Genomic DNA, 115343 nt, shown 5'->3' with positions numbered 1-115343 from the left:
TCGGACGGCAGCGATCAATTGCGACTCAGTGCGTCCCCAGCCAGCTCCCCATTCGTCATGCAGCCCGTATAGGGCGCCCAGCGGAGGTGCGAGCATCTCTTCGGGATCGTCCTCCTCGATCACAAGGTGTTCGATCAGCCAAACCAGCCAACGCTCACTGGCCTCACCCGCGAGGCAGCATCGCGCCATATCGACATAAGCGATCTTCACTGCGTCCGATCTGGACGGCATTGACGTTCCCGCATCTGCGAGAGCCTCGACCAGCACATCACGCACCTCGTGTGGATCTCGTCCGTCAAGACCAGCGAGAATGCGCAACTTTTCACCATCCATGTCCTGAGCGAGCCAATGCGCGGCCCACATGGGGACCCGATCGGGAGGCAGAACTCCCAGCTCATGCCACGTAGCGACCAACTGCGGAGAGGGAATCAACTCTCCTACGTCGTAAGGAGATCCATACACGCGAGCATGGTGTCACGATTGCAGATGAGCTCGGTGACGAACCATCATCCCGGCACACAGCCAGTTTGGAAGGTCTCGGTACGTGATCGCGTAACCTGCTGCGCTGCTGGTCAGACGCCTAATCGCCTAGTCCGTGGTTTGCCATGACTCCCCCGTGATTCACCGCCCCGACGGGCATGCAGCGGGCACGAAGCGCCAGCCAAACCTTCCCGCCCATCCCGTCTGCCATCGGCCCCACCGCGAAGCGGCAGCGGGCCGACGACGGAGGTGCAAGCCCGGCTTGACGTGTCCCTGAGCCTGGGCACCTTCCACGGTCATTGGATGCCAACGGTCACAGCCGGGCTTGCGGCGGAGGAGGCGGGCTGCTGGGCTTGCCTGGGGGTCGATGGCGGGCGGGATGGAGACCTACTCCAGCCACCCCACCACCCGTACGTTTGTTCGAGACCATCCCGGAGCCGGAGCGTCCCCCGCCGGAGGCACCACCCCGCGCGGCGCGGCACGTGGCGGCTGTTCCACCTCAGCCCGCCGCCCGTGATCAGACCTGTACTGTCGCCCGGCGGCCCGCCTCGGCTCGTCCGCGCCAGCCGTCCGGCGTGCCTTTAGCCGGCCGCCGGGAGCGCCAGCGGGAGGCGGCGGCGTTGCCGTGACGGCGGCGCGTGCGGCCCGGCTTCGGGCCGCCTTGAAGACGTACAGAAAGTTCTCACACGCGATGCGCCGTGGTTGTGTCGGGCCTCGGTTGATGCTTGACGCTTCGGCCCCACCTGATGCTTTACATGATCACGGCGAGGCTGGCGACAATTCCTCTTCCGCCGAGTAACGCGTTGTCGCACCCCCTCAGGACGGGCTACCGAAGGTGCAACTGTTTTGAGCTTTCAGCCTTGTCCTTCGAGAAACGCGGTTCTCTGCCAGATGTCGCGCCATCGATACGGTGAGCGCGCCCGCGCGGTCGTAATCGGTCCGCGCGGATCGACGCCGCATCCAGGGCAGATCTGATCGAGGCCGCGCGCGGTGCCGCAAACCAGGCACGCCGTCGCAGAATCTCGGCGACGAGCATGAGCGTCCAGCACGCGTTCGACCACGACGGCCAGGCGTTCGGTGGGATGCACCTCGGGATCGGGACAGTAGGCAAGCCATCCTGCCCACGAGTACACCCGCGCCACAGGGTCCGCCGCACGCCGGCCCGAAGCTTTCTCCCGATGACGACGCGCAATGTACGCGGCCCTGTGGTCCATCCACACCCTGCGCGCAGGCTCGATCTCGTCGATCGCCCGACGCAACGATTCGAGGTCCCGTTCCAGCCGCTGTGGCACCCGGGCGACCAGGATGACGTGGTGCCAGGTCCCTCGGAAACCATACGGAGGAAACCGCAACACACACTCGCGCAAGGCGAGCAGCCGCTCACGCGGATCCAGAGCACTGTCACATACTCTGCGCGCAGCAGCCGGGAAACTCGTCATAGCCGTCCATGCTTTCGCATCCGTCACGGGGTGCGGGAGGTTGGAGATCGCGGGCGGCATCTGTCATGCCGCGAGTCGCACCCCCGGGCCCCACTCCGGATTGATCATGTAAACCATCAACCGAGGCCGCAGTGTCAAGCATCAGCCGAGGTAGGACAGATGCGCCGTGGTTGTCTCGGCCAGAACCCACTCGAGTGGAGTGGCAGTTTGCTCCACAGTCCAAGGTCAGGACCGAGCCAAAGACCCGCCGCTCCCGTCGTTCCGTGCCGCTCCCCCGTGTTGTCGCTGTGGCGATCGACGAGCACATGCAGGATTGGCCGCCCGCCGGGGATGGCACCTTGTTCACCACCCGATTCGGCACGCCGTACCGGCATGACTACTACAGCACCCTGATCTTCAGGAAGGCAGTTGCCGCTGCCGGGCTGCCGAAGGGCACCACGTCTCACGACCTGCGCCATCACTATGCATCTGTGTTGCTGATGCAGGGTGAATCCGTCATCGTCGTGGCCGAGCGTCTGGGGCACGAGAACGCCAACCTTGTTCTCTCGACCTATGGGCACCTGATGCCGGACTCCGAGGAGCGGACTCGCCGAGCGGTCGATGACGCCTGGTCGTGTGCCCCAGATGTGCCCCAGAACGAGGCTCCGAAGGTATGACCAGGGCGGACGGGGCCGGTTCAGACGTTGAAGCGGAACTCGACGACGTCGCCGTCGCGCATGACGTAGTCCTTGCCTTCGATCCTGGCCTTGCCGGCGGCGCGGGCGGCGGCGACCGAGCCGGCCTCCATGAGCTCGTCGAACGAGACCACCTCGGCCTTGATGAAGCCGCGCTGGAAGTCGGTGTGGATGACGCCGGCGGCCTCCGGCGCGGTCGCGCCCTTGCGGATCGTCCAGGCCCGGGTCTCCTTGGGCCCCGCGGTGAGGTAGGTCTGCAGGCCCAGCGTCTCGAAGCCGACACGGGCGAGCTGGGACAGGCCCGACTCCTCCTGGCCGACCGACTGCAGCAGCTCCAGCGCCTCGTCGTCGGGCAGCTCGACCAGCTCCGACTCGATCTTCGCGTCGAGGAACACGGCCTCGGCCGGGGCCACGAGCGCGGACAGCTTCGCCCTCAGATCGGTGTCGACCAGCTCGTCCGCGTCGAGGTTGAACACGTACAGGAACGGCTTGGCCGTGAGGAGGTGCAGCTCGCGAAGGTCGGCGGCGTCGATCCCGGCCGCCTTGCCGCCGGCGTACAGCGTCGTGCCGGTGTCCAGGAGCTTCGCCGCGGCCTCAGCGGCCTCCAGCAGGACCTTGCGGTCCTTGTTGGTCCTGGCCTCCTTCTGGAGGCGGGGTACGGCCTTCTCGATGGTCTGGAGATCGGCCAGGATCAGCTCGGTGTTGATCGTCTCGATGTCGCGCCCCGGGGAGATCTCCCCGTCGACATGGGTCACGTCGGGGTCGGAGAAGACCCGGATGACCTGGCAGATGGCGTCGGTCTCGCGGATGTTGGCGAGGAACTGGTTGCCCCTGCCCTGCCCCTCGGACGCCCCCTTGACCAGGCCCGCGATGTCCACGAACTCCACCTTCGCGGGGAGGACGCGAGCGGAGTCGTAGATCCCCGCCAGCTTCTCCAGCCGCGGGTCCGGCACGCCGACGATGCCCACGTTCGGCTCGATCGTGGCGAACGGGTAGTTGGCCGCGAGGGCGTTGCCGCTCTTGGTCAAGGCGTTGAAAAGCGTGGACTTGCCGACGTTGGGCAGGCCGACGATGCCGATGCTCAGGCTCACGTAGGCCGAGTTTACGGGCAGGGACAGGTGCGCCGGACATCCAGCCGACATCCAGCCGGACATCGACCCGCGCATCGAGCCGCGCATCGAGCCGGACGCGGTTCACGCGGACGGCGGCCCGTCAGACGTCCGGAAGGGCTTCGGCCCGGCCGTTCGCACCCGCCCTGAGCGCGCCTCCCCCTTCAAGCCGGACATGCCTGAAATGATCCAGGCCGTGGACGTCATGGCTCTCGCGCTCTGGCTCGCCGTGGGTCTCGCGGCGGGGCTGGTGATCGGTTTCACCCTCGCCCGTACGCGGGCCGCGAGCGAGGCCGCGCGATCGGCCGTCAGGATCGCCGAGGCCGAGGCGCGGGCCAGGGCGGCCGAGGACAAGGTCGCGTACGTCGAGAACCAGCTCTCCGAACGGTTCCAGGCGATCTCCGCCCACGCCCTCGACGTCAACAACCTGCGCTTCCTGGAGCTCGCCGAAAACCGGCTGAATACCACGAGAGCCGAGGCCGCGGGCGACCTCGACCAGCGCAGGCAGGCCGTCGAGAACCTGGTCGCGCCCCTGCGCGAGACGCTCGCGAAGGTCGAGAGCCAGCTCAGGGAGAGCGAGTCCGGCGCGCGCGCCGCCCGCGCCGAGCTGACCACCCAGATGGAGTTCGTACGGCAGAGCTCCGAGCAGCTCAAGACGCAGACGACCGCGCTGGTGCGTGCGCTCCAGCGGCCGGAGGCCCGGGGGCGCTGGGGAGAGCTGCAGCTCCGCCGCGTGGCCGAGATCGCCGGCATGGCCCGGTTCTGCGACTTCGACGAGCAGGTGAGCGCGAGCACCCCGGACGGGCTCGTCCGCCCCGACATGGTCGTACGGCTCAGCGGCGACAGGAACATCATCGTCGACGCCAAGGTGTCGCTCGCCGCCTACCTCGAAGCGGCCGAAGCCGCCGACCCGGAGTTCGCGTCGGCACGCCTGGACGCCCACGCCCGCCATCTCCGTGAGCACGTGGACCGCTTAGCGGCCAAGACGTACTGGCAGGCGTTCAGCCCGGCGCCGGAGTTCGTCGTGCTCTTCATCCCCGGCGAGGCGTTCCTCGCCCCGGCGCTGGAGCGCGACCCCGGTCTGCTGGAGCACGCCATGAGGCGGCGGGTGCACATCGCCACCCCCACGACGCTCATCACGATGCTGCGCACCGCGCAGTACGCCTGGCAGCAGGCGGCGCTGGGCGAGAACGCCAAGGCGGTCTTCGACCTCGGCAAGGAGCTCTACGAGCGCCTCGGCGGCCTGGGCCGCCACGTGGACGGCCTCGGCAGGGCGCTGTCCAAGGCCGTCGGCGCGTACAACCAGACGGTCGGATCGCTGGAGAGCCGGGTGCTGGTGACGGCGCGCAAGATGAGCGATCTCGGGATGGTGGACTCCTCGCTCGACTCCCCCGGCCCCGTCGAGCAGCTCCCCCGGCTGGTCACGATGGCGGAAGCCGATGGTGAAGAGCGGGTAAGGACCCCTCCGCCGCACCTCCAGAACGGTAAATTGGCGCGAGACTTGTCGTAAGGGGGGCTCGATGGCAGGCACCGATCGGGCAGGCGTCAGGCTGACCGCCCGAGGGGCGATCGTCATGCTCTTCACGGCCACCCTGGTGGGCCGGCTCCTCCCCCTCCCTGTTTCCGGCCTCGTCTTCGTCGCCGGCTGCCTCGCCGCCGTGCTGCTGGTGCACCCCCGCGACCTGCTGCCGCTCGTGGTGACGCCTCCGCTGGTGTTCTTCGTCGCGACGACGCTGGTGGAGCTGGCGCGGTCGATCGGCGCGGGCTCGCCGCTGCAGGCGCTGGGCCTGGGGCTGTTCACCGCGCTGTCGTCCGGCGCGCCGTGGCTGTTCGGCGGCTCGGCGCTGGCGCTGGCCGCGGCGTGGCCGCGTGGCCTGCCCGGCAACGTGCGAGCGCTGCGCGCGGACGCCGGCCCCGACCCTGCCGGCCCTCCCGCTCCCCGGGGGCGAGGCCGCCGCGGGGCGTCGTTCGATCCCGAGCCGGAGGGGTACTTCGAGCCCCGCGTGTACGGCAAGGCCGCGGAGAAGTAGCCGGGTCGTGCGGGCCGGCGGGCCCGCATCACCGGGCCCGCGTCACCGGGCTCTGGTCATCTGAGCCTGATTATCTGAGCCTGATTTACTTGGCCTGGTCATCCGGGCTGGTTACCTAGTCCGGTCATCCGGGCTGGTCACCCGCCTGGTCATCCGGCGCGCAGGTCCCGGCGGAGCTCGTGCGGGAGGGCGAAACGCATGCTCTCCTTGACCGACTCGACCTCCTCGACGTCGGCGAAGCCGAGCGCGGCCAGCCGGGCGAGCACTCCCTCGACGAGCTCCTCGGGGACCGAGGCGCCGCTGGTCACGCCGACGGTGGTCACACCCTCCAGCCACTCGTCCTGGATGAACGAGGCGTCGTCGACCAGGTGGGCCGCGTCGGCCCCGTAGTCCTTGGCGACCTCGACCAGGCGCTTGGAGTTCGAAGAGTTGCCGGAGCCGACCACGATGACCAGCTCGGACTCCGCCGCGATCTGCTTGACGGCCGTCTGCCGGTTGGAGGTGGCGTAGCAGATGTCGTCGCTCGGCGGGTCGATCAGATTGGGGAAGCGCCCGCGGAGCCGCGCGACGGTCTCGTTGGTCTCGTCGACCGACAACGTGGTCTGCGACAGCCAGACGACCCGCTCGGGGTCGCGGACGGCGACCTTGCCGACGCCGTCCAGGCCGTCCACGAGCTGGATGTTGCCGGGGGCCTCTCCCGCGGTGCCCTCGACCTCCTCGTGCCCCTCGTGCCCGATGAGCAGGATGTCGTAGTCCTTGGCGGCGAACCTCTTGGCCTCGTTGTGCACCTTGGTGACGAGCGGGCAGGTCGCGTCGATCGTCTTGAGGCGGCGCGCGGCGGCCTCCTCGTGCACGCTGGGAGCCACGCCGTGCGCCGAGAAGACGACGATCGCGCCTTCGGGGACCTGTTCGGTCTCCTCGACGAAAACGGCCCCGCGGGCCTCCAGCGTCTTCACGACGTGGGTGTTGTGCACGATCTGCTTGCGCACGTATACGGGCGCGCCGTACTGGTCCAACGCCCGCTCGACGGCCTCGACGGCCCGGTCGACGCCGGCGCAGTAACCACGCGGCTTGGCGACCAGCACTCGGCGGCCGGGAGGGCTCTGCACGTCCATGTTCCTATGCTATGTGGAACGCCAGCCGCCTCTTGACCCTGGTCTTGCGAGACTGGACGTCTGAGAATAGATCTCCCCAGGAGCCGCGATGTCCGTCCTTAGAGCTATTACGAAACCTCTACGCGACGCGTTGGAAAGCTGTGACCACCTGCGTAGCAGGGCCAAGGACCTTCCCGTCCAGATGCTTCAGTCCACCCTCAACGGCGTCGGCCAGGCACTGCTGGCCGGTGACCGCCTCCGGTCCGCCGTCAAGCGCATGGCCGGCGGCGAGAGCCGGAACGGCCAGGTGCCGGTCGACGAGACGGAGGCGCCGACGGCGGCCGGGCCCACCGGGGACGAGGAGCGGCCCGCACGCCGGGAGCCGGTCATCTTCTCGCCCCGCCCGAAGAAGGAGGCCGAGCCCGAGAGTGCCAAGCCCGAGAGCGCCAAGCCCGAGAGCGCCGAGCGGGAGGTGCCGGAGCCTCAGAGCGCCAAGCCCGAGAGCGCTGAGCAGGAGGTGCCGGAGCCTGAGAGCTCTGACGCCGCTCCCGTCGCTCCACCCGCTGCCACTACGCCCAGCGCCGCCGGCGCCTCCACCCCTGCCGCGCCGGCCGCGGAACTGCCCGCTTCCGAGGCGACGTCGCTCACCGACACTGAGCCGGACGTCCCGGGGACCCAGGGCCTCGCTGCGCAGGAGTCCGATGACCAGAACCCCGCGGCGCAGGACTCCAGTGCTCCTGCCCCAGCCTCTGCGGCACAGGAGCCGGTGGCGGAGGAGACGGTAACGCCGGCGGCCGAGCCGGAGCCCGCCAAGCCCGCCAAGCCGTCGAGGGCGGCGTCCACCCGGACCCGTACGGCGGGGGCCACGGCCGGAGCGGCCAAGACCCCGGCCAAGAGGACGGCGAAGACCCCGGCCGGCGGTTCCGCCAAGAGCCCGGCCTCGGACGCCCCCGAGAGCCCCGCCGCGGATGAGGCGCCCGAGAGCCCTGCTACGGCTGACGCACCCAAGACCAGGGCGAAGGCTCCGGCCAAGTCGGCGGCCAAGGCTCCGGCCAGGAGGACGGCCAAGGCGGCCGCGAACTCAGCGGACCAGGAGCAGGCGGCAGAGCAGGCGCAGGCACCAGAGCAGGCGCAGGGGCAGAGTCAGGCGGCGGAGCGGGTTCCGGCTGAGCCCCTTCCCGGCTACGGCGACCTGACGCTGGCCTCGCTGCGCGCCAGGCTGCGCGGCAAGTCCGCCGAGCAGGTGCACGCGCTGCTCGACTACGAAAAGGAGAACGCCAACCGGCCCGAGGTGGTGCGGCTGTTCCAGAACCGCCTGTCCAAGCTGCAGTCCGAGGCCTGACCCGCGGGGGCCGCGCCCTGCGGAATGTCGGTGGGTGCGGCTAGCCTGCGAGTGCGGTTCGGCGAGCGCGCGGGTGGGCCGTGCCGCCGGGTCACAGGCGAGGAGGGCACGTGAGCGGGAAGACCTCACCGGAGGCGCCGCTGCCGATCCGGTCGGTCCTGCAGATGGTCGCCCAGTGGATCGGCAAGCTCGGCACGATCTGGGTGGAGGGTCAGATCACCGAGCTGACGGCGCGCGGCGCCACGGTGTTCCTCACCCTGCGGGATCCGGTCGCCAACGTGTCGGCCCGCATCACCTGCGGCCGCGGGGTCTACGAGGCGAGCGTGCCGCGCCCGGTGGACGGCGCGCGGGTCGTCATGCACGTCAAGCCAGACTTCTGGGTCAACAAGGGCTCGTTCGCCTTCACCGCGCTGGAGATCCGGCCGGTCGGCATCGGGGAGCTGCTCGCCCGGCTGGAACGGCTGCGCCAGGTGATGGCGAGCGAGGGCCTGTTCAACGTGGACCGCAAGCGGCGGCTGCCGTTCCTGCCCGGCACGATCGGGCTGATCTGCGGGCGCGACTCGGCGGCCGAGCGCGACGTGCTGGAGAACGCCAGACGGCGCTGGCCCGCCGTGCGTTTCAAGGTCGAGCAGGTGGCCGTCCAGGGGCCGTACGCGGTGGGCGAGGTCACCGAGGCGCTGCGCAAGCTCGACGCCGACCGTGAGGTCGACGTCATCATCGTCGCCAGGGGCGGCGGCTCCCTTGAGGATCTCCTGCCGTTCTCCGACGAGTCGCTCGTCCGGGCCGTGGCGGCCTGCCGGACGCCCGTGGTCAGCGCGATCGGCCACGAGCAGGACAGCCCGCTGCTCGATCTCGTGGCCGACCTGCGGGCCTCAACGCCGACCGACGCGGCCAAGAAGGTCGTTCCGGACGTGGGCGAGCAGCTCACGCTGGTCCGCCAGTTCAGAGACAGGGGCCGCCGGGTGGTCAAGGGCTGGCTCGACCGGGAGATCTCCTGGCTGGAGTCCGTCCGGTCGCGGCCCTCGCTCGCCGACCCCGTCCGCGAGCTCGACCGGCGCGCCGAGCAGGTCGACGCGCTGCGCGAGCGGTCCAGGCGCTGCCTGACGTCGTCGCTCGACCGCTCGGCCGACTCCTTGGAGCATCTGCGTGCCCGGCTCGTCGCGCTGTCCCCCGCCGCCACGCTGGAGCGCGGCTACGCCATCGCCCAGCGGCCCACCGGCGAGGTCGTGCGGCTGGCCGGCGATGTGAAGCCGGGCGACGAGCTCACGATCCGGTTCTCCGACGACCGGATCACCGTCACGGCGTCACCCGAGGAGTAGCCCGGGATCGGCCCACGCGAAGGCCGGAGGGCCTCCCGCACACGACGTACGCCGGGGAGGCCTCAGGCGGGGGATCCGGATCAGAGGGTGACGCGGGCGCCGTACTTCTCCAGCCACGCGTTGATCTGCAGGAAGGCCTCCAGCGACGTCCGCGCGCCTTGCAGGCTCACGGCACCCACAGGCTCGTCGAGCAGCCCGCGGATCCTCCCGGTGTCGACGAGCGAGGCCGCCGCGACGTCGCCGCCGTCCAGCAGCCGCTTCACCGACGCCCGCAGGGCCCGCTCGTACGCCGGGTCCTGTGTCGACGGGTACGGCACCTTGCGGCGCTCGACGACGGAGCGCGGCAGCACGTCGGCCGTGGCGGCGCGCAGCAGGCTCTTCTCATGGCCGTCGAAGGTCTTCATGGCCCACGGGGCGTTGAAGACGTACTCGACCAGCCGGTGGTCGCAGAACGGCACGCGGACCTCCAGCCCGACGGCCATGCTCATGCGGTCCTTGCGGTCGAGCAGGATCTGCACGAACCGGGTGAGGTGCAGATAGCTGACCTCCCGCATCCGCCGTTCCAGGCCGGTCTCGCCGGGCAGCCGGGGCACCTCGGCCAGCGCCCGCTGGTAGCTGTCCGCCCGGTACGCCGGGATGTCGAGCTTGCGCCGCAGGTCGTCGTCGAGGAAGTCGGTCCTGGTGGACAGCCCGTTCACGCCGCTGTACGTGAGCCACGGGAACGTGTGCGCGTTGACCGCCTCCGGGTCGTGGAACCAGCGGTAGCCGCCGAACACCTCGTCGGCCGACTCCCCGGACAGCGCCACCGTGGAGTGCGCCCGGATCGCCTTGAACAGCAGGTAGAGCGAGGTGTCCATGTCGCCGATGCCCAGCGGGAGATCGCGAGCCCGCAGAACGGCGGCGCGGACGCCGGGGTCCATGAGGTCGGCCGAGTCGAGGACGATGTCCGTGTGGTCGGAGCCGACGTGCCGTACGACGTCGTGGACGAAGGGGGTGTCGGGCGTGTCGCGCATCTGGTCGGGCTGGAAGTGCTCGGTGTAGCCGGCGAAGTCGACGGAGAAGGACCGGACCCTGCCGTGCCCCTCCAGCGCGCGGGCGGCGAGCGCGGTCACCGCGCTGGAGTCGAGGCCGCCGGACAGCAACGTGCACAGCGGCACGTCGGAGATGAGCTGCCGGGTGATGATGTCGTCGAGCAGCTCCCGGACGGTGCCGACCGTCGTGGCCAGGTCGTCGGTGTGCTCGTGGGACTCCAGCTTCCAGTAACGGCGCTTGCTCAGCCCTTCGCGGCGCACCTTGACGATCTGGCCGGGCCGCACCTCGTACATCCCGCGGAAGACACCGCTCTCGGGTGTCTTGACGAACGCCAGGATCTCGCGCAGCCCGTCGGCGTCGATGACCGGCTCGGCGAGCGGGTTGGCGAGGATCGCCTTGGGCTCGGAGCCGAAGAGCACCCCGGCCGGGGTCGGGTAGTAGTACAGGGGCTTGATCCCCATCCGGTCGCGGACGAGCAGCAGCTCCTCGCTCCGGACGTCCCAGATGCCGAACGCGAACATGCCGTTGAGGCGGGTGACGAAGTCGTCACCCCACTGCAGGTAAGCCTCCAGGACCACCTCGGTGTCGCTGTGCGTCCTGAAGCGGTGGCCGAGCCGGACCAGCTCCTCGCGCAGCTCCCGGTAGTTGTAGACCTCTCCGCTGTAGGTGAGTGCGGCGATCACACCGTCCTCCCCGCTCACGACCATGGGCTGGCGGCCGCCCTCGATGTCGATGATGGCCAGCCGCCGGTGGCCGAACGCGACGTGTTGGTCGGACCACATTCCCTCGTCGTCGGGGCCGCGGCAGGCCATGGTGTCCGTCATGGCCTTGACTGACTGACCCTTTCGCCGCAGGTCGCGCTGGTAGTCCACCCAGCCGGTGATTCCGCACATGAAGATGACCCCCCGGTTCATCGTGTTGTGCTTCGTACCTGGGTTAAAACGTTTGAATACCCCCATTTATGCCCAAACAGGGCAGCCGTTCCGCCTGTCAAGCCATACCCGGTCGGGCCGCCCGCAGCGCTCGGGAACGCCATACCGCGTAGCCCACGGCGGTGAACAGCGGCAGCACCGGCAGAGGGTGGCCCAGCGACGCGCCGAGAGCGTAGTCGCCCACCGGCACCGCGACAGCCAGCGCGAACACCGGGGCCGCGCCCGTGGGCAGCGTCCGGCGAGCGCCGGGCACCGCCGGACCTCTCGCCATGGCCGCCCTCCAGCCCGCCGGACATCAGACGGCCGGGAACGGCCGTCAATAGGTTGGCAGCCTACATGTCGGCAGACGACACAAAAAGAAGATCGATTAGAACGGGGCCTCTTCGGGGCCGTTCGCCTGGGGCTCCTGGCGCTGCGCCATCGCCGCCGCCAGCTTCACGCGGGCCCCCTGAAGCCACTCCTCGCAGACCGCGGCCAGCCGCTCCCCGCGCTCCCACAGCTCGATGGACTGCTCCAGCGTGAGCCCGCCGGTCTCCAACCGGCGAACCACCTCGGTCAGCTCCTCGCGAGCCTGCTCATACGACGGCGTCTGCTTCTCCTCAGCCACGCCCCCACCATAGAGCCCGGCACCGACACACCGCCCGCGTGTCCGCTAGGGGGTGCCGAGGGTCCGGGCGAGCGCGGCCAGCTCGTCCCAGCCGGCCGTCCCGGTGACGACCACCGTGTGATCGGGCAGGACGCGCACGAGCGACCGCTGGTCCTTGTCGGGGCGGAACCGCTCCTGCCAGGCCACCCCGTCGATCACCTGGCCGCCGCTCGCCTTGTCGGTGTTGGCCATCCGGTTGGCGAACTCACCGGGAGGGCGCTCGTCGCTCTGCGCGATCATGGCATGCAGTCCGCCCCCGGTGGCGAACCCGAGGCGCCAGGTCACCGCGCCGCCGTCGCCGTCGAGGGCGGAGCTGGTGGGCACCCAGCCGGGCGGGACCCTGCGCGGGACGACGATCTCGTACGGCGCCTCGCGGACGGCGGCGGCCTGGTCGGCCCGGTAGTCCGCCCGGGGGATCTGGTCGGCCCGGCCGCGGGGCGTGGCGAGCAGGAAGAGGCCGGCACCGGCGAGGCAGACGACGAGCGCGAACGCGTAACCGGGCAAACCCTGGGTGATCCGTCCCACGTCAGGGGAGGTTACCCGGCGGAGCCGCCGGCGATGACGCGGAGCGCGTCCTGGGCATCACCCGGCGGCGCTCACGGGTGACGGATGCCGCCGATGATGCGCAGGGCATCCTCGGCGATCTTGCGGGCGGCCTCCGGGTCCTCCGACAAGGTCACCTCCTGCACGACCGCCGCCAGGGCGCCGGTGACGACCACGACGAGGGCGTCCTCGTGCTCGAAGAGGGCGGCGGTCCGCCTGGCCCACTGGCGGAGCCGGTCACGCATGATCACCTCGAACCCGGGCGGGGCGTCCCCGCGCAGGAACAGGGCCGCCAGGTCGCGCTCGGCGAGGCACCCTTCGAGGTAGGCGCGCGCACCGGCCAGGAACAGCGGCATCGGGCCGGTCTCCCCCGCCGTCCTGGCCTCCTGCACGGCCTGCTTGGTCCGCTGGGTCTGCCGCTTCTGGAACTCTTCGAACAGCGTCAGGTAAAGATCGGCCTTGCCCGAGAAGTGGTGGTAGAGGCTGCCCACGCTGGCGCCCGCCCTGGCCACGACCTCGGTCACCCCGGCTTCGGCGAAGCCGCTGGTGATGAACGTCTCCTTCGCGGCGTCGAGTAGCGCGCTCCGCGTGGCGGCGCCGCGGTCCGACGTGCGCGCTGTTACGGTTCGCTCGGTGTCGCTGCTCATGACGGCGACGATATCCCGACCTGTCGCCCCTGGCGCGTCCCCGGCGCCAATGCCCCCCGGAGCTGCCAGGACAGGTTCAGACCAATCGGACAACAACGCTCCGGAGAAACTACGATCCCAGGAACGGGACCTTACGAAGGGGATCGATGGCTGATCACGTACCCGCCGCGCTGGCGACGGGGGAGCACGCGCCCGACCGCAACCTGGCCCTCGAACTGGTCCGGGTGACCGAGGCCGCCGCGATGGCGGCCGCCCGGTGGGTCGGCCGCGGGGACAAGAACGGGGCGGACGGCGCGGCGGTGAACGCGATGCGCCAGCTCATCAACACGGTCTCCATGCGGGGTGTCGTGGTGATCGGCGAGGGCGAGAAGGACAACGCCCCGATGCTCTACAACGGCGAGGAGGTCGGCGACGGCACCGGGCCCGAGTGCGACGTCGCGGTCGACCCGATCGACGGCACCCGGCTGTGCGCGCTGGGCATGAACAACGCGATCTCGGTGCTGGCCGTCGGTGAGCGTGGCTCGATGTACGACCCCTCGGCGGTCTTCTACATGGAGAAGCTCGTCACCGGCCAGGAGGCCGCCGACCATGTGGACATCGACGCGCCCGTGGCCGACAACATCAGGGCCGTCGCCCGCGCCAAGGGCGCCAAGCCGTCCGACGTGACGGTCGTGGTCCTCGACCGGCCCCGCCACGAGAGGATCGTGAAGGAGATCCGCGAGACCGGCGCGCGGATCAGGTTCATCACGGACGGCGACGTGGCGGGCGCCATCATGGCGGCACGTTCCGGGACCGGCGTCGACCTGATGCTCGGCATCGGTGGCACTCCGGAGGGGATCGTCGCCGCCTGCGCGATGAAGTGCCTGGGCGGCGTCATCCAGGGCAAGCTGTGGCCGCGCGACGACACCGAGCGCCGCAAGGCCCTCGACGCCGGGCTCGACCTTGACCAGGTGCTGACCACCGACGACCTCGTACGCTCCGACGACGTCTTCTTCGCGGCGACGGGCATCACCGACGGCGAGCTGATGTACGGCGTGCGGTTCCAGGGCGGCGCGGCGGTGACCCACTCCCTGGTCATGCGGGGCCGTTCCGGGACGATCCGCAAGATCGAGAGCGAGCACCAGCTCTGGAAGCTCGGCGCCTACAGCGCCATCAACTTCGACACCGCCGTCTGAGCCACCCGGCCGGCGGCGTCAGTCCCGGCGGAACAGGCCCTTGCGGGGACGCTTCGGCGACCGTGCCACGACCTTTCCGCCGAAGACGAACCCGGCCAGCTCGATGACCGGCGCGTCGGGGGCGTGGCCCCTCGCCCCTGGCGGGAGCCGTACCTCGTCGTGCAGCGAGCTGACCCGCGCCGAGGGTGCGGTCACGATCCTGACGCCCTCGGGGACGATCAGCGTGACGGTCCCGGCCATGACGGCGAGCTGCACCACCACGTGCCGCGACTGGAGCAGCGCCTCGCACAGATCCATCGTCACCCGGCCGCCCAGGGAGGTCACGGGCACCTGGGAGGGCACCACCCACCGGCCGGTCCGGCTCTCGCTGCGGAAGAACGCCGTCACCGGACGCCCGTCCACCTGGAAGGGCTGGCTGCCGGGGGGCAGCAGGTCGGCGGTGAGCCCGGCCAGCTCTCCGAGGGTCTGGGCGGAGCAGGCCCGCTCCAGGCGCTCCTCATGCTCCAGAAGCGTGAGCCGGCCGTCGGCCACGGCCTCGGTGAGCACGGAGACGACCCGCTCCCGGTCGGCGTCCGAGGCCCGGAGCCGGGACAGGTCCGAGGTCCCGGGTGCGCGGGACGAGAGGAAGGCGGAGATCCACTTGCCGGCTGTCGACTCGCTGCTCACACCCTTGAGAGTAAGCCGTCGCGGGCGCTGGAGGGGCCCGCCTCCACAGGTGTCGCGGGCGCTGGAGAGGCCGGTCGCCACAGGTGTGCACCGCGCCCGCGCCCCCCCGCCGGCCGGTGACCTCGTTTGACCTGCGACTTCGCCAGACCTAGCGTGAGGAGGGTGGCCGCTTCGGCATTTGTCCGGCAGGTCGGCAATCTACCCGCTGATCTGACGAGTTTCGTGGGCCGCAGGCAGGAGCTCGCCGAGATCAGGCACCTGCTGTCCGTCTCCCGGCTGCTGACCTTGGTCGGGGTGGGAGGCGTGGGGAAGACCCGGCTCGCCCTGCGGGCCGCCGCTGACCAGCACCGCGCGTTCGACGCCGTCTGGCTGGTGGATCTGACCAGCCTCGACGACCCGGCCCTCGTGGCGGAGACGGTCGCGGCGACCTTGGGGGTGCGCGACGACTACGCCGCCTCCCCTCTCGACGCCCTCACGAAGTTCCTGGCCGCCCGCCGGACGCTGCTCGTGCTGGACAACTGCGAGCATCTGGGCGACGCCTGCGGGACGCTCGCGCACCGGCTCCTGCGGGCCGCCCCCGACCTGCGCATCCTGGCGACGAGCCGGCAGTCTCTCGGCATCACCGGCGAGCACCAGATGAAGGTGGAGCCGCTCGCCGTCCCCGAGCCGGACGGGCCGCTGACCGTCAAGGCGGTCGAGATGTACGACGGGGTGGGCCTGTTCGTGGAGCGGGCGGCGGCCGTGGTCCACGGGTTCTCGCTCACGCGGGACAACCAGGCGGCGGTGGTCGAGCTGTGCAGGCGGCTGGACGGCATCCCCCTGGCGATCGAGCTCGCCGCGGTGCGGTTGCGGGCGCTGTCGGTCGGCGCCCTGGTCGAGCGCCTGAGCGACCGCTACGCCTGCCTGACAGGCGGCAGCCGGGCCGCGATGCCACGCCAGCAGACGCTGCACGCGCTGGTGGACTGGAGCTACCAGTTGCTCTCGCCCCCCGAGCGGGTGTTGTGGACCCGGATGTCGATCTTTCCCAGCCATTTCGACCTCGACGCCGCCGAGACCGTCTGCTCGGGTGACGGCATCGAGCGGGAGTACGTGCTCGACCTGATCGACAACCTGCTCGACAAGTCGCTGCTGGTACGCGAGGAGTATGCGGGAGAGGTCCGCTATCGCATGCTGGAGACCCTGCGGGAGTTCGGCCGGCGGCGGTTGAGCGGGCCGGACGAGCACCGGACGCTGCGACGGCACCGGGACTGGTGCATGCTGCTGCTCGACCGGGCGGCCGCCGAATGGTTCGGCCCCCGGCAGAGCTTCTGGTTCCCCCGTCTCGGGCTGGAGCGGGGGAACTTCCGGGCGGCCCTGGAGTTCTGCCTGCTTGAGGCCGGCGAGGCGGAGACCGGGCTGCGCATGGCGACCTGCCTGTACGAGACCTACTGGGTGCCCCACGCGTTCTACGCCGAGGGCCGCCACTGGTTCGGCCGGCTGCTGCCGGCGGCTCCCGAGCCCACGGCGGCCCGCGCGCGGGCTCTGTGCGCCGCCGCCGAGTTGGCGTTCACCCAGGGCGACATCGAGGCGGGCGAGCTCCTCATCGGCGAGGGCCGGACACTGGCCGCCAAGCTGGGCGACGCGATGAGCATGGGCCGGGCGTCCCTCATCTCCGGCATCGCGGCGCACTACACCGGCGACCACGCACGGGCCGCCGTACTGCTCCAGGAGACCCTGGACGGGCCCGGCGCCGGCTGCGACCCCGTCGGCACGGTGGTCGCCCTGATCACCCTGGCCTCGACCGCCGGCTTTCTCGGCGACACCGAACGGGCCGAGGAGCTGTTCGAGCGGAGCCTGACCATGGTCGAGCGCTACGGGGAGAGCTGGATCCGCCCCTGGGTGCTGACGGTCGTCGCCGTGCACGCCTGGCGGGCGGGCGACAACGCGCGCGCGATGGCGCTGGCACGCGAGAGCCTGCTCGTCGGCCGTCCCCTCGACGACCGGCTGGCCGTCATGACCGGCATCGAGGCCCTCGCCTGGTTCCTCGCGGACGAGGGTCACCACGTCGAGGCGGCCCGCATGATCGGCGCGGTGGAGCAGGCCGGCCGTACGGCGGGCCTGCACACCCGGCAGCACGAGCAGTTCCTCAAGTTTCACGAGCAGTGCGTCGCCCTCCTCCGGCGCGAGCTGGGCGAGACGGCCTTCGCCCGCGCGACGCGGCAGGGCGGCCGTCTGACGCTGGAGCAGGCGGTCGCCGAGGCGATCGGCGCCCGGCCCGCCGAGGCGGAGGACGCTCCCGCCGCCGAGGCCCCACCGTCCGCACCGTCCGCGCTGTCCCCTCTGACCGCGCGAGAGCGGGAGATCGCGGAGCTGATCGCCGGGGGGCTGAGCAACAAGGAGATCGCGTCCACCCTCGTCATCGCCCAGCGCACCACGGAGGGCCATGTCGAACACATCCTTACCAAGCTGGGTTTCAGCTCCCGCACCCAGATCGCGTCTTGGGTGACCGCCCGGAAGGCCGTGGAGGAGAACAGGCGACGGCGCGATCCCACCGGCACGGTGAGCCCGCCTCATCACCTTCCTGGACACGGAACCGGACCGTCGTGACCATTTCCCCGTCCTCCTGAGCGCGGGACCGGCCCGCCGTGACCATCCCCCCGTTCTCCTGAGCGCGGGACCGGCCCGCCGTGACCAACTCCCCGTCCTCCTGTGACCGGCTCGGCGTGGGCGGCGGGTTCGTTTCCGGCAGATCCGGCGAACGGCCCGGCACCGCCCCCTCGGCCTGCGAGCGCACGGCGCTGTTGGAGGAGGCCATCGGCAGGCGGACGACGAACCGGACGCCGGGCTTGGCGTCCTCGACGCCGATCCTCCCTCCGTGGGCCTCGACGACCTCCCGGACGATGGCCAGGCCGAGCCCGGAGCCGCCGTTGCTCCTGCTCCTGGCGGCGTCCCTGCGGTAGAACCGGTCGAAGATCCGCTCGTGCTCCGCCTCGGGGATGGCCTCGCCGTCGTTGGTCACGGCCAGCAGGGCCCACCCGTCCTCACAGCGGACGTCCACGCGGACGGTCGTGGCCGCGTGCCGGTCGGCGTTGTCGAGCAGGCTGGTCACCACCCGGGACAGCAGGGACCGCATCCCGCGCACGGTCACGCCGGCCGGGATGTCGACCCGGATCGGCCGCCGCCCCCGCCGCCATCCGACCTCGGAGGCGACGAGCTGCCCGAAGTCGATCTCCTCGCGCCGCCCGTCCGGGATCGTCTCGATTCCCGCCAGGAGCAGCAGGTCGGCGACGATCGCCTCCAGTCTGCATGTGGCCCGCAGCGCCCCCTCGACGGCGTCGCGGAGGTCGTCCGGATACAGCCGGGCCAGTTCGAGCTGGGCACGTATTCCAGCGACGGGAGTGAGCAATTCGTGCGAGGCGTTGGCGGCGAACAGCCGCTGCTGCCGTAGCGCGTGCTCCGCGGCCAGCTCGGCGTTCTCGATCCGGTTCACGGTGCTGTTCACCTCGACTTTCCTCGTCCACAGCCGGGAGCCGGGCGGGAGTTCGCCCCACTTGCCAGCTTGGAGGGCGGCACACCACCCCGGAACGGGGGAAAACCGTGGTAGCGGTACCTGACCACGCCACGTAGGTAGTGAGAGAGGCGCCGGATCACGCGGCGCACGGCCCATTGACCGCGGGGATCGGTGCTCCTAGTCTGGCCGAACTTGAACCCTCCTCATGTTCCGGAGGCAGTGTGCCCACCCCTCGTGACCGGCAGGCACGCCTCGCCACGTTCGCCGTCTTCTTCGTGCAGGGCCTCACGTTCGCCACGCTGCTGACGCAGGTGGCGGCGCTGCAGGACAAGCACGGCCTCAGCGACGGCGAGCTGTCCATCCTGCTCCTCGTGGTCCCGGTCATCGCGGGGGCGGGCAGCGTGCTCGCGGGCACGCTGGCCTCCCGGTTCGGCAGCCGCCCGGTGCTCCGGCTCGTGCAGCCGCTGGCGTGCGCGGCGGTCGTGCTCGCCGGGCTCGCCTCCAACGTCCCGGAGCTCGTGGCGGCCAACGTGCTGTTCGGCCTCGGGCTCGGCGGCGTGGACGCGGGGATGAACATGCAGGGTGTCGCGGTCGAGCGCCGGTACGGCCGGGCCGTCCTGACCGGCTTCCACGCCCTGTGGAGCGCCGCGGCGGTCATCGGCGCGTTGTGGGCGTCCGCGGCGGCCGGGCTGAAGCTGGACCTGCCGGTCACGTTCGCGATCGTTTTGGCGCCGGCCGTCGTCGTCTCCCTCGTCGCCTCCGCCTGGCTCTACCGGTCCGGCGAGGAGCACGCGCCCGCGGCCGAGGAGCAGGCGAAGGGCGCCGTACGGGTGCCCTGGCGGCCGATCATCCCGCTCTGCCTGGCGATGGCCTTCCTGTACGTGGGCGACTCGTCGATCTCCAACTTCGGGTCCGTCTTCATGGACAAGGTCATGGACGCCTCCGCGACGGTCGTGCCGCTGGCCCTGGGCGCCTACCAGGCCACCACGTTCCTCGTCAGGATCGGGGGCGACCTCGCCGTCCGCAGGTACGGCCCGGCCGCGATCGTGCGGGCCGGCGCCACCGTCGCCACCCTGGGGTTCGTGGCGATCGTGGCGGCCCCGACCGAGGCGCTGGCCGTCGCGGGCTTCGCGCTCACCGGCGTCGGCCTGTCGGTCGTCGCCCCGCAGTCGTTCTCCGCCGCCGGGCGGCTCGACCCCGCCGCCGCGGGAGTGGCCATCGCCCGGGTCAACATGTTCAACTACGTGGGCTTCATCGTGGGGGCGGCGCTGGTCGGCGGCATCGCGGACGCGTCGAACTACCGGATCGCGTTCGCCGCGCCCCTCGTGCTGGCCGCCGTGATCATCCTGCTCGCACGCGGCTTCCAGCCCCGTACGGCGCCCGTCTCGCCGGCCGCCGCCTGACCTGGCCCCCTCGGTCAGGCACGCGGCGGGGACCACGGCCGCAGGTACGGCTCCTGGGCCCGCTTGGCCTCCTCGTACCGCTCGTGGATCTCGGACGCGCCGACCTGGGCCACCGGGACGTCCCACCAGGCCCCCGACTCCGGCCCGGCGTCCGGCACGGTCTCGACATACACGACCGTGGTCCGGGAGGCCTCGACGGCCTTGGTGAGCGCCGCACGCAGCGACTCCCTGTCCGACGCCTTGAGCACGTCGGCGCCGAGGCTGGCCGCGTTGGCCGCCAGGTCCACGGGCAGCCTGCCCCCGTCCAGCTCCCCCGAGGCTCCGCGCATGCGGTACTCCGTGCCGAGCCGGCCGGCCCCGACCGCCTCGGACAGGCCGCCGATCGAGGCGAACCCCTGATTGTCGACCAGCACGATGACGAGCTTGACGCCCTCCGAGACGGCGGTGGCGATCTCCTGGGCCATCATCAGGTACGACCCGTCGCCGACCAGCACGAACACCTCACGCTCGGGGTCGGCGAGCTTCGCTCCCAGGCCGCCGGCGATCTCGTAGCCCATGCAGGAGTAGCCGTACTCGACGTGGTAGGCCCGGGGGTCCGGCGCCCGCCACAGCTTGTGCAGGTCGCCCGGCATCGAGCCGGCGGCGTTGACCACCACCGCCCCGCCGGGCCCCGCGCCCAGGGCGATCTCGTTGACGGCGCCCAGCACGACCGGCTGCGTCAGCGCGTCGCCGGAGACCGCCCGGGCGACCACTCCCTGCCAGCGCCCCGCCAGCTCGGCCGCGCGGGCCGTCCACTCCGGGTCGGCGCGCCACCGCCCGCCCAGCGCCCCGTCGAGCGCGTCCAGGGCGGCCCGCGCGTCGGCGACGAGCGGGACGCCGGCGTGCTTGGCCGCGTCGAAGGCGGCGACGTTGACGTTGACGAAGGCCGCCGCGGCTCCGAAGAGGGTGCGCGAGGCGGTGGTGAAGTCGCTGTAGCGGGTGCCGAGGCCGATCACCAGGTCGGCCTCGCGGGCCAGCGCGTTCGCGGCGGCCGTCCCCGTGGCGCCGATCGCCCCCACCGCGCACGGATGGTCGTACGGCAGGGCGCCCTTGCCGGCCTGCGTCTCCCCCACCGGCACGCCGTACCGCTCGGCGAAGGCGCGCAGCCGCTCCCACGCCTCGCTGTATCCGACCCCGCCCCCCGCGACGATCAGCGGCCGCCGCGCCTCCATGATCGCCTGTACGGCTCTCGCCAGCGCGGCGGGCTCGGGGACGGGCCTGCCGACGTGCCAGACCCGCCGCTCGAACAGCTCGTCCGGCCAGTCGAAGGCCTCGGCCTGCACGTCCTGGGGCAGGGCCAGCGTCACGGCCCCGGTCTCGGCCGGGTCGGTCAGCACGCGCATCGCGGCCAGCAGTGCGGACGGGAGCTGCTCCGGCCGGTTGACCCGGTCCCAGAAGCGGCTGACGGGCCGGAGGCAGTCGTTGACGCTCACGTCGTACGATCGGGGATCCTCCAGCTCCTGCAGGACCGGGGAGGCGACCCGGGTGGCGAACAGGTCCCCCGGGAGCAGCAGCACCGGCAGCCGGTTGACGGTCGCCAGCGCCGCCCCGGTGACCATGTTGGTCGCTCCCGGCCCGATCGAGCTCGTGCAGGCGAACGTGGACAGCCGGTTGGCCTGCTTGGCGTATCCGGCCGCCGTGTGGACCATGGCCTGCTCGTTGCGTGCCAGGTGGTACGGCAGGGCCGACCGGATGCCCGCGCCCTGCCGGGCGAGCGCCTGGCCGATCCCGGCGACGTTGCCGTGGCCGAAGATGCCCAGGCAGCCCTGGACGAGCCGCCGCTCCACGCCGTCGCGCTCACTCCACTGCCTGCCGAGGAACCGCACCAGCGCCTGCGCCACCGTGAGCCGCATGACTCCCTCACTCCTCCCCGAAAGGCACTCGCGGGTCGATCGGCCGGCCGGCCCACGACGACCGGATCCACGCGTGCCGGGGGTCGTCGCGGAACGCCATCGAGCGCTTCTCGGCGGGGCCGGCCAGCACGTTGAGGTAGTACAGGTCGTAGCCGGGGGCGGCCATGGAGGGCCCGTGATAGCCGTGCGGCACCAGCACCACGTCTCCCGACGACACCTCCGCCAGGACGTCGTGCGTGCCGTACACCCGCTGGTAGCCGGGGCCGCCCTCGAAGTAGTAGATCTCCTCCAGCACGGCCTCGCCCTCCCCTTCCGTGTCGTGCTTGTGCGGGGGGTAGGACGACCAGTTGCCGTCCGGGGTCAGCACCTCCACCGCGACGAGCCTGTCGCAGTCGAACGCCTCGGGCGAGCAGAAGTTGTTGACCTGCCGGGTCGCCTGGCCCGCTCCGCGGATCTCCACAGGCACCTCCCGCGCGGGGCCGTACCGCGCGGGCAGCCGCCGCTCCGCCCGCGCGGACGGCAGCGCGAACCGGCCGCTGCCGGTGATCCGCACGGCGGCTCCGACCGGCAGGTACGCGAAGTCGGTCGCCGGGCCGAACACCGACGCGCGGCCCTCCAGGGCGAACACCTCGCCGTCGGCGACCACCTCGCACCCACCGGAAAGGGGCAGGACCAGCATCTCCTCCGCGCCGGTCTCGAACTCCACCGTGCCGTCAGCGCCACCGGGGCCGCCGCCGAGGTCGGCGATCCGCAGCCCGCAGTAGGCCCATCCGGCGGACTCGGGCGTCACCTGGACCGACCACGGCCCCGCCCCGGCGGTCCCGAACGGGATGTACGTCATCGACCCGCCCCTCCCAGCAGCCCCGCCACCGTGTCGGCGGCGGCGGCGACGTCGTCGTCCGGCGGGTAGAGCAGCGCCCGCCCCACCACCAGCCCCCGTACGCCGGGATGGCGCAGCGCCTCGCCCCACGAGGCGTAGACCTCGTCACGCGCCCCGGCCGGGTCGCCTCCGAGCAGGAGGGTCGGCAGCGTGGTCGCCTCCATCACCCGCTCCATGTCGTCGATCACCGGGATCTTCAGCCACGTGCGCGCCGAGGACGCGCCGAGGGCCTGGCCGACGTGGATGGCGTGGATCATCGCGTCGGCCGAAAGGTCGTGGACGACCCCTCCGCCGTCCCGCCTCGACCAGAACGGCTCGATCATCGCGGCCAGCCCGTTCCTCGCCAGCGCGGTCACGGCGCGCGCGCAGCTCTCCAGCGTGGCGGCCGTCCGGTCGTCGTCGATGCCGACGCGGCACAGCATCTTGCCGCCGTCGAGCCGCATCGCCACGATCGCCTCGGTGTCGTAGGCGGTGAACCGGTCGTCGAACTCGAACACCGCGCCCCGCAGGCCGCCCCGGTTCATCGAGCCGATCACGATCCTGTCGTCGAGCGCGCCCAGCAGCAGCAGATCCTCGATCACGTCAGGCGTGCCGAGCACCCCGTCGACTCCCGGCCGGGAAAGGGCGACAAGCAGCCGGTCGAGCATGTCGGCCCTGCTGGCCATCGCCATCGGCCGCCCCGCCACGCCGAGCGCCCCGCGGGCCGGGTGGTCCGCCGCCACGATCAGGAGCCGGTCGCGGCCGGCCAGCAGGGGCCTGCGCCGCCGCGCGGCGGCCGCCTCGGCGATCCTCTCGGGATGGCGGGCCCGGTCGTCGAGCAGCCGCCGGTAGTCCACGTCACGCATGTGCTTTCCCCGCCAGCATCGCGCCGACCTCCTCGGTGGTGGGCATCGCGGGGGCGCACGCCAGCCGCCCGGCCACGATGGCGCCCGCCGCGTTGGCGAAGCGCAGCGTCCGCTCCAGCGGCCAGCCCGCGAGCAGGCCGTGGCACAGCGCGCCGCCGAACGCGTCGCCCGCGCCGAGCCCGTTGACCACCTCGACGGCCACCGGCGGCACCACCACGGTCTCGTCCCTGGTCATGCCCAGCACACCGTCCGGGCCCCGTTTCACGACCGCGAGCGCGACGCCGCCGTCCAGCAGCGCCTTCGCCGCCTCGTACGGCTCCCGCGTGCCGGTGGGCACCTCCACCTCGTCGAGGTTTCCGACCGCGACCGTGACGTGGCCCAGGGCCCGCCGTACGAGATCGGGGGCCTCGGCGAGGTCGGGCCACAGCGCCGGCCGGTAGTCCAGGTCGAGCACCGTGGGCGGGCGGCGGCCCCGGGCCTCCCAGGCGGCGAAGTGGGCGGCGCGGGACGGCTCCTGGGACAGGCCGGTGACCGTCGCCCAGAACAGCCCCGCCTCCGCGACCGCCGCCAGGTCGAGCTCGGTGGTGTGGATCTCCAGGTCGGGGGCCTTCGGCGCCCGGTAGAAGTAGATCGGGAAGTCATCCGGCGGCCGGATCTCGCAGAACGTCACGGGCGTCGGCAGCCCGCCGACGGTGGTGACGTGCCGGTCGTCCACGCCGTACTGGACGAGCGCGTCGTGGAGGAACTCGCCGAAGGGGTCGGCGCCGGTCCTGCTGATCAACGCGGCCGAGCGGCCGAGCCGGGCGGCGGCGACGGCCACGTTGGCCGGGCTGCCCCCGAGGAACTTGCCGAACGTCTCGACATGCCGGAGCGACACCCCGACCTGAAGGGGGTAGACGTCCACTCCGAGGCGGCCGATCGTCAGCACCTCCGTCATGAGAGGCCTTTGAGGTAGTCCATGCTCGCCCTCACGTCGCGCACCGGGCCCTCCCCCTTCTCGGGGTCCTTCTCGGGGTCCTTCTCGGGGTCGCGGCCGAGCACGACGTCCTGCTCCATGACGTACCACCCGCCGTAGCCCGCCACGCCGAGCCGGGCGACGATCCCCGCCACGTCCACGTCACCTGTCCCGAGGGGGCGGTAGATCCCCTTCGCGACGGCCTGGGTGTAGGTGAGCCGCCCGGCGCCCACCTGCTCGGCCAGCGCGGCGTCCACGTCCTTCAGGTGCGCGTGGGCGACCCGCCCGGGGGCGTCTCGGACGATCTCCAGCGGGTCCGTCCCGCCGATCAGCAGGTGCCCGGTGTCCAGGCACAGCGATACGGCACAGCCGTCCAGCACCCGGCGCACGTCGTCGCGGGTCTCGACCATCGTGCCGACGTGGGGGTGGAGGGTCACCAGCGGGCCGCCGCCGTCCGCGGCCTCCTTCAGGACGCGGTCGAGGGAGCCGAGCAGCGCCTCCCAGCCGTCCCCGCCGAGCACTGGGCGCGTGTCGTATCCCTCCATGCCGGTGGCGGCGGCCAGCACCATGACCTCGATCCCGCCCTCGCGGAACGACTCCAGCAACGGCCGCAGGCCCGCCACCGGGTCCCGGCCGGGGTCGTGCAGGACCACCGGCACGAACCCCCCGACGGCCCGCAGGCCGTACGCGCCGAGGAGCGCGCCGCGCTCGGCCGGCGACGCAGGGAGGAAGCCCTCCGGGCCCAGCTCGGTGGCGGTGAGACCGAGATCGCGCATCTCGGCCAGCACCCGATCGCGGCCGAGCTGGTGCCCCCAGCCGGGGACCTCGCACACCCCCCACGAGATGGGCGCTCCGGCGATCTTCACGTGGTCACCTCCATGAGGCGGACGGGCCGCCTCTCGCGCCGGGCCTGCTCGGAGAGGACGGCCGCGTGAAACGCGCCCGCACGGCCGGGACCAGGCACACCGACACGCATGACGCCCTCCAGGACTCCCGCGATCCGGCACGGCTCTTAAGTTGACGGCTTCTTAAGTTGTAGGTGGGCGCCCAGCGGGAGTCAACACTATGTCCTGACATCAGGATGATCTATCAGCGCCGCCATATCGCGTACGGCCTGGGTGATCCGGTGCGGCGGCAGGCGGGCGAACCCCAGCACGAACCCCGGCCGGAGGGGGCCGCCGGAGGCCCTGGCCTCCGGTTCGGCCATATGCGTGACCGGCTCGGCCGACAGACCGGCGGACCAGGCGGCCGCCACCAGGGCGGACGCCTGGCAGGCGGACGGGTCCACCAGCTCGGCGTACATGTGCAGCCCCGCCGAGATGCCGTGGACCCTCAGCCACGGAAGGCTCTCGGCAAGGGCGAGGACGAGGGCGTCCCTGCGGTCGCGGTACTCCCGCCGCATCCGCCTCAGGTGCCGGTCGTACGCCCCGGTCCTGATCAGGTGTGCCAGGACGTACTGGTCGAGGACCGGCGAGCCCAGGTCGAACTCGCCGCGGGCCCGCCGTACGGCTCTCGCGACGGCGGGCGGCGCCACGATCCAGCCGAGCCGCAGACCCGGGGCGAGCGCCTTGCTCACGCTGCCCGCCAGCACGACCCGGCCCGGAGCGAGGCCCTGGAGGCACCCGACCGGGTCGCGGTCGAAGCGGAACTCCGCGTCGTAGTCGTCCTCCAGCACCACGGCCCCCGTCTCGGCGGCCCAGGCGACCAGCTCCGCGCGGCGGCCCGGCGAGAGCACGACGCCGGTGGGGTACTGGTGTGCGGGCGTCACGACCACCGCCTCGGCGCCCGACCGGGCGAGCGCCTCGACCACGACGCCGTCGGCGTCCACCGGGACGGGCACCAGGCGGGCCCCCGCCCTGCGCAGCAGGGGAAGCTGGCGCACGCTCGTCGGGTCCTCAACGGCGAGGACGATCTCGCGTCCCGCCGCCTCGGCCAGCACGTGGATGACGAGGCTCAGCCCCTGGGCGACGCCGGTCACGACCAGCAGGCTCTCCGCCTCCGCGTCGGCGGCCCGGACCCGGCACAGGTAGGCCGCGAGCTCCTCCCGGACCTCGGGGACGCCACCCGGATCGCCGTAATCGAGGCCGTCGTTCGGCAGGGTCGCCAGCACGTGCCGCACGGCGGCCAGCCACGTCTGCCGGGGGAACGCGCCCAGGTCGGGGCTGGTCGGCCGGTGCCCGTAATGCGGCCAGCATCCCCTGCGCCCCGGCTCCCCTCCGCCTTCTCCCACGCCGCCACCGGCGCCGCCCGCGTCCGGGCCGTCCTCACCTGCGCCGCCTTCACCGGGCCCGCCCTCACCTGGGCCGCGGTCCGCCGGCCTGGGCGGTGTGACGGCCACCGTCGTCCCGGCGCCGGTCCTGGCGTCGAGGAAGCCCTCGGCCACGAGCTGCTCGTACGCCTCGACCACGACGCCGCGCGACAGGCCGAGATCCCGCGCCAGCTCGCGCGTCGCGGGCAGACGCGTGCCCCGGGCGAGCCGCCCGGACCTGATCGCCCCTCTCAGCTCCCGGGCGATCTGGGCGGCCAGCCCGCCCTCGCTCCTGTCGATCACCAGATGCAGGTCGGCCATTGGTCCACGATATGTCCATGCGATTGGACTGATCACATGGACCATCGTGTTCCTAGCATTCCGTCACATGAAGGTCGACACCACTACAAGTGCCCCATCCGCCCCACCCGTACGGCCCCCCATGTCGGCGGCGGCCGGCGCGGCGGTGGGGATGTTCATCGTGGGCACTCTCGCGGCGATCTCGGACGTCATCGCGGACTATCCCGTGTACGGCGGCCAGGCGGTGCGCTACGCCGCCGCCTCCGTGATCCTGCTCATCGTCGCCCGCCTGCGCGGCCTCGGCCCCGTACGGCCGGCGCGGCGCGGCGGGGGCGCCGAGCCGGGCCGGAGTGCCGCACCGGGCGCGGCCCCCGGACAGGGGGATGAGGGCGCATCGAGCGCCGCCACCGGACGGAGCCGTGGACTCGAACCGGGCCTGAGCACAGGCCGCCGTCGCGGGGTGGCGGCGCGAGGCGCTCCCGTGCGTCTCAGGCTTCGCCAATGGGCCCTGATGGCGTCGCTGTCCCTCACCGGGCTGGTCGCCTTCAACATCTGCGTGATCGAGGCGACACGCGCGTCCGGCCCGGTGCTGGCCGGCATCGTCCTGGGCACCGTGCCGCTGGTGATGGCCGTCCTGGGGCCGCTGACGTCACCGGCCAGGGGCGGCCGCCGGTCGCGACCGTCCCCGCGCGTCCTGGCCGCCGCCGCGACCGTGGTCGCGGGGACCACCCTGGCCACGGGCCTCGGCAGCGGCGGCACGGCCGGCCTGCTGTGGTCGCTCGGCGCGCTGGCCTGCGAGATCTGCTTCTCGCTGCTCGCCCTGCCGCTGCTGCCCGCGCTCGGGCCGATCCGGCTCTCCGCCTGGTCGGCGGCGCTCGCGGTGCCGTTCCTGCTGGCCGCCGGGTTCGCGGTGGACGGCGTGGGGATGCTCCGCGTGCCCACGGCGGCCGAGGCGATGGGGCTCGCCTATCTCACCGTGGTCGTGACGACGATCGCGTTCCTGCTCTGGTACCGCTCACTGCCCCGCCTGGGCGCCGACCGGGCCGGACTTTTCGCCGGGATGATCCCGGTGGGCGCCATGGTCACGACGGCGGCGCTCGGCCTCGGCCCGGTCACGCCCGCCGACATCGCGGGAGGAGCCGTCGTCATCGCGGGCATTCTGCTGGGGCTGCGCACGCCGCCGAGTCTCACCGGATCCGCCAGCGGATCTCCTCTTCCCGCACCTGACGCAGCACGATGAACAGCAGCGAGAACGCCAACGCCACCATGATCCCGAGCGCGAAGAACATCATTATCAGGACTCCACCATCCATAACTCCCCCTCTAAAGCTATTTGTCTTAATTGTCCCTCTTTGTCTAGAAAAAAGGGGATCGATAGCCCCAAATTCGGGCGCGAACAGCTTCACGTCGGCTGAGCCGTACGCTTTGGAGGACCGCCGGGCGAGGCGGCGGGACAGCTGACACGACGAGGCAGACGCGAGGGACCGAGAACGATGCCGGAGTTCGACTACACCGACCTGCTGCCGCTCGGGCCGGACGACACGGAGTACCGCCTGATCACCTCCGAAGGGGTGCGGGTGACCGAGGCGGCCGGGCGGCGGTTCCTGGAGGTCGAGCCCGAGGCCCTGCGCCTGCTCACCGAGACGGCGATCCACGACATCTCCCACTACCTGCGGTCGTCCCACCTCGCCCAGCTCCGCAAGATCATCGAAGATCCCGAGTCCAGCGGCAACGACCGCTTCGTCGCGCTCGACCTGCTGAAGAACGCGAGCATCTCGGCGGGCGGCGTGCTGCCCATGTGCCAGGACACCGGCACGGCCATCGTGATGGGCAAGCGGGGCAGGCACGTGCTGACCGACGGCCGCGACGCCGAACACGTCAGCCGGGGCGTCTACGACGCCTACACCCGGCTCAATCTGCGCTACTCCCAGATGGCGCCGCTGACCATGTGGGACGAGAAGAACACGGGAAGCAACCTGCCCGCCCAGATCGAGCTCTACGCCGAGGATCCGCACGGCCACCCGGACGAGTACAAGCTGCTCTTCATGGCCAAGGGGGGCGGCTCGGCCAACAAGTCGTTCCTCTACCAGGAGACCAAGGCCGTGCTCAACGAGAAGCGGATGCTGGAGTTCCTGGAGGAGAAGATCCGCTCCCTCGGCACCGCCGCCTGCCCGCCGTACCATCTGGCGGTCGTGGTCGGCGGGACCAGCGCGGAGTTCGCGCTCAAGACCGCGAAGTACGCCTCGGCCCGCTATCTCGACAGCATCCCGGCCGAGGGCTCGGCGAGCGGGCATGGCTTCCGCGACCTGGAGATGGAGAAGAAGGTCTTCGAGCTGACCCAGCGGCTCGGCATCGGCGCCCAGTTCGGCGGCAAGTACTTCTGCCACGACGTACGGGTGATCCGGCTGCCCAGGCACGGCGCGTCGTGCCCGGTCGCGATCGCGGTGAGCTGCAGCGCCGACCGCCAGGCGCTGGCCAAGATCACCCCTGAGGGCGTCTTCCTGGAGCAGCTGGAGACCGACCCGGCGAGGTTCCTCCCCGAGACGACCGACGAGCACCTGTCCGGCGACGTGGTGAGCATCGACCTCAACCGCCCGATGCCGGAGATCCTCGCCGAGCTCACCAGGCACCCCGTCAAGACGCGGCTGTCGCTGACCGGCCCGCTGGTCGTCGCCCGCGACATCGCGCACGCCAAGATCGCCGAGCTGCTCGACAACGGCGGGGAGATGCCGCAGTACCTCAAGGACCACGCCGTCTACTACGCCGGCCCGGCCAAGACCCCCGAGGGCTACGCGTCCGGCTCGTTCGGGCCGACGACCGCGGGCCGGATGGACTCCTACGTCGAACGTTTCCAGGCGGCCGGGGGCTCGCTGGTCATGCTGGCCAAGGGCAACCGCTCCAAGCAGGTGACCGACGCCTGTCAGAGGCACGGCGGCTTCTACCTCGGATCGATCGGCGGCCCGGCCGCCCGCCTGGCGCTGGACTGCATCCGCAAGGTCGAGGTCCTCGAGTACCCCGAGCTGGGCATGGAGGCGGTCTGGAAGATCGAGGTCGTGGACTTCCCCGCCTTCATCGTGGTGGACGACAAGGGCGGCGACTTCTTCCAGGACACCACCGGCCCGGTCCTTACCATCGGCCGGCGTTGACTCTGCGAGGGGGGTGTCAGGAGATTTGACCGAAGATCTCAACAATTTCCCGGCATGGTCTCTACAGGTCGCAGGGAACAAATCGGTAAGCTGCCCCTCATGCGTGCGCCGTCCGGATACCTGTTAGCCGCGCGCTACCGGCTCATCGAGCCGGTCGGCCGCGGCGGGATGGGCACCGTTTGGCGCGCCCGCGACGAGCTACTCGATCGCGACGTGGCTGTCAAGGAGGTGCGGCTGCCGCTCGTCCTGGACGAGGAGCTGCGCGCCGAGCTGTGCGCCAGGACCGAACGGGAGGGCCGCGCGACCGCCATGGTCGCGCACCCCTCGGTGATCACGCTGTTCGACGTCATCACCGAGGACGAGCGCCCGTGGATCGTGATGGAGCTCCTCAAGGCCAGATCTCTTGAGGAGCTCATCAAGCAGGAGGGACCGCTGCCGCCGCGCCGCGTGGCCGAGATCGGCCGGCAGGTGCTGGGCGCGCTCCGCGCGGTCCACGCCAAGGGCATCCTCCACCGGGACGTGAAGCCCAGCAACGTGCTCGTGACCGAGGACAGGGCGGTGCTCACCGACTTCGGCCTGGCCGCCCTGGAGGGGGACGTCTCCATCACGCAGGCCGGCATAGTGCTGGGCTCGGCGGGTTACATCGCCCCGGAGCGGGTGCTGGGCGACAAGGCCAGCCCCGCGGCCGACCTGTGGTCGCTCGGCGCGACGCTCTACACCGCCGTCGAGGGCCGCGGCCTCCACGGCCGCCGTACGGCGGCCGCCGCGCTGGCCGCCCTCACCAGCGGCGCCCCGATCCCGATGGAGAAGGCGGGGCCGCTCGCGCCCGTCCTGCGGGGGCTGCTGCAGATCGATCCCGCCGCCCGGGTCGACGGTGTGCGCGCGGCGCTCGTCCTCGCGAGGATCGCCGCCGGGGGCGGCGGCGAGGAATTCCTGACCCCGCACCGGCCCTCCCGGCCGCACGGACCGCCCGGCGCCGCGCCGGCCATCACCCGCAAGCCCCCGCACCGGGGGCAGCACCGGGCCGAGTCCAGGCCCGCGCCCAAGATGGCGCCGCACATGTACCAGCGGGAGCACAGTGACGCCTGGCCGAACGGCCTGCCGCACCACTACGAAGAGAGCGGCCACAACAGCTATTACGGACACTCCGGTCCGTACAAGGACTACCGCGACATCCGCGAGTCCCAGGAGATGGCGGCGGTGCCGGACCAGCGCCGCCGCCCGTCCGAAGGCATGCACCGCAAGCCGTCGGAGCCCACGCTGCACCAGGTCGTCCGCTATCCGCTGATGCGACGGCTCGCCAAGGTGATCAAGATGGTGCTCCCCCGCCGATACTGGCCCAGAATTTTTCTCAAGTGACTAGAAAGCGGTTCTCAGGACAGAATCGCTATCTTTCTTCTCATGCCGGAACAGCAGCCGCGGCTGCTCGCTGATCGATACGAGCTGCGCATCCCCATGGGCCGGGGGACGATGGGCACCGTCTGGCGTGCCTTCGACAGGTCGCTGGGCCGAGAGGTCGCCGTCAAGGAGATCCGCCAGGACCCGTCGCTGAACTCCGTACAGCGGCGTGAGCTGCGAGAACGGATGATCCGCGAGGGTCGCATGGCGGCCAGGGTGAGCCACCCGTGCGTCGCCACCGTCCATGACGCGATCGAGGTGGACGGCAGCCCGTGGATCATCATGGAGCTGATCGAGGGGCGGTCGCTGGAGCAGGTGATCGACGAGGAGGGCCCGCTCCCTCCCCGGCTGGTCGCCGAGATCGGCCACGACCTGCTCGGCGCGCTGCGCGCCGCCCACTCGCAGGACATCCTGCACCGCGACGTCAAGCCCAGCAACGTCCTGCTGACCGACACGGGCAGGGTCGTGCTCACCGACTTCGGGATCGCCAAAGCGGTCGGCGACACCCCGCTGACCCAGACCGGCATGGTGATCGGCTCCCCCGGCTACACGGCGCCGGAGCGGGCGCGGGGCGATCACACCGGTCCCGAGTCGGACCTGTGGTCCCTCGGGGCGACGCTCTACTTCGCCGTCGAGGGACGGCCCGCCTACGAGCGCGCCACCGTCCGGGAGACGCTCACCGCGCTGCTGACGGAGAACGCCGACCCGCCCACCCAGGCGGGGGCTCTGCGCCCCGTCCTCGAAGGGCTGCTGAACAAGGACCACCGGGCACGGTTGTCGCCGGAGAGAGCCGCGGTATTGCTCCGGCTGGTCGCCGACACCCCCGCCGGCACCCCGCTGCCACCCGAGCCGCCATCGGATCCGCCATCGGGGCCGTCATCTACCGGCCTGGATGACGTGGAGCAGCCGGAGCCCGGGACGGACGACGGCTTCGCCCATGGGCCGAGCGACGAAGCGGGGCCCGCGCCCGCCGCCGATCGCGAGGAGGGGGACACCTCCGACTGGGGGGAGGAGGCCAACCAGACGATGGTGGTGATCCGCCCGAGAGGCGGCCTCCGCATCCCCTCGCAACGCGCGGCGGCCGCCCCACCGGCCGGTTCCCCCGCCACGTCCCCGGGCCGCTCTCCCGGCGGCGCGGACGGCTCAGCCGGCGGGGACGGCGGGGCGGACGGCTCGCCCTCCGGGCATCCGTCCCTCCCAGCGGACGACCCGGCGGACGGCCCGGCAGGCGACCCGGCAGGCGACCCAGCGCGTCGCGCCGCCGCGCACACCCCGGACCCAGGCGAACCAGACACACCCGAGCCACACCCACCCGTGCCAGACCCACCCGTGCCAGGCACACGTAACCCGGCCGCGCGTGAGGACCCCGCGGCGGCCGGCGTACCTGACGGGTCGGCGCCGGAGCCCGGGGACGCCATGACCGGGCCTGAGCGGGACGGGCGGACCACCGTCCCCGGACGGTTGCCCGGCGCCAAGGCCCACCCGCCGTCGGGGAGGCTCCCGGCCGGCGACACCCGCCGCGTCCCGCGCCCGGATCTCCCTGGCGCCGCGCTCCCCGGCGTGACGGCGGGTACTTCCGGCCCCGGCCCCGGCGTCGGCTTCCGCGCCGAGCCCGGTCCCGGTGGCGTGGCCGGAAGCGGTGGCGTGACCGGGAGCGGTGGCGTGACCGGGAGCGGTGGCGTGACCGGGAGCGGTGGCGTGACCGGGAGCCGTGGCGTGGCCCCCTTCCCCTCCGGGCTCTCCGGCGCCGTCCCCGCCCCCCGCGCCGGCGGCACGACCGGCGCACCCGGCGACCCCGCGGACGGCCCGAAGGGGCGCGACGAAAGGGAGGCGCCGGGCGGGCTGGGGACCGACCTGTTCTCCATGCAGAAGTCCGTGCCCGCCGACGAGGGCGGCCGCCTGCGCGTCCTCGTGCTGATGGCGATCGCGCTCGTCGCCTTCCTCGTCCTGGTGGTGCTGGCGATGGCCGCCTTCGGGGGCGGCTCGGGCAAGGCGAGCGCGTCGGCCTCTCCGTCCGTGCTGGTGAGCCTGCCAGGGATCCCGACCGACCTGCCGACCGAGCCGGGCACGAGACGGTACGCGGACGCCAGGGGCTTCACGATCGACGTGCCGTCGGCGTCGCGGGCCACCCCCCGCGGGCGAGATGTGATCTTCCGAGGGGCCGGGGACGCGCCCTACCTCCGGATCGCCCCGGCGACCCGGCCCTCCGGCAGCCTGATCGACGCCGTGAAGAGCGCCGCCGCCCGCACGTCCTACTCCGGCTACACGCTGGTCAAGATGGTCGCGCCGGACCCGTCGCCGTACCCGGGGACCGAGGTGGTGGACTGGGAGTTCACCTACACCTCCGGCGGCAAGGCCATGCACGCCCTCGCGCGGTGGGTCCTGCCGACCACGGGCACTCCGTACACGATCTACTGGGCGGTCCCGGCGTCGGAGTGGGCCTCGCGGGCGGCGGAGCGTGACGCCACGCTGTCGTCCGTCCAGCAGGGCAAGGGGGCCGCGACCACCGGTTCTTGATAGGACTTGTCCATGGACGATTTCCGCATCGAGCACGACTCCATGGGCGAGGTGCGGGTGCCCTCCCGCGCCAAGTGGCGAGCGCAGACCCAGCGGGCCGTGGAGAACTTCCCGGTGTCGGGCCGGGGGCTGGAGCCCGCCCACATCGCCGCGCTGGCCCGGATCAAGGCCGCCTGCGCGAAGGTGAACGCCGACTACGGCGTCATCGACAAGGAGATGGCGCAGGCCATCCAGGACGCCGCCGCCGAGATCACCGGCGGGCGCTGGGACGACCAGTTCCCCGTCGACGTCTTCCAGACCGGCTCGGGCACCTCGTCCAACATGAACGTCAACGAGGTCGTCGCCACGCTCGCGCAGGAGCGGCTCGGACGGCCGGTCCATCCCAACGACCACGTCAACGCCGCCCAGTCGTCCAACGACGTCTTCCCGTCCTCCATCCACGTCGCCGCGACGTACGCCGTCGTACACGAGCTCACCCCCGCGCTGGAGCACCTGGCGACGGCGCTGGAGGAGAAGGCCGGCGAGTTCGCCCAGATCGTCAAGTCCGGCAGGACCCACCTGATGGACGCCACGCCGGTCACCCTCGGCCAGGAGTTCGGCGGCTACTCCACCCAGATCGAGCTGGGCATCGAGCGGCTCCAGGCCGTCCTGCCGCGTGTGGCCGAGCTGCCGCTGGGCGGCACCGCCGTCGGCACCGGCATCAACGTGCCCTCCCCCCGCTGGGCCGAGGCGGTGATCGGTGAGCTGAGCCGCACGACCGGCCTGCCGTTCACCGAGGCCAGGGACCACTTCGAGGCCCAAGGCGCGCGGGACGGCCTGGTGGAGCTGTCCGGCATGCTCAAGGTGATCGCGGTGTCGCTCAACAAGATCGCCAACGACCTCCGGTGGATGGGGTCGGGCCCGCGCGCGGGGCTCGGCGAGATCAACCTGCCGGACCTGCAGCCCGGCTCGTCGATCATGCCGGGGAAGGTCAACCCGGTGATCCCCGAGGCGGTCACGATGGTGGCCGCCCAGGTGGTCGGCAACGACGCCGCGATCACCATGGCCGGGGCGTCCGGCGCGTTCGAGCTCAACGTGATGCTGCCGGTGATCGCGCGCAACGTGCTGGAGTCGATCCGGCTGCTCGCGAGCGCCTCCCGGCTGCTCGCCGACCGCTGCGTCCGGGGGATCACCGCGAACGTGGAGCGGCTGCGGGAGTACGCCGAGTCGTCGCCGTCGATCGTCACCCCCCTGAACCGGTACGTCGGCTACGAGGAGGCCGCGAAGATCGCCAAGCAGGCCCTCGCCGAGCGCAAGACGATCCGGCAGGTGGTGATCGAGCGGGGGCACGTCGCGAACGGCACGCTCACCGAGAGGCAACTCGACGAGGCCCTCGACGTCCTGTCCATGACCCGCCCCACATAAGGGGGCGGGGATCTATGTCGCCGAGCGCCATGTGCCCGGCCCCCTGCGGTTCCTATGGTGAGGCGCTATGAGCCTTGAAGGGCGTACGGCCCTGGTGACGGGTGCGGGCAGCGGCATCGGCCGGGCCTGCGCCCGGCGGCTGGCCGCCGAGGGCGCCCACGTCGTGGTGGCCGACATCAACGCGGAGTCGGCGGGCAAGGTGGCCGCCGAGATCGGCGGCACGCCGGTGGCCGTCGACCTGTCCGACCCGGAGTTCGTGGTGGCCTGGCGGGGGCAGCTCCCGCCGTCGCCCGGCACCCGGCTCACCGCCGACATCGTGGTCAACAACGCCGGGTTCCAGCATGTCGCGCCGATCGAGGACTTCCCTCCCGAGACCTTCACGAAGATCATGCGGGTGATGGTCGAGGCGCCGTTCCTGCTCGCGCGGGCGGTCCTGCCCGGCATGTACGAGCGGGGCTGGGGGCGGATCGTCAACATCTCGTCCGTCCACGGCCTGCGCGCCTCGCCGTACAAATCGGCCTATGTCACGGCGAAGCACGCGCTGGAGGGCCTGTCGAAGGTGATCGCACTGGAGGGGGCGGCCCACGGCGTCACCTCCAACTGCGTCAACCCGGCGTACGTGCGGACGCCGCTGGTGGAGAACCAGATCGCCGACCAGGCGAGCACCCACGGGATCAGCCCCGGCGAGGTCGTGGAGCAGATCATGCTGGCCCCCGCCGCGATCAAGCGGCTGATCGAGCCCGACGAGGTGGCCGCCATGGTCGCCTACCTGTGCGGCCCGCAGGGGTCGTTCATCACGGGGGCGTCGCTCCCCATCGACGGAGGATGGAGCGCCCGCTGACGTGAACGTGTACCTCGAACTCCTCGCGCGGGAGGCCTCTGCCGTGGAGTTCGAGGGCCCGATCCTGCAGGCCCGTGCGGCCGGGGCCGACGCGGCGACGCTGGAGGAGCTGGAGCAGGCCAAGGTCTCCGCGCTCAAGGTCAGGGCGATGCTGCGCAGGCGCGCCAGGCGTGAGGCCGAGCTGTCGGCCCTGTTCGACACCGCGAGCGACCTCGCAGGCCTGCGGGACCTCGACGCGGTGCTGGAGGCCATCGTCCGCCGGGCGCGGCAGCTCCTCGGCACCGACATCGCGTACATGACGTTGAACGACCCCGAGCGTGGCGACACATTCATGCGGGTGACCGACGGGTCGATCTCCGCGGACTTCCGGCGGCTGCGGCTGGCGATGGGCGCCGGCCTGGGCGGCTCTGTCGCCCAGACGGGCACTCCGTACAACACCGCCGACTACTTCGCCGACGCCCGCTTCCGGCACACCTCCACGATCGACGAGGCCGTGCACGAGGAGGGCCTGGTCGCCATCCTCGGCGTCCCGCTGCGGCTCGGCACACAGGTGATCGGCGTGCTGTTCGCCGCCAACCGCAGCGCCCGGCCGTTCGCGCAGGAGGAGGTGGCGCTGCTGTGCTCACTCGCCGCGCATGCGGCGGTGGCCATCGACACGGCGCGGTTGCTGCAGGAGACGCGGGCCGCGCTCGGCGAGCTGAGCGAGGCCAACACGCTGATCAGCGCGCACAGCCAGGCGATCGAGCGGGCCGCGGCGGCGCACGACCGGATGACCGGGCTCGTGCTGCGCGGCGGCGGGGTCGAGGACGTCGCGGCGGTGGTGACCGAGGTGCTGGGCGGCGGCCTGATCGTCCTGGACGACGAGGGCCGCCCGCTCGTGGGGCAGGCCGGCGACCTGGACGCGGGGGTGTTCGACGCCGCCCAGTCCTCGCGAGCCCTGGGCCGCACGGTCAAGCGGGGCGACGCGTACGTCGCGTCGGTCGACGTGGGGGCGGCGCCGCTGTGCACACTGGTCCTGCGCACCGAGCGGCCGGTCTCCGACACCGACCAGCGCATCCTTGAGCGGGCCGCGCTCGTCACCGCCCTGCTGCTGCTGTTCCGGCGCAGCGTGGCGGAGGCCGAGGGGCGGGTGCGCGGCGAGCTGCTCGACGACCTCATCTCCCGCCCTGAGCTGGGCGGCCTGCGCGACCGCGCGCGCAGGCTGGGCGTCGACCTGGACGCGCCGCACGTGCTGGTGGTCGTACGGCACGAGGGGCAGCGTGAGCGGGCCGCGTTCTGGGCGTCGTCGCAGGCAACGCTGGCGCACGGCCTGGCGGCCGCCCGGGGCGAGGAGGTCGTGCTGCTGCTGCCCGGCGACAAGCCCGGCGTGACGGCCCGCCGGGTGGCCGCCGAGCTGAGCGCGTCGCTCGGGCGCCCCGCGACGGCCGGGGCCGCCGTGACCGCGGGGCCGATGACCGTCGTGGCCGCCGCCTACCGTGAGGCCCGCCGGTGCGCCGACGCGCTCGCCGCGCTCGGCCGGGTGGGCGACGGGGCCGGCTCCGACGAGCTCGGATTCGTCGGCCTGCTGATCGGCGAGCGCCGCGACGTGCCGGCCTACCTCGACTCGGCGATCGGCCCGGTGCTCGACTACGACGCCCGGCGCGGCACCACCCTGGTCCGGACGCTGACCGCCTACTTCGGCACCGGCGGGTCCCTGTCCCGTACGGCGGAGGCCCTGCACATCCACGTGAACACGGTGACGCAGCGGCTCGACCGGGTGGGCCGGCTCCTCGGCCCCGATTGGCAGGAGCCGGAGCGGGCCCTGGAGATCCAGCTCGCACTGCGGCTCCACCGGCTGGGAACCCACATGCCCGGCGCCTGAGGTGTGTGTGGCCGACCCATAGGAGTGACCCCGGTCACTGCATACCGTGGCGGAACCCCCCATGCGAGGAGTTCCCATGGCAAACACCCCATCCGCCCGCATCGGCAAGGTCGTCGGGGCCAGCCTCGTCGGCACGACGATCGAGTGGTACGACTTCTTCCTGTACGGCTCCGCCGCCGCCCTCGTCTTCAACAAGCTCTTCTTCCCCACCGCCGACGCGCTCACCGGGACCCTGCTGGCGTTCCTGACCTACGCCGTCGGCTTCGTCGCCCGGCCACTCGGGGGGCTGGTCTTCGGCCACTTCGGCGACCGGATCGGCCGCAAACGGCTGCTCGTGGTCAGCCTGCTGCTGATGGGCGGCGCGACGTTCCTCATCGGGTGCCTGCCGACGTACGCCACCCTCGGCGTGGCGGCCCCCGTGCTGCTGACCGTGCTGCGGCTGGTGCAGGGCTTCGCCCTCGGCGGCGAGTGGGGCGGCGCGGTGCTGCTGGTCTCCGAGCACGGCGAGCCGCGCAACCGCGGCTTCTGGGCGTCGTGGCCGCAGGCCGGGGCCCCCGGCGGGAACCTGCTGGCCACCGGTGTCCTGGCGGTGCTCGCCGCCGTCCAGACCGACGAGGCGTTCCTCGCCTGGGGCTGGCGGATCGCGTTCCTGCTCTCCGGCGTGCTCGTGCTGATCGGGCTGTGGATCCGGCTCACGGTGACCGAGTCGCCGGTCTTCACCGAGGCCCTGGCCCGCCAGGAGCCCGCCCCGCAGGCCCCGATCCTCGGCGTGCTGCGCCACCACTGGCGCGACGTGCTGATCGCGATCGGGGCGCGGATGGCCGAGAACGTCTCCTATTACGTGATGACCGCCTTCGTCCTCGTCTACGGGACGACCGCCGCCGGCCTGCCCAAGGGCACCGTGCTCAACGCCGTGCTGATCGGCTCGGCCGTCCACTTCGTCACCATCCCGCTGTGGGGGGCGCTGTCCGACCGCCTGGGCCGGCGGCCGGTCTACCTGCTCGGCGCGGCGGGCATCGGCCTGTGGGCCTTCGCCTTCTTCCCGCTGATCGACACCAAGTCGTTCGCCCTGGTGACGCTGGCGGTGACGGTCGGGCTGCTCTTCCACGGCGCGATGTACGGCCCGCAGGCGGCGTTCTTCTCCGAGCTGTTCGCCACGCGCATGCGCTACTCGGGGGTCTCCATCGGCTACCAGCTCGCCTCGATCGTGGCCGGCGCCGTCGCCCCGCTCATCGCGGTCGCCCTGCTCGACGCGTACGGCTCCAGCGTGCCGGTGTCGGTCTACGTGGCCGGCGCGGCGGTGCTGACGCTGATCGCGGTGCTGATCGCCAGGGAGACCCGCCACCGGGACCTCGGAGCCGTCGAGCCGACGTCGGGCCTGACCCCGATGGCCGCCGCGCCCACCGTGAAGGAGGCTTGATGCCCCGCCGCCTCCTCGGCCCGGCCGCCGCGCTCCTCATCGCGGCGGCGGCCCTCCCGGCGGCCCTCCCCGCGTCCGCCGACGCCTGCGCGCCGGTCACCGTGCCGGGTGCGCAGCACCAGGTCACCGCGTGTCTGGACGACCTGACCACCAAGGGCACGCTGCTCTCCGGCCACACCGACCAGGCCGATTGGGCGGGCCTGAGCTCCGCCGGGGCCGTCAACCCGGGCGGCGTGCCCGGCACGCAGGTCGACGGCTACTTCCCCGACACCTCCACCGGCGACACCAACCACGGCTGGAACCACGACTCCCAGTTCGTCATCCGCCTGCCGGAGCGGTGGAATGGCGGCCTCGTCGTCACCGGCACCCCCGGCAACCGTGAGACGTACGCAGGAGACTTCACGATCTCCGACTGGGCGCTCGCGCGCGGCTACGCGTACGCGGCGACCGACAAGGGCAACACCGGCGCGGCCTTCTACCGGGACGGCGCACGCCCCGGCGACGCCGTCGCCGAGTGGAACCACCGGGTCAGTCAGCTCGCCGTCGCCGCCAAGGCGGTCGTGCGTCAGCGGTACGGCACGGCCCCCAGGCGGACGATCGCGGCCGGCCAGTCCAACGGCGGCTACCTGGTGCGCTGGCAGCTGGAGAACCGCCCCGACCTGTTCGACGGCGGTGTCGACTGGGAGGGCGTGCTCTGGACGCCGGACGGGCCCAACCTGCTGACGTTCCTGCCGCCCGCGCTGCGCGCCTACCCGAAGGGCGACGCCGCCGGGATGGCCGCCGCGGGCTTCTCGCCCGAGACCGCGTTCCTGTGGCCGTTCCACTACCAGTACTACTGGGACCTCACCCAGCGGGTCTACCGCGAGGAGTTCGACCCGTCGTTCGACGGCGACGCCGAGGCGGGCACGCCGTTCTGCGCCACCGGCACCCCGGCCTGCGACACCGACTACGACTACACCGGCAGGCCCGCCGCCGTACGGCAGGCCGTGGCGAGGGTGTCGCTCACCGGGAAGATCAAGCGGCCGCTGATCACGGTCCACGGCACCCTGGACACCCTGCTGCCCATCGCCCGCACCTCCGACGTCTACGCTGACATGGTCGGGGACCGTCACCGTGACCGCCTGTTCCGGTACTACCGGATCGACGGCGGCACCCACGTCGACGGCCTCTACCCGTCGTACCCGGACCGGCTCCGGCCGCTGCTGCCCTGCTTCCGGAGCGCCTTCACCGCGCTGGAGGCCTGGATCGGCGCCGGGACCCCGCCGCCCCCGAGTGCCACCGTCCCCCGCCCGGCAACGGGCGACCTCGAGAACACCTGCTCGCTGGGAGCCACCCCATGACCTCTCCTGCGCCCGCGCCCGTCTCCGCCGAGCGGATCGGCACGCCCCGCCTGACCCTGAACGTCCTGTCCGTGCCCGGATCCACCGGCGACCCCGTGCTGTTCGTCCACGGCAACGTCTCGTCGAGCGTCTTCTGGCGCTCCACGATGACGGCCGTCGCGGACGGTTTCCGGCCGTACGCAGTGGACCTGCGGGGGTTCGGCGACTCCGACCCCGAGCCGGTCGACGCGAGCCGGGGGGTGCGCGACTACTCCGACGACGTCCTCGGCCTGCTGGACGTGATCGGGCCGGCCCATCTCGTCGGGTGGAGCCTCGGCGGCGGCGTCGTCATGCAGGCGCTGCGCGACCGGCCCGAGGCGGTCAGGAGCGCCACGCTGGTCAACCCCGTGTCGCCGTACGGCTTCGGGGGCACCCACGGCCCGGACGGCGCGCTGAACCACGCGGACGGCGCCGGATCGGGCGGCGGGGCGGTCAACCTCGGCTTCGTCGCGGCGCTGCGGGCGGGCGACCGGTCCGCCGACTCCCCGGTCTCCCCGCGCACCGTGCTCCGCACCGCCTACGTCGTCCCCGGCACCGACCTCGGCGACGAGGAGGACGCGTTCGTGGAGTCGATGCTGTCGACCCGCGTCGGGGAGGACAACTATCCGGGCGACTCGCTGCCGGCGGAGGCCTGGCCGGGCATCGCTCCCGGCAAGCGGGGCGTGCTGAACACGCTGGCTCCGACGAACTTCCGGATCGACGATCTGGCCGCGATCGACCCGAAGCCGCCGATCCTGTGGATAAGAGGCGCCGACGACGTGATCGTCTCCGACACGTCGCTGTTCGACCTCGCCCACCTGGGTGCGATCGGCGCGGTGCCGGGCTGGGACGGCACGCCCGCGCAGCCGATGATCGCCCAGACCCGTGCCGTCCTCGACGGCTACGGCGACTACCGCGAGGTCGTCGTCCAGGGCAGCGGGCACAGCCCCCACATCGAGAGGCCGGAGGAGTTCCGCCAGGCGCTCCTCACCCACCTCAGAGGCCGCTGAGCCCCTCGCACGCAGCCGTATGGGAGGGCCACAAGCCCCCCCGCGCCGGTCAGCCGCCGTGCGGGCGGCGGCCCGCGTGCACGGCCCGCGCCAGCCGTACGGAGCGGCGGTCACCGAGGACGCGCACGGCGATCCGCCGCATCAGCGACGGGACCGGCGACGCCCCGGCGGGCAGGACGCCCACCTGCCCGCCTCGGCCCACGGCCAGCCCGAACAGCAGCTCCACGTCCTTCTGGTCCACCCGCAGGCTCGGCCGCCAGGCGCCGGGCCCCAGGCACTCGTCCCCGCCGACCCTGCTCACGGGCACCCTGGCGATGAGCTGGCCCGCCAGCCGCCCGGGGATCCCGGGCTCGACCAGCGCCGGCACGGTCATGCTCCGGCCACGCCCCTCCTGCTCGCGCAGCACCAGCTCCGCGGCGGGACCCCCGCTCGGCGGCACATACGGCACGGGCAGGACGACGAACACGTGCCCGTCCTGCCGCGCCACCGACGCCCCCGACGAGACGAGCGCGATCGACTCAGAGAACGACTTCGGCTCGACGCAGACGCCGAGCTCGCCCCGCTCGGACCAGCACGGCACCACGAGCCGCTTCGGCTGGTCGGCCAGCGCGCCCGCGCAGCTCATCGGCGCCGCCGGACGGCCGATCCGCGTGCGGCCCGGCTGCACGCCCCGCATGCGCACGTGGATCTCCCACATGCCCGGCCCGAGCGGCCGCCCGAGGGCGGCCGAGCCCACGTCGAGACGGGCCTCGCCGCCGGCCCAGACCCGGACCTGGCCGCCGACCGCCGCGCGGCCCACCGCGCAGTTCACCGGCAGCGGGTACATCACGCCGTTCTCGGCGTCGCGTACGCAGACCTCCATGCGGGCCCGGCGCACCGCGTCGGTGACGTCGGCCGCCTCGTCGGGGAGCAGCCCGGGGATCGGCGCGGGAGGCGTCCACAGGAGGCGGTCGCCCTCCGCCCGGAACCACATGGGGCTCCCGTCGGCGTGCAGGAGCTCGACGCTCAGGTCGAAGACGAGCACGCCGTGCTCCCAGCGCAGGTCGCGCAGCTCGGCGCTGAGCCTGCTGCCCCTGGACGCGTGCGCGAGCTCCACCAGCGCGTCGAGGCGGTCCTGGCGCAGCAACGCCGCGCGGGCCCGCAGGTGCACCGGGAGATGCGTGTCCAGAGCCTCGGGGAAGCGGTCCACCGTGAGCCGGCGCAGGAACGAGAACAGCACCACGCGCTCGTCCGGGGCCGCCGCCACGAAGCCGGCGCCCCCGAGGCGGCGCAGCCCGAGCGTCCGGTACCAGTGCGCCTGGATCCGGTCCCGCTGCCGTCCCGGCTCGGTGTGCGCGTCGACGATGTCGAACAGCGCGTTCAGCCCGTCGTACAGCGCCTCGGCGTCCGGCTCCTCCGCCTCGGCGGGGCCGAGGTGGCAGCAGATCTCGTCGGCCAGGACCGCGATCACCTTCGCGGCGAGGTACGCCCTGGTCACGAACGCCTGCTCCGACAGCGCGCGGTCGGGGAAGCGGAGCTGGTGGGTCTCCACGAAGTCCCTGCGGAGCAGCTTGTGCGCGGTCGGCAGGGCCAGCAGGTGGTCGCGCAGGACGTCGGCGCGGTCACGGCCGCGCGCGAACGCCGCCTGCGGCGGGCCGCCGTCCACCAGCCTGCCGACGAGCACGTCGGCGTCGGTGTCGACCGCCATGCGGTACATCCGCTCCAGCGCGCCGTGCTCCAGCCGGTCGTACTGGTTCAGCAGGTAGACGTACTCACCTCTGGCCACCGACAGGCCCACGTTGCGCCCGCGCGCCGGAGAGCCGCTGTGGTCGAGATGCAGGACGCGGACGTTCGTGCGGTGCGCGGCGATCGCGTCGAGCCGCCTGCGGGTCCCGTCGGTGGACCCGTCGTCGGCGAAGATCACCTCGTACTCGTCCGGCGGCAGCGACTGCTCCAGCAGCGAGCGCACGCCCGTGCCGAACGCGTCGTTGGACAGCCCGGGGTCGGACACGGGCACAACCACGCTGACCTTCACACCCATGCGCCCAAGGGTGCAGCGCGGGCAGGGGGGAGCCGGGCAGCCTTGCCGAAAGGTCGAGAAATCCTGACCAGAGTTTCGACCCCGCGGGAATCAGTACCAGCCGGTGGCCTGGGAGTGCGCCCACGCGCCGCAGGGCGTCTTGTAGCGGGCCGCGATGTAGCCGAGACCCCACTTGATCTGGGTCGCCGGGTTCGTCTGCCAGTCGGAGCCCGCGCTCGACATCTTGCCGCCGGGAAGGGCCTGCGGGATGCCGTACGCGCCGCTGTAGCGGTTCATCGCCCGCTCGTTCCAGTGGCTCTCCCGGTCCCAGAGCTTCTCCAGGCACCCCCAGTCGCCGCCCCAGCCGCGCGCCTCGGCCATCTCCTTGCCGAGTGCCTTGTTGCTGCCGGGGTCGGGGGTGGAACCGGGCGGGAAGTTCGCCGGGCCCAGGCCGGCGCCCGCGGGAGCCGTCGGCACGATCTTGACCGGGTCGAGCCGGCGCGTGTCGCGGCTGTCCTTGAGCCTGGACCTCTTGAGCGCCTGGACGGCCTGCTCCTTGAGCAGGTCGTTCGCGGGGTTGGGCTGATAGGGGTCGGCGGCCAGGATGTCGGGCAGCTCCAGCGGATTGCGGGGCGCGGCGGCGTTGTCGATGGCCGTACGCACCACATAGGCGGTGCCCCCGGCGATGACCGCGACGGTGACACACAGGATGGCGACGCGCTTGGGCGTCAGCCAGCCCGGCCCCGACCGGCCGCCTCCCCGCCTTGAGCGGGAACGGGGCGTGGGCGGGCGCTCCTTGAGCTGCGGGCCATGACTCACGGCCTATGAGCTTGCCCTGCGTTGGGGGGTGTTGCGCAACCAGAACATGAAAGTCCGTTGGTGTTCTCTTGACCTTCAGGCCTCCCACTTGGGCTTTCCTCGAAAGTGTGATTTTGGTCACAGGTCGCTTCGGCGGAATGCGCATGGGGGGGCCGTCCCAGCCTCCTCCCTCTTCATGAGGATGCCGTGATCGGCCGGTTCCAGTCTCGGGACAAATAGGGGAATTGCTGAGGTCCGCCCCATAATGACCGGGTGGCAGGCATCCTCCTGGTCGAAGACGACCCCTCCGTCCGGGCCGGGCTCGAGCTCGCACTCACCCGGCAGGGCCACTCGGTCACCGCGTACGCGACCGGGGAGGAGGCGCTGGACCACGTCCGCGCCCGGCGCCCGGAGATCGTCATCCTCGACGTCATGCTTCCCGGGATCGACGGGGTGGAGGTGTGCCGGCGGATCCGCAAGCTCGACTCGCTGCCGATCATCCTGCTCACCGCACGCGGCGACGACCTCGACGTGGTCGTGGGGCTGGAGGCGGGCGCCGACGACTACGTCGTCAAGCCCGTCGAGCCCCGGGTGCTGGACGCGCGGATACGCGCCGTCCTGCGCCGGCTCGAGTCCGCCTCGGCCGACCGTGTGGCCTTCGGCGACCTGGTCGTCGACCGGGGGGCGCTCAAGGTGAGCCTGGCCGGCAAGGAGGTGCACCTGACCCCCACCGAGCTGCGGCTGCTCCTGGAGCTCGTCCGCCACCCCGGGCAGGTGCTCAACCGCCGTTACCTGCTGCGCGCCGTCTGGGACCACACCCACGTCGCGGACTCCCGGCTGGTCGACGCGTGCGTGCAGCGCATCCGGGCCAAGATCGAGCCGATCCCCGCCGATCCGGTCTACATCCACACCGTGCGGGGCTTCGGATACCGCTTCAGCCCGCCATGACCTGGCTGCCGACCGGGCTGCGGGCGCGGCTGGTCATCACCTTCACGCTCGTGGCCGTCACCGCCTCGGCCATGGTCGCCGGGCTGGGCTACCAGCTCGTCCGCAGGGAGCTCCTCGACCGGACCGAGCGGAGCGCGGTCGCCGACGTGCGGGAGACGCTGTCCAAGATCGCGTTGCCGGTCGGGGCGAGCGACGTGGTATGGCCCAGCGGCACGACCGTGACCGACGAGGACCTGGGCGGCATCGTGAGCGCGCTCGAAGCCCCGGAACGCACGGTCATCGTGACCTACGGCGACCAGCGGCGGTCGAGCGCCGGCGCGGTCTTCAGCATGGCCGACGTGCCCGACCAGCTCCGCTGGCAGGCGGCGCGCAGGCTGGTATACCAGCGGCTCCAGCTCAGGAACGAGCCCTGGCTGATCGTCGCGACCCAGATCCAGCGCGTCACCCAGGAGAGCGCGGCCCGTCCCACCGGGCTGACGGCCTACGTGTTCGTCCCGCTGGGCGAGGAGGAGCGCGTTCTCTTCCGGCTCTGGACCGCGCTCGCCCAGGCCGGCGGGATCACGCTGACCATCGCCCTCACCGTGGCCCTGCTGTCGGCCCGCCGCGTGCTGCTGCCGGTGCGCAGGCTCGGCGCCGCCGCCCGCGCGCTCGGCGCCGGCGACCTGCACGTCCGCCTTCCCGTACGGGGCAAGGACGAGCTGGCGGAGCTGACCGCCACGTTCAACGAGACCGCGGCGGCGCTTGAGGACACGGTCTCCGAGCTGCGGACGCTGGAGTCGCGGTCGCGGCGGTTCGTCGCGGACGTCTCACACGAGCTGCGCACCCCGCTCACCGCGATGACCGCCGTGACGGACATGCTCTCCGAGGACGCCGAGGACCTTCCCGCCGACGCCGGCCAGGCCGTGCGGATCGTCGTCCGCGAGATCGACCGTCTGCGCGTGCTCGTCGAGCACCTCATCGAGATCAGCCGCTTCGACGCCGGGGCCGCCGTGCTGCGGCGGGAGACCGTGGACGTCGGCGACACGCTGGCCGACTGCCTGGAGGTCCGCGGATGGGCCGACCAGGTGAAGCTGACCGTCCCCGTCGGCATGACGTTCTCGCTGGACGCCCGCCGCTTCGACGTGATGGTGGCCAACCTGGTCGGCAACGCGCTGCACCACGGCGCCCCTCCGGTGCTGGTCGGCGCACGCCTGCGTGACGGCGGGCTGGAGGTGACCGTGCGCGACCACGGGAGCGGCATACCCGACCACGTGCTCCCCCACGTCTTCGACCGGTTCTACAAGGCCGGCACGGACCGCGCGAGGAGCGTGGGCAGCGGGCTCGGGCTGGCCATCGCCAAGGCCAACGCCGCGCTGCACTCCGGCAGGCTCACCGTGGAGCGGCAGGATCCGGGGACGCTCTTCCGGCTGTGGATCCCGAGGCCATGAGGGCCCGCGTACGTGCCGGGCTCACGCTGGCGGCACTGCTCCTGCTGATGGCCTGCGGGGCGGCGGCGTGCGGGGTGGCGCCGACGGGCGTGCGGGACGCCGGCCCGGCGCCCCTCGTGACCGGCACGCCGACTCTCGTGACGATCTATCTCGTCCGGGACGGACAGCTGGTGCCCACGGTCGTCGCGGCGCGGTCCCGCCACGTCAACGACATCATGACAGCCCTGTTCAAGGCCAGAGGGCAGCCGCCGACGGGGCTGTCCACGGCGCTGAGCGGGCTAACGCTGGCCCAGGTGCAGCTCGTCCGCTACGCCCCTGACGCGGGCAGCCGCAACGACCCCGACAACATCCTGAGCCTGCGCATGCGGCTGTTCGTGAGCGGCTGGAGGCTCTCCAGGACGGCGATGGCCCAGATCACCTGTACGGCGCGGCTGCGCCCGGAGATCTGGGCCGTGGAGATCGCCCACGCCACTCCCGACAGGACGGGACCCTTGAAGATCCACACCTGCCGGGAGTACTGGGATCTGACTCCGCAGGACGGCCATCTGCCGCCGTGACGCGCGCTAGACCGTGATGTCCTCCAGCAACTCGGTCACCAGGGCGGCGATCGGCGACCGCTCGGACCTGGTCAGCGTGATGTGCGCGAACAGGGGGTGGCCCTTGAGCTTCTCCACCACGGCCACCACGCCGTCGTGCCGGCCCACCCGCAGGTTGTCGCGCTGGGCGATGTCGTGGGTGAGCACGACCCGCGAGTTGGCGCCGATCCGCGACAGCACGGTGAGCAGCACCCCGCGCTCCAGCGACTGCGCCTCGTCGACGATCACGAAGGCGTCGTGCAGGGAGCGGCCGCGGATGTGGGTCAGCGGGAGGACCTCCAGCATGCCCCGGTCGAGGACCTCCTCGATGACCTCCGGCGTGGTGACGGCCCCCAGGGTGTCGTAGACCGCCTGGGCCCACGGGCCCATCTTGTCGTTCTCCGAGCCGGGCAGGTAGCCGAGCTCCTGGCCGCCCACCGCGTAAAGGGGCCGGAAGACGATGATCTTGCGGTGCTGGCGGCGTTCGAGCACGGCCTCCAGGCCCGCGCACAGTGCCAGCGCCGACTTGCCGGTGCCCGCGCGGCCGCCCATCGAGACGATGCCGACGTCCGGGTCCATCAGCAGGTCGAGAGCGATCCGCTGCTCGGCCGACCGGCCGTGCAGGCCGAAGACCTCGCGATCCCCGCGGACGAGCCGTACCGACTTGTCCGGCATGACCCGGCCGAGCGCCGAGCCGCGCGCGGACAGCAGGCGCAGGCCGGTGTGGCAGGGCAGGTCGCGCGCCTCGTCGAGCTCGGCGGTGCCGCCCTCGAACAGGGCCTCGACCTCCTCCGTGGTGACCTGGAGCTCCGCCATGCCGGTCCAGCCGGACTCGACCACCATCCCCGCGCGGTACTCCTCCGCGCTGAGGCCGAGGGACGCGGCCTTGATCCGCATGGGAAGGTCCTTCGACACCAGCACGACGTCGCGCCCCTCGCGGGCGAGGTTCTGCGCGACGATCAGGATGCGGGTGTCGTTGTCGCCCAGGCGGAACCCCGCCGGGAGGACCGATGGATCACTATGGTTCAGCTCGACCCGGATGGTTCCGTCGCCGATCGGCATCGGGTCATCCAGCCGTCCGTGCCGCACCCTCAGGTCGTCGAGGAACCGGAGCGCCTCACGCGCGAAGTAACCCAGTTCTGGATGGTGGCGCTTGGCCTCCAGTTCCGTGATGACGACGACTGGAATCACTACCTCGTGCTCGTCGAAGCGGCTCATCGCCGCCGGGTCGGCGAGCAGTACGGAGGTGTCCAGAACGTAGGTACGAGATGCGGACGGGTTGCTCGAGGACAATGCCACGCGTTCTCCCCCGGGCGCCGGAGGTAGGCGCCCTGCCTTGACTGGTGGTGAACGGACCGGGCCCATGACCTGCGCGAGCAGGCCGGGACTCCGGACTGCCTCGCACAGATGTGTCGCAAGGACGGGCCCTCTCCCGGGGTGTTGGCCATCGATCCCCTCGATGGCCGCTCCCCTACCAAGGTACGTAACGAACGCGTCCGGCCCAATAGGCGAAACATGACCGGAAGACGCTGTTCACGAACCGTTTCAGGAGCCGTACCGACGGTGACGCGCGGCATATGAGCGGAGTGCCCGCAGGAAGTCGACTCTGCGGAAGTCAGGCCAGTAGGCCTCGCAGAAGTAGAACTCGGAGTGGGCGCTCTGCCAGAGCAGGAAACCGGAGAGCCGCTGCTCTCCCGAGGTCCGGATGACGAGATCCGGATCGGGTAGTCCGCGCGTATAGAGATGCTCCGCGATGTGCTCGACGTCGAGGACCTCCACGAGGTCCTCGATGCTCGCGCCCTTGCTGGCGTGCTCCTGGAGGAGGGAGCGCACCGCATCAGCGATCTCACGTCTTCCTCCATACCCAACCGCAACGTTCACAATCAGCCCTGGACGATGCGATGTGGTTTCTTTCGCGTGTTTGAGGACACGAGCGGTGTGATCGGGCAGCAGGTCGAGCGAGCCCATCGGCGTGACATGCCAGCCCTGCTCGACGAGGTCCTGCACCAGCCCCTCGATGACCTGGAGCAGCGGCTCCAGCTCGGCCTTGTCCCTGGTGAGGTTGTCTGTGGACAGCAGCCACAGCGTCACGTACTCGACGCCGGCCTCCCGGCACCACACCAGGAGCTCGGAGATCTTGTCGGCGCCCTTCTGGTGCCCGCGGTTCACGTCGCGCAGGCCCATGGCGCGCGCCCAGCGGCGGTTCCCGTCGACGATCACGCCCACATGCCGGGGAATCTGCACCGAGGACAGCTTCCGCTCGAGCATGCGCTCGTACAGTTTGTAGACGAGATCGCGCACGCTCATCCAGTCCTCTTCCTCACGACCGTAGGGTTCGGTCAGCCAATTATCGCGGGCGCCGGGCGTGCCCGGCCCTTTCGGAGGTCGCTCCGGGCTCGTGGCCTCGGAAAGCGGGCGCTCCGGCCCCTGGTCAGCGCTCCTCCAGCCACTCCGCGAAGGCCCGCGCGTCGGCGCCCGAGCCCCCTTCGGGCTTGGGACGCCCGGCGGCGTACGCGGCGAAGAGCCGGCCGAAATCGGCGCCGAGCGTCCTGGCGAGGCCGGGCAGCGCGCTGGCGACCGAGCCGCTCCGCTTGTTCACCAAGGCGTGCGCCTGGATCCGCACCCGGTCCGCGTCGAAGCCGTCCGGGACGCCCGCGCCCGCGACGAGCGCGGCCAGCAGCCCGGCCTGGGCCGCCGCGAGCGACGCCCTGGCGTCCGGCGCGTCCAGCGCGTCCAGCACGTCCGGCGTCTCCGGCGTACGCGGTACGTCCTGCGTCCCGGCGGCGTGCGGTGTCCGCGCCGGTGTGCCGGGGACGGTGGGCGTGGCCGAGTCAGCCACGGGAGATCGCGCGGTCGATCCGGCCGAGCTCGGCGCCGAGCGCCGCGTCGCTCGGGTAGGCCCCGTCCCACTCCAGCAGCACGCCGGGAGGCGTGACCCGGGCGCACAGGTCCGACAGCAGGGCCAGCACCTCCTCGGGCGGCGACGAGGTGTGGGTGTCGTGCCACACCCCGTCGTGCGCGTGCCCGCCCGCCACGTGTACGTACGCCACCTCGTCCAGCGGCAGGGCGTCGAGGGCCTCACGCGCGTCCAGCCCGAGATTGACCTGGTTGGTGTAGAGGTTCGCCACGTCGACGAGCAGCTTCACACCGGTCCGCTCGACGAGCTCGCCGAGGAACTGCGCCTCGGTCAGCTCGTCGCCGGGCCAGCCGAACAGGGCGGCCACGTTCTCCAGCGCCAGGGGTACGGGCAGGGCGGCCTGCGCGAGCCGTACGTTCTCCACGATCACCGACAGCGCCTCACGGGTCCTGGGGACGGGCAGCAGGTGCCCGGCCTCCATGCCTCCGCCCCTTACGAAGGCCAGGTGCTCGCTCACCAGGGGTGCGCCGAGCGCCTCGGCGCAGGCGGCCAGATGCGCCAGCCGCGACGGATCGGGCCGGTCGGCCCCGCCGACGCCGAGTCCGACCCCGTGGGGCACGACCGGCACCCCGCGGTCGCGCAGCACGGACAGCGACTCGGGCAGCCGGGCCGGGGCGACGTTCTCCGCGATCACCTCGACGAATCCGACGCCGGGCAGCCGCTCAACGGTCAGATCGATCTCCGGCCGCCAGCCGATCCCCACGCCAAGACCCGGAGCGTCCCCGTGGACCCGGGCCGCCTCACCGGCACCGGACGTCTCCACGCCCGGCCCCGGCGTGCGCCCATGGACCCCATCGGCGCCTGACGCCGCCACGCGGTCAGGGGTCTCGCCCACGTCGGGCTCCGGTGTGTCGCCGGTGCGTGAGCCCGGCCACCACGCTCGCGGCCGGTGATCGGCCCGTCCGGCCCTCACGCGCCGCCTCCGCCGCCACAACCGCCGCCGCCGCAACCACCGCCGCCGCAGCCGCTCGATCCACCGCAGGAGCTCGATCCGCCGCAGGAGCTGGAGCCGCCGCAGGAGCTGGAGCCGCTCGCCCCGCCGCACCCGCTGGAGCCTCCGCAGCCGGAGTGGCCGCCGTGGTGACCCCCGGAGCCGAAGTCCCACCCGCCCGAGCCCGGGTCCGAGCCGTGGCCGCCGCCTCCCCCGCAGGCGCCGGCGGCGCAGCCCGTCCCCTGGCTACGGGCCCGGCTCTCCTCAGCGGCGATCTCGGCGGCGACGACCGGGTCGCCCAGCTCGCTGAGGCCGAACAGGGCCACGCCGCCGACCAGGGCGGGGAAGGCGACATCGCCTGTACCCACGCGGGCGGCCTCCGGCCGGTGGCGGGACCGGGCCTGCCGGAGCGCTTCGCGCCCGGGGGAGGTCAACGGGTCGCCGAAGGAGCGGGAGTGCCGGATCTGGGTGCTCAGGCCGTACACGCCGGACACGCCCGTCACGAGCAGGGCCGCCACGGACGCCGGGCCCCAGAGCGCGAGACCGGACGCGACGAGGACGAGCGACACGGCCTCGACGCCGAGGGCGAGCACCGCGAGGAGGAGCAGTCGCGCGCTGAGGCGGCGGGGCTCGACGACCGAGCCGTCCGGCAGCAGGAAGCCCTGACCGATGAGGCGGTTCTTCAGCCCGGTCAGGACGACGCCGTCGCCGACCTCGTGCCGGATCTCGCCCGCCGTCCGTCCTCCGGGGGCCGCCGCGCAGTCCAGCACCGCCTGCTCGACGGCGTACGGCGAGGGCGTGTGCGTACCCGCGACAACGGTGACCCTGCCGCCTCGCGAGACGCGCACGAGAGCCTGGGCGGACAGCGCCGCGATCGCCGTGTTGATCACGCGGCGCGGCCCGCCCGCCAGGTAGGCCAGCTCGTACGGATCGAGGTCGTTTCTTCCGACGGCCGTCACCGAGCGGATCCTGCGGTGCTCGCGACTCAGCGTGGACGCCGTGGACCCGACGAGAACGGCGACCGCGAGCGCGGCGATGACGAGCACGATCTCCATGTGCCCCCCTGGGGGAAGGAGGGGGCGCGGAACGAACAGGCGGGCGCCCCGTCTACCAGGTAGACGAAGCACCCGCCGGGAAAGGTTCCCCTCTGTACGCCTGCGGGTCCCGGGGCATGGCGGCCGATCGTCAGGCGGGGCGGCAGGGGTCGGGTGAGGCGACCGGCCCCGGGGCGTCCGGACGCTCCTGTGTGGGGCCGACCAGCAGAAGGGCCCGGTCGGGCGCCGACATGACGCCGTCGTGGACGATCCACGAGCCGGGCACCTCGTCCCGGCCGCCTCCACTCGTCGCGTACCGGATCTCGGTCACGTCGCGCGCCTGGAGCAGGGACCTCACCTCGTCGACGGTCTTGCCGGTGTAGCCCGTGCAATGGAGGGGCTCGCCCGGCGCGTCGATCGGGGCGATCATCTGATAGTTCTCGCCGGGCCGGGCCTTGCGGGCCAGCAGGATCGTCATCTTCCCGTGATAGCCCTCGGGGACCTTGATCCCGAGCGTGCACGAGTCGCGCCGCAGGCAGTCGCCCGGACCTTCGATCGTCGTGATGGCCTGGTCGTCGGAGACCTCTGGCATGGCCATGTTGGTCCCGACCCTGGCCGGCGTCGCGGGCACGACCTTCAGCGTGATGTCGAGACCGAGGCCGCGCAGTTGCTCCTGGTAGCGCTGGGGGGCGGCGTACAGGTCCTTGACCGTGATGACGTAGTCGCCGCCCTCGCGCGCGACGTCCAGGGCGGCCGCCGAGCTGGGCGCGATGCCGGTCAGCCCTGCGGGCAGGACCCAGCCCACGGCGAGAGCGGCTGCCGCGGCGGCGATCGGCAGGGCAACCCGCCGGCGGATCCACGGCGACCGCTCGGGGACCGGCGCCGGCGAGGAGGCGGTGATCTCCTCGAGCAGCTCATGCCCGCCCGGGGTCATGCCGGGGCCTGAGCCGGGGTCGATCTTCGCGATCAGGTGATCGACGTCGGTCTCCATCATCGTCCTCCTCCAAGCGTGGTGGCTCGTGAGCCGTACCGGGACAGGTCGAGACCGCCGGCGCCGAGCTCGCGGGCAAGGCGCTTCCTGGCTCGGTGCAGACGGATGCGGGCTGTTCCCGGGGAGCAGCCCAGCACCGTGGCGATCTCAGCCGTGTTGAGGCCCTCCCAGCCCGTGAGCGAGAGCACCTCTCTGTCGTCGTCCTTCAGCCGCCCGAACGCCTCCCGCACGGCGTCGAAATCGGGGTCGGGAGGTGGCTCGGTCCACAACGCCAGCTCCGCGCGGAGGCGGACGGCCATGTCGTCGTGGCGAACGGCCTCACGGCGGCGGCCGGCGAGCACCCGCCGTGCCACGCCGTAAAGCCACAGCCGGGCCTCATGGCCGGCGGGGATGTCGTTCACCTTGCGCCATGCGACCAGAAACGTCTCGGCCAGCACGTCGGCCGCGTCGTCCGGTGTGCCGGTACGCCGCCGGACGTAGCCCATCAGGGCCGGGTAGTAGGTCACGTAGATCTCCTCGAAGCGCTGTCGGGGGTCGGGCGGTCCCATGCCGCTCCTTCGCGTTGAGAGGGTCGCGACTCACACATGGCCGGTCGCGTCCGAGTGTTACGGCCTCGCTCGCCCGAACACGAAAACGGCCCGCGCGGGGCCGCCGGCAGGGCGGTCACGCGCGGGCCGTACGGCCCTGGGGGGCGGAGTCAGCCGAGCCGCTCCACCAGGGCGTGGTACTCCTCCCACAGCTCCCGGGGCATGTGGTCGCCGAAGACCTCGAAGTGGGCCGGGATCAGCGCGGCCTCCTCACGCCACACCTCGGGATCGACGCCCAGCAGGGTCCTCATGTCCTCCGGAGGGATGTCCAGCCCCTCGGTGTCGAGGGCGGCCGGCAGGTTGCCGATGGGGCTCGGCACCGCGCCGGCCGTGCCGTTCAGCCGTTCGACGATCCACTTCAGCACGCGGATGTTCTCACCGAAGCCCGGCCACAGGAACCGGCCGTTCGCGTCCTTGCGGAACCAGTTGACGTAGTAGATGCGCGGCAGCTTCGCCGGGTCCGCCGCCGCCCCGACCTTGATCCAGTGGGCGAAGTAGTCGCCCATGTTGTAGCCGCAGAACGGCAGCATCGCGAACGGGTCGCGGCGCAGCTCGCCCACCTTGCCCTCGGCGGCGGCGGTCTTCTCCGACGCCACGCCGGCGCCGAGGAACACGCCGTGCCGCCAGCTCAGCGACTCGGTGACGAGCGGCACGGCGGTCGCCCTGCGGCCGCCGAACAGGATGGCCGAGATGGGCACGCCGGCTGGATCCTGCCATTCGCGGGCGATGGTCGGGCACTGCCCGGCGGGAGTGGTGAACCGGGCGTTCGGGTGGGCGGCGGGCTCGCCGGAGCCGGGCGTCCAGGACCGGCCCCGCCAGTCGGTGAGGTGGGCGGGGGGCTCGTCGGTCAGGCCCTCCCACCACACGTCGCCGTCGTCGGTCAGGGCCACGTTCGTGAAGATGCTGTTGCCCCACAGCGTCTCGACGGCGTTGGCGTTCGTGGTGGCCCCGGTGCCCGGCGCGACGCCGAAGAAGCCGGCCTCGGGATTGATGGCGTACAGGCGGCCGTCCTCGCCGAAACGCATCCACGCGATGTCGTCGCCGATCGTCTCGACCTTCCAGCCGGGGATCGCCGGCCGGAGCATGGCGAGGTTGGTCTTGCCGCAGGCCGACGGGAAGGCCGCCGTGACATACCGCGGCTCCCCCTGCGGCGGGGTGAGCTTCAGGATCAGCATGTGCTCGGCCAGCCAGCCCTCGTCGCGCGCCATCACGCTCGCGATCCGCAGCGCGTAGCATTTCTTGCCCAGCAGCGCGTTGCCGCCATAGCCGGAGCCGTACGACCAGATCTCGCGGGTCTCGGGGAAGTGGCTGATGTACTTCGTCGTGCTGCACGGCCACGGCGCGTCCGCCTGGCCGGGCTCCAGCGGCGCGCCCACGGAGTGGACCGCCTTGACGTAGTCGCCCCTGTCCTCGATGAGGCGCAACGCCTGCTCGCCCATCCGGGTCATGACCCGCATGGACACCACGACGTACGGCGAGTCGGTGATCTCCACTCCCAGCTGGGAGATCTCGCCGCCGAGGGGCCCCATGCAGAACGGCACCACGTACATCGTGCGGCCGCGCATGCATCCCTTGAACAGCGTGGCGAACGTGCGGCGCATCTCCGCCGGGGCGATCCAGTTGTTCGTCGGCCCGGCGTCCTCCTCACGCTCGGAGCAGATGAACGTCCGGTCCTCGACCCGGGCGACGTCGCCGGGGTCGGAGGCCGCGTGGAAGCTGTTGGGCCGCTTGGCCAGCCGCGTGAAGGTGCCCTTCTCGACGAGCAGGTTGGTCAGCCGGGTCCACTCGGCCTCGGAACCGTCGCACCATTCGATCCGGTCGGGCCGGGTCAGCTCCGCGATCCGGCCGACCCAGGCGGCGAGCTCCCGGCGGGTGGTGGGAGTCGGTACCTCTACTGAAACGGACACGGGGGCGGCTCCTTAATCTCTCAGGGCCAAATCATCATCGGCGATGAATAGCCGCCGGATCCAATTGGAGTAGACCATCGAGTTTCCACTCCGCGAATTGGGCGACATTCGGCGCCTGCGGCCCCTGATGGACGTATGCCCTGGCAGAGACCGTGAAGGTGCGTGGGAGCCTACCCACTTTGGCCACCTCTAAGTAACGTCCCCTTTTCCGTACCCACCTCCCCCGGCTTACACATTGGTATAGGCCAATGCGAATGGTCCAGACCTTTCGGCGAATTGGTTCAGTCCACCAGGCCCGGCCCCTCGGCCCTGACTCTGTCCACATGCTGGAGGGCGTCGCGCAGGTCAGCGAGCCACGTGTCGGTGTGCTTGCCGACGAGCCTGACGCACCAGGCCAGGGCGTCGCTGCGGCTGCGCGCGACTCCCGCCGCGACGAGCGTGTCCAGCACCTGGCGCTCGGGTTGCCGGAGCCGGGTCATGACCGGGACCGACAGTGTGGTGAACATCACCGTCTCACCCTCGGCGACCACCCCCCACGACACCTTGCGGCGGAACCGGTGCTCGGCCTCCCTGGCGATGTCCATGCGGCGCTCGCGGGTCTCCTCGCGGAATCGCTCGACGTACCCCTCCAGCGCGGCGACCCGCTCGAGATCCGGCAGCCCCTCCACGACCGTGAGCGCGGGCAGCGTGCCGACGACGGTGACCTCCTCGCGATCGAGGACGATCTCGGGCCGGCCGGTGAACCACTCTGCGGGGAGGCGGCCGGTGAACCACCCTCTCAACTGTTCTTCTGCATCCATGTAATCAAGATTACATCGTATCTCCGCGTCGGCAAGGAGTTGACAGAAACTAGTTTTTGAGAGCTACTTTCAATTTATGGTTACTTCCACTTCTCGATGGGGCGCGCTCGGCGCCCTCGTCCTCAGCGTGCTGGTCATCGGCCTCGACGCGACGATCCTCAACGTCGCGCTCCCCACGCTGGCGACGGAACTGCACGCCACGACCGGCGATCTGCAGTGGATCCTCGACGCGTACATGGTCCCGTTCGCCGCCCTGATGCTCCCCGCAGGCGCGTTCGGCGACCGCTACGGCCGCAAACGCCTGCTGCTGATCGGCCTCGCGGCGTTCGGGCTCGCCTCGCTGGTCGCCACCTTCGCCGGCGGCACCGGCGCCCTCATCGCCGCGCGGGCTCTCATGGGCGCCGGCGGCGCCGTCATCATGCCCCTGTCCACGTCGATCCTGCCGGTGATCTTCCCGCCGGCCGAGCGGGGCCGGGCGATCGCGATCTGGACCGCCGCCATGGCCCTCGGCCTGCCGCTGGGCCCCCTCGTCGGCGGCTACCTGCTCGACCACTTCTGGTGGGGCTCGATCTTCCTCATCAACATCCCCGTGGTGGTGATCGCCCTGGTCGCGGCCATCGTCTTCGTCCCCGAGTCACGCGCGGCCTCGCCGTCCCGGCTCGACGTCCCCGGCGCGGTCCTGTCCGTCACCGGCCTCGCCGCCCTCGTGTACGGATTCATCCAGGCCCCTGCCGACGGCTGGGGCGACCCCCGCGTGCTGGCGGGGCTGGGGGCGGGCGCCGTGCTGCTGGTCGCCTTCGCCGGTGTGGAGGCACGGACGCGGCGGCCGATGATGGACCTCGGGCTGTTCGGCAACCGGGTGTTCCTCTGGGGCGCGGTCGGCGCGACCCTCGTCAGCCTGGGGATGACCGGCGTGCTGTTCGTCGTGCCGCAGCACCTGCAGGCCGTGCTCGGCCACGACGCCTTCGGCACCGGCGTGCGGGTGATCCCGATGGTGGCCGGGCTCATGGTCGGCGGCCTGGCCGGCGAGCGGCTCACCGCCCGTTTCGGCCTGCGCGCGGTCATGACGGGAGGGCTGGTCGTCCTGGCCGCCGGCTTCGGGCTGGGCGCGACCACCGGCGTCAGCTCGGGCTACCCGTTCGTCGCGACGTGGCTGGCCGTCCTCGGGGCCGGCGTCGGCCTGGCCATGATCCCCGCCATGGACGGCACGCTCGCGGTCCTGCCCGAGGACAGGACCGGCGCGGGCTCCGCGACGCTGCAGACGATGCGCCAGGTCGGCGGGGTGCTCGGCGTCGCCGCGCTCGGCAGCATCCTGTCGGCCGCCTACGTCGGCGCGCTCCCCTCCGGCGCGCCGGCCGCCGCGCGCGACTCCGTCGCCGCCGCCGTCGCCGTGGCGGCGGGGACCGGCGACTCCGCGCTGCTGCGCGCGGCCCGGGAGTCCTTCACCGGGGCGATGGACCTGGTCCTGCTGCTGTGCGGCGCCGCGGCCCTGCTGGCCGCCGTCCTCATGGTGATCTTCCTGCCGAGGCGTACGCTCGCGCTCACGAAGACGGCACAATCAGGGCATGACCTCACCGCGGCCCGCTGACCTGTCCTCCGGCCCCTCCGATCACACCGCCGGGCCCGCCGTGATGAGTCTGCGGGAGCGGAAGAAGGCCAAGACCCGGCGGACGATCCAGGACGAGGCCCTGAAGCTGTTCGCCGAGCAGGGGTACGAGGCCACGACGGTGGAGCAGATCGCCGAGGCCGCCGAGGTCTCACCGAGCACGTTCTTCCGCTACTTCCCCACCAAGGAGGACGTGGTCATCCAGGACGACTACGACCCCATGCTCGTAGCGGCGATCAAGGCCCAGCCGTCCGATCTGCCCCCGTTGACCGCCATTCGCGCCGCGTTCCGCTCGGCGTTCGGCTCGATCCCTCCATCCGAGATCGACATGACCCTCACCCGGATGAAGCTGTCCACCAGCGTCCCCGCTCTGCGGGCCCGGACCGTGGACAACCTGTTCGCGACGATCGACATGCTCGCCGGCGCGGTCGCCGAGCGGGTGGGCGGTGACCCGCGCGACCCCGCCGTGCGCACGCTGGTCGGGGCCGTCATAGGAGTCATGCTGCCGGTCCTCTTCGCGTGGGTCGACGAGAACGGCGCGACGTCGCTGCCCGACCTCCTCGACGAGGCGCTCGGCTATCTGGAGGCCGGGCTCCCGGTCTGACCGGGCCTCAGCGTACGCGTGCGGAGACGGCCGGGCTGACCCGTACGACGCCCGCGAGGTTCTTCGTGTAGACGTTCGCGATGCGCACCACGTCGCCGGTGTGGGGGGCGTGCAGCATCTTCCCGCCGCCCCAGTAGATCGCCACGTGGGAGATGTAGCCGGGGTTCGTGGGATCGTTGCGCCAGAACAGCAGGTCACCCGGCTGCGCCTGGGACAGCGGGATCTGCGGCCCGCTCGCCCACTGCTGGGCGGCCACCCGCGGCATCCGCACGCCCGCCTGCCCGTACGCCCACTGCACCAGCCCCGAGCAGTCGAAGCTGTCCGGGCCCTCGGCGCCCCAGACGTAGGGGCTGCCGAGCTTGCCCGCCGCCGCTTGCAGGGCCGTCTGGAGCTGGTCGGCGGACAGGAAGGCGGTGGAGGGCCACACCGTGCGGCCCTGGGGGGCGACCACCACCGGATTGATCGTCGCCACCTGGGTGCCCTTGGGCAGGACCTTGAGCAGCCGCGCCCGCAGCTTCCGCGAGTCCACGTCGGGGGCGCTCACGACCAGCGCGTTGCCCTCCGGGACGCCGAGCGACCGCGCCGTCTGCCGGGACACGATCGCGGCGATCGAGCCCATGCCCGTCGTGGCGTACGCGCCGATTCGCAGTCGCCGGCCGCCCCCGTCCACAGAGGACCCCAGCTTCACGCCGCCGTCATGGCCGAGCTCGAACGACACGGCCATGTCACCGGCGGCGATGTTCTTCCACAGCCCGTCCGACGAGGCCGTCCCCTTGGGGGTGTACGCACGGAACGTGGACGGCTCGACGCCCATCGTCGGCACCTTCTTGCCGTCCACCAGGACATCGGCCGCGTCGGTCACCTCGGCCGCCGCGACGCCCTTCTGCCGCCGCACCTCGGCCACCGCCTCGGCCGTGAGGGGGCGCCGGGCCACAACGAACAGGTGCGGGCGGATCAGCTTGGTCAGGGGCGCCACCGCGGCCGGCGCGGCCTGGCCGCCCGGGTCTGGGGCGTTCTGGCCGCCGGGGTCGTTCTGAGCGCCTGGGTCGTTCTGAGCGCCCGTGGCGGCGTCGCCGGCGTTCCTCGTCGCCGCGACGTACCCGTCCCCGCGCTCCTGCTGTACGGCGAGCGTCCCGGAGCCTGTGGGAGAGTTCAGGTCGGCGAGGACGACCAGGTCGGCGGCCACGACGGCGACGAGCGTGGCGGCGAGCAGAGAGACGATCCCCCGGGAGCGCAGCAGGCGGTGCGCCGGAGGGCGGGGCAGCCGGGGACGGTAGGCCAGATCCTGGCGTGCCTCGGACACGGCCCTGGCGACGCTCTTCCGTACGGAGGTGGAGAAGCGCGCTCGGCGCTCGAGCACGACCTCACCCCTTTCCGCGGCATTGGTCCGGTCCACGGACGAGATTGCCGCAAGGCCGGAAATCTCGCAATCCGTCGCGGGATTCCCGGCCGTCGGGGCGGGTGGCCTCAGTTGCCGATGTACGGCACGGCCTCCAGGATCTCCACGGTGTTCTGCCGGCCGTTGGGCAGCGTGTACGTCGCCTTCTCGCCGATCTTCTTGCCGTTGATCGCCGCCCCGAGCGGGGACTTGGGCGAGTAGACGTCGATGGGAGCGCCGCTCTCCTCCCGGGAGGCCAGCAGGAAGGTGACCTCCTCGTCATCACGGGCGAAGCGGACCGTCACGGTCATGCCAGGACCGACGACGCCTTCGGCGCGGGGAGCCTCGCCTACCTTCGCGCTGTCGAGGATCTGCCGGAGGTGGAAGATGCGGGCCTCCATCTTGCCCTGCTCGTCCTTGGCGGCGTGGTATCCGCCGTTCTCCTTGAGATCGCCCTCTTCGCGGGCGGCTTCGATCTTCTTGGCGATGTCCGTACGACCCGGGCCCGAAAGGTACTCGTACTCCTCTTTGAGGCGGTCATACGCCTCTTGCGTCAGCCAGGTGACGTTGTCGTTCTGGGAGACGGCCACGGGCTCTCCTTGTTTCCGTAAGTGACTCGAAAGGCGAGCAAGTTAACGCCTTCGAACGCTTCCCCAAAGATTCCATTATACGAGATCGCAATAGTCCACCTGAACCGTCGTGGCCTGGGAACTCGTCCTCAGCCGCTCGTCGAACCGCAGGTCGGACCTCCCCGGGGTGGCGTTGACGTCGCGGCTGCCGACCTCCAGGTGGTGGCCGTCCAGTGCGCGGACGCGGCACGTCGCCGCGCGGTCGGCGGGCTTGTGCACGACGAACGTCACCGTCGCCGAGTCCGGCGCGCCCACGTCGAAGCTCACCACTTCGGCGTTGACCTGCGGGTTTCCCCCCGCCGCCAGCATGACGTACCCCCAGCCGCCGGCGATGGCCGCGACGATCACGGCGATGACGATGTACGCCAGGACGGGCCTGCGGCCCGCCGGACGCTCGGGCAGATCGTCGGGCGTGCCGAGGATCGGGCGCTGCCCGCCTGCCTCGTCGCTGGGCATCGCGGAATCTCCCCCAGGATTGTCGGTGTTGTGCGAGACGATCGTTCGCACAGGCGGCCGTACGGCCGGATCGCGGCGCGGCGTGCCGCGGCGGCTCCGGAACGCAGGACCAATAAGAAGCTAACCTCTTCTGGGAACCAGAGGGACATCATGGGGAGAGCAGTGAGTGCACCGTTGAGGCTGATGGCCGTCCACGCGCACCCGGACGACGAGTCCAGCAAGGGCGCGGCGACCATGGCCCGCTACGTCACCGAGGGTGTCGAGGTCCTCGTCGTGACCTGCACCGGTGGTGAACGCGGCTCCATCCTGAACCCGAAGATGGACCGGCCTGACATCCTGGACAACATGGGTGAGGTGCGCCGCCAGGAGATGGAGAAGGCGCGCGAGATCCTCGGCGTCGAGCAGCGGTTCCTCGGTTTCGTCGACTCGGGGCTCCCCGAGGACGAGAACGAGCCTCTCCCGGAGGGGTGCTTCGCGCTCCAGCCGCTCGAGACCGCCTCGGCGCCCCTCGTGGCGGCCGTGCGCGAGTTCCGTCCGCACGTGATCCTCACCTACGACGACAACGGCGGCTACCCGCACCCCGACCACATCATGACCAACAAGGTGTCGGTCGAGGCGTTCGAGGCGGCCGGCGATCCCGATCGCTACCCCGGCGCCGGGGAGCCCTGGCAGCCGCTGAAGCTCTACTACCACATGGGCTTCACCCGGGAGCGGTTCGAGGCCCTGCACGAGGCCATGACGGCCCGCGGCATGGGCTCGCCGTACGGCGACTGGATCGCCCGCTGGGAGGACCGCCCGCAGAAGTGGGACGTCACCACCCGCGTGCCCTGCGCCGATTTCTTCGAGATCCGTGACCGCGCCCTGCTCGCGCACGCCACCCAGGTCGACCCTGACGGGTTCTGGTTCGTCTGCCCCCGGGAGATCCAGGAGGAGGTCTGGCCCACGGAGGACTACCACCTCGCGCGGTCCGTGGTCGACGCGGCGCTCCCGGAGGACGACCTCTTCGCGGGGATCCGCGCGGAGGTCACCCCTGCCTGCTCGTAAGCTGTGGGCGTGGACTACACCAGCTACGGCCCGGGGATTCTGGCGTTTCTCGTCGTCGCCGCCATCGGCCTGGCCCTGTTCTTCTTGCTCAAGTCGATGAACAAGCAGCTCGCGAAGATCCAGCCGAAGGACGGCGAGGACGGCACCGGCCGGAAGGGACCAGGCGAATGATCGAGGTCGTCGACAGGCCGGACGCGGCGCGGTACGAGATCCTGGTCGACGGCGGGATCGCCGGGTTCGTGCAGTACCGGCTGCGGCCGGACGTCATCGCCTTCACCCACGCGGAGATCCGCGAGGAGTTCGAGGGCCAGGGGCTGGGCAGCAAGCTCGTACGCGAGGCCCTCGACGGGGCCAGGGACGCCGGTCTGTCGGTGGCCCCGCTGTGCCCGTTCGTCCTGCGGTTCGTCCAGCGGCACCCCGAATACCAGGACCTGGTCGCCGACCAGTACCGCGACCTCGTCAAGTCCGGCCCGGCGGAGTAGCCCCGGCCACACTTCCGGCGGCCGGTCAGCCGGGGCTCGTCAGTCGAACTCAGTCGAACTCAGTCGAGCTCAGTCGAGCTCATTCGGCCGGGCTCGTCCGGCCGGGCTGTCAGTCGTCGGAGGGGGCGACGCCTCCCCAGGCGCGCTCCAGGGCCTTGGGCAGCCCCCACCAGCCGAGCGCGGTGAGCACCTCGGCCCTGTCCACGATGCCGAGGTGCGCCCACAGCGGGGTCACCGAGCTGAACAGCATCTCGGTCGCCTCCAGGTCCTCCGGCTCGTCGGGCTCGACGTCGATGTCCTCGGAGTCCGCGATGAACCGGGCGATCCGCTCGGGCGAGGCGAGCACCCCGGGGCCGTACCTGACGAGCGCCGTCACCGCGGCCAGCCAGTCGGCGTGGTGGATCGCGCACAGCGAGGCCAGGATCGAGTCCTCGTGGCTGAGCTCGCCCTCCATGTCGAAGAACCGCGCCGCGTCCTCCTCGTCGGGAAGGTCGGAGATCGGCGCCACTACCCCGGCGGCCACGGTGAGCCACAGGTCCTCGTCCCGCTCGGGCAGGCCGTTCTCGTCCAGGCCGGCGCAGGCGCGCAACACGTTCCCGGGGTAGCCGGGCCTGGTCAGGGTGGTCCGCAGGCGCCCGGCCGCGGTCCGCAGGTCGCCGGCCGGGAGGGGCGGCTCGGGCAGGTCGTCGAGGACGCGGCGCAGTTCGCTCAGCGCGAACGCCTCCTCCTCGTCCCAGGCCGCGTAGAGCTCCTGGTCCTGCTCGTCGTTGACCGCCACGTTGGGCACGCGGCCGTCGGGCAGGGGGGTCCCCAGCCACTGCTCCTGGAGCTCCTCATAGGCGTGCCGGGCGTCCACGTCCCCCGCCGTGAGCGCGTCCGCGTCGATCTCGCCGGCGGCCACCCGCTCCTCCAGGAAGTCGACCATCCGCTCGTACATCTCCGTGGCGACCGGGCCGCGCTCGCTCTCCTCCGGCCACAGGAAGTAGCTGCGGGTCAGCATGATCGGCTCGGTCCCGCTCGACTCCAGCCAGCGCTGCACGTCGCCGACCGTGGCCGCGCCGGACTCGATCCGGGTGAGAATCGACCTGGCCGACTCCCAGAACGTGGCCGACAGCGGGTTGCCCGCCGCCAGCAGTTGCCGGCGCAGGTCCGACAGGGCGACAAGGGCCTGCCCCGATGGGACGGCGAGCAGCACCCGCGCCACGTCGCGGCGGCTCAAATCAGCCGCCGACCGCCCCGAATGCCTGACCGCGAAGTCCAGATCCAAGCCCACGTCCTGTGAGCCTACGCCCGAGCGGGCCCCAGCACATCCCTGCGGTGACCGGCGCGCCTCTCCCCGGCGCGGCCGGTGAGCGGGCTCCCCGGCTTTGCCCTGGCCGTACGGCGTGAGCAGACTGGAGACGGCCAGCACCGCGAACGCCGGAGAGGATCTCGATGAACCGGCTCAAGGACGCCACCAGTCCCTACCTTCTGCAACACGCCGGCAATCCCGTCGACTGGCACGCCTGGGGCGAGGAGGCGTTCGAGGAGGCACGCAGACGGGACGTGCCGCTGCTGATCAGCGTGGGCTACTCCGCCTGCCACTGGTGCCACGTGATGGCGCACGAGTCCTTCGAGGACGAGGCCACCGCTCAGCTGATGAACGAGCTGTTCGTCAACGTCAAGGTCGACCGCGAGGAGCGGCCCGACGTCGACGCCGTCTACATGAGCGCCACCCAGGCCATGACAGGCCAGGGCGGCTGGCCGATGACGGTCTTCGCCACACCGGACGGCCATCCGTTCTACACGGGGACGTACTTTCCTCGTGCCCACTTCCAGCGGCTGCTCGCCGGCGTGTCGCAGGCCTGGCGCGACGACCGGGAGGCCGTCGTCGCCCAGGGCGCGACCGTGGTGGGAACGCTGAACGAGCGCGCCGCCATGCCGTCCGGTCCGCTGCCGGACGCCGAGACGCTGGAGCTCGCCGTCCGAAGCCTGGCCGGGACCTTCGACGAGCGGCGGGGCGGATTCGGCGGGGCGCCCAAGTTCCCGCCGTCCATGGTCTTGGAGTTCCTCCTGCGGCACGGTACGCCGGAGGCGCTCGCCATGGCGGACAGGACGCTGGAGGCCATGGCCAGGGGTGGCATCTACGACCAGCTCGGGGGCGGCTTCGCCCGCTACTCCGTCGACGCCGACTGGATCGTGCCGCACTTCGAGAAGATGCTGTACGACAACGCGCTGCTGTTGCGGGTCTACGCCCACTGGTGGCGTTCGACCGGCTCCCCGCTCGCCAGGCGAGTGGCTCTGGAGACCGCCGACTGGCTGCTGCGTGAGATGCGCACACCCGAGGGCGGCTTCGCGTCCGCGCTCGACGCCGACAGCGAGGGCCTCGACGGCACCCACGGCGAGGGCCTGTTCTACGTCTGGACGCCCGAGCAGCTCCGCGAGGCGCTCGGCGAGGACGACGGCGCCTGGGCGGCTTCCGTCTTCGAGGTCACCGGCACGTTCGAGCACGGCACGTCGGTGCTCCAGCTTCTGGAGGACCCCGCCGACCGGGACCGGCTGGAAAGGGTCCGCACGGCCCTGCTCGCGGCGCGGGACCGGCGGCACCGGCCGGGCAGGGACGACAAGATCGTCGCGGCGTGGAACGGCCTGGCGATCGCCGCCCTGGCCGAGGCGGGCGCGCTGTTCGACCGTCCCGACCTGGTGGACGCGGCCCGGGTGGCCGCCGCGCTGCTGGACGATCTGCACACCGGCGCCCGTGGCCCCGCCCGGCTGCTGCGGACCTCACGGGACGGGCGGGCCGGCGCCCACGCCGGCGTGCTGGAGGACTACGCGAACGTCGCCGAGGGCTTCCTCGCGCTGTACGGCGTGACCGGCGAGACCCGGTGGTTCCGCGGCGCGCAGGACCTGCTGGAGACCGTGCTCACCCGGTTCCCCGACGACGCCGGGGGGTTCTACGACGTGCCCGACGACGGCGAGAGGCTCTTCCAGCGGCCCCAGGACCCGACAGACAACGCCACCCCGTCGGGCCAGTTCGCGGCAGCGGGCGCGCTGCTGTCGTATGCGGCGCTCACCGGCTCCGCCCGGCACCGGGAGGCCGCCGAGGGTGCTCTCGGGACCGTGACGACGCTCGCCCGGCAGTACGCCCGGTTCGCCGGCTGGGGCCTCGCCGTCGCCGAGGCGGCACTGCGCGGCCCGGTCGAGGTCGCGATCGTGGGGCCGCCCGCCGATCCCCGCACCCTCGCCCTGCACCGCGCCGCCCTGATGTCGGGGACGCCCGGCCTGGTGATCGCGCTGGGGACCGAGCCGGACGGCGTCCCGCTCCTGGAGGGGCGAGGCATGATCGACGGGCAGCCGGCGGCGTACGTGTGCCGGCGGTTCACCTGCCGCGCCCCGGTGACCACCCCGGCCGACCTGCGGGCCGAGCTGACCGCCTGACCGGCGCCCCGAGGAAACGGCGGGGCTGGGTGTGCGAACTGGCGGGGTACGCGGCCTGGTGGGGATCAGGCGCCGGGGGTGGGAGCGAGCCGTCCGGGCGCGCCACCGGCGCGTCCGTCGCCTCCGCCGTTGCCCGGCCGCGCGGGGTCGCCCCCGTCGCCTGGGTCGCCGCCCGGGGCTCCACCCGGGTCGCCGCCGTCCTCGCCGCCCTCGTCCGGCCGCCCTTGACCGGCCCCGCCCTGACCGGCCCCGCCCTGGCCGGCCCCGCCCTGACCGGCCCCGCCCTGACCGCCATCGCCTTGACCGCCATGACCTCCCGGCGGACCGCCCTGGTCGGGCAGCATGCCCGGCGGGGCCGTCTCCCAGTGGCCGTCCCCCTGATCCGGGCCGTCGGAGGGATAGGGCACACCGGTGTCGGCCCCGCTCGGGTACGGCTCCGGCAGGGCCTGCTGGTCCGCCGGGTTCGCGCCGTATCCGTCCCAGTAGTAGTTCGAATCCCAGGTGACCGGATCGGGGAACTCCTTGACCGGCTTGCCCTCCATGGCGGCGGTCATGAAGTGCTTCCAGATCTGGGCGGGCAGCGAGCCGCCGAAGAGCTCGCCGTACCCGGGCACGGTCACCGGCTTGTTGTCGTCGCGGAACATGTTGACCGCCACCGACAGCTGGGGGACGTAACCGGAGAACCAGACGGCCGCCGACTCGTCGGTGGTGCCGGTCTTGCCGGCCGCCGGGCGGTCCCACAGGCGGGCGGCGGTGCCCGTGCCGCCCGTGACGACCTGCTGGAGCGCGTACGACGTGTCCGCCGCGGTGTCCTCGGTGAACGCGCGCTTCCCGGGAGCGGTGAACTTCCTGGTGAGCCCCTTGGCGTCGGTGACCGCCCTGATCACGTGGGCGTCGTGGTGCACGCCCCCTGCCGCGAACGTGCCGAAGCCGCTCGCCTGCTGTACGGCGCTGACCGAGGCCACGCCCAGGGGGAACGTGGGGGCCGTCTCGTGCTGGGTGAGCTGGGCGGCGGGGATCCCCGCGGCCTCGGCCGCCGCCGCCACCTTGTCCAGCCCGACCTGCTGCCCGAGGTCCACGAAGGCCGTGTTGACCGAGTAGCGGGTGGCTTCGAGGAGCGAGATCCGCGAGCCGTACGACGCGCCGCCGGAGTTGGGGATCTTGGCGGTGCCCACCTGGATGGGCGAGTCGCCGTAGACCGCGGCGTCGAGACCGTACCCGGCCTCCAGGGCGGCGGCCAGCGTGTACGGCTTGAAGGTCGATCCCGCCTGGACCTTGGCCGAGAACGCGTTGTCGTACTGGTTGCTCGCGAACCGGCCTCCGTAGAACGCCACGACCTCGCCGGTGGCCGGGTCCACCGCGGCGAGGCCCGTGCGGACCTTCTTCGGCGTGCCGGACGGCACGACGTCCTTGACGGCCTCCTGGGCCAGCGTCATCAGCTTCTTGTCGAAGGTCGTGGTGATCTTGAGGCCGCCCTGGCTGATGTCCTCGTCGCTGTAGCCCAGCCGGTTGAGCTCGGCGCGCACCTGGTCGAGCATGTAGCCGTTCTGCCCGCCGGGAGACAGCGGCGTCTTCTGCTTGACCAGCGCCGGGAACACCTGCTCCGCCGCCTGCTCGCGGGTGAGCGCGCCGATGTCGGTCATCCCGGCGACGACCGACGACCACCGGGCCCTCACCGCGTCGAGGTCGGCGCCCTTGGGATCGGCGAACCGGGTGGGCTGCTGGATCACCGCCGCCAGATAGGCGCCCTCGGCCGGGGACAGGTCCGTGACGTTTTTGCCGAAGTACGCCTTCGACGCGGCCTGGATGCCGTAGGCGCCCCGGCCGAAGTAGATCGTGTTGAGGTACTGCTCCAGAACCCAGTCCTTCGACTGGGAGCGGTCCACCTTCAGCGCGATCATGATCTCTTTGAGCTTGCGCGAGATGGAGCGTTCCTGGCCGAGGCCGCTGTAGTAGTTGCGGACCATCTGCTGGGTGATCGTCGAGCCGCCCTGGAGCTGCCGGCCGGTGAGGGTGGACCACATGGCGCGTGCCGTACCGGAGAGCGAGATGCCGCCGTCGCGGTAGAACGTCCGATTCTCGGCGGCGATGACCGCGTCGCGGACCGGCTTGGGCACCTGGCTGAGCGGCACGTTCTTGCGGTTGACGCCCTCGGTGGCCAGGACGGTCTTGCCGTCCCGGTAGTAGATGACCGAACCCTGGGCCGTGGCGAGCTCCTGGGTGGTGTCCGGGATCGGGGTCAGCACCCAGACCACGCCGACGAACGCGGCGAGCGCCACCAGCCCCGACAGCAGCACGAGAAGGACGATCCTGCCCAGACGCCTGCGCCGTCGCGGCGGCCTGCGGGCGGGACCGCCGCCATCGGCGGGCGGGACCCCCGGCTCCGCAGGGCCTTCCTCGCCGCTGTCCACGCGTTTCCCCCGATACGTCCCCATACGCCCTCTGAGCTGGGCGGATGCAACCACGGTAAACGATGGACATCGGTGGTCGGCCCCTCCGATGCCAGTCTGTGGACAACTAACTACCGGCCGCCCGCACCAGCGGCAGCGTCCGGTACGGCACGGGCGTGTCGAGGGCGATCACCGACGAGGTCCGTACGACGCCCTGCACGTCGACGATGAGGTCGATGACGCGCTGGAGGTCGGCGTTGCTGCGGGCGACCACCCGGCACAGCATGTCGCCGCCCCCGGTGATCGTGTGGACCTCCAGGACCTCGGGAATGTGCGCGAGCTGGTCGGCCACGGGCACGTGCCCGCCCACCTGCCGGATCTGCAGGGTCACGAACGCCGTCACGTCGAAGCCGAGCGCCGCCGGGTCGACGTCGGGGCCGTAGCCGGTGATCACGCCCCGCTCGGCCATCCGGTCGAGCCGCGCCTGGACCGTGCCCCTCGCCACGTTGAGCCGGCGTGAGCATTCCAGCACGCCGATCCGCGGCTCCGCGGCCAGCAACGCGACCAGCCGGGCGTCGAGCTGATCAATCGTCACAGCGGTTGCCTCCGATTCCGGCGGAAAGTTGAGCAGGTTGTCCACTGATTCTGCTGACTGTTGCGCAAAATGGCCACTGCTATGGAGAGTTGTCCCATGAACGACGTCTTTCCGGTGCACGGCATGGACGCGGTGGTCTTCGCCGTCGGCAACGCGAAGCAGGCCGCCCACTACTACTCGACCGCCTTCGGGATGCGCCTGACGGCCTACCGGGGCCCCGAGACGGGGAGCCCGGACGAGGTGGCGTACGTGCTGGTGTCGGGCTCGGCGCGGTTCGAGTTGCGCGGCTCGGTCCGGCCGGGCACGCCGCTCGCCCGGCACGTCGCCGACCACGGCGACGGAGTGATCGACCTCGCGCTCGACGTCCCCGACGTGGAGGCCGCCTACCGGCACGCGCTGGAGCGCGGAGCGAGGGGCCTCGCCGAGCCGTACGTGCTGGAGGACGACCACGGCAAGGTCGTGGTCGCCGCCATCGCGGCCTACGGCGAGACCCGGCACACGCTGGTCGACCGGTCCAACTACTCGGGCCCCTACCTGCCCGGCTACGTCGCCGCGAGCCCCATCGTCGCGCCCCCCGGCGTACGGCACGGGCGGTTCTTCCAGGCCGTCGACCACTGCGTGGGCAACGTCGAGCACATGGACGAGTGGGTCGAGTTCTACGAGAACGTCATGGGCTTCTCGAAGATGGCGGAGTTCATCGGCGACGACATCGCGACGGAGTATTCGGCGCTGATGTCCAAGGTCGTCGCGGACGGCACACGGAAGGTGAAGTTCCCGCTGAACGAGCCGGCCGTCGGGAAGAAGAAGTCGCAGATCGAGGAGTACCTGGAGTTCTACGGCGGGCCGGGGGTGCAGCACATCGCGCTGGCCACCAATGACATCGTCTCGACCGTCGACGCCATGCGGGAGGCGGGCGTGGAGTTCCTCGACACGCCGGACTCCTACTACGACGACCCCGCGCTGCGCGCCCGCATCGGCGAGGTCCGGGTGCCCGTGGAGGAGCTGAAGAAGCGGCGCATCCTCGTCGACCGGGACGAGGACGGCTACCTGCTGCAGATCTTCACCAAGCCGGTGGTGGACCGCCCGACCGTGTTCTACGAGCTCATCGAACGCCACGGGTCGCTCGGCTTCGGCAAGGGCAACTTCAAGGCCCTGTTCGAGGCCATCGAGCGCGAGCAGGCCCGCCGCGGCACCCTCTGAGCTTTCCGGGGCCAGGCGGCCTGCGGCCGTTCGGCCCCCTGACCAGCGGAGGCTCCCCCCGGCCTCCGCGGCCGGCCCGGTGCCGGCCATGTGCGCCCCGGCGCCCCCTCCCCCCGGGGGCGCCGGAGGCGTGCCGATGGTCCTCATCGAGCCGTCGGACGGGCACGGCGCCCAACGCGCCGGCGAACTCGTCTCCGGCCGCCGCGTCCCCCGGACGTCTCCGCCGCCCACGTGGCGACTGCGTGCCGGACGCGCGGGTGGCCCGCCCTGGCCGCAACCCCGACCGGCTCCACTCGGTCGACCCTCAGCCGCGGGTCGCGAAACTTGCAGGCACCTGACGGACTTTCCGGGGTCATCCGCCCGTGGTGACGTGCATCGCGGCCGGCCGGAGGACCAGGCCGTCGGTCCACGTCACCGACTCGGGCGAGCCGGCCAGACGGAGCGCCGGCCGCTGGGTGGCCAGGGCCGCGATCCCCTCGGTGAGCTCCACCCTGGCGAGGCTGGCGGCCAGGCACCGGTGCGCGCCGTACCCGAAGGCCACATGCGGGTTGGGAGGGTGGCCGGTGAAGCGGTGGATGTCGAATCGCCCCGGATCCGGGAACGCCTGAGGGTCGTGGTTGGCCGCGTTCAGGTTCGGCATGACGACCGTCCCCGCGCACAGCGAGCCGCTGGGAAGATCGACGTCCTCGGTGATCCGGCGCATGAAGGCGCTGGCGGGCGGCCCGTCGAACCGCAGGATCTCCTCGACGGCCGTGGCCGTCAGAGCCGGGTCCGCGACCAGCTCGGCCCACTGGGCGGGGTGCAGGAGCAGCCGGAAGACACCACGGGCGATCATCGAGGCCGTCGTCTCGTGACCGGCCGTGATGAGGGAGAAGACGGTGTTGACCAGCTCCCCCTCCGTCAGCCGGTCGCCCTCGTCCCTGGCCTGGATGAGCAGGTCGATGAGGTCCCCGCCGGGCTGGGCGCGATGCTGGGCGACCAGCTCGGCGGCGTAGGCCATGAACTCGGCGTAGCCCTCGTAACGCGCCTGCTCGCCGGCCGTGGAGGTGGTGAGGAACATGTCCGTCCACCGGACGAACTGCTCGTAGCGGTCCATCGGCACGCCGAGCATCTCGCAGATGACCCGGCCCGGTAGTTGCAGCGCGTATCCCCGGACCAGGTCGAAGTCGTCGCCCAGGCCGTCGAGGAGCTCACGGGCGATCTCCGCGATGCGGGGGCGCCACGGCTCGATCTGGCGCGGGGTGAAGGTGCCGTGCATGATCCGCCGGTAGCGGGTGTGCTCCGGCGGGTCCTGGTTGATCAGCGCGTCCGGGTCGTCGTCGATGCCGATGCCGCTCACCAGCCGCGGCAACCCCGGCAGGCGCAGGTTGCGGCTGGACGCCGGCGAGGCCAGCAGGGCGCGGACGTCCTCGTACCTGACCGCCACCGGGACCCGGTCGCCGCTGGGCATCGCCGCCGGCTCCAGCGGCCCGGACTCGCGCCTGCGGGCGAACTCAGGGGGCGGCGTGGCGAGCGGTCCCGGCACGATGTCCGGCCAGGGCCCGCTCACATCCGGCTCGGTGGTCATCGAAAGCCCCTTCCGATCCGGGGTGCCCATGAGGCGGCCCACGCGGAACATACGAAATGCCGCCCCGCCCGTCAACAGCCCTCCAAAAGCCCGTCAACAGGCCTCATCGTCCGCTCTCCGAGAACCTCGGGCTCCGGGGCGCCGGAGACGGAGGCTTTGCGCTTCACCGGCTTTGGGCGGGCGGCGGCGCGGTGATCAATCGAGCCATGGGAGCACCGCCGCCGCCTCCGGGCGGGCCGTACGAGGAGCCGCAGCCCTGGTCCCCGCCTCCGTTCGGGACGACGGCCCCGCCGCTCGCCGGCCGGTGGCGAAGGCTGTTCGCCGGAATCGTCGACGGTGTGATCGTGGCGATCATCTCTTCGCCGTTCACCTACGACAGCTTGCGCGTCGTCTCGAATCCGGCGACCGGGCCGCAGGCCACCGGCAGGGTCGGCGACGCGCTGGCGGCCGGGGTGATCGGCTTCCTTTACTTCTGGCTGCTCCAGTCGCTCTGGCGGGGCCAGACGATCGGCAAGAAGCTGTTCGGCATGCGGGTGGCTCGGGCTACCGGAGGGCCCGCCACCTCCGGCCAGATCGCCCTGCGCCAGTTCGTGGAGGTCGTCCTGGGCTGGCTGTGCTTCCTCGGGCTCGTCAACCTCGCCTGGATCCTGTTCGACCGGAGGAAGCAGGCCCTTCACGACAAGGCGGCGCGCACGGTCGTCGTGGACGCCTGACCCCGCCGCACACATGCGCTCCGCGAAACCGCCGGGTCCTCGCCATCCGGGGCAGGCCATCTCCGGCCCTCGGCCTCGTAAAAGTCACGCCGCGGATGCCCGGTGACCTCATCGCCCTCGCATAAAGTGGCGGGACATATGTCTGCGCACCGTATTCCGACCAGAGTCCCGCTGACCCTCGCCGCCGCCCTCGTGGGAGCCACCACGGCCTGCGCCGCGTCCGAGGGCGCGGTCGCCCCCACGGCGCCTGCCGGGCAGTCCGCCGGGCAGTCCACTGGGCAGTCCGCTGGGCAGTCCGCTGGGGCCCTCGCGACCGGCGAGGGCACGACCGGCGCCCCCGGCATCGGCGACCCCGACTTCCCGCTGGACGGCAACGGCGGCTACGACGTCCAGCATTACGGCCTGAAGCTGTCGTACGACCCCGCCACCAAGCAGCTCGCGGGCAGCGCGGCGATCCAGGCGAAAGCCGTACAGGACCTCACGTCGTTCGACCTCGACCTGCACGGGCTCACGGTGAGCCGCGTCACGGTCGGCGGGGCGGCGGCCGGGTTCGGCCGCCAGGGCGACGAGCTGACGATCACGCCCGCCGCGCGGATCTCCAAGGGCGACCGGTTCGATGTGACGGTCGACTACGCGGGCGTCCCCGAGCCGGTGCGCGACTACGCCGACCTCGGCACGTACGGCTTCGTCGCGACCTCCGACGGGTCGTTCGTGACCTGCGAGCCCAACGGCGCCAAGACGTGGTTCCCGTCCAACGACCACCCGGCCGACAAGGCCACCTTCGACTTCACGCTCACCGTCCCGCAGGGGCTGACGGCGATCGCCAACGGCGAGCTCGACGGGACGCCGCGCACGAGCGGCGGCAAGACGACGTACGTGTGGCGCGAGAAGCACCCCATGGTCACCTATCTCGCCACGATGACCACCGGCAAGTTCGAGGTGCGCACCGGCAGGAGCGCGCAGGGCCTGCCGGTCTACGCGGCCGTCGACCCCGCCTTCCACGGCTCTCTCGACCACCTCTACACCGAAAGCGCGCAGATCACCGACTACTGGTCGACCGTGTTCGGGCCGTACCCGTTCTCCTCGACCGGCGGGGTGATCGACGACTTCGCGGCCGGCTACGCGCTGGAGAACCAGACCAAGCCGATCTACGGCGGCTTCTCCCCCGAGGACGGCATCATCGCGCACGAGCTGGCCCACCAGTGGTTCGGCGACAGCGTCAGCCTGACCCGGTGGAAGGACGTGTGGCTCAACGAGGGCTTCGCGACGTACGCCGAGTGGCTCTGGTCGGAGCACACCGGCAAGGGCACGGCCGACGCCCTCTTCCAGAGGTACTACGCCAACGCGGCCGACCCCATGTGGAGCTATCCGCCTGGCGCGGCCCGGCCCGCCGACCTGTTCAACGGCTCGGTCTACACGCGCGGCGCGATGGCGCTGCACGCCCTGCGCAAGGACATCGGGGACGCCACGTTCTTCTCCCTGATCAAGAAGTGGACGGCGGCTCACCGGTACGGCAACGCGACCACCGCGGAGTTCGTCGCGCTGGCCGAGCGGATGTCGGGCAAGAGCCTGGGCGGCCTTTTCGACGCCTGGCTGTTCCAGCCGAAGCGTCCCGCCGCCACCACCTGAGCCTTCCGGTCGTCAAGAGAACAGCAGCGTGTGCCCGTCGCGCCTGAGCGCGCTCAGCACCTCGTCGCAGTGCGCCGGCCCTCGGGTCTCAAGGTGCAGCAGCACCTCGGCCTCCCCCAGGTGCAGGCGCGCCCCCACCCTTTCGTGGACGACGTCGAGGACGTTGGTCTCCAGCTCGGCCAGCCGGGTCAGCAGCCCCGCCAGCGCGCCGGGCCGGTCGGCCAGGCGGATGCGGAAGGCCAGGTAGCGCCCGGCCGCCGCCAGGCCGTGCCGCAGCACCCGGGCCATCAGCAGCGGGTCGATGTTGCCGCCGGACAGCACGGCGACCACGGGCGGCTCGAACGCGTGCGGGTGGTCGAGCAGCGCCGCGACCCCGGCGACCCCGGCGGGCTCCACCACGAGCTTCGAACGTTCGAGGCAGAGCAGCAGCGCCCTCGACAGCGACTCCTCCGAGACCGTGAGCACGCTGTCCACGAGGTAGTGGATCAGCTCGAACGTCAGCTCCCCGGGCCGCCCGACCGCGATGCCGTCGGCCATGGTGGACGAGGGCTCGACCATCACCGGACGGCCGGCGGCGAGCGAGTCCGGGTAGGCGGCCGCCCGCTCCGCCTGGACGCCGACGATCCTGACCCCCGGGCGGAGGGACTTCACGGCGAGCGCGACCCCGGCGGCGAGGCCGCCTCCGCCGATGGGCAGCACGATCGTGGCCGCTTCGGGAAGCTGGTCGAGGATCTCCAGGCCGACGGTCCCCTGCCCGGCCACGACGTCGGGGTGGTCGAACGGGTGGATGAACACCGCCCCCGTCTTGTCCGCGTGCTCCCTGGCGGCCAGCAGCGCCGCGTCGACCGTGTGCCCGGCGAACACCACGTCCGCGCCGTACGCCCGGGTGGCCTCGATCTTCGGCAGCGGCGCGCCCATCGGCATGTAGACCGTGGACTTGGCGCCGAGCATGGTGGAGCCGAGCGCGACGCCCTGCGCGTGGTTGCCCGCGCTCGCGGCCACCACGCCCCGCGCCCGCTCCTCGTCGGTCAGCCGGGCGATCCTGACGTACGCGCCGCGGACCTTGAACGACCCGGCCCGCTGAAGGTTCTCGCACTTGAGGTGGACGGAGCCCCCGACCGTCTCGGACAGGACGCGCGAGTGGACCACGGGAGTCAGCGCGGCCACGCCCTTGAGAAGCTCGCGTGCGGCGACGACGTCTTCGTACGTCACCTCTGGGAGTGCCATACCCCCATCCTCCCAGCAGCCGCTGAACGGCTCGTACGGGCTCAGCCGGCCGACCAGTACGTCTCGGCGGCCAGGACGAGCGCGGCGGCGCCCACCAGCCCGGCGTCCTGGCCCAGCGAGGCGGGGACGGCGCGCACCCTCCCGGCGAACTCCATGCGTGTGTGATCGCGCAGGGCCTCCTCCAGCGGGCCGAACAGCGGCGGCCCGGCCTGGGAGAGCCCGCCCCCGATGGTGACCAGGTCGAGGTCGCAGAGGTTGGCCGCCGCGGCGATCGCGATGCCGAGGGCGCGCCCGGCCCGGGCCATGGCCGCCAGCGCGACCGGGTCGCCGGCCGCGGCGTCCGCTGCGAGCCTGCGGGCGGTCGCGGGGCCCGCCTCCTGGTAGAGATCTTCCTTGTCCCGGAGATCTGCGGCGCCCGGGGACCACCCCTGCGAGACGGCCCAGGCGGCGAGGCCGGGGCCGCGGGCCACCGCCTCCAGGCAGCCTCGCCCGCCGCAGCGGCACCGCGGGCCGTCCGGCTCCACGACCACGTGACCGATGTGGCCGGCGTTGCCCGTCCCGCCGTCGACCAGCCGGCCGCCGAGGATCAGACCGCCTCCGACGCCGGTCGACACGACCATCCCCAGCATGTCGGCGCTCCCCCGCCCGGCGCCGCGCCAGTGCTCGGCCACCGCGAGGCAGATGGCGTCGTTGTGGATGTGGACCGGGACGCCGGGGAACCGCGCGGCCAGCCGCTCACGCAGCGGGAAGCCCTGCCAGCCCCGCATGTTGAGCGGCGAGACCTCGCCGTCGGGCCAGCTCATCGGGCCGCCGCACCCGATCCCGACGCCCGCGACGCGGTGGGGCATGCCGAGCCGGTCGATGAGGCCGGTCAGCGTCGTCCACAGGGTCTCGGCGTCGCCGCCCGGCGGGGTGGCGACCCGTTCCGACCGCAGGAGCCGGCCGTCCGGCTCCACGAGGGCGGCGGCGAACTTCGTGCCGCCGATGTCGACCGCCAGGACCAGGTCGCCCACGTTTCACCCGCCAGCCACGGGAGCCGCGCCGGAGGAGAAGATGAGCAGCGAGGCGGTGAACCCGTGGACGTGGTTGTGCCCGCCCACCGGGCCCACCTCGCCCGCCGCGAAGAACCCCGCCACCCCGATCCGGCCCAGCGTCTCCCGTACGGCGAGCGCGTCGTGGTCGGCCGACCCGAACATCGCCGAGCCGCGGCCGTTGCAGGTGAACAGCAGCGCCCCGTCGACCGGACCGGCCCGCTCCAGGTGGGAGTCGAGCAGCTCGTACAGGTCCTCCCCCGCCGTCTCCGCGTCCCGGACCTGGAACCGGACGGTCCTGCCGATCTCGATCACGTCGCCGATCGCGATCGCCTCACGCTCGGGGTCGATGCCGATGACTCCGCGGATGAGGAAGTCTCCCCGTTCGTGCCGCTCGGCGTACTCGTCCATGGCGACGCCGATCTGTAAACCGGAGGCGACCAGCTCGCGATCGTCCTCGTCGAGGGCGCTCACGATGTCCTCCAGGCGCGCCAGCGCCGGCTGGCCGGCCAGCTCCAGCAGGACGTTCTCGTCGGCCTGGGTGACGACCATGGAGGGGCCGATCGGCCGGCATCCCTGGCTCACCACGGCGGCCACCTGCACCGGGCCGCCGATGAGGGCCCCTATCGCGCCTCCCTCGTGGACTTCGCCGTCCGCGAACAGCCGGACCGAGCCGCGGCCCTGCATGCCGTTGGCCAGGCCGCCCACGATCGGCAGGCTGCCGAGCACCTCGTCGGAGTGCTCGATGAAGGCGTCGGTCGGGAAGCTGTAGGGGTCGGCCAGCAAAATGGCGACCTGGTCGTCATGGGCGCGCTCCGGCAGGCCGATGACCACGAACCGGTCGTCCGCCCGGAGCGTCTCCAGCGCGAACGTGGAGATCCTGGCACCCCCGAGCGAGGCCGCCCAGGCGCTGACAGAGGGCGTCAGCTCCACGCCCTGCGCGTCCCCGATCACGCCGGTCGCGCTGCAGCCGATCACGTGGGCGCCCGGCACCATGGCCATGGCACGCAGGCCCGCGCGGCTCACATCGTCGGGCTCCTCGCCGCAGATGAAGAAGCACACCAGGTCCGGAGAGCCGGACAGCCCGGCCAGGGCCTGGCGGATGGCTGCTTCGGCGGCCTCCACCAGATCGGTGCCCACGGCGAGACCGTCGGCGAAGCGGCTCGTCATTACCGCCATCGTCTCGCCTCCTGTTTCGAGTGTTTCTCCTGGGCCGATTCTCCCCACTCCAGGGGCATCGACTCCCGCGGGGGCTTACGCGATTGGCGGAACCCGCGCCCGATGCGCCCAACCGGGATGCCGGATCGCCGGGCGGGGACGTAGTCTCGACTGCGTGCACAAATCGCCCACGCCTGCTCCCAGCACTCTGCGTGAACTGCGCGACAGTGGTCACCGGCATCGCACGGTCAAGGCCGAGATCAGGGAGAACCTCCTGGCCCGGCTGAAAGCCGGCGAGCCCCGATTCCCCGGGATCGTCGGCTTCGACGACTCGGTCCTGCCACACCTGGAAAGAGCGCTGATCGCCGGGCACGACCTGGTGCTCCTCGGCGAACGCGGCCAGGGCAAGACTCGCCTGATCCGCACCGTCACCGGCCTGCTCGACGAATGGACGCCGGTCGTCGCCGGCTGCGAGATCAACGACCACCCGTACGCGCCCGTCTGCGTCCGCTGTTCCCGGCTCGCCGCCGAGCTCGGCGACGACCTCCCCGTCACGTGGAGGCACCGCCAGGACCGGTACGGCGAGAAGCTCGCCACCCCTGACACCTCGGTCGGCGACCTGATCGGCGACGTCGACCCCATCAAGATCGCCGAAGGCCGCACGCTGGGCGACCCGGAGACCGTCCACTACGGCCTGGTCCCCCGCACCAACCGCGGCGTCTTCTCCGTCAACGAGCTGCCCGACCTGGCCGAGCGCATCCAGGTGTCGCTGCTGAACGTCCTGGAGGAGCGTGACATCCAGGTCAGGGGCTACAACCTGCGGCTCCCCCTCGACATCCTGCTGATCGCCAGCGCCAACCCGGAGGACTACACCAACCGCGGCCGGATCATCACGCCGCTGAAGGACCGGTTCGGCGCGGAGATCCGCACCCACTACCCGCAGTCCCTCGACGACGAGCTGGTCCTGATCCGGCAGGAGGCGGCCCTCGACGAGCTCGGCGCCGACCTCCCCGACCACCTGCTGGAGGTCATCGCCCGGTTCGCCCGCCTGGTCCGCGAGTCCACCGCCGTGGACGCCCGCTCCGGCGTGTCCGCCCGGTTCTCGATCGCCGCCGCCGAGACCGCCGCCGCCTCCGCCGTACGGCGGGCCGCGCTGACCGGCGAGGAGCGTCCCGTGACACGGGTGTGCGACCTGCCCGGCGTGGTCCACACGCTGCGCGGGAAGGTCGAGTTCGAGGTCAGCGAGGAGGGACGGGAGACCGACGTGCTCGCCCACCTGCTGCGCCGGGCGACGGCCGAGACCTTCCGCGGCACGCTCGGCGGGTCCGACCTGGCGCCGCTGCTCGACAGGTTCAGCCAGGGCGCCCAGGTCGAGTCCGGTGAGCTGGTCGCCGCACACGAACTGCTGCGCCGGATCGGGCGGGTCGACGGCCTGTCCAAGATCATGTCGCGTCTCGGGATGGGCGAGGGCGACGAGTCGCCCGGCCACGCCGCAGCCGCCCTGGAGTTCACCCTGGAAGGGCTCTACCTGATGCGCCGCCTGTCCAAGGACGAGGTCGCCGGCGGGGCGGTGTACCGCACATGACCCCCACCCCCACGTCGGCGGGTTGATCGCGTGGCCTACCGGTACAGCGAATTCCACGACGGGCCGGACCCTCTGGCCCCGCCGTACGACGTGCGCTCGGCGCTCGACGAGATGGGCGACGCGATCCTGTCCGGGTCGACGCCGCTCGACGCCCTGCGCGACCTGCTCAGGAAGGGGCTGCCGGGCGTCCCTGGCCGCCGCGGCCTGGAGGACCTGCTCCGTGACGTACGGCGGCGCCGCCGCGAGCTGAGGGACAACACACGCCTGGACGGGACGCTGGAGCAGGCCCGCGCCCTGCTGGACACGGCGATCGGACAGGAGCGGGCCGAGCTGTTCCCCGACCCCTCCGACGACGCCCGGTTCCGCGAGGCGGCGCTCGACGCGCTGCCGTCGGACACGGCCAGGGCCATCCAGGAGCTCGCCGACTACGACTGGCGGTCGGACGCGGCCCGGCAGACGTTCGAGGAGCTCCGCGACCTGCTGCGCCGGGAGGTGCTCGACAGCCAGTTCCGCGGCATGCGGGACGCGCTGGCGAACCAGGACCCGGCCGCCATGGAGCGGGTCCGGCGGATGATGGCGGACCTCAACGACATGCTGGACCGCGACGCGCGCGGCGAGCACACGCAAGATGACTTCGACCGTTTCATGGGGGAGTACGGGGACATGTTCCCCGAGAACCCGCAGAACTTGGAGGAGCTGGTCGACCAGCTGGCCCGCCGGGCCGCCGCCACCCAGCGGCTGCTCGCCTCGCTCACGCCCGAGCAGCGGGCGGAGCTGGCCGGGCTGATGGAGCAGACGCTGGAGCAGGCCGGCCTCGCCGAGCAGATGAGCCGCCTCGGCGACGCCCTCTACGCCCGCCGCCCCGACCTCGGCTGGGGCACGCCGGAACGGGTGTCGGGCGAGCAGCCGACCGGCATGGGCGACGCCGTCAGCGCGCTGCAGGAGCTGTCCGACCTGAGCGACCTGGAGACCTCGCTCCGGCAGGACTACCCCGGCGCCCGGATCGACGACGTCGACGAGGACGCGATCCGCCGGGCCCTCGGCCGGTCGGCGGTCGACGACCTGGGGGCCCTCCGGCAGGTGGAGCGTGAGCTGGAGGCCCAGGGCTACCTGCGGCGCCACCGCGGCAAGCTGGAGCTCACGCCGAAGGCCGTGCGCAGGCTGGGTGAGACCGCGCTGCGCCGGGTGTTCTCCTCGCTCGACTCGGGCCGTCGCGGCGACCACGACCAGCGGGACGCCGGGACGGCCGGCGAGCCGACCGGCGCGAGCCGGCCCTGGCGGTTCGGCGACGAGCAGCCCATCGACGTCGTCAGGACCGTGGTGAACGGCGTGCGGCGCGGCGCCGCCGCCTCGGGCCGGGCCGTCACGCTGACGGTGGACGACTTCGAGGTGGCGGAGACCGAGCGGAGGTCGGCCGCCGCCGTATGCCTGCTGGTCGACCTGTCGTACTCGATGGCCCTGCGGGGCACGTGGGCGGCCGCCAAGCAGACCGCCCTGGCGCTGCAGGCGCTGGTCGCCTCCAAGTTCCCCCAGGACGCGGTGCAGATCATCGGGTTCTCCAACTACGCGCGGGTGCTGCGCGCCGACGAGCTGGCCGGCCTCGAATGGGACATGGTGCAGGGCACGAACCTGCACCACGCGCTGCTCATCGCCGGGCGCCACCTCGACCGGCATCCCGACTTCGAGCCGGTCGTCCTCGTCGTGACCGACGGCGAGCCGACCGCGCACCTGATGCGCAGCGGGGTGCCCCGGTTCGAGTGGCCGCCGTCGCCGGAGACCCTGGCGCTGACCCTCGCCGAGGTGGACAAGATGACCAGGCGGCGGGCGACGATCAACGTGTTCATGCTGGCCGCCGACGACCGCCTGCGTGACTTCGTCGACGAGCTGGCCCGGCGCAACGGCGGCCGGGTCTTCTCACCCAGCACCGACCGCCTCGGCGAGTACGTCGTCAGCGACTTCCTGCGCACCCGCCGCTCCCACTGACGACGGCGCCGTCCCCGGTCCACGGGGACGGCGCCTCATCCGCGGGGCGGGAGCATCGCGATCAGAGTGAAACGGTCACCGCGTACGCGGCGAGTTCCTCGTCGAAGCCGTCGCGGAGATCCTTGAAGGAGCGGTAGCCGATCCGAGCCGGGCTGCCGTACTCCGCGTCGTCCAGAAGATCGATGACGTCCGCCGGTGACGGCAGCACGCCCCCGCCCAGGTAACGGGCGGCCTCCAGCTCGGTCCTGATGCCCTTCTCGCCCCGGAAAAATCGGCCGTGACGCCACCCGCTCTCCTCGTCCCACACGAGAGCGGTGCCATCCACCAGCCTCAACGTCGCGTCGCGCGGGTCGTACGGGTCGTCCCACCACTGGAGGACGCGAGGGCCGAGTGCTTCCGCGACCTGTGTGACATAGGCGACGGGAAGGGCCAGCCACGCATGGCTGTACGGTGCGGGCGTGACAATCATCTATGGGCATCCTTGCGCCGTGCGGGGCTAGTCCTCCCCGCTTAAGGAACAGACAGCGGCATCGTACGGGACCTTAGAACCGAGCCTGAGACGAGTTGCCATATACAGCCAATGTTTTTGCGACCGGCACGTCTACTATCAGATCGGTAGGAAAATCCTGTGTCGGAGTATAAGGATTTTCCGCTCCATAGCGGACGCCTAGCCGCGAAACCTGCTCCGGCACCCCTCCCCGGATGCCGTCGACCCGTCGCTCAAAGAGGGCTGCCGAGGGGTATCCGACCAAATCTGCGCTTTCGAGGATTTTGTCTGGTATGTACCCTTTAAGCTTGAATTTCTGTTTCTCGTAATACCGATGGAGCCCATCATTGGTGGTCCACGCGTCCAACCTGAGGCAGGGAAGGCCTCGCCGAGCGGCGCGGACGTGCGCCGCCCACAACAAGTACGCGCCGATTCCATGTTTCATGTAACCCGGATGAACCATGAGGCGGTGCACGTAGAGAGCGGGCTCATGACCGCCTTCGATGCCTGCCCACAGATTTCCGGCGTCGTAGTCGACCAAAGTAACCGTCGCCGCCGGCAACGCGCCTTCGCAAAGCAGCCAGGTCTCGCGTTTTCGTATTCCGGCGAGGATGCGGCCGCGTTGCCCCTGTTCGTCAGGCCAGGGTTCCTGCCATTGGTCGATGCCACGCCTCGCCAGCCATGCGGCGATGCGCTCCCTTATGTCGAGGATGGCCTCAAGATCGTCGTCGACAGCGAGGCGTACGTGTAACGACATGTCGAGGCTCCATCCCGGACCTCAGCCGCCAATACCGAACGTGGCGACATCTCCGATCTCATACGCCAACTGTGTGCTGTCACCCGCGTACACGTTTATGGTGAGCCGAATGGGCCGATCGGCGGAATAGGCGGTCCGGAACATCTCCAGTACAGGCACCCCGACACCGAGGCCCAACTGGGCCGCCTCCGTCTGGGTCGGCATCCGGCTCAGGATCTCGTCGCGGTAACCCACCTGACTGTGACCATGCCGCGCCATCTCCGAGATCGTCCCGGACGGGATGTCCGCCGGCGACATGAGAGCGGTTCCCAGTGCGATGTCCATGGGGTAGAACGACTCCTGGACCGACCACGGACGGCCGTCGATCATCCGCAGCAGGCTCCGGACCACGACCAGGGCACCCTCGTCCAGTTGGAGGCGGGCCGCCACCTCGGAAGAGGCCGTACGGACCTCCATCCGGAAGCCGCTCTGATCCGGGTTACGCCCGGCTGTGATCACCGCGGCGTTGAAGGCATCCCTGTCACTCTGGTCGGCGGCGCCTTCCTCCGCCGAGGCCAGCACCGTGAAGGGCGTGCGCTCCCGGACGAAGGTCCCCCTTCCCTGGCGGGCCTCGACGAGCCCCTCGTTGGCCAGAGAGGCGAGCGCCAGCCGGACCGTGTTGCGCGAGACCCGGTAGGTCTTCTCGAGCTCAGGCTCGGACGGCAACTGAGCGCCGGGACGCAGGGTTCCACTGGTGATCTGCGTGCGCAGGGCGGCGGCCACCTGCCGATAGAGCGTCTCGGGCATCCCACCTGGCTCCCTTCCGCTCAACAGCAACGAGCGGCCCCCACCGCGAGTACCCCATAGATTGCCATACCGTTCCAACCATGCCAATGACTGGAATATGGCCCCGTGGGACCGATGAGCCATAGCAGCCGGACCTGCACCACAAGAACCACGGCAAGAACCAGCCCAACCATGATCACCCAGAAGACCGATTGTTATTGCTGATCGTTAGCGGCGAACCGAACAGGAAATATACCTGCCAACCTCTCAATCTAGAAGAAATCGGCAGGTGCAGCGTGCTCGACGCCGTCATGATCGTGGCATTCATCCTGGGAACCGGCTTCTTCTTGGCATTCCTCGCCGTTGTTCTCGGAATTCATCTCGAAGACGGCCGCAATTCCCTCTCCGCTGAGCCCTCCGGCGTGATCACGGCCGCCGCGCGTTTCTTACTCCATCTCTTCTCGTCCACCGGTGTCGCGATCACCTCCACGGGTCCCGACGACCGGGCGTCATAAACCCGGCTCGCAGAGACATCTCGCTGAAGGCACGCGAACCACGAGTCTGCTCTCTGCCGCCATCGGCGCACGATGAACCCTCCCTTCCATGCGCCGCCGCTCGACAAGCATTCTCACCACACGAAGAGGAATCCCCTCAGCCCTGCTGATTCATCGGACAAAGACGTTCGCCGAAGACGCCGTCTCTCAACAAATCGTCTACAGGAGATCTGCTCCTCGGTACACATGACGGAGGCCGACCGATGTCCGACGCAGTAGTCGTGGTGGCGCTCGTGATCGCAGGCATCACCATAGGGACAAAGCAGTGATGCCCCGCACCGGAGTACGAGCACGCCGCGGAGGCCGATCATGCCCTTAACAATCATGATCGTGGCACTGGTGATCGCAGGTGTGGTGGGGGGAGTCCTCATCGTCCTGGTAATCGGCATCCACGCCGAGGACAGAAGGAAGTCGCTGACGCGGCTGCCTCCCGGCCCGATCACTGCGGGAACCCGGCGAATTCTCGGGCTCTCCGTGGATCACACCTCATGCCTTTACGCCACCCACCCCCAGGAGGGTTGTCCAGCCTGTCGCCGGCCCTCCGTTCACGAGCGGAAGGAGGAGGTGTGAGTGTGCGCGACCTAATCCTCGGCGCTGTGCTGGTCGTGCTCGTGAGCGGAGTCGAGTTGATCATCACTCTACGGACCGGGCCTAAGAAGCCGGACAAGAACGACGAAACGCCCAGCGAATGACGCCCCCATCTGCCGGAGAGCCGGGATGCCGGTGCCGTTGCGATCACGGAGGCGATAGCCTCAGGCCCATGTCGTTTCTCGACAAGCTGCTGCTCTGGCTGCACATAGGCTTCGCCATCTTCGCGATCGGCCCGCTGACGGCGGTGACGAGCGTGACACCGCGCTACATCCGGGCTCGCGAGGTCGGCGTTCTGCGCTACCTCAACCGGTCGACCCGGCTGTTCGGGCTGCTGACCCTCGGCGTCTTCCTCTTCGGCCTGTTCCTGGGCGGAAGCGCGCTGGCCCGGCCGTACCTGTCGGCGTCGATGACGCTGTTCATCGTGGCCGCGGTCATGCTGGTGATCATCGACCGCGACCAGCGGAGCGCCATCCTGGCCCTGTCCACCGAGTCGACGGACGACGACGCCAAGATGCAGACGGGGCGGATCGCCGCGCTGTCCGGCATCACCGCGCTCATCTGGCTCGTCATCCTTTTCCTGATGGTGTTCTTCAACCCGTGAAACCTGCGTAGCCTACTTAGCCGGTAGCACGCCTGGCCCTCCGTCGTTCGGTGAGCCGGCGGGCCTTGGCCTGGGAGCCGCAGTCGGCCATCGCGCACCAGCGGCGTGAGCCGTTCCGGGTGAGGTCGAGGAACAGCCAGCCGCAGCCGCCCTCCGCCACCTGACACGTCCTGAGCCGGTCCAGGTCCGCCGAGGACAGGAACTCGACGGCCGCGTGGGCGAACCGATCAGGCAGCAGCAGCGCCGGGCTGGTGCCGACGACGAGCCGGGCGGCCCGTCCCGGCCTCCCGGCGGGGACGAGCGCCGAACGCGCCGTCGCCGCCGCCCAGCGAAGCCCCAGGTGCTCCAGCGCGTACGCCGCGTCCTGCGACAGGACGTCCCCCCGGCCTTCACCCACACCGAGCTGGGACCCCGGCTGCGCCGGCACCAGCGCCGTCAGCGCGGTGTAGACGGCCTCTCTGATCTCCAGCGTCGCGCGCCACGCCCGCTCCGCCGAGCCCGGCGCGGCCTCCCACGCGGCGGCCACCGACCGGGCCTCTCCCTCGTCGATCACACCCACCCGCGACGCCCACGCCAGCAGTTCGCCGGGGCCGGGAAGGTACTCGTGGTGATCCGAGCCGCCCGGCACCCGGGGGGCCACCGTGTTGACCAGGTCGAGCACCGGATGGCCGCCGACGATCCTCAAATCGGAGTTGTGCGCTTCATCCACACCTGCCATGCTACCAGTCAAACGCCTTTTGATGGTAGCGCTAGGAGGCATCCGATGGTCTCACTGCCCATCTCCGCGCGCCCGGAGCGCCGGGCGAACTGGGCGCTGGCGGCCCTCGCCGTCGCCGCTTTCACGTACGTCACCACCGAGGTCCTGCCGATCGGGCTGCTCACGGTCATTGCCGGCGACCTCCACAGGTCCGTCTCCGGCACGGGCCTGCTCGTCACCGGATACGCCACGGTCGTGGTGCTGGCGTCGCTCCCTCTCACCCGTCTCACCCGCCGGGTGCCGCGGCGGACGCTGCTCACCGTCACGCTCGGCGTGTTCGTCGCGGGGACGCTGCTGAGCGCCGTGGCGCCCACGTACCCGATCCTGCTCGGCGGGCGGCTGCTGATCGCGTTGACGCAGGCGCTGTTCTGGTCGGTCGCCGCGACCACGGCGACGGCGATGTTCCCCCCCGAGGTCCGCGGCCGGGTGGTCGCCCGGCTGGCGATCGGCAACTCGCTCGCCCCCGTCCTCGGCATACCGGCCGGAACGTGGCTCGGCCAGCAGGCGGGATGGCGGGTCGCGTTCGCGGCCCTGGCGGTCATCGGCCTGGTCGCCTGCCTCGTGGTGGCGGCGCTGCTCCCGCCGGTGGCCGTGGGCGGCGAGAAGGCCGGCCGCGCCCCCGCGCCCGACGGCCGCCGCTACCTGATCCTCGTGGTGGCCACCGTGATCGCCGTCACCGGGTCGCTCACCGCCTACACGTACATCACGCCGTTCCTGATGGAGGTCGGCGGCTTCGCCGCGAGCAGCCTCAGCCCCCTGCTCCTCGCAGGGGGGATCGCCGGCATCGCGGGGACGCTGGCCGTCGGCCCGCTCCTCGACCGGCGTCCCCGGGCCGCGCTGATCGCACCGCTGGCCGTGCTGACCTGCGCCCTGCTCGGCCTGTACGCCGCGGGCACGGTGGAGCCCGCGGCCGTGGCCGGGCTGTGCCTGCTGGGCATGGCGTTCAGCGCGCTGGCGGCGGCCATCCAGAACCGGACGCTCCAGGTGGCGCCGGGCAGCACCGACATCGCCTCGGCGGGCAGCAGCTCGGCCTTCAACATCGGCATCGCGGCGGGATCATGGCTTGGCGGCCTCCTCATCGAGGGCGCCGGAGTCCGGACCGTGACCGTGACCGGCGCCGCGCTGACAGCCGTCGCGCTGGCCGCGATGCTCGCCGAGCCGTGGCTGGCGGCTCTCGGCCGCCGGGCGCGAGCGGACCGGCCGGCCGAGAGCGAGCGGGCCGGTCAGCCGAGCGCCTCCGAGAGGTCGGCCAGCAGGTCGTCGATGCTCTCGATGCCCACCGACAGCCGGACGAGGTCGGCGGGGACCTCCAGCGGCGACCCTGCGGCCGAGGCGTGCGTCATCCGGCCGGGATGCTCAATCAGCGACTCGACGCCGCCGAGCGACTCCCCGAGCGTGAACAGCCGGGCCCTGTCGCAGACCGCCACGGCCGCCTCCTCGCCCCCGGAGACCCTGAACGACACCATCCCGCCGAACCGGCGCATCTGCTTGGAGGCGACCTCGTGACCGGGGTGCTCGGCCAGCCCCGGGTAGAGGACCTGAGTCACCTTCTCGTGGGAGAGCAGCAGGTCGACGACCCGCTCGGCGTTGTCGCAGTGCCGGTCCATCCGCACGCCGAGGGTCTTCAGGCCGCGCAGGGTCAGCCACGCGTCGAACGGCCCGGCGACCGCGCCGATGGCGTTCTGATGGTAGGCGAGGCGCTCCCCGAGATCCGCGGAACGGGCCACCAGAGCGCCGCCGATGACGTCGGAGTGGCCCCCGACGTACTTGGTGGTCGAGTGCACCACCACGTCCGCGCCCAGCGCCAGCGGCTGCTGCAGGTAGGGCGAGGCGAACGTGTTGTCCACCACGAGCAGCGCCCCGGCGTCGCGGGAGATCTGCGCGAGCGCGGCGATGTCCGCCACGTTGAGCAGCGGGTTGGTGGGCGTCTCCACCCAGATCATCCGCGTGTCCGGCCGTACGGCGGCGCGGACGGCGTCGGGGTCTCCCAGCGGCACCGGGTCGAAGGAGATCCCCCACGGCTCCAGGACGCGGGAGAACAGCCGGTAGGTCCCGCCGTACGCGTCGTTGGGGATCAGCACATGGTCCCCCGGCCTGCACACGGCGCGCAGCAACGTGTCCTCGGCGGCCAGCCCCGACGCGAACGCCAGCCCGCGGGCGCCGCCCTCCACCGCGGCCAGCGCCTCCTCCAGCGCGGTCCTGGTCGGATTCGCCGAACGGCTGTACTCGTATCCGGCGCGCAGCCCGCCGACGCCGTCCTGCTTGTACGTCGACGTGGCGTAGATCGGCGGCACCACGGCGCCGGTATGCGGATCTGCCTGCTGGCCCGCGTGGATGGCCAGGGTCTCAAAGCCTTCGTTCATGCCGTCGAGCGTAGCCGCCGCCCCGGCCCGCGTAGGGCGCCCCACCCGCCCCGCGAGTCGCTCATCAGGCGGCCACGGCCCAGCCCGCAGGTCGCTCAGGCGGCCACGGCCGGCCCGTGATCGGCTACGGGCGAGGGATCGGACGCGGTGACCGGATGGCGCCCGGCCGTCCGGGACCTCCTGCCCGGGATGGCGAGTGCCGCCACCGCCCCGGCCAGCGACAACGCGCCGCCGACCGCGATCGCCGGGGCGAACCCGCCGGTGAAGTCGGCCGGGCCCGCGTAGCTGCCCGCCTCGCTGAACACCAGGGCCAGCACCGCGACCCCGAACACCCCGCCGAGCTGCCGGCCGGTGTTGAACACCCCGGAGGCCTTGCCGATCTGCTCCGGCGCGACCGCGTTGAGCACGGCGGTCTGGGTGGCGGGCATCGCCATGCTCACACCGGCCCCCGCGACGAGCATCGGCACGATCATCTCCCAGTACGGCACGGACGGTGTGGCGATGAGCGCGAGCGCCCCCATCCCTGCAGCCTGCAGCACCAGGCCGAGCGCGGCCAGCGACCGGGCGCCGACCCGGCTCATCAGCCTCCCCGCCAACGGCGCCACGACCGTCACCGAGGCCGTCCAGGCCAGCAGATGAAGCCCGGCGGCCAGCGGCGAGTCGCCGCGCCCGGTCTGGAAGTACTGCGCCGCGAAGAACAACGCCCCGTAAAGCGAGGCGTACAGGAACACCCCGGCGGCGTTCCCCGCCGCGAAGCCGCGATGCCGGAACAGGCCCAGCGGCACCATCGGCCGCTCGGCGACCCGCTGCCAGACCACGAAGGCGACGGCGCAGACAGCGCCGGCGACCAGCGTCCCGGCCACCTCGGCGCTGCCCCACCCGGCGGCGTGCGAGCGGACCAGCCCCCACACCAGCCCCAGCGCGGCGCCGGTCGCCAGCACCAGCCCGCCGGCGTCCACACCGCCTCCGCCACCACGGCTCTCCGGGATCCGGCGCCGCACCAGCGGGATGACGGCCAGGCCGATCGGCACATTGAGCCAGAAGATCCACTGCCAGGCGAGCCCCTGGGTGACGGCTCCGCCCACCACCGGGCCCGCGACCACCGCGAGACCGGTCAGCCCGGCGAACAGCCCCAGCGCCTTCGGCCGGTCCTGCGGCGGATAGGCGGCGCTGAGCAGCGCCATCGCCAGCGGCATCACCAATGCCGCCCCGGCGCCCTGCACCGCCCGCGCAGCGATCAGCCAGCCCACGCCTGGTGCGAGCGCGCAGGCCGCCGAGGCGCCGGTGAACAGCGCCAGCCCGGACGTGAAGACCAGCCGCCGCCCGAACCGGTCGCCCAGCACGGCGCCGGTCATCAGCAGTACGGCGAAGCTCAGACTGTAGGCGTTCACCGTCCACTCGAGCTCTTCGATCGAGGTGCCGAGATCCAGCCGGATCCGGCTCAGTGCCGTCGTCACCACGGTGGCGTCGAGCGCCACCATCACCGAGGTCGCGGAGGCGAGCCCCAGAACCCATTTTCTGTTCATGTTGAGTACAGACCGGCGGCCCGGCGTGATTGGCCGGGCCCGACCCGACGAATCCGGCGGCCCGCCGGGTCTGTACAAGAGCGGGTCCATACACGAGCGGGCCCGTACGAGAAGGGGAGTGCATCGGGGTGACCGTGATCGAGCAGTCGCATGACGACTTCGTCCGCCTGACGGGGCCGTACCGGCGTGAGTTGCTGACCCACTGCTATCGGATGCTGGGGTCGGTGCAGGACGCCGAGGACCTCGTGCAGGAGACCTATCTGCGTGCCTGGCGGTCGTACCAGGACTTCGAGGGCCGCGCCTCGCTGCGCACCTGGCTCTACCGAATCGCCACCAACGCCTGCCTCAACGCGTTGCGGCACGGCAACAGGCGGGTGCTGCCGGCCGGGCTGGGCGGCCCGGCCACCGACCCGATCGCGCTGGCCCCCCGTGATCCGGAGATCCCGTGGCTGGAGCCGATACCCGACGAGCAGGCCGATCCCGCGGCCATCGTGGCCGGGCGCGCCGGGCTGCGACTGGCCCTCATCGCGGCCCTGCAGCACCTGCCCCCGCGGCAGCGGACGGTGCTCATCCTGCGGGACGTGCTGGCCTGGCCGGCCGAGGAGGCCGCCGACGCGCTCGGCCTCACCCCGGCGGCGGTGCATAGCACGCTGCAACGCGCCCGGGCCCGGCTGGACCGGCTGGAGCCGGCGATCGACGAGATCACCGAGCCCGCCGAGCCGGAGCAGCGCGACCTGCTCGACCGGTACGCCGACGCCTTCGAACGGGCGGACATGGTCGCACTGACCCGGCTGCTGACCGAGGACGCGGTCTGGCAGATGCCGCCCAACCCGTCGTGGTTCGCCGGCCGGGACAACGTCATCCGGCTGCTCTCGGCCAGACTGCGCACCAAGCGGAACCAGCTGGTCGCGGTCCGGGCCAACGGGCAGCCCGGCTTCGCCATGTACCGCGACGGCGAGGCCTTCGCCATCCAGGTCATCACGCTGCGCGGCCCCGCCGTCGCCGCCGTGACGTCCTTCCACGACTCCGCCCTCGTACAGCGGTTCGGGCTGCCGCCCCAGATCTAGACAGGAGCAGCCGGGCGCCCGGTCAGTGGTTGGCGAGGAAGGCGAGGAGGTCCTGGCGGGTGACGAGGCCGACGGGCTTGCCGTCGTCCAGGACGACGGCGGCGTCCGCCTTCTCCAGAGCCTCGACCGCCCGGGCCACCGGCTCACCCGAGCCGATCATGGGAAGCGGCGCGGACATGTGGGAGGACAGCAGGTCGTCGGAGCGGATCCGGCCGTGATAGAGGCCCTCCAGCAGGTCGCGCTCGACGATCGAGCCGATGACCTCGGCCGCCATGACAGGCGGCTCCTCCTTCATCACGGGGAGCTGGGACACGCTGTACTCGCGCATGATCGAGATGGCCGTGCCCACCGACTCGTGCGGGTGGACGTGGACGAACTCCGGCAGCCCGGGCGTCTTGCGGCCGAGCACGTCGCCCACCAGCCCCTCGTCGGTGGCGGTGGTGAGGAAGCCGTAGTCGGCCATCCACTCGTCGTTGAAGATCTTCGACAGGTAGCCGCGGCCCCCGTCGGGCAGCAGCACGACGACCACGTCGTCCGGCCCGGCCGCCTGGGCCACCCGCACGGCCGCGACGACCGCCATCCCGCACGAGCCGCCGACCAGCAGCGCCTCCTCACGGGCGAGACGGCGGGTCATGCCGAAGGAGTCCGTGTCGGAGACCGCGATGACCTCGTCGCAGACCTCGGTGTCGTACGTGGCCGGCCAGATGTCCTCGCCGACGCCCTCCACCAGGTACGGCCGGCCGGTGCCGCCCGAGTAGACCGATCCCACCGGGTCGGCTCCGATGATCTTCACCCGGCCGCCGGAGACCTCCTTGAGGTATCTCCCGGCGCCGCTGATCGTGCCGCCCGTCCCGATGCCGGCGACGAAGTGCGTGATCCTGCCCTCGGTCTGCTCCCACAGCTCGGGGCCGGTGGAGTGATAGTGGCTGGCCGGATTCTCCGGGTTGGAATATTGATCGGGCTTCCAGGCGTTCGGAGTGTCCCGGGCGAGTCGGTCGGAGACGGAGTAGTAGGAGTCGGGATGGTCGGGGGACACCGCGGTCGGGCAGACCACCACCTCGGCGCCGTACGCCCGCAACACCGCGATCTTGTCCTGCGCGACCTTGTCGGGGCAGACGAACAGGCAGCGGTAGCCCCGCTCCTGCGCGACGATGGCCAGCCCCACGCCCGTGTTGCCGGAGGTCGGCTCGACGATCGTGCCTCCCGGCTTGAGCGCCCCGCTGCGCTCGGCGGCCTCCACCATCCGCAGCGCGATCCGGTCCTTGACCGACCCGCCCGGATTGAAGTACTCCACCTTGGCCAGGACCTGGGCCGGCGCGCCCGCCGCCACCCTGCGAAGCCGTACGAGCGGGGTGTTGCCCATCAGCTCGATCAGCGAATCGTGAACGCGCACCGTGAAGACCACCTTGGTTTGCCGAAGCTTGTCAGCCTGCCCCCAGCCGTGGTCCCGAAGGGGTGGTCGGGACTCGGCTAACTTCCTATTCAAACCGTACCGTGACCTGAGGAGGGCGGCGTGATCTGGACGTCCGGCGCGGCGCGCGCCACGCGCCGCATCGTGACCGCCGCCGCTCTCGGCGGAGGCGGGCTGACGGCGCTGGGAGCCGTCACGTACGGCCTGCTGATGGCCGAGGCCGTCGTCGCCCGCAGGATCGTCGGGCAGCCGCACGGCCTCGACGGCCCGCCGGCCGACGGCGTCTACGGCGACCACCCCGGTGAGCCCGTCCACATGGTCCTCCTCGGCGACTCCACCTCCGTCGGCCTCGGCATGCTCCACCCCCATGACACCCCCGGCGTCCGGATCGCCCTCGGGCTCGCCGCGACCGCCGAGCGGCCGGTACGGCTGACCGTGCTCGGCCAGTCGGGCGCGGCCTCGGCCGAGCTGGGCGTCCAGGTCGACCGGGCCCTGGAGGCCGGGCCCGACATCGCCGTCATCTTCGTCGGGGCCAACGACGTGACCACCGCGACCCCGCCCGCCCGCGCCGTACGGCACCTGCAGAAGGCGGTGCGCCGGCTGCGCGAGGCCGGGGCGGAGGTCGTGGTGGGCACCTGCCCGGACCTCGGCACGGTCCAGCCGATCGCGCAGCCGCTCCGCTGGGTCACCCGCCGCTGGTCGCGCCAGCTCGCCGCCGCCCAGACGGTCGCCGTCATCGACGCGGGCGGGCGGACGGTCGCCTTCGCCGACCTTCTCGGCCCCGAGTTCGAGGCCAACCCGGCCGAGATGTTCGGACCTGATCGTTTTCATCCATCTGCCCGAGGTTACCTACAAGCCGCGTACGCAGTGCTACCTTCTGTATGCGCTGCGTTGGGATTGTGGCCCGAGCCCGAACCCATGCGCGTCGAAGGACCGCAATACCTGTTGGCGGCCATGGCCGTAGAGGAACCCGGCACCGAGGTCACCGCGACCCGCGTCGCCGGCCGGGCAGTGGGCCCTCATGGACGATGGGCGGCACTGCTCCGCCGTCGGCCCGGGCCGCTTCCGAACGCCTAGGTACGGTTACCTTTCGCGGCCGGGCCATCACCCCCTGTAGGAGCGAAATGATCCGGCCTCACGCGAAACCCGCTCTGGCGCTCGCCACGACCGTCCTGCTCACGGGCGGCGCACTGGCAGGCTGCTCCGGCAGCGACGACGCCGGAAAGGACTTCCCCGCCTGGCAGAACGCCCAAGTCAACGCCGTCAGCCGCGCCACCACCGGGGCCGGCGTCGCCACCACCACCTCGATGAAGCCCGACGGCACTCTGGAGACCGTCGCGCTCGAACTGTCCACCGGGCGGCGGCTGTGGTCCCAGCCCGCGACCATGGCCGGGCGGCTCCCCGGCATGGGGGTCCAGGCGCCCGCCACCATCGAGACCGGCGCCGGGCAGGCCGTCGTCGTCGCGCTCGACCCCGCCCGCGGCAAGGGCCGGGACGCGGCCGTGCTGGTCGCCCGCGACGCACGGACCGGACGGCAGAGATGGACCAGGCCGCTCCACTCGACCTTCGGGCCGCAGAGGTGCGGGCCGTACGTCTGCGTCTCGGAGAACACCGCACTGACCTCGGCGCGCGTCGTCGTCCTGGAGCCCGGCACCGGCAGGACGTTATGGCGGCTGCCCGGCATCGCCGAGGTCGAATGGTCCGACCCCACCCGCGTCGTGCTGCTCCGCCTCGCCAGCCACCCCGTGCTGGAGGCCCACGCGCTCAAGACCGGGAAGGTCATCTGGCAGCTCCCCATCGAGCAGGCCCTCGGAGAGGGGGTCGACCTGTCCGGCGGCTGGGCCTTCGGCGCGACCGACGACAAGATCGTCGGATACGTGGCGCCCTACACGAACCCGCAGACCAAGCGGACCTCGACGTTCGGGCTGTTCTCCGCCCGGCTCGCCGACGGCGTCGTCGACTGGATGCGGCCGTCGGTGGTCCGCGTCTACCCCAGCGGCAACCCGGCCTTCGCCCCGGTCGTGCGTCCCGTGGACGAACAGGGGCAGTACGGCGGCTTCGCCCGGCTCGACGCGGAGACCGGGCGGGTGATGGGCCAGATCACGCCGGCCCAGGTGCCCGGATCCGGCTGGTGGCTGGCCTTCCCGCCCCACATGGACAAGCTCGGCTTCCTCAAGCGCGACGCCCCCGGCTCGGTGTTCGACCTGATCACCGGGCAGCCGACCCCGGTCAGCGGCGCCAGCGGATGGTCGTTCTGCGTCACCGACCCCAAGCCGCTCGCACTGCGCGGGATGACGCCCGGCTTCTACTCCATCGCGGCGCTGTGCGAGTTCGACCTCGCCACCGGCAAGCGGGTCGCCTCGCCTTCCGCCCCGCCGTCGTGGTTCACCGGCAGCCAGAACGGCTGGCGCCTGTGGCGCGACGAGAAGGGCGCCCTCCACGCCGTCAACGACGGCACCGCCACCACCCCCGGCATGTACGGGTAGATGGGACGGCACTCCTCCGGTAGAAAGTTCTGTTCGAGGCGGGCCTGGGCGTGGCGGGAGCCGTACTGAGGGGTAACCTCCCGGGGAGGGCCCGCCCGATCCCGGGCAGGGTGGCACGGAGCAGTCAGGAGAGTCACATGCCCGAGGCAGTCATCGTGGCGACGGCGCGGTCGCCCATCGGCCGCGCCTTCAAGGGGTCGCTCAAGGACATCCGTCCCGACGACCTGACCGTGCAGATGATCCGCGCCGCGCTGGCCAAGGTGCCGCAGCTCGACCCGAACGACATCGACGACCTGATGCTCGGCTGCGGCCTCCCCGGGGGCGAGCAGGGCTTCAACATGGCCCGCGTGGTGTCCGTGCTGCTCGGGCTGGACAGAGTGCCGGGCACCACCGTGACCCGCTACTGCTCGTCCTCCCTGCAGACGACTCGGATGGCCTTCCACGCCATCAAAGCCGGCGAGGGCGACGTGTTCGTCTCCGCCGGCGTCGAGATGGTCTCCCGCTTCGTCAAGGGCAGCTCCGACTCCCTTCCCGACACCGCCAACCCGCTGTTCCTCGACGCCAAGGGCCGTACGGAGAAGGCGGCCGAGGGCGGCGGTCCGGTGTGGCACGACCCCCGTGAGGACGACGCGGTGCCGGACGTCTACATCGCGATGGGCCAGACCGCGGAGAACGTCGCGGCGCTGAGAGGCGTCTCGCGGCGCGAGCAGGACGAGTTCGGCGTGCGCTCGCAGAACCTCGCGGAGAAGGCGCTCGCGAACGGCTTCTGGGACGGCGACATCACCCCGGCGACGCTCCCGGACGGCACCGTCGTCAGCCGGGACGACGGCCCCAGAGCGGGGACGACGTACGAGGCGGTCGCGCAGCTCAAGCCGGTGTTCCGCCCGGACGGCACGGTCACGGCCGGCAACTGCTGCCCGCTGAACGACGGCGCCGCCGCGGTGATCGTGATGAGCGACACGAAGGCGGCCGAGCTGGGGATCACCCCGCTGGCGAGGATCGTGTCGACCGGCGTCACCGGCCTGTCCCCCGAGATCATGGGCCTCGGGCCGGTCGAGGCGTCCCGGCAGGCCCTGTCCCGGGCCGGCATGGCGATCGGCGACGTCGACCTCGTCGAGATCAACGAGGCGTTCGCCGCCCAGGTCATCCCGTCCTACACCGAGCTCGGCATCGACATCGACCGGCTCAACGTGAACGGCGGGGCGATCGCGGTGGGCCACCCGTTCGGCATGACGGGCGCCCGCATCACGTCCACCCTGGTCAACAGCCTCCGGTTCCACGACAAGGCGATCGGCCTGGAGACCATGTGCGTGGGCGGCGGCCAGGGCATGGCGATGATCCTGGAGCGACTGGCCTGAGACGCGGGCGGGGAGGTCCCGGTGGTCGCCGGGACCTCCCGCCCGGGTATCAGCCCTGGTAGTCGGGTCCGGCCCGGGTGGGCTCCACCCGGATGATCACCCGCTGGTCCCGGACCATCGCGGCCCGGTAGTCGTCCCAGTCGGGGTGCTCCCCGCTGATGTCGCGGTAGTACCGCACCAGGTGGTCCATGGCCTCCGGCAGGGAGACGATCTGCGCCCTGCCCTCGATCTGCACCCATGGGCCGTAGAAGCCGTCGGTCATGACGGTGAGGAAGACCCGCGGGTCCGCCCGCAGGTTGCGCGTCTTGACCGCCGTCTCGCGGGTGCTGATGACGACGTACCCGTCCTCGTCGCAGCCGACGGTGACGGGAGACATCTGCGGCCGCCCGTCGGGGTGGAAGGTCAGCATGACCGCACGGTGGTTGTCCTTGACGAACTCGCGTGCCTTGTCGAGATCCATAGGACCATCATGCAGACAACGAGGCGCCCGCACCGAACCGGTGCGGGCGCATCTGCGCGTGCCGGGCGGGAGATCCGCCCAGCGTGCGGGACGGCCGTAGCCGCCCTGTCGCCCTAGAAGCGGCGGCGCCTCTCATGCTCCCGGACGATGGCGGCGGCGTAGCCGTGGGTCAGCCCGTGCTCGTCGGCGAGCCAGTTGGCCCGCTCTTCGCAGCGCAGGAACGACGGACCGTTGTCGATGGCTTCGAACCACTCGGGGAGGGCACGCCCCGTTATGGACGGGACGCGGGCGATCAGCTTGTTCTGTGTCTCCGGTGAGTGGTTCAACGACATGGGCACCTCCACGGAAAAGGCTGCTTTGTGTCACAGTGCATCACCGGTCCGCGCTTGACAACCCCCCAGGAGACATCGATTCGTTACAGGATGTTGATCGAATGTTGCGCGCCGTACCAACGAATCCTGATATTGGGCACGGTAAGAGCGCTCCCCGGGACGAAGAGCGCTCTTACCGCGTCTCAGCCTAATCGTTGCTTGTGAAGTAGCTGATGAAGCGAAGGATCTCCAGGTAGAGCCACACGAGGCTGACGGTCAGGCCGAAGGCCATCAGCCAGGAGTAGCGCTCGGGGACGCCGGCCCGCACTCCCTGCTCGATCTGGTCGAAGTCGAGGAGCAGGAAGAAGCAGCCGAGAAGGATCATCGCGACGCTGAAGATCCAGCCCATCGGGGTGTCGGCCCGCAGGCCGAGCCCGCCGCTGACGAAGATGCTCGCGATCCAGTTGAGCAGCATCAGGCCGACAGCGGCGAAGCCCGCGGCGATCACGAACTTGGTGAACTTCGGCGTGGGCCGGAAGATCTTCAGGGCGTACACGGCCAGCGTGCCGCCGAACGCGACCATCGTGCCGAGGACGGCCTGCAAGACGATGCCGTTTTCGAAGCGCGCCTGGTAGAAGTTGCTGATCACGCCGATCGCGACGCCGTAGCAGACCGCGTAGCCGAGAATGAGCGCGGGGTTCGTGCTCTGCTTGAACGAGACGATCAGCCCGAGAATCAGGCCGACGATCAACGCGGGCGCCGCGACAGTCCATCCGAGGTCGAAGTACCACGAAAGGGCCGCCGACACGAGCAGTGCGCCGAGCGTCATGAAGCCGCGCACCACGACGTCGTCGAGCGTCATGGGCCGGGTGGCGGGCGGGGCGTACGAGGGCGCGCCGTACATCTCGTCGAGCTGCCGCACGGACGGCGTCGGCATCGACCAGGTCTGCTGGCCGACCGTCCCCCGCCGGCTGAATATGGGGTTCTTGCTTTCCACCGCTGCCTCCAGGACGCGATCACTGTTCAGCCTTGCAAGGGCTTACGTGGGGATGGTGCCCGGGAACCGGCGCTCCGACAAGCGGTGCGCCACTTCACCGTCCGGTCCAACGGTCGGGCACCCGGCGAAGTTCCCCCGAGAGGGCCATCCGCCGCCGGTTCGCCATGGTCACGCGAACCCTGGGACAAACTGGGATATTTCCTTTACTTGAGTCGTTCAAGTTAGTGCTAGCGTGGTGACCGTGCGCAGTGATCGCAGTTCAGGAGGGGCGGGGCAAGAGGATGTCCCGCTCTCCGGCGACTCACCGCGCACGGCATGGCGAGCCGGGGGCGGGCCCCGGCGGGTTGCTCCGCGGGGGCGCAACCGGTCAGGGCCCGCCCCGGGCAAGGCACGCGGCACGGGCGACAACGCCGTCCATGACATCCCGGAGCGTGCCGAACTACCTGATCGTGGTGTCGGAGGGACGGCATTGCCAGAAATTGACCACTTACTCCTCACGCGGACCCGGTTGCCGCTGGCCCGGCTGGGCCCGCAGTCCGTCCGCGGGAGGATCACTGTCTTCGTGACACTGCTCGCCGTGCTGCTCCTGGTCCCGACCGGGATCATCGGGAGCATCCTGTCCCGCCGGGCCTTCTACGACGCGGGCTGGTTGGACGCCCGCGAGCAGGCGTCGCTCACCGCCGCAGGCGTCAGGGTGGGGGACGTGGACGACGCCGTCGTGCCGCGCGTCCAGGGCATCGACCTGATCCAGGTCGTGGGCCCGGGGCAGCGAGTGCTCGCGTCGTCGACCGCCGCTCGGGGGCTGCCGGCGCTCAGCTCGGTGCGGCCGACGACGTTCAGGTCGGCCGGCGCCCTGCGGCACTGCCACGTCGCCCACCTCGGCTGCGTACGGCTGGCCGCCATCCGCGTGATGCCGGCGGCCGCTTCGCCGGTGGTGTACGCCGGCCGCACCGAGTCGGGTCTCACGCCGGTCCAGCAATTCGATCTTCTGTTCGCCGTGGAGGTGGCCGCGTTGCTCATGTTGACGGCCTGGGGGACCTGGAAGGTCGCCGGGCGCACGCTGCGGCCCGTCGAGGGGATCCGCACACGACTGGCGGCGATCAACGTCGACGACCTCGGCACACGAGTGCCCGAACCGTCCGGGCACGACGAGGTGGCCCGGCTCGCACGTACCGTGAACGGCACGCTGAGCCGCATCGAGGAGGCGAAGCAGGTGACAGAACGCGCGCTGCGTCAGCAGCGGGAGTTCGCCGCGGACGCCTCGCATGAGCTGCGGACGCCTCTGGCGGCGCTACGCGCCCAGCTTGAGGAGGCGCAGCTCCATCCCGACCAGACCGACCTGAAGGACCTGCTCGATCACGCGCTGGGTGACCTCGACCGGCTGGAGTCGATCATCACTGACCTGCTCCTGCTGGCGAGGGTGGGCGCGTGCGCCTCGGCCGAGCGCCTGCCGATCGACCTGACCGGCCTGATCCGCGAAGAGGTCGAGCGGCGCAGCGACCAGGTCCCCGTCCGGCTGCGGCTGGAGGGCGGGCTGATGGTGGAGGCCGTGCGCGGGCATCTGGCAAGGCTGCTCACCAACCTGCTGGACAACGCCCAGCGGCACGCCACGAGCGTCGTCGAGGTCTCGCTCCGCTCCGACGGGACGGCCGTCGAGCTCAGCGTCGACGACGACGGAGACGGCGTACCCGAAGGAGAGCGGGAGCGGATATTCGAGCGGTTCACCAGGCTCGACGCCGCTCGCAGCCGCGACCGTGGCGGCACCGGCCTCGGCCTGGCCATCGCCCGCGACATCGCGAAGGCCCACTGCGGGACGCTGACGGCGCGGAAGTCGCCGTCCGGCGGAGCCCGGTTCGTGCTCAGGCTTCCGATCTCCGGATGCGCGGATCAGTCGTCGCCCGCCAGGGCCGCGGCTCCGGCGCCCGCCGGTCGCGCGCTCCGGGCCGTGTAGAGGTCAGGCCTCCGGCGGGTGACGGCCGCATCCGAGAGCCGCGGCGCTTCACCGGCCGGCGTCAGAGGCGGCCGAACCAGTCGCGCACCGCCTGCCGCCCGCCTCCGCCCAGGGCCGCTCCGCCCAAGGCCGCCATGAGGGCGCACCGCGCCTTGACCGGCGCCAGCCCGCGGGCGCCGATGGCCCCGACCTTACCCGCGAGCCCGAGCCCGAGCGGCAGGTCCTCCAGCGGGACCCCCCTTGTACGGCACCGCGAGGCGACGACCACCGGGATGTCCCACTCCGCCAGCTCGGTGATCGCGGTGAACAGGCAGATCGGCACATTCCCCTCGCCGGTGCCCTCCAGCACGATGCCCCGGGCGCCCGCGTCCACGACCGCGGTAAGGATGGCTGGCTCAATATCCGGATATGTCTTGATTAGAGCCACATGTGTCTCCGGATCTCCCACGACCTCGGGCGGCCGGGGCGGAGGCACCGCCCGCATCTCCACCCGTCCCCCGGCGACCCGCCCGAGGACGGAAGCGGGCGCCGAGGAGAAGCCCGGGACGGCGTCGGCGTCCGCCAGCGTGACCCATCGAGCCGCGTGCAGCTGGTCGTCGGCGCAGACCACGGCCCCGGCGCCACGCAGCGCGGGGTCCGCGGCGGCGGCGATGGAGGCGGCGAGGTTGCGCGGGCCGTCGCTGCCCAGCTCGTCGAATGGCCGCATGGCGCCGGTCAGCACGATCCCGCCCCGCTGCGCGGCGGGGCCGGCCAGCAGGTCCACCAGGAACGCCGTCTCCTCCATCGTGTCGGTGCCATGCGTGATCACGACACCGTCGAACCCCTCGTCGAGGATGGCCGAGCGGGCACGACGCGCGAGCCCCAGCATCGTTGAGGGCGACATGTCCCAGCTCGGCTCGGCCATCACGTCCTCCGGCACGACGTGCGCGGCGATCATGCGCGCCGGAATCGCCCAGAGCAGCTCCTGCGCCGACGCCAGCCCCGTACGGCCGGGTGCGGGCGAGTAGGCGATCTTGTCACCGGTCGCCAGGAGCAGAACCCGCCTGTTCATCGGCCGCCTCCTCCAGGCCGCCACCGTGCGTGCGCGGTCACCGCCCGCCCTCGCCCTGCTCGCCTTCGGCCGGGCCGCCATCCCGAGTGGGAGCGCCGGAAGGGGCGGCGAGCCCGGCGTGCCGCTCCAGGCGCTCGATCCGCTCCGAGATGGGCGCCAGCTCCCGCCGGACCACCGCGGCGACGGCCTCGGCGGCGCTCTGGGCCGCCGGCCCGCCGGATGCGGGCGCGGCCTCCTGCGACTGGGCCCGGAGATGGACGTAGCCCGCGAGGGCGGCGGCCACCGCGCGCCGGGTCGGGCGCAGCTCGGCTCCTCTGGCGCGCAGAATCTGCCCCGCCGGCCCGTCCGGCTCGGCGATCAGGCCGAGCAGCAGATGCTCACATCCGACGTAGTTGTGTCCCAGCCCCAGCGCCTCGGTCACCGTCAGCTCCAGGGCCGCCGCCGCCATGGGGTCGAACCGGCGGGCCTCCTCCCCCGCCTGCGTGCCGTCTTCCCCGGTCTCCTCCCGGTTGCCCTTACGGGCGTCCAGGTCCCGTTGGAGCTGGACAGGGTCGATTTCCATGGCCCGCAGCACGTGGAGCGCCAGGTTCTGCCCCTCTGCGAGCATGCCTGAAAGGAGGTGCTCGGTGCCGATGCCGTGGGCGGCTTCGGCGTGGGCCCGATCCCGCGCCAGCTCCAGGACGGCCTTGGTGCGCGCGGTCAAACGCGACATCCGCCCCTCCGGATCGTCCAGCTGAATGGCCGTCACTCGTCGGACGGCCTGCTCCAGGGCCTGCTGACAGATCGCCGAGACCGGGAGCTTCGCCTTCTTGACGGCTTCGGCCAGCTCGTCGGGGAGGTACACGTTGATTTTTGGCATACCCCCTTGATAACCCCAAGGGGGTTACATGTCAACGTCTCCGAGGCGTCATACCTCGCTCGTCCTGTTCACGGCTCCGCCTGCACCGCCCTCTCCGAGAAGGCGCATCAGCCCTCCCTCGTACGCCCGCCAGTCAAGGCCCCTGCTCTCGGCCCAGCGATCGTCATGACATGCGCTCAGGTGACGGGGGTGCGCGTCGCCGATGAGCGTGACGACGTCACCCCGGGCGCCCTCGGCCCGCATCCGCGCGATGAGTTCGAGCGAGCCCCACACATTGGTGCCCGTGGCCGGCCCCACCGCGAGCCCCGTCACCTGGCGGACCCATCGTGCGGCGGCGATACTGGCCGCGTCCGGGACGGGAACGACCACGTCGACGAGCTCGGCGACGAATCCCGGCTCCATGCGCGGACGGCCGACGCCTTCGATCCGGGAAGGCATGCCCGTGCTGTAGTCGGGCACGTCGTAGACCCAGCCGGGAAAGTAGGCGGAGTTCTCCGGATCGACCACCGCCAGCCGTCCCGGCAGACCGTCGGCGCGGAGACGGCGGCCGACCGCGGCGGAGGTCGCACCAGTGCCCGCGCCGACCACGACCCATCGCGGGCACTCACTGACCTGCTCGAACAGCTCGTCGGCCAGGCTCCACCCGCGCCAGCCGACGGTCGCCGCCGACGCGTAGTGATCCATGTAGTGGCCGCCCACCTCGCGGGCCAGCCTCCCGGCCTCCTCGTAGATCGCCAAAGGGGGATCGACGTATCGGCAGGTCCCGCCGAACCGCTCGACCTCTTCGCCCGACGACTTCTTCGGCATCACCGCGATGTAGGGCAGGCCGAGCAACCGCGCGAAGTAGGCCTGGGCGACGGCCATCGAGCCGCCGGTGGCGTCGACGACCGCTCCGCCTTCCACGACGCGCCTCCCCGCGATCGCGTCGGCGAACAGCGCGCGGGACAGGCGATGCTTGAGGCTGCCCGTCGGCTGGGCCGACTCGTCCTTCGCCCGCAGCCGGATGCCCCACGACGCCGGCAACGGCAGCTCGCGGAGCGGCGTGATGCCCGCCTGGGCCTTCTCGTCTTCCAGCCGCGCCAATGCGTCGGCAGGCCATGTGCCCTTCATCTCGTCAACGTACACAGCCCGGCCGTGGTGAAACCCCGGACATCCACGGGCAGCGGCTTTCCGCGCTGATCGCGACGAAGGCCGCCAGCGGCAGCATCAGCGTGATGACGATCATCGGGCAGCCGGGGACGCAGCCGTTCCGTTCCTCCACGCCCGTGGCTCCAGTCCACGCGAAAGGCAGGTCACCGGCTCTTTGCACTGAGATGGCGTCAGTGCCCCCGGTGGGACTCGAACCCACAACGCAGCCCTTTTAAGGGGCTTGCCTCTGCCATTGGGCTACGGGGGCGCCGCGATCATATGTCACGGATAACTCTCGTGTAAGCGAGTTGCGGCGTACGTGACTCGTCCTCCCCCCTGAGCGCGTGCACGGCCCGGGTCCCGGCGGCTCCGGGCGGCAGACAGCGGGCCGCCGAGGCGGTCGATCGGCAAGACGTCGGCGTGGATCGTGACCTGCTCGCGTGCTCCGGCCGTACACCGCGGATCGTGACACGAGTGGCGCGCGGCACCCGGCGGCCGGGCCGGGCACGGACATGCGGCCCCCGCGGGCCACCTCCCATCGAGCCGCCTCGGCGGCTTCGGGATTCGCCTGCACCAGCTTCCCCACGCGGGACCTGATAGAAGGATGCCCCGATGCGGCGCGGTGACCACCCCCTTGACCGTTCCGGTACGGCTGTCGCCCTCCATCACATCACCGCGGCGTCGGCGGGGCGAAAGGAGATGCGGCAGTCCGGCAGGGTGGCCGCCATGCGCCGCATGAGCGATGCCACGTCGGCCCGGCCAGGCAGTTCGACGTCGGCGGCGACGACGAACCGCTCCCGGGCGGCCCGGGTGGTCATCGACGTGATGGCGCAGCCCGCGTCCGCGAGGAGACCGGTGAGCAGCGGAAGGATCTCCGTCCGGGAAGGGCCGTGCACGCGCAGGCCGTAGGCCAGGCGTTCGCCGGGCCTGGGAGCCGTCCACCCGGCGCAAGCCGCCGGCTCGGCGGACGGCGCCGGCCTGCGGGCAAGGTGGTCGCGCTCAGGCCCGGCGGAGAGCGGCGTCCCGCGGGCGAGGTCGGCGACGGCGATCGCCAGGCCCGGGAACCGGCGGGCCAGGCCCTCTCCGAGCAGGTCGCCCCTCGGATCGGCCGAGATCATCAAGGTCATGGCGAGATGGCCGCTGAGCATGGTCAAAGAGGAGTCCGCGATCGCCCCGCGATCCGCCAGTGCCCTCGTGACCTCGGCGATCATCCCGGGACGATCCCTGCCGACCACCGTCACAGCGTAGAGACCCACGCCCGCCCACCTCCGTCGCAGTCGCATAGGGACCGCACCGCCGACGGAAGGGGAAGCCGGCACCCGTGCTGCGGGCGCCGGAGACGGCAGGCGTCCGGGCGGGACACCTGCCGTGCGTCACGGACTAGCGCTTGCGGCCGCTCTCGGCGGCGGCCTTGAACTCGTCGCGCGGATGCTCGATCTCGCCCAGCGAGATCGTCTCCCGCTTGAAGAACAACGACAACGTCCAGTCGGCCACCACGCGGACCTTGCGGTTGACCGTGGGCACCCGCGACAGATGATACGTCCTGTGCATGAACCACGCGGGAAACCCGCGGAGCTTCACGCCGTAGACGTTCGCGACGCCCCGGTAGAGGCCCAGGCCGGCGACCGAGCCAACGTACTTGTGCCGGTAGTCCTTGAGCTTCTCCCCGCGCAGGTACGCGGTGATGTTGTCCCCGAGGACCTTCGCCTGCCGTACGGCATGCTGGGCGTTGGGCGCGCAGTACGCACCGGGGTTGGTCACGTCGGGCACACCGGCGATGTCGCCGGCGGCGAAGGCTCCCTTGACGCCCGCCACGGTGAGCCGGGTCGTGGTCTTGATCCGGCCGCGCTCGTCGAGGGGCAGGTCGGTGGAGTTGACGACCGGGCTCGGCTTGACCCCGGCGGTCCAGACGATCGTGGCGGCCTCGAACTCGTCGCCGTCCGAGGTCTTGACCAGGCCACCCTCGCAGGACTTCAGCAACGTCTCCATCTTGAGCTCGATGCCCCGCTCCCGGAGCTGCTCGGCCGTCCATGTGCCCATCTCGGGGCCGACCTCCGGGAGGATGCGGTCGGACGCCTCGATCAGGACCCACCGCAGGTCCTTCTTCTCGATGCTCGGGTAGTAGCCGATCGCGTCGCCGGTCATGTCCTCCAGCTCGGCGAGGGCCTCGATGCCGGCGAAGCCGCCGCCGACCACGACGAAGGTGAGCGCCCTGCGGCGGATCTCCTCGTCCTCGGTGGACTCGGCGCGGTCGAGGAGGGCGAGGACCCGGTTGCGCAGCGCGATGGCCTCGCCGACGCTCTTGAAGCCGATGGCCGCCTCCGCCAGGCCGGGGATCGGCAGCGTACGCGAGATGGACCCGGCCGCCATGACGACGACGTCGTACTCGATCTCCCGCGCGTGACCGACCGCGGGCTCGAACGTGACGGTCATGGCCTCGTGATGCACCTTGGAGACCCGTCCGTTCAGGATGCGGACCTTCGGCAGCACCCGGCGCAGCGGCGCCACGACGTGGCGGGGGGAGATGTTCCCCGCCGCGGCCTCGGGCAGGAACGGCTGGTAGGTCATGTAGGACTGGGGGTCAATGAGCGTGATCCGCACACTCCCGTCGCGCAGTTCCCCGCGGAGGGTGCGCTGGAGACGCAGTGCCGTGTACAGGCCCACGTATCCACCGCCGACGACGACGATGTGCTTCGACTTGCGGTTCACGAGGGATGCCCTTCGCTCGACTGCTTGTGAAAGCTTTCACAAGGTTACGTCACGACAAGCCATCTACACCAATCCGCCCTTCCTGCAAGATGCGCACATTTTCCGATTTAGAGTGCTTCCTAGCATTCTTCCTGCGGAAACATCGGCAGAACTTCTGTCGGTGACCGACTTCACACTCGTGAAAGCGTTCACAAGCTCCCTTCCAGGGGTGTGCACGCATTCCGGAGACGGTGTTCCCGGCCGGCCGGGCCCCCGGCCGGCCGCCGTACGGGACCGGGGGCCCGGCCTGGCGAGGGTTCAGCGGCCGGGAGGGACGAACTCGGGCTGGTCGAGCAGACGCAGCCAGCTTCCGTCGGGCTGGCGGCGGACGACCTGCGCCCGGGCGCCGGCGCCGTCCTTCGGCGGGGTGGAGGTCAGGGCGATGTCGCCGCTGACGAGAGTCGGCAGCGGCTCTTCCGGTTCGAATCGGGGACGGCCCGCCAGCACCTTCTCCCACAACGCGCGGATGGCTTCCCTCCCGACCGTCTGACCTCCGGGCGGGTAGGCCATCACCGCGTCCGGCTCGTAGAGCGCGGCGACTCCGGCCGCGTCACCGGCGTTGGATCTCTCGACGAACAACCGGGTGATGTCCTCGGGCCGCATGGCCTTCTCGTACTCCGGCATGGAGTCCCTCCTGACGTCGGCTTCAGTGCCCTTCCAGGGTGGCCCGTCCGCCTGCCAGAAGTCCAACAGATGGTTCTCATGGAAGCTAGAATCAGGAGTTATGGACCTGAGGCAGCTGGAGTACTTCGTCGCGGTCGCCGAGGAGCAGAACTTCACCCGGGCGGCCGAGCGGGTCCACATCAGCCAGTCCGGAGTCAGCGCTCAGATCCGCCAGTTGGAGCGCGAGCTCGGCGCCGAGCTGTTCGACCGGTCGGCGCGCACCACCACCCTCACCGTCGCCGGGAAGGCCGCGCTGGAACACGCCCGCGCCGCGCTCGCCGCCACCGAGGCGATCAGCGAGGCGGTGGGTGAGGTGACCGGCCTGATCCGTGGGCGGGTCACGGTCGGAATGGTCATCGGATGCACCGTCACACCGCTGTTCGACGCCCTCGCCGCGTTCCATCAGGCGCATCCGGGAGTGGAGCTCTCACTGCTGGAGGACGGCTCGGACCGGCTCATCGAGACCGTGCGCGCCGGCGCCGTCGACCTGGCGCTCATCGGCGCCGCGACCGCCACCCCCGAGGGCCTGGACGCGATGACGATCATCAGCGAGCGGCTCGTCGTGGCGGTGCCGGCCGGGCATCCCCTGGCGGAACGGCGGCGGGTCACCCTGCGCGACGTAGGCGCGCATCCGATCGTGTGCATGCCACCGGGGACCGGCCTGCGCGCGGTGTTCGACCAGGCCTGCGCCGCACAGGGCCTCCAGCCGGTGATCGCGCTCCAGGCGAGCGCCGCCGACGCCATCGCCGACCTCGCTTCCCGTGGCGTCGCCGTCGCCGTCCTGAGCGAGTCGATGGCCGCCCACTACCGCGACCGGCTCACCGCCCGGATCATCGAGGACGTCGAGACACCCGCGTTGCTGGCTCTGATCTGGAAGACCACGCGCAACCCAGCCGTGCGCGAGCTTCTCCTGCACAGCCGGCGAGCGTTCGCCAAGCCTCACACATCGGCCGGGACACCTCCCGGCTCATGATGCGTGCCCCGCCCGGTCTCCCCTGCACAGCGCGTCGCCGTTCCGTCTGGAGAGCGAGCCGTTCAGGGACGTGGGAGGCCTCGGAGCGGCTCGCCGGAATCACCTACCACTTCCGCTGAAGCGCACCACCGTGCCCGCTCCTTTTCGCCTCTGAGCACGGCGGCTGATTGTTGATTAAACGTTAGTCCCGTCGGGGATTTGATCACGTACGGTTCCGTTCCGGGGCGGACGATGCCGCCGATCCGGGAACGACGGGAGAGGCCATGCGAGGGGATGGCGACGGTGGGCCCGCTCATCTGGCATTGCGCATGGCGCTCCGCCAGCTTCGCCGCCAGCGAGGCCTTTCGCAGCGCGAACTGGCGCGTCCGCTGCATCTTGGGTCGCATAGTGCGATAGCGGACTACGAATCGGGACGCCGGCTGCCGCCGGCCGACATCATCACGGCCTACGAACGCCACTTCGCGTTGCAGGCCGGGCAGCTTCAGCGTCTGCGCGACCAGGCGGTGGCGGAGCGGGCAGCGGCCGAGGTCAGGGAAGCTCTCGCCGATGCCGGCTCCCACCAGGCGGACAGCGGCGCGGGCGAGAGGAACGACGCGGTCGTCCGCCGAACCGCGGAAAGAACCACCATCCCCCGGCAGCTGCCGATGGGGACCACCCTCTTCACCGGACGATCGGCGGACATCGCGAGACTCGACGAGATGCTGACCGGGAGGCCGGGCCCCGCGGCGGCGGTCATCTCCGCCATCGGGGGCATGGCCGGCATCGGCAAGACGAGCCTCGCCGTCCATTGGGCGCACCGGGTCCGTGACCGGTTCCCCGACGGGGAGCTGTACGTCGACCTTCGGGGTTACCACCCGACCGGCACCCCGTTGTCCCCCGACGATGTGCTCAACATGTTCCTCGGCGCTCTCGGACTTCCACGGGAGCGGATCCCCACGGGTCTGGAGCAACGGGCCGCGCTCTACCGGACGCTGCTGACCGACCGCACGATGCTCGTGCTCCTCGACAACGCTCGCACTGTCGAGCAAGTACGCCCGCTGCTGCCCGGCCGGGGCGGCTGCGTCGTGCTGGTGACGAGCCGCAGCAGGCTGACCGGGCTCGCCGCCCGGGAGGGCGCCCACCGCATCGTGCTCGACCTGCTCACCGCCGACGAGTCAGCGGAACTGCTGCGCCGCAGCATCGGGCGGGCGCGGGTGGACGCCGAACCCGACGCGGCTGCGGCACTGGCCAGGCACTGCGCCTACCATCCGCTTGCCCTGCGCGTAGCGGCCGAGCGGGCCAACGCACACGACCGCCCCCTGGCCGATACGGCGGCCGAGCTGGCGGATCGCCGCGCGCGGCTCGACGTGCTGGCTCCGGACGAGGACGAGACGACGGCTGTGCGCGCCGTCTTCGGCTGGTCCTACGACACCCTGTCTCCCGATGCCCGGCGGCTGTTCCGGCTGATCGGCCTGCACGACGGACCAGACATCGACGCCCGCGCCGCCGCCGCCCTGGCGGGAACCGGCCAGCGGGAGGCCGCACGGCTGCTCGGCCAGCTGACCGGAGCCCATCTGGTGCAGCAGACCGCTCCGGGCCGTTACCGGCTGCACGACCTGCTGCGGTTGTACGCCCGCGAGCGGGCCACCGAGGAGGACGGCGACGGGCTCAGGACGGCGGCCACCCGGCGGCTCGCCGGTTGGTACCTGCACAGCGCCTGCGCGGCGAGAGTCGCCCTCAGTCCCGGCCTTCCCCCCATGCGACCCGAACCCGTGGAGCTGGCGGTGCCCCCGATGTCGTTCGCGAGCCACGCCGAGGCGCTCACGTGGTGTGAAACGGAGCTCGCCAACCTGGTCGCCGCGACACAGGCGGCCGAGGCCGCCGGGCTGAACCGGATCGCCTGGCAGTTGCCCACCGCCCTGTACGGGTTCTTCGACCTGCGCAAGCACTACGGCGAGTGGGTCAGCACGCACCAGTTCGCGCTGCGCTGCGCCCGGCGGGTGGGCGACCGGGAGGCCGAAGGCCGCATCCTGTGCAACGTCGGCAACGCCTACCTGCCGATGCATCGCCTGGACGACGCGCTGGCGGCCTACCAGGAGGCCTTGGCGATCTTCCGGGAGGTCGGCTACCGGCAGGGCGAGGCGAAGGTCCTGGGCAACCTGGGCAGCACATATGACCCTCTGGGCCGGTGGGAGGAGGCCGCCGAGGCGCATCAGCGGTCTCTCCAGATCTTCCAGGAGATCGGCGACCGGTACGGCGAGGCCCTCACCGTCACCAACATCGGCGAGATGTACTTCCGCCAGGCGCGCTTCGCCGAGGCGGCCGAGCAGCACCGCCGCGCCATGGCCATCTCCCGCGCCATTCCCGACCCCCACGGGGACGCGCGGGCCCTGAGCAACCTGTGCGCCGCGCTCGCCGGTCTCGGTGACGCCGAGGACGCCCTGCGGTACGGGAGCGAGGCGCTTGAACTGTTCCGCTCACTCGGCGACCGCTACGAGGAGGCGATGCTGCTGACCCGCCTGGGGGACGTCCACGACGACCTCGCCGATCCCGCATCCGCCACTACCTGCCGCCGTCAGGCCCTCGCGCTGTTTCAGGAGATCGGCGACGACCGCCAGGAGGCCCGCCTGCGGGACCTCCTGGGGCCGGGGGTACCTCTCGACCGTTCGTGAACGGGCGGGACGGCGACATGCGCCGCCATCCCCGAGGTCACCGCTGCCAGGGGGGCTGGACCTGCCACGGCACGGGCTCCGTCGGACTCGGTATCCATCTTGGTATCTCGATCGAATGCCAATCGAGGCGCCCCACCCAATCACTCAAGAATGATAAAGAGGACACGGCAACGCCACCCATGATGCTGTTCCAGAGTTCTTCCCAATCCCAGGACTTGTCGGTGAGGGCCCAGTTGAGCGCGTAACCGGTGACCGCACCGACGCCTCCCACTATCAGACGGCACGCCCAGGACGCCGCGAGGAGGAGACCGCAGCCCCAGCCTGTGACGGTTGCGACAACGAAGGTCACGCCTCCGACCAGCAATTTGGTCCAGTTCGGCCCCAGCTCGTCGCCGATCTCATTCCCCTTCTGCTTGACGAAGTTCTTGACGTCTTTGAGTTTGTTCACGACCGCATCGCCGGCATTCTTCAGTCCGGAGACGGCTTTGCTGAACACGTTCTTGACGAAGTCTGCGAATGACTGGGCGCCCTGTGTGACCGCCTTCGTGAGGTCCTGGATCGTGTCGTGCGCCGACTTCCCCAAGGCTCCCAGTTCGTTCCTGCCCCAGTTGACAACGGCCTTCACAGTGGCGGCCACCCCTCCGGCGGCGGCTTTAACCGTGCTCTGCACCCAGTCCCATCCGGCCTGGGCCCAGCACCAGGGGTTCCATCCGCAGCCACCGCTCTGCTGTGGAGCCGGGGTGGAGGTGGGCGGGCCGAAGCCACCGCCTCCCTGGTTCCCCGGCGGGACCTGCTGCTGTTGCTGCTGGCCGGCGTCGCCGTCGCCGTCGCCGCCTCCCGGGCCGGTGAACATGGCGCCGGAAGGGTCGCTGAAGGTGACCGGATTGTTGGCGGAGTAGGCGTAGTCCTGGATCGCCTGCGGATCGCCGGCGTCGAGGACGGGGTCGGCGGAGACGAAACGCCCGCTGTGCGGGTCGTATTCGCGTGCTCCCTCGTGCACCAGGCCGTCCGGGTCGTTCACCCCCCCGACGAAGCCGTGCTCGTTGGTCCAGGTCACGTGCTGGCCGCGCTCCTCGCCGAACGGCGTCTGCCGCCGCCTGGTGTAGGCCTGGGAGCCGGTGGCCGCGATCGCGATCTGCGCCGTCTGCTGGTGGTCGGAGACCAGCCAGGTGACGCCCGCCGAGGTACGCTGGGCGACCGTCTGTCCTCCGTGCGAGTAGAACCGTGTGGTGGACAGGCGCCCGCCGGCCGACTCCAGCCGCAACTCCTGGCCTGGGAGGTAGAGCGTGGCACCCGCCGGATCCCGGCGGATCAGCCGGTCACCCGTGGGGCCGTAGACGAACGTGCTGCCGCCGCTCACGTCGGTGCTGCCGGCGAGGTTCCCCTCGGCGTCCCAGGTGAGCTTCTGGCCGCCCCCGCCGCCCGCGGCCGGGCGGGTGGTCGTGTTGCCCGCGGCGTCGTAGCCGTACGCGTCGGTCCGGGTGCCGCCTGAACCGGTCGTGGTCACCGAGAGCGGAGCGTGTGGCTGGGGCGACCCGGCTTCCGGGTACTGGTAGGTGGTCCGGACGTCTCCGGCGGGGGTCGCGTGGTCGACGGAGCTGATCCGGTCGCCCGAGGAGTCGTAGCCGAAGCTCTGCCAGTACGGGGCGGGCCCACCGAGAAGGGAGGCGCTGGGAGAGGGCGCGCAGCTCCCGTCACCCGGCGTCCACGCCTCAGTGAGCCGCCTCTTCGCGTCATAGGCGAAGCACTGGGTGTCGGCCTGCTGACCGGGCGGGGCGTCGGAGATCCGGGTCAGGTTGCCGGTCGGGTCCCAGGCGTAGCGGATGTCGGCGAGCGTCGACGGCGCGGTCTGCCGCACGACGAGCTGGCGGTCCAGCCTGCGGGTGGACTCGTCGTAGTAGTACCCGGCCTGTGCAATCGGGCCGCCGGTCGACATCGTGAGGACGGCCGCCTCGCCGAATCTGGTGTACTCGGTCGACGTGACGTAGCTCGTGGTGCCGGACAGGGTGGCCGGTCGTCCCGCGTCGTCGTACGTCGAGGAGACGGTCTCCTGCGGCAGGTCGCCCACTCCCGGGAGCGTGCTGGTGGACAGGCTCCCGTCCGGCTTGTACGTCGCCGTGTAGCGGTAGGTGCCCGCCAGGGCCCCCTCGGCGGCGGGGATCCCGATGCTCATGCCGGTGGGGCGGTAGCCCGCGTCGTATCCGGTGATCGCGGTGGTGTAGGCGCTGCCGTCGGCCCACCTCGTCGAGGAGGTGAGCTGCCCCTTCAGCAGCGTGTCGTACGTCCACTCGGCGAGCTTCGTCCCGGAGGCCGAGCCGTCGTACAGGGCGGTCCGCCGGCCGAGCGCGTCGTAGGCGTATGCGAGCGTCCTTCCCCGCCCGTCCGTGGTGGACGAGACGCGACCGGCGTCGTCGTAGGTCGCGGCGAGCCGTCCCTTGTCCGGGTCGTCGAGGCGGATCCGGCGGCCGGCGAGATCGTAGCCGTACGACCAGGTGGCACCGCGCGGGTCGGTGATGGTGGCGAGGCGGCCCTGTCCGTTGTAGGCGAAGGTCGTGGTGTCGTAGGAGCCGTCGGTGGTCGTGCCGGCATACTGGCGCACCTGCGTGACGCGGCCGCGGGCGTCGGTCAGCGTGCTCGTCGGCGTCCCGCCGGGCGGCGGGGTCACATCGGTGCGGTCCCCGCCGTACGCCGTGGTGGTGCGCCACTTCTCCACACCGAACGAACGGAAGACCGAGGCGACGGGACGGTCGGAGCCGTCGTACAGCGTCTGCGTGGCCCCGGGGATCTGGTTGTCGCCGTTGGCCGTGAACAGGGTCGTCCCGGGTGCGGCGTCGATGACGTAGGGGGAGGTGGTGGCCGACGCGCGGCCCGCGGTGTCGTAACGCGTGTCGGTGACGACGCCGCCCCCGGACGGCCCGGCGGCGGGCACCTGGGACTGCCGGCGGCGCAGCAGGCCGTCATACAGCTCGTAGCCGGTGACGTAGGAGCCGTTGGGGCCGAGGCTCTGGGTCGTGACGGCCACCGGGCCATTGGTGCGGACCAGATACTTGAAGGTGCTGTTGGCCGGCTGAACGCCCTTGGACCTCCCGGGCAGCCACACGGCGGTGGTGCGTCCCAGCGGGTCGTAGCCGAAGTCGGTGCGCCGCCCGTTGGGGTCGGTCACCCCGGTGGTGAGGCCCCAGGCCGGTTCGATGTCGGTGGTCGTGACGTGTCCGAGCGCGTTGGTGACCGTCGCGCTCTTCAGGGGCCCGCCGGCCGGACTGTAGGCGAAGGCGGTGTGGGCGTCCAGTGCGTCCCAGGCGTCGGTGATCCGTCCGTAGGAGTCATAGGCGCTGCGCGCCGTCGTGGTGTACGACGGCGCTCCGTCCGCCCAGTCCTTGAGGGACTCCACCCGGGTGACATCGCCCCTCGTGGGAGGAACGCCCCATGCCTGCCCGTCGTAGGAGGTCCGCGCGTCGCCGATGACGTCGGCGGCCTTCGCCGGTGTCTTGTCGCAGGCGAGGGCGTAGGTCTCGACCCGCGAGGGATAGGACGTGAGCCACGCCGAGGTGTTGCGGGCGTAGGTGTACCTGGTGCACTGGTCGTCGGACGCGTTCGCGATGTCGCCCAGGTCCTCCTGGCTGCTGATCATCCCGCTCGCGTCGTACGACATGGTGACCCGGGTCTGCCGGTATCCGCGCAGGCCGTCGAGTTTGATCCGATGGGTGCTTCCTCCGGTCTCGACGTAGCGGGCGGTGACCGTCACTCCGTTGACGGTGCGTGTGGCGGTGGGCGACGACCGCCACAGGTCGGTGATGACACCGCTGATCTCGGAGCCGCCCGGCCCGTCGTAGGTGATCGCCTCGCGGGGGCGGCCGGCGTACGCGTCGCTGTCGGCGACCGAACCGCCCCGGGAGTCCGCGACCGACACGTGGCGGGTGCCGTTGGGCAGATGGTCGCCGTCCATACCGCGGAAGTAGCGGGTCTCGCCGTAGGACTGCTCACCCGGGTCCCCCTTGGTCACCGCCACCGTCTCGTACCCCCGCCACTGCGACCAGGTCTTCTGGCCGGGCGGCGTCAGGCCGTCGTCGTCCGTGTAGTGCCACGCGGGGGTTCCCTTGTACGTGTACGTGGTCACCACTCGAGGGGCGCCGCCCGTATGGTCGGTCTCGGCGACCGCCGTGACCACGTATTTGTGGAACCAGTCGGCGACCGGGTCCGTGTAGCCCTGCGGCGTCCAGATCACGGGGTAGCACCGCATCGTGTTGGACTCCGGGGCAGACGGCATGCGACCGCCGGCCACGCAGTCCTGACCGGAGTAGGCGACGGAGATCTCGCCCCCGGTCTCGTTCCGGATGGAGGCGATCCGCCACCAGTTCATCGCGGGCGAATGGTCGACGGTGTCCACGCGGTTGGGCATCTGCACACCGGTGAAGGTCACGTCCGGAAGGGCGGACGTGCCTGCGACCAGCCCGGAGTGGCCGATGCCGGCGAGCCAGAGCCCCGCCATGGTTCCGTCACCGGGATCGGGGAAGGTGTGCTTGAACGTCCAGGACTCCACATCCCGATACGCCGAGCCGCCCCACACCTGGGTCGTCACTGAGGAGAGCCGTTTCGTGGTCCAGAACGTCGGCGAGCCGACGTAGCACGGGTTGCCCGTGCAGCTCTGGTCCCAGGGCACGTCGGGCCAACTGGCCGGGTGAGCCGAGTCGCAGGTCGTGTTGGGCAGGCATCGGTCGGCCACGGCGAACAGCACCCGCGTAGGCGCGGTGCCGTACTCGGCCGACGCGCGCGTCCCGTAGTCGGCCTCGGTGAGGTAGCCGCCGCGGACGTAGCCGGCCGCGTTGGTCGTGCTCAGGTTCCTCGCGTACTTGTTCGTCTCGGTCGCGTAGCGGTAGGACAGCGAGTTTCCATGGGGATCGACGACGTGGTCGAGGTTCCATCGCCAGGCCTGGGTGCAGGAGGAGGCGTCGAAGGTGGCCTGGTAGCAAGGCTCTCCGGGATTGTTGCCGAAGATCGGCATCGTCCAGGCCGCGTTGGTCTCCGGTTTTCCGCTCGTCCAGCCAGGGAGACGGTTGCGGCCGAAGAAGTACTGCGTGCCGTCGGCCGTGGTGACCTTCCAGTACTCCCCGTCGTTGTCGCCGT

96 protein-coding genes, 1 tRNA gene and 2 pseudogenes (2 of these 99 running past the window's edge) are annotated in these 115343 nt (G+C 71.6%); 43 read left to right on the top strand and 56 right to left on the bottom strand.

Annotated features, from left to right (window positions below):
• Window positions 1–333: the 5' portion of a hypothetical protein gene (locus AB0B72_RS11450; protein ID WP_367738513.1), read on the bottom strand. 39 nt of this gene lie to the left of the window's left edge; only the first 333 of its 372 coding nucleotides appear in the window; it begins with the start codon at window positions 331–333; its stop codon lies beyond the left edge, outside the window.
• A 1001-nt stretch (window positions 334–1334) separates the two neighbouring features.
• Entirely contained in the window at window positions 1335–1919 is a 585-nt protein-coding gene (locus AB0B72_RS11445; RefSeq protein ID WP_367738512.1) for a hypothetical protein, read from the bottom strand.
• Between the two features lie 131 nt (window positions 1920–2050).
• Between AB0B72_RS11445 and AB0B72_RS11440 the strand changes: the two genes are divergently transcribed.
• Entirely contained in the window at window positions 2051–2575 is a 525-nt protein-coding gene (locus AB0B72_RS11440; protein ID WP_367738511.1) for a tyrosine-type recombinase/integrase, read from the top strand.
• Window positions 2576–2595: 20 nt separating this feature from the next.
• Here AB0B72_RS11440 and ychF read toward each other — a convergent pair whose 3' ends face one another.
• Window positions 2596–3684 carry a redox-regulated ATPase YchF gene (ychF, locus tag AB0B72_RS11435; protein ID WP_367738510.1) on the bottom strand — a complete coding sequence of 363 codons (1089 nt, stop codon included), beginning with the start codon at window positions 3682–3684 and terminating at the stop codon, window positions 2596–2598.
• Window positions 3685–3907: 223 nt separating this feature from the next.
• Here ychF and AB0B72_RS11430 point away from each other — a divergent pair, with 223 nt between their 5' ends.
• Window positions 3908–5212: a DNA recombination protein RmuC gene (locus AB0B72_RS11430; RefSeq protein WP_367738608.1), complete on the top strand. Its 1305-nt coding sequence runs from the start codon at window positions 3908–3910 to the stop codon at window positions 5210–5212.
• 10 nt (window positions 5213–5222) lie between these two features.
• A complete protein-coding gene (locus AB0B72_RS11425; protein ID WP_367738509.1) occupies window positions 5223–5732 on the top strand; it encodes a DUF6542 domain-containing protein in 510 nt (169 codons plus the stop codon).
• Window positions 5733–5881: 149 nt separating this feature from the next.
• On the opposite strand, the gene AB0B72_RS11420 is transcribed toward AB0B72_RS11425, so the two are convergent.
• Window positions 5882–6847, bottom strand: a complete 966-nt coding sequence (locus AB0B72_RS11420; RefSeq protein ID WP_367738508.1) for a 4-hydroxy-3-methylbut-2-enyl diphosphate reductase — start codon at window positions 6845–6847, stop codon at window positions 5882–5884.
• Window positions 6848–7028: 181 nt separating this feature from the next.
• Here AB0B72_RS11420 and AB0B72_RS11415 point away from each other — a divergent pair, with 181 nt between their 5' ends.
• Entirely contained in the window at window positions 7029–8168 is a 1140-nt protein-coding gene (locus AB0B72_RS11415) for a hypothetical protein (protein WP_367738507.1), read from the top strand.
• Between the two features lie 110 nt (window positions 8169–8278).
• Complete coding sequence (gene xseA, locus AB0B72_RS11410; protein ID WP_367738506.1) at window positions 8279–9487, top strand: exodeoxyribonuclease VII large subunit; 1209 nt, start codon at window positions 8279–8281, stop codon at window positions 9485–9487.
• 80 nt (window positions 9488–9567) lie between these two features.
• Here the strand turns inward: xseA and asnB are convergent, their stop codons facing one another.
• The 5 genes from asnB to AB0B72_RS11385 all read right to left on the bottom strand — a co-directional run bounded on the left by asnB (window position 9568) and on the right by AB0B72_RS11385 (window position 13287).
• Window positions 9568–11433 (bottom strand): asparagine synthase (glutamine-hydrolyzing), encoded by a 1866-nt coding sequence (gene asnB / locus AB0B72_RS11405; RefSeq protein WP_367738505.1) that lies wholly within the window; start codon window positions 11431–11433, stop codon window positions 9568–9570.
• Between the two features lie 76 nt (window positions 11434–11509).
• Window positions 11510–11722 (bottom strand): hypothetical protein, encoded by a 213-nt coding sequence (locus AB0B72_RS11400; RefSeq protein WP_367738504.1) that lies wholly within the window; start codon window positions 11720–11722, stop codon window positions 11510–11512.
• A gap of 96 nt (window positions 11723–11818) precedes the next feature.
• Window positions 11819–12058: an exodeoxyribonuclease VII small subunit gene (locus AB0B72_RS11395; protein WP_367738503.1), complete on the bottom strand. Its 240-nt coding sequence runs from the start codon at window positions 12056–12058 to the stop codon at window positions 11819–11821.
• Between the two features lie 45 nt (window positions 12059–12103).
• The gene (locus AB0B72_RS11390; protein WP_367738502.1) at window positions 12104–12622 is read right to left on the bottom strand and encodes a DUF4245 domain-containing protein; all 519 of its coding nucleotides are present in this window, start codon (window positions 12620–12622) and stop codon (window positions 12104–12106) included.
• A 71-nt stretch (window positions 12623–12693) separates the two neighbouring features.
• Window positions 12694–13287: a TetR/AcrR family transcriptional regulator gene (locus tag AB0B72_RS11385; protein WP_367738501.1), complete on the bottom strand. Its 594-nt coding sequence runs from the start codon at window positions 13285–13287 to the stop codon at window positions 12694–12696.
• A 146-nt stretch (window positions 13288–13433) separates the two neighbouring features.
• On the opposite strand from AB0B72_RS11385, the gene glpX reads away from it, so the two are divergent.
• A complete protein-coding gene (gene glpX, locus AB0B72_RS11380; protein WP_367738500.1) occupies window positions 13434–14462 on the top strand; it encodes a class II fructose-bisphosphatase in 1029 nt (342 codons plus the stop codon).
• A gap of 18 nt (window positions 14463–14480) precedes the next feature.
• On the opposite strand, the gene AB0B72_RS11375 is transcribed toward glpX, so the two are convergent.
• Window positions 14481–15128: a DUF1707 domain-containing protein gene (locus AB0B72_RS11375; RefSeq protein WP_367738499.1), complete on the bottom strand. Its 648-nt coding sequence runs from the start codon at window positions 15126–15128 to the stop codon at window positions 14481–14483.
• A gap of 162 nt (window positions 15129–15290) precedes the next feature.
• On the opposite strand from AB0B72_RS11375, the gene AB0B72_RS11370 reads away from it, so the two are divergent.
• The gene (locus AB0B72_RS11370) at window positions 15291–17714 is read left to right on the top strand and encodes a LuxR C-terminal-related transcriptional regulator (protein ID WP_367738498.1); all 2424 of its coding nucleotides are present in this window, start codon (window positions 15291–15293) and stop codon (window positions 17712–17714) included.
• 214 nt (window positions 17715–17928) lie between these two features.
• Here the strand turns inward: AB0B72_RS11370 and AB0B72_RS11365 are convergent.
• A pseudogene (locus tag AB0B72_RS11365) lies at window positions 17929–18774 on the bottom strand (sensor histidine kinase); the annotation flags it as partial.
• Window positions 18775–18839: 65 nt separating this feature from the next.
• On the opposite strand from AB0B72_RS11365, the gene AB0B72_RS11360 reads away from it, so the two are divergent.
• Window positions 18840–20021 carry an MFS transporter gene (locus AB0B72_RS11360; protein WP_367738497.1) on the top strand — a complete coding sequence of 394 codons (1182 nt, stop codon included), beginning with the start codon at window positions 18840–18842 and terminating at the stop codon, window positions 20019–20021.
• A gap of 14 nt (window positions 20022–20035) precedes the next feature.
• Here the strand turns inward: AB0B72_RS11360 and iolD are convergent, their stop codons facing one another.
• The 6 genes from iolD to AB0B72_RS11330 form a co-directional block, all read right to left on the bottom strand.
• Window positions 20036–21913 (bottom strand): 3D-(3,5/4)-trihydroxycyclohexane-1,2-dione acylhydrolase (decyclizing), encoded by a 1878-nt coding sequence (gene iolD, locus AB0B72_RS11355; protein ID WP_367738496.1) that lies wholly within the window; start codon window positions 21911–21913, stop codon window positions 20036–20038.
• A 7-nt stretch (window positions 21914–21920) separates the two neighbouring features.
• Entirely contained in the window at window positions 21921–22754 is an 834-nt protein-coding gene (gene iolB / locus AB0B72_RS11350) for a 5-deoxy-glucuronate isomerase (RefSeq protein WP_367738495.1), read from the bottom strand.
• Window positions 22751–23638 carry a class I fructose-bisphosphate aldolase gene (locus AB0B72_RS11345; protein WP_367738494.1) on the bottom strand — a complete coding sequence of 296 codons (888 nt, stop codon included), beginning with the start codon at window positions 23636–23638 and terminating at the stop codon, window positions 22751–22753. The genes iolB and AB0B72_RS11345 overlap by 4 nt, the downstream gene beginning before the upstream one ends.
• On the bottom strand, window positions 23631–24575 hold the full coding sequence (gene iolC / locus AB0B72_RS11340) for a 5-dehydro-2-deoxygluconokinase (protein WP_367738493.1): 945 nt from the start codon (window positions 24573–24575) through the stop codon (window positions 23631–23633). The genes AB0B72_RS11345 and iolC overlap by 8 nt, the downstream gene beginning before the upstream one ends.
• On the bottom strand, window positions 24572–25459 hold the full coding sequence (locus AB0B72_RS11335; protein ID WP_367738492.1) for a sugar phosphate isomerase/epimerase family protein: 888 nt from the start codon (window positions 25457–25459) through the stop codon (window positions 24572–24574). The genes iolC and AB0B72_RS11335 overlap by 4 nt, the downstream gene beginning before the upstream one ends.
• A gap of 197 nt (window positions 25460–25656) precedes the next feature.
• Window positions 25657–27162 carry a PLP-dependent aminotransferase family protein gene (locus tag AB0B72_RS11330; protein ID WP_367738491.1) on the bottom strand — a complete coding sequence of 502 codons (1506 nt, stop codon included), beginning with the start codon at window positions 27160–27162 and terminating at the stop codon, window positions 25657–25659.
• 67 nt (window positions 27163–27229) lie between these two features.
• Here AB0B72_RS11330 and AB0B72_RS11325 point away from each other — a divergent pair, with 67 nt between their 5' ends.
• The 10 genes from AB0B72_RS11325 to AB0B72_RS11280 all read left to right on the top strand — a co-directional run bounded on the left by AB0B72_RS11325 (window position 27230) and on the right by AB0B72_RS11280 (window position 42096).
• Complete coding sequence (locus tag AB0B72_RS11325; protein ID WP_367738490.1) at window positions 27230–28381, top strand: DMT family transporter; 1152 nt, start codon at window positions 27230–27232, stop codon at window positions 28379–28381.
• A gap of 253 nt (window positions 28382–28634) precedes the next feature.
• Window positions 28635–30287, top strand: a complete 1653-nt coding sequence (locus tag AB0B72_RS11320; protein ID WP_367738489.1) for a fumarate hydratase — start codon at window positions 28635–28637, stop codon at window positions 30285–30287.
• A 99-nt stretch (window positions 30288–30386) separates the two neighbouring features.
• The gene (locus AB0B72_RS11315; RefSeq protein WP_367738488.1) at window positions 30387–31646 is read left to right on the top strand and encodes a protein kinase; all 1260 of its coding nucleotides are present in this window, start codon (window positions 30387–30389) and stop codon (window positions 31644–31646) included.
• Window positions 31647–31688: 42 nt separating this feature from the next.
• Window positions 31689–34202 (top strand): serine/threonine-protein kinase, encoded by a 2514-nt coding sequence (locus AB0B72_RS11310; protein WP_367738487.1) that lies wholly within the window; start codon window positions 31689–31691, stop codon window positions 34200–34202.
• Window positions 34203–34214: 12 nt separating this feature from the next.
• Window positions 34215–35606: a class II fumarate hydratase gene (locus AB0B72_RS11305; protein WP_367738486.1), complete on the top strand. Its 1392-nt coding sequence runs from the start codon at window positions 34215–34217 to the stop codon at window positions 35604–35606.
• 67 nt (window positions 35607–35673) lie between these two features.
• Window positions 35674–36447 (top strand): 3-hydroxybutyrate dehydrogenase, encoded by a 774-nt coding sequence (locus AB0B72_RS11300; RefSeq protein WP_367738485.1) that lies wholly within the window; start codon window positions 35674–35676, stop codon window positions 36445–36447.
• A 1-nt stretch (window position 36448) separates the two neighbouring features.
• On the top strand, window positions 36449–38308 hold the full coding sequence (locus tag AB0B72_RS11295) for a helix-turn-helix domain-containing protein (RefSeq protein ID WP_367738484.1): 1860 nt from the start codon (window positions 36449–36451) through the stop codon (window positions 38306–38308).
• Window positions 38309–38384: 76 nt separating this feature from the next.
• Window positions 38385–39728 (top strand): MFS transporter, encoded by a 1344-nt coding sequence (locus AB0B72_RS11290; RefSeq protein ID WP_367738483.1) that lies wholly within the window; start codon window positions 38385–38387, stop codon window positions 39726–39728.
• Window positions 39728–41068, top strand: coding sequence for a tannase/feruloyl esterase family alpha/beta hydrolase (locus AB0B72_RS11285; protein WP_367738482.1), 1341 nt, complete (start codon window positions 39728–39730; stop codon window positions 41066–41068). Before AB0B72_RS11290 ends, AB0B72_RS11285 begins: the two co-directional genes overlap by 1 nt.
• Window positions 41065–42096, top strand: a complete 1032-nt coding sequence (locus tag AB0B72_RS11280) for an alpha/beta fold hydrolase (protein ID WP_367738481.1) — start codon at window positions 41065–41067, stop codon at window positions 42094–42096. Before AB0B72_RS11285 ends, AB0B72_RS11280 begins: the two co-directional genes overlap by 4 nt.
• Before the next feature lie 49 nt (window positions 42097–42145).
• On the opposite strand, the gene AB0B72_RS11275 is transcribed toward AB0B72_RS11280, so the two are convergent.
• Together AB0B72_RS11275 and AB0B72_RS11270 are read right to left on the bottom strand one after the other, a co-directional pair.
• A complete protein-coding gene (locus AB0B72_RS11275) occupies window positions 42146–44116 on the bottom strand; it encodes a glycosyltransferase family 2 protein (protein WP_367738480.1) in 1971 nt (656 codons plus the stop codon).
• A 90-nt stretch (window positions 44117–44206) separates the two neighbouring features.
• Window positions 44207–44914 carry a lytic transglycosylase domain-containing protein gene (locus AB0B72_RS11270; protein ID WP_367738479.1) on the bottom strand — a complete coding sequence of 236 codons (708 nt, stop codon included), beginning with the start codon at window positions 44912–44914 and terminating at the stop codon, window positions 44207–44209.
• A gap of 252 nt (window positions 44915–45166) precedes the next feature.
• Between AB0B72_RS11270 and AB0B72_RS11265 the strand changes: the two genes are divergently transcribed.
• Genes AB0B72_RS11265 through AB0B72_RS11255 form a run of 3 tightly spaced genes read left to right on the top strand, consistent with a single transcriptional unit; the run spans window position 45167 to window position 47825 of the window.
• Window positions 45167–45841 (top strand): response regulator, encoded by a 675-nt coding sequence (locus AB0B72_RS11265; protein WP_367738478.1) that lies wholly within the window; start codon window positions 45167–45169, stop codon window positions 45839–45841.
• The gene (locus AB0B72_RS11260) at window positions 45838–47268 is read left to right on the top strand and encodes an ATP-binding protein (RefSeq protein ID WP_367738477.1); all 1431 of its coding nucleotides are present in this window, start codon (window positions 45838–45840) and stop codon (window positions 47266–47268) included. The genes AB0B72_RS11265 and AB0B72_RS11260 overlap by 4 nt, the downstream gene beginning before the upstream one ends.
• A complete protein-coding gene (locus AB0B72_RS11255; RefSeq protein WP_367738476.1) occupies window positions 47265–47825 on the top strand; it encodes a hypothetical protein in 561 nt (186 codons plus the stop codon). The genes AB0B72_RS11260 and AB0B72_RS11255 overlap by 4 nt, the downstream gene beginning before the upstream one ends.
• 6 nt (window positions 47826–47831) lie before the next feature.
• On the opposite strand, the gene AB0B72_RS11250 is transcribed toward AB0B72_RS11255, so the two are convergent.
• The 9 genes from AB0B72_RS11250 to AB0B72_RS11210 form a co-directional block, all read right to left on the bottom strand.
• Window positions 47832–49142, bottom strand: coding sequence for a PhoH family protein (locus AB0B72_RS11250; protein ID WP_367738475.1), 1311 nt, complete (start codon window positions 49140–49142; stop codon window positions 47832–47834).
• A gap of 246 nt (window positions 49143–49388) precedes the next feature.
• On the bottom strand, window positions 49389–50150 hold the full coding sequence (locus tag AB0B72_RS11245) for an isoprenyl transferase (protein WP_367738474.1): 762 nt from the start codon (window positions 50148–50150) through the stop codon (window positions 49389–49391).
• A 124-nt stretch (window positions 50151–50274) separates the two neighbouring features.
• Window positions 50275–50682 carry a hypothetical protein gene (locus tag AB0B72_RS11240; protein ID WP_367738473.1) on the bottom strand — a complete coding sequence of 136 codons (408 nt, stop codon included), beginning with the start codon at window positions 50680–50682 and terminating at the stop codon, window positions 50275–50277.
• The gene (locus tag AB0B72_RS11235; protein WP_367738607.1) at window positions 50675–51523 is read right to left on the bottom strand and encodes a DUF692 domain-containing protein; all 849 of its coding nucleotides are present in this window, start codon (window positions 51521–51523) and stop codon (window positions 50675–50677) included. Before AB0B72_RS11235 ends, AB0B72_RS11240 begins: the two co-directional genes overlap by 8 nt.
• Before the next feature lie 146 nt (window positions 51524–51669).
• A complete protein-coding gene (locus AB0B72_RS11230; RefSeq protein WP_367738472.1) occupies window positions 51670–52746 on the bottom strand; it encodes a TIGR04222 domain-containing membrane protein in 1077 nt (358 codons plus the stop codon).
• 130 nt (window positions 52747–52876) lie between these two features.
• A complete protein-coding gene (locus AB0B72_RS11225; protein ID WP_367738471.1) occupies window positions 52877–53719 on the bottom strand; it encodes a hypothetical protein in 843 nt (280 codons plus the stop codon).
• Window positions 53716–54264: an RNA polymerase sigma factor gene (locus tag AB0B72_RS11220; RefSeq protein WP_367738470.1), complete on the bottom strand. Its 549-nt coding sequence runs from the start codon at window positions 54262–54264 to the stop codon at window positions 53716–53718. Before AB0B72_RS11220 ends, AB0B72_RS11225 begins: the two co-directional genes overlap by 4 nt.
• 149 nt (window positions 54265–54413) lie before the next feature.
• Window positions 54414–56210 (bottom strand): phosphoenolpyruvate carboxykinase (GTP), encoded by a 1797-nt coding sequence (locus AB0B72_RS11215; RefSeq protein WP_367738469.1) that lies wholly within the window; start codon window positions 56208–56210, stop codon window positions 54414–54416.
• Between the two features lie 281 nt (window positions 56211–56491).
• Window positions 56492–57010 (bottom strand): hypothetical protein, encoded by a 519-nt coding sequence (locus AB0B72_RS11210; RefSeq protein WP_367738468.1) that lies wholly within the window; start codon window positions 57008–57010, stop codon window positions 56492–56494.
• 76 nt (window positions 57011–57086) lie between these two features.
• On the opposite strand from AB0B72_RS11210, the gene AB0B72_RS11205 reads away from it, so the two are divergent.
• A complete protein-coding gene (locus tag AB0B72_RS11205; RefSeq protein WP_367738467.1) occupies window positions 57087–58598 on the top strand; it encodes a DHA2 family efflux MFS transporter permease subunit in 1512 nt (503 codons plus the stop codon).
• Window positions 58576–59220 (top strand): TetR family transcriptional regulator, encoded by a 645-nt coding sequence (locus tag AB0B72_RS11200; protein ID WP_367738466.1) that lies wholly within the window; start codon window positions 58576–58578, stop codon window positions 59218–59220. Before AB0B72_RS11205 ends, AB0B72_RS11200 begins: the two co-directional genes overlap by 23 nt.
• Before the next feature lie 7 nt (window positions 59221–59227).
• Here AB0B72_RS11200 and AB0B72_RS11195 read toward each other — a convergent pair whose 3' ends face one another.
• The 3 genes from AB0B72_RS11195 to AB0B72_RS11185 all read right to left on the bottom strand — a co-directional run bounded on the left by AB0B72_RS11195 (window position 59228) and on the right by AB0B72_RS11185 (window position 61683).
• Window positions 59228–60580 (bottom strand): C40 family peptidase, encoded by a 1353-nt coding sequence (locus tag AB0B72_RS11195; protein ID WP_367738465.1) that lies wholly within the window; start codon window positions 60578–60580, stop codon window positions 59228–59230.
• Window positions 60581–60687: 107 nt separating this feature from the next.
• Window positions 60688–61188: a transcription elongation factor GreA gene (gene greA / locus AB0B72_RS11190; RefSeq protein ID WP_367738464.1), complete on the bottom strand. Its 501-nt coding sequence runs from the start codon at window positions 61186–61188 to the stop codon at window positions 60688–60690.
• Between the two features lie 75 nt (window positions 61189–61263).
• Entirely contained in the window at window positions 61264–61683 is a 420-nt protein-coding gene (locus AB0B72_RS11185; RefSeq protein ID WP_367738463.1) for a DUF4307 domain-containing protein, read from the bottom strand.
• Between the two features lie 162 nt (window positions 61684–61845).
• On the opposite strand from AB0B72_RS11185, the gene mca reads away from it, so the two are divergent.
• From mca to AB0B72_RS11170, 3 genes are read left to right on the top strand one after another with little or no spacing between them, the layout of a single operon-like run.
• The gene (gene mca, locus AB0B72_RS11180) at window positions 61846–62727 is read left to right on the top strand and encodes a mycothiol conjugate amidase Mca (RefSeq protein ID WP_367738462.1); all 882 of its coding nucleotides are present in this window, start codon (window positions 61846–61848) and stop codon (window positions 62725–62727) included.
• Between the two features lie 9 nt (window positions 62728–62736).
• Window positions 62737–62898, top strand: a complete 162-nt coding sequence (locus tag AB0B72_RS11175; protein ID WP_367738461.1) for a hypothetical protein — start codon at window positions 62737–62739, stop codon at window positions 62896–62898.
• Window positions 62895–63209 carry a GNAT family N-acetyltransferase gene (locus AB0B72_RS11170; RefSeq protein ID WP_367738460.1) on the top strand — a complete coding sequence of 105 codons (315 nt, stop codon included), beginning with the start codon at window positions 62895–62897 and terminating at the stop codon, window positions 63207–63209. The genes AB0B72_RS11175 and AB0B72_RS11170 overlap by 4 nt, the downstream gene beginning before the upstream one ends.
• Window positions 63210–63318: 109 nt before the next feature.
• On the opposite strand, the gene AB0B72_RS11165 is transcribed toward AB0B72_RS11170, so the two are convergent.
• Entirely contained in the window at window positions 63319–64482 is a 1164-nt protein-coding gene (locus tag AB0B72_RS11165; RefSeq protein ID WP_367738459.1) for a hypothetical protein, read from the bottom strand.
• Window positions 64483–64643: 161 nt separating this feature from the next.
• Here AB0B72_RS11165 and AB0B72_RS11160 point away from each other — a divergent pair, with 161 nt between their 5' ends.
• Window positions 64644–66626, top strand: coding sequence for a thioredoxin domain-containing protein (locus tag AB0B72_RS11160; RefSeq protein ID WP_367738458.1), 1983 nt, complete (start codon window positions 64644–64646; stop codon window positions 66624–66626).
• Between the two features lie 65 nt (window positions 66627–66691).
• Here AB0B72_RS11160 and AB0B72_RS11155 read toward each other — a convergent pair whose 3' ends face one another.
• A complete protein-coding gene (locus AB0B72_RS11155; RefSeq protein WP_367738457.1) occupies window positions 66692–69037 on the bottom strand; it encodes a transglycosylase domain-containing protein in 2346 nt (781 codons plus the stop codon).
• Between the two features lie 106 nt (window positions 69038–69143).
• A complete protein-coding gene (locus tag AB0B72_RS11150) occupies window positions 69144–69611 on the bottom strand; it encodes an Lrp/AsnC family transcriptional regulator (RefSeq protein ID WP_367738456.1) in 468 nt (155 codons plus the stop codon).
• A gap of 96 nt (window positions 69612–69707) precedes the next feature.
• Between AB0B72_RS11150 and hppD the strand changes: the two genes are divergently transcribed.
• Window positions 69708–70811 carry a 4-hydroxyphenylpyruvate dioxygenase gene (gene hppD / locus AB0B72_RS11145; protein WP_367738455.1) on the top strand — a complete coding sequence of 368 codons (1104 nt, stop codon included), beginning with the start codon at window positions 69708–69710 and terminating at the stop codon, window positions 70809–70811.
• A 352-nt stretch (window positions 70812–71163) separates the two neighbouring features.
• Here hppD and AB0B72_RS11140 read toward each other — a convergent pair whose 3' ends face one another.
• Window positions 71164–72378 (bottom strand): cytochrome P450, encoded by a 1215-nt coding sequence (locus AB0B72_RS11140; protein ID WP_367738454.1) that lies wholly within the window; start codon window positions 72376–72378, stop codon window positions 71164–71166.
• A gap of 206 nt (window positions 72379–72584) precedes the next feature.
• On the opposite strand from AB0B72_RS11140, the gene AB0B72_RS11135 reads away from it, so the two are divergent.
• On the top strand, window positions 72585–73091 hold the full coding sequence (locus tag AB0B72_RS11135) for an RDD family protein (RefSeq protein ID WP_367738453.1): 507 nt from the start codon (window positions 72585–72587) through the stop codon (window positions 73089–73091).
• Between the two features lie 138 nt (window positions 73092–73229).
• Window positions 73230–74720, top strand: a complete 1491-nt coding sequence (locus AB0B72_RS11130; protein WP_367738452.1) for a M1 family metallopeptidase — start codon at window positions 73230–73232, stop codon at window positions 74718–74720.
• Between the two features lie 12 nt (window positions 74721–74732).
• Here AB0B72_RS11130 and ilvA read toward each other — a convergent pair whose 3' ends face one another.
• From ilvA to AB0B72_RS11115, 3 genes are read right to left on the bottom strand one after another with little or no spacing between them, the layout of a single operon-like run.
• On the bottom strand, window positions 74733–75947 hold the full coding sequence (gene ilvA / locus AB0B72_RS11125) for a threonine ammonia-lyase (protein WP_367738451.1): 1215 nt from the start codon (window positions 75945–75947) through the stop codon (window positions 74733–74735).
• A gap of 41 nt (window positions 75948–75988) precedes the next feature.
• Entirely contained in the window at window positions 75989–76960 is a 972-nt protein-coding gene (locus AB0B72_RS11120) for an ROK family protein (protein ID WP_367738450.1), read from the bottom strand.
• A gap of 3 nt (window positions 76961–76963) precedes the next feature.
• Window positions 76964–78157, bottom strand: coding sequence for an FIST N-terminal domain-containing protein (locus AB0B72_RS11115; RefSeq protein ID WP_367738449.1), 1194 nt, complete (start codon window positions 78155–78157; stop codon window positions 76964–76966).
• Between the two features lie 154 nt (window positions 78158–78311).
• On the opposite strand from AB0B72_RS11115, the gene AB0B72_RS11110 reads away from it, so the two are divergent.
• Together AB0B72_RS11110 and AB0B72_RS11105 are read left to right on the top strand one after the other, a co-directional pair.
• Window positions 78312–79721: a sigma 54-interacting transcriptional regulator gene (locus tag AB0B72_RS11110; RefSeq protein WP_367738448.1), complete on the top strand. Its 1410-nt coding sequence runs from the start codon at window positions 78312–78314 to the stop codon at window positions 79719–79721.
• A 30-nt stretch (window positions 79722–79751) separates the two neighbouring features.
• Window positions 79752–81704 carry a hypothetical protein gene (locus tag AB0B72_RS11105; RefSeq protein WP_367738447.1) on the top strand — a complete coding sequence of 651 codons (1953 nt, stop codon included), beginning with the start codon at window positions 79752–79754 and terminating at the stop codon, window positions 81702–81704.
• Between the two features lie 61 nt (window positions 81705–81765).
• Here AB0B72_RS11105 and AB0B72_RS11100 read toward each other — a convergent pair whose 3' ends face one another.
• From AB0B72_RS11100 to AB0B72_RS11090, 3 genes are all read right to left on the bottom strand, one after another.
• Window positions 81766–82173 carry a DUF6292 family protein gene (locus AB0B72_RS11100; protein ID WP_367738446.1) on the bottom strand — a complete coding sequence of 136 codons (408 nt, stop codon included), beginning with the start codon at window positions 82171–82173 and terminating at the stop codon, window positions 81766–81768.
• Window positions 82174–82246: 73 nt separating this feature from the next.
• Window positions 82247–82948, bottom strand: a complete 702-nt coding sequence (locus AB0B72_RS11095; RefSeq protein ID WP_367738445.1) for a GNAT family N-acetyltransferase — start codon at window positions 82946–82948, stop codon at window positions 82247–82249.
• Window positions 82949–82969: 21 nt separating this feature from the next.
• Window positions 82970–83734, bottom strand: coding sequence for a GntR family transcriptional regulator (locus AB0B72_RS11090; protein WP_367738444.1), 765 nt, complete (start codon window positions 83732–83734; stop codon window positions 82970–82972).
• A gap of 275 nt (window positions 83735–84009) precedes the next feature.
• Between AB0B72_RS11090 and AB0B72_RS11085 the strand changes: the two genes are divergently transcribed.
• The 3 genes from AB0B72_RS11085 (at window position 84010) to AB0B72_RS11075 (ending at window position 85459) form a co-directional block, all read left to right on the top strand.
• On the top strand, window positions 84010–84228 hold the full coding sequence (locus AB0B72_RS11085; protein ID WP_367738443.1) for a hypothetical protein: 219 nt from the start codon (window positions 84010–84012) through the stop codon (window positions 84226–84228).
• 605 nt (window positions 84229–84833) lie between these two features.
• Window positions 84834–84959 (top strand): hypothetical protein, encoded by a 126-nt coding sequence (locus tag AB0B72_RS11080; RefSeq protein ID WP_367738442.1) that lies wholly within the window; start codon window positions 84834–84836, stop codon window positions 84957–84959.
• Window positions 84960–85027: 68 nt separating this feature from the next.
• Window positions 85028–85459: a hypothetical protein gene (locus AB0B72_RS11075; RefSeq protein ID WP_367738441.1), complete on the top strand. Its 432-nt coding sequence runs from the start codon at window positions 85028–85030 to the stop codon at window positions 85457–85459.
• A 16-nt stretch (window positions 85460–85475) separates the two neighbouring features.
• On the opposite strand, the gene AB0B72_RS11070 is transcribed toward AB0B72_RS11075, so the two are convergent.
• Complete coding sequence (locus AB0B72_RS11070; RefSeq protein WP_367738440.1) at window positions 85476–86168, bottom strand: CGNR zinc finger domain-containing protein; 693 nt, start codon at window positions 86166–86168, stop codon at window positions 85476–85478.
• On the opposite strand from AB0B72_RS11070, the pseudogene AB0B72_RS11065 reads away from it, so the two are divergent.
• Window positions 86124–87197: pseudogene (locus tag AB0B72_RS11065) on the top strand (MFS transporter); the annotation flags it as partial. The gene AB0B72_RS11070 and the pseudogene AB0B72_RS11065 sit on opposite strands and share 45 nt — an antisense overlap.
• 242 nt (window positions 87198–87439) lie before the next feature.
• On the opposite strand, the gene AB0B72_RS11060 reads toward AB0B72_RS11065, so the two are convergent.
• Entirely contained in the window at window positions 87440–88579 is a 1140-nt protein-coding gene (locus AB0B72_RS11060; protein WP_367738439.1) for a cystathionine gamma-synthase, read from the bottom strand.
• 95 nt (window positions 88580–88674) lie between these two features.
• Window positions 88675–90105: a DHA2 family efflux MFS transporter permease subunit gene (locus AB0B72_RS11055; RefSeq protein WP_367738438.1), complete on the bottom strand. Its 1431-nt coding sequence runs from the start codon at window positions 90103–90105 to the stop codon at window positions 88675–88677.
• A gap of 128 nt (window positions 90106–90233) precedes the next feature.
• On the opposite strand from AB0B72_RS11055, the gene AB0B72_RS11050 reads away from it, so the two are divergent.
• Window positions 90234–91172: a sigma-70 family RNA polymerase sigma factor gene (locus AB0B72_RS11050; RefSeq protein ID WP_367738437.1), complete on the top strand. Its 939-nt coding sequence runs from the start codon at window positions 90234–90236 to the stop codon at window positions 91170–91172.
• Window positions 91173–91194: 22 nt separating this feature from the next.
• Here the strand turns inward: AB0B72_RS11050 and AB0B72_RS11045 are convergent, their stop codons facing one another.
• Window positions 91195–92565 carry a cystathionine beta-synthase gene (locus AB0B72_RS11045; protein WP_367738436.1) on the bottom strand — a complete coding sequence of 457 codons (1371 nt, stop codon included), beginning with the start codon at window positions 92563–92565 and terminating at the stop codon, window positions 91195–91197.
• A 120-nt stretch (window positions 92566–92685) separates the two neighbouring features.
• On the opposite strand from AB0B72_RS11045, the gene AB0B72_RS11040 reads away from it, so the two are divergent.
• From AB0B72_RS11040 to AB0B72_RS11030, 3 genes are all read left to right on the top strand, one after another.
• Window positions 92686–93660, top strand: coding sequence for an SGNH/GDSL hydrolase family protein (locus tag AB0B72_RS11040; protein WP_367738435.1), 975 nt, complete (start codon window positions 92686–92688; stop codon window positions 93658–93660).
• A 47-nt stretch (window positions 93661–93707) separates the two neighbouring features.
• A complete protein-coding gene (locus tag AB0B72_RS11035; protein WP_367738434.1) occupies window positions 93708–95069 on the top strand; it encodes a PQQ-binding-like beta-propeller repeat protein in 1362 nt (453 codons plus the stop codon).
• Between the two features lie 137 nt (window positions 95070–95206).
• Window positions 95207–96427 carry an acetyl-CoA C-acetyltransferase gene (locus AB0B72_RS11030; RefSeq protein ID WP_367738433.1) on the top strand — a complete coding sequence of 407 codons (1221 nt, stop codon included), beginning with the start codon at window positions 95207–95209 and terminating at the stop codon, window positions 96425–96427.
• A 49-nt stretch (window positions 96428–96476) separates the two neighbouring features.
• Here AB0B72_RS11030 and AB0B72_RS11025 read toward each other — a convergent pair whose 3' ends face one another.
• From AB0B72_RS11025 to AB0B72_RS11015, 3 genes are all read right to left on the bottom strand, one after another.
• Window positions 96477–96887, bottom strand: coding sequence for a PPOX class F420-dependent oxidoreductase (locus tag AB0B72_RS11025; RefSeq protein WP_367738432.1), 411 nt, complete (start codon window positions 96885–96887; stop codon window positions 96477–96479).
• Window positions 96888–97000: 113 nt separating this feature from the next.
• Window positions 97001–97219 carry a DUF4287 domain-containing protein gene (locus AB0B72_RS11020; RefSeq protein WP_367738431.1) on the bottom strand — a complete coding sequence of 73 codons (219 nt, stop codon included), beginning with the start codon at window positions 97217–97219 and terminating at the stop codon, window positions 97001–97003.
• Between the two features lie 187 nt (window positions 97220–97406).
• A complete protein-coding gene (locus AB0B72_RS11015; protein WP_367738430.1) occupies window positions 97407–98195 on the bottom strand; it encodes a Bax inhibitor-1/YccA family protein in 789 nt (262 codons plus the stop codon).
• Window positions 98196–98757: 562 nt separating this feature from the next.
• Here AB0B72_RS11015 and AB0B72_RS11010 point away from each other — a divergent pair.
• Window positions 98758–100146, top strand: a complete 1389-nt coding sequence (locus AB0B72_RS11010) for a sensor histidine kinase (protein ID WP_367738429.1) — start codon at window positions 98758–98760, stop codon at window positions 100144–100146.
• A 61-nt stretch (window positions 100147–100207) separates the two neighbouring features.
• On the opposite strand, the gene AB0B72_RS11005 is transcribed toward AB0B72_RS11010, so the two are convergent.
• The 7 genes from AB0B72_RS11005 to AB0B72_RS10975 all read right to left on the bottom strand — a co-directional run bounded on the left by AB0B72_RS11005 (window position 100208) and on the right by AB0B72_RS10975 (window position 106556).
• Window positions 100208–101197: an asparaginase gene (locus tag AB0B72_RS11005; RefSeq protein ID WP_367738428.1), complete on the bottom strand. Its 990-nt coding sequence runs from the start codon at window positions 101195–101197 to the stop codon at window positions 100208–100210.
• Window positions 101198–101234: 37 nt separating this feature from the next.
• A complete protein-coding gene (locus tag AB0B72_RS11000) occupies window positions 101235–102056 on the bottom strand; it encodes a Clp protease N-terminal domain-containing protein (protein WP_367738427.1) in 822 nt (273 codons plus the stop codon).
• Window positions 102057–102104: 48 nt separating this feature from the next.
• Window positions 102105–103166, bottom strand: a complete 1062-nt coding sequence (locus AB0B72_RS10995; protein WP_367738426.1) for a PLP-dependent cysteine synthase family protein — start codon at window positions 103164–103166, stop codon at window positions 102105–102107.
• A gap of 213 nt (window positions 103167–103379) precedes the next feature.
• A tRNA-Leu gene (locus tag AB0B72_RS10990) sits at window positions 103380–103452 on the bottom strand.
• Window positions 103453–103849: 397 nt separating this feature from the next.
• Window positions 103850–104440, bottom strand: a complete 591-nt coding sequence (locus AB0B72_RS10985; protein ID WP_367738425.1) for an ACT domain-containing protein — start codon at window positions 104438–104440, stop codon at window positions 103850–103852.
• A 124-nt stretch (window positions 104441–104564) separates the two neighbouring features.
• The gene (locus AB0B72_RS10980) at window positions 104565–105893 is read right to left on the bottom strand and encodes an NAD(P)/FAD-dependent oxidoreductase (protein ID WP_367738424.1); all 1329 of its coding nucleotides are present in this window, start codon (window positions 105891–105893) and stop codon (window positions 104565–104567) included.
• A gap of 297 nt (window positions 105894–106190) precedes the next feature.
• Window positions 106191–106556, bottom strand: coding sequence for a nuclear transport factor 2 family protein (locus AB0B72_RS10975; RefSeq protein ID WP_367738423.1), 366 nt, complete (start codon window positions 106554–106556; stop codon window positions 106191–106193).
• Between the two features lie 100 nt (window positions 106557–106656).
• Here AB0B72_RS10975 and AB0B72_RS10970 point away from each other — a divergent pair, with 100 nt between their 5' ends.
• Window positions 106657–107568 (top strand): LysR family transcriptional regulator, encoded by a 912-nt coding sequence (locus AB0B72_RS10970; RefSeq protein ID WP_367738422.1) that lies wholly within the window; start codon window positions 106657–106659, stop codon window positions 107566–107568.
• A 263-nt stretch (window positions 107569–107831) separates the two neighbouring features.
• On the top strand, window positions 107832–110219 hold the full coding sequence (locus AB0B72_RS10965; RefSeq protein WP_367738421.1) for a tetratricopeptide repeat protein: 2388 nt from the start codon (window positions 107832–107834) through the stop codon (window positions 110217–110219).
• 37 nt (window positions 110220–110256) lie between these two features.
• Here the strand turns inward: AB0B72_RS10965 and AB0B72_RS10960 are convergent, their stop codons facing one another.
• Window positions 110257–115343, bottom strand: partial view of an RHS repeat-associated core domain-containing protein gene (locus tag AB0B72_RS10960; RefSeq protein ID WP_367738420.1) — the 3' portion only. Its footprint extends 1195 nt past the window's final position; 5087 of the gene's 6282 nt are visible here — the last part of the coding sequence; its start codon lies off the right edge, out of view — the gene reads right to left on this strand; its stop codon occupies window positions 110257–110259.

The organism is Microbispora sp. NPDC049125 (assembly GCF_040802045.1).
Lineage (GTDB): Bacteria > Actinomycetota > Actinomycetes > Streptosporangiales > Streptosporangiaceae > Microbispora.
The sequence above is the reverse complement of the archived record's forward strand: the minus strand, read 5'-3'. Positions and strand labels throughout refer to the sequence as shown.

What these genes read in the sequence shown, in the direction of transcription:
- AB0B72_RS11095 (WP_367738445.1), bottom strand. Translation starts at nt 82,948, where the DNA reads ATGTCGTTACACGTACGCCTCGCTGTCGACGACGATCTTGAGGCCATC.
- AB0B72_RS11030 (WP_367738433.1), top strand. Translation starts at nt 95,207, where the DNA reads ATGCCCGAGGCAGTCATCGTGGCGACGGCGCGGTCGCCCATCGGCCGC.
- AB0B72_RS11115 (WP_367738449.1), bottom strand. Translation starts at nt 78,157, where the DNA reads ATGGCGGTAATGACGAGCCGCTTCGCCGACGGTCTCGCCGTGGGCACC.
- AB0B72_RS11225 (WP_367738471.1), bottom strand. Translation starts at nt 53,719, where the DNA reads ATGATGGAGACCGACGTCGATCACCTGATCGCGAAGATCGACCCCGGC.
- AB0B72_RS11425 (WP_367738509.1), top strand. Translation starts at nt 5,223, where the DNA reads ATGGCAGGCACCGATCGGGCAGGCGTCAGGCTGACCGCCCGAGGGGCG.
- AB0B72_RS10975 (WP_367738423.1), bottom strand. Translation starts at nt 106,556, where the DNA reads ATGCCGGAGTACGAGAAGGCCATGCGGCCCGAGGACATCACCCGGTTG.
- AB0B72_RS11290 (WP_367738483.1), top strand. Translation starts at nt 38,385, where the DNA reads ATGGCAAACACCCCATCCGCCCGCATCGGCAAGGTCGTCGGGGCCAGC.
- AB0B72_RS10965 (WP_367738421.1), top strand. Translation starts at nt 107,832, where the DNA reads ATGCGAGGGGATGGCGACGGTGGGCCCGCTCATCTGGCATTGCGCATG.
- AB0B72_RS11345 (WP_367738494.1), bottom strand. Translation starts at nt 23,638, where the DNA reads ATGCGTGACGTGGACTACCGGCGGCTGCTCGACGACCGGGCCCGCCAT.
- glpX (WP_367738500.1), top strand. Translation starts at nt 13,434, where the DNA reads ATGGCTGATCACGTACCCGCCGCGCTGGCGACGGGGGAGCACGCGCCC.
- AB0B72_RS11210 (WP_367738468.1), bottom strand. Translation starts at nt 57,010, where the DNA reads ATGGATGCAGAAGAACAGTTGAGAGGGTGGTTCACCGGCCGCCTCCCC.
- AB0B72_RS11415 (WP_367738507.1), top strand. Translation starts at nt 7,029, where the DNA reads ATGCTTCAGTCCACCCTCAACGGCGTCGGCCAGGCACTGCTGGCCGGT.
- AB0B72_RS11170 (WP_367738460.1), top strand. Translation starts at nt 62,895, where the DNA reads ATGATCGAGGTCGTCGACAGGCCGGACGCGGCGCGGTACGAGATCCTG.
- AB0B72_RS11315 (WP_367738488.1), top strand. Translation starts at nt 30,387, where the DNA reads ATGCGTGCGCCGTCCGGATACCTGTTAGCCGCGCGCTACCGGCTCATC.
- AB0B72_RS10995 (WP_367738426.1), bottom strand. Translation starts at nt 103,166, where the DNA reads ATGAAGGGCACATGGCCTGCCGACGCATTGGCGCGGCTGGAAGACGAG.
- AB0B72_RS11020 (WP_367738431.1), bottom strand. Translation starts at nt 97,219, where the DNA reads ATGTCGTTGAACCACTCACCGGAGACACAGAACAAGCTGATCGCCCGC.
- AB0B72_RS11325 (WP_367738490.1), top strand. Translation starts at nt 27,230, where the DNA reads ATGAAGGTCGACACCACTACAAGTGCCCCATCCGCCCCACCCGTACGG.
- AB0B72_RS11185 (WP_367738463.1), bottom strand. Translation starts at nt 61,683, where the DNA reads ATGCCCAGCGACGAGGCAGGCGGGCAGCGCCCGATCCTCGGCACGCCC.
- AB0B72_RS11075 (WP_367738441.1), top strand. Translation starts at nt 85,028, where the DNA reads ATGTCGTTTCTCGACAAGCTGCTGCTCTGGCTGCACATAGGCTTCGCC.
- iolD (WP_367738496.1), bottom strand. Translation starts at nt 21,913, where the DNA reads ATGCGGCTCACGGTGGCGCAGGCGCTGGTGCGGTTCCTCGGCAGGCAG.
- iolB (WP_367738495.1), bottom strand. Translation starts at nt 22,754, where the DNA reads ATGACGTACATCCCGTTCGGGACCGCCGGGGCGGGGCCGTGGTCGGTC.
- AB0B72_RS11060 (WP_367738439.1), bottom strand. Translation starts at nt 88,579, where the DNA reads ATGAACGAAGGCTTTGAGACCCTGGCCATCCACGCGGGCCAGCAGGCA.
- AB0B72_RS11260 (WP_367738477.1), top strand. Translation starts at nt 45,838, where the DNA reads ATGACCTGGCTGCCGACCGGGCTGCGGGCGCGGCTGGTCATCACCTTC.
- AB0B72_RS11005 (WP_367738428.1), bottom strand. Translation starts at nt 101,197, where the DNA reads ATGAACAGGCGGGTTCTGCTCCTGGCGACCGGTGACAAGATCGCCTAC.
- AB0B72_RS11055 (WP_367738438.1), bottom strand. Translation starts at nt 90,105, where the DNA reads ATGAACAGAAAATGGGTTCTGGGGCTCGCCTCCGCGACCTCGGTGATG.
- AB0B72_RS11205 (WP_367738467.1), top strand. Translation starts at nt 57,087, where the DNA reads ATGGTTACTTCCACTTCTCGATGGGGCGCGCTCGGCGCCCTCGTCCTC.
- AB0B72_RS11430 (WP_367738608.1), top strand. Translation starts at nt 3,908, where the DNA reads ATGGCTCTCGCGCTCTGGCTCGCCGTGGGTCTCGCGGCGGGGCTGGTG.
- AB0B72_RS11230 (WP_367738472.1), bottom strand. Translation starts at nt 52,746, where the DNA reads ATGGAGATCGTGCTCGTCATCGCCGCGCTCGCGGTCGCCGTTCTCGTC.
- AB0B72_RS11090 (WP_367738444.1), bottom strand. Translation starts at nt 83,734, where the DNA reads ATGCCCGAGACGCTCTATCGGCAGGTGGCCGCCGCCCTGCGCACGCAG.
- AB0B72_RS11140 (WP_367738454.1), bottom strand. Translation starts at nt 72,378, where the DNA reads ATGACCACCGAGCCGGATGTGAGCGGGCCCTGGCCGGACATCGTGCCG.
- AB0B72_RS11445 (WP_367738512.1), bottom strand. Translation starts at nt 1,919, where the DNA reads ATGACGAGTTTCCCGGCTGCTGCGCGCAGAGTATGTGACAGTGCTCTG.
- AB0B72_RS11310 (WP_367738487.1), top strand. Translation starts at nt 31,689, where the DNA reads ATGCCGGAACAGCAGCCGCGGCTGCTCGCTGATCGATACGAGCTGCGC.
- AB0B72_RS11320 (WP_367738489.1), top strand. Translation starts at nt 28,635, where the DNA reads ATGCCGGAGTTCGACTACACCGACCTGCTGCCGCTCGGGCCGGACGAC.
- AB0B72_RS11220 (WP_367738470.1), bottom strand. Translation starts at nt 54,264, where the DNA reads ATGGGACCGCCCGACCCCCGACAGCGCTTCGAGGAGATCTACGTGACC.
- AB0B72_RS11000 (WP_367738427.1), bottom strand. Translation starts at nt 102,056, where the DNA reads ATGCCAAAAATCAACGTGTACCTCCCCGACGAGCTGGCCGAAGCCGTC.
- AB0B72_RS11035 (WP_367738434.1), top strand. Translation starts at nt 93,708, where the DNA reads ATGATCCGGCCTCACGCGAAACCCGCTCTGGCGCTCGCCACGACCGTC.
- AB0B72_RS11255 (WP_367738476.1), top strand. Translation starts at nt 47,265, where the DNA reads ATGAGGGCCCGCGTACGTGCCGGGCTCACGCTGGCGGCACTGCTCCTG.
- AB0B72_RS11285 (WP_367738482.1), top strand. Translation starts at nt 39,728, where the DNA reads ATGCCCCGCCGCCTCCTCGGCCCGGCCGCCGCGCTCCTCATCGCGGCG.
- AB0B72_RS11330 (WP_367738491.1), bottom strand. Translation starts at nt 27,162, where the DNA reads ATGGCCGACCTGCATCTGGTGATCGACAGGAGCGAGGGCGGGCTGGCC.
- AB0B72_RS11025 (WP_367738432.1), bottom strand. Translation starts at nt 96,887, where the DNA reads ATGGATCTCGACAAGGCACGCGAGTTCGTCAAGGACAACCACCGTGCG.
- hppD (WP_367738455.1), top strand. Translation starts at nt 69,708, where the DNA reads ATGAACGACGTCTTTCCGGTGCACGGCATGGACGCGGTGGTCTTCGCC.
- AB0B72_RS11280 (WP_367738481.1), top strand. Translation starts at nt 41,065, where the DNA reads ATGACCTCTCCTGCGCCCGCGCCCGTCTCCGCCGAGCGGATCGGCACG.
- asnB (WP_367738505.1), bottom strand. Translation starts at nt 11,433, where the DNA reads ATGAACCGGGGGGTCATCTTCATGTGCGGAATCACCGGCTGGGTGGAC.
- AB0B72_RS11400 (WP_367738504.1), bottom strand. Translation starts at nt 11,722, where the DNA reads ATGGCGAGAGGTCCGGCGGTGCCCGGCGCTCGCCGGACGCTGCCCACG.
- AB0B72_RS11130 (WP_367738452.1), top strand. Translation starts at nt 73,230, where the DNA reads ATGTCTGCGCACCGTATTCCGACCAGAGTCCCGCTGACCCTCGCCGCC.
- ilvA (WP_367738451.1), bottom strand. Translation starts at nt 75,947, where the DNA reads ATGGCACTCCCAGAGGTGACGTACGAAGACGTCGTCGCCGCACGCGAG.
- AB0B72_RS10970 (WP_367738422.1), top strand. Translation starts at nt 106,657, where the DNA reads ATGGACCTGAGGCAGCTGGAGTACTTCGTCGCGGTCGCCGAGGAGCAG.
- AB0B72_RS11300 (WP_367738485.1), top strand. Translation starts at nt 35,674, where the DNA reads ATGAGCCTTGAAGGGCGTACGGCCCTGGTGACGGGTGCGGGCAGCGGC.
- AB0B72_RS11275 (WP_367738480.1), bottom strand. Translation starts at nt 44,116, where the DNA reads ATGGGTGTGAAGGTCAGCGTGGTTGTGCCCGTGTCCGACCCCGGGCTG.
- AB0B72_RS11200 (WP_367738466.1), top strand. Translation starts at nt 58,576, where the DNA reads ATGACCTCACCGCGGCCCGCTGACCTGTCCTCCGGCCCCTCCGATCAC.
- AB0B72_RS11100 (WP_367738446.1), bottom strand. Translation starts at nt 82,173, where the DNA reads ATGATTGTCACGCCCGCACCGTACAGCCATGCGTGGCTGGCCCTTCCC.
- AB0B72_RS11135 (WP_367738453.1), top strand. Translation starts at nt 72,585, where the DNA reads ATGGGAGCACCGCCGCCGCCTCCGGGCGGGCCGTACGAGGAGCCGCAG.
- AB0B72_RS11160 (WP_367738458.1), top strand. Translation starts at nt 64,644, where the DNA reads ATGAACCGGCTCAAGGACGCCACCAGTCCCTACCTTCTGCAACACGCC.
- AB0B72_RS11420 (WP_367738508.1), bottom strand. Translation starts at nt 6,847, where the DNA reads ATGGACGTGCAGAGCCCTCCCGGCCGCCGAGTGCTGGTCGCCAAGCCG.
- iolC (WP_367738493.1), bottom strand. Translation starts at nt 24,575, where the DNA reads ATGACGGAGGTGCTGACGATCGGCCGCCTCGGAGTGGACGTCTACCCC.
- AB0B72_RS11245 (WP_367738474.1), bottom strand. Translation starts at nt 50,150, where the DNA reads ATGAGCGTGCGCGATCTCGTCTACAAACTGTACGAGCGCATGCTCGAG.
- AB0B72_RS11305 (WP_367738486.1), top strand. Translation starts at nt 34,215, where the DNA reads ATGGACGATTTCCGCATCGAGCACGACTCCATGGGCGAGGTGCGGGTG.
- AB0B72_RS11385 (WP_367738501.1), bottom strand. Translation starts at nt 13,287, where the DNA reads ATGAGCAGCGACACCGAGCGAACCGTAACAGCGCGCACGTCGGACCGC.